This window comes from Erwinia sp. Leaf53 (assembly GCF_001422605.1).
In the GTDB taxonomy this organism is placed as follows: domain Bacteria; phylum Pseudomonadota; class Gammaproteobacteria; order Enterobacterales; family Enterobacteriaceae; genus Erwinia.
In genome coordinates this window covers 52,961-168,303 of record NZ_LMLK01000002.1, presented here as the reverse complement: position 1 = coordinate 168,303, position 115,343 = coordinate 52,961, and the positions used below count along the sequence as shown (strand labels likewise).

The following is a 115,343-nucleotide window of genomic DNA, read 5'->3' as shown; positions in this document are numbered from 1 at the left end:
TACTGAAGCCACCGGCCCTCGATCCGTCCGTCTCCGTGCGTATGGCCGAGCTGCTGACCGAAGCCGGCCTGCCGGACGGCGTGTTTAACGTCATCCACAGCTCCAACGAAAACGCCGAGCAGCTGTATAAAGATGCGCGCGTGCAGGCGGTGAGCTTCGTCGGTTCTTCCGGCGTGGCCGAGCATATCTATACCACCGCCAGCGCCCACGGTAAGCGTGTACAGGCCTTCGGCGCGGCGAAAAACCACGCCATCGTCATGCCGGATGCCGACCTTGATGCCACCGTTAACGCCATTATGGGCGGCGCGTTCGGCTCAGCCGGTGAGCGCTGCATGGCGCTGCCGGTCGTTGTCGCCGTGGGCGACGATACTGCAGACAAGCTGATCGCCGCGCTGACGCCGCTGGTGAAAGCCCTGCGCGTCGGTCCTGGCATCCACAAAGGCAAAGACGAGAACGAGATGGGGCCGGTGATCTCTGCCGCGCACCAGAAGAAAGTGCTGGGCTACATCGACAAAGGCGAAGCCGAAGGCGCGAAACTGGTGGTTGACGGCCGTGGTATCAAGGTTGACGGCAACCCGGACGGTTACTACGTTGGCGGCACCCTGTTCGATAACGTCACTACCGACATGGTGATCTGGCGTGAAGAGATCTTCGGGCCGGTGCTGAGCATCGTGCGTGCGCCGGACTACAAAACCGCGCTGGATCTGGTGAACAGCCACGAGTTCGGCAACGGCAGCGCTATCTTCACCAGCAACGGTGCCACCGGCCGTGACTTCGTTCGCGAAGTGCAGGCGGGCATGGTCGGCGTTAACGTACCTGTGCCGGTGCCGATGGCCTTCCACAGCTTCGGCGGCTGGAAACGTTCGGTGTTTGGTGCGCTGAACGTGCACGGTCCGGACGGCGTGCGTTTCTACACCCGTATGAAGACCGCCACCGTGCGCTGGCCGACCGGTCAGAAAACCGTGTCTGAGTTCAGCATGCCAACGCTGGGCTAATCAGCCGGCTGACGGATCCCCTTCCGCCCGCGACAGCCGTCGCGGGCGGAAGCGTAACGACTAATCGCTTTTGTCAGTGCCGTTGCAGCGCCAGTACAGCGGCAGAGACACAGGTGATTTAAGGAGATAACGATGTCTTGCTTGTCCAAAGTTAAGCAGCCCGATGCCCAGGGGCGTATTCAGCACGTTACCCCGGAGAGCGCGGGCTGGGGCTATGTAGGTTTCGACGCTTACCTGCTGAAAAAAGGTCAGACCCTGTCACTCGACAGCGGCAGCAAGGAGCTGTGCCTGGTGCTGGTGGCCGGCCTTGCCTCGGTAAAAACCTCGAAGGCCGACTTCCCGAATATCGGCAAGCGTATGTCGCCGTTTGAGCGCACCCCGCCGTATTCCGTCTATGTGCCGGATAACGATCGGGTTGACGTGGTGGCAGAGTCTGACCTTGAGCTGGCAGTGTGCAGCGCACCGGGCAAAGGCAGCCTGCCTGCCCGGCTGATCGCACCGGAAGATGTCGGCGTCGAGCAGCGCGGCAAGGGTAATAACAAGCGTCTGGTGCACAATATCCTGCCTGACGATAAGCCAGCCGACAGCCTGCTGGTGGTGGAAGTGTACACCGACGAAGGGAATACCAGCTCCTACCCGAGCCACAAGCACGATCAGGAAAATTCAGAACACGAAACCTACCTGGAAGAGACGTACTACCATCGTTTCAACCCGGAACGCGGTTTCGCCATGCAGCGCGTCTACACCGACGACCGCTCGCTGGATGAGTGCATGGCGGCCTATAACCGCGATGTGGTTACCGTACCGCGCGGCTACCATCCGGTAGCGACCATCGCCGGATACGATAACTACTATCTGAACGTGATGGCCGGGCCGGTGCGCCTGTGGAAATTTACCTGGGAGGAAGATCACGCCTGGGTGAACAGCGCGGAGTATCCGCGCGCAGAGTAAGTCGTACGTTGTCAGTGATGTGAGTAGTAACGCCAGGGCGGCGTGCGGCAGGACGACTGCCGCACCGGCAGAGGCGCAAGGTTGATGTTGAAAACGAGCTAATAAAACGGGCGGCTTCTACGGGCTGCCCGTTTTTTTTCTACTTCGCGTTGTTCAGCGCCAGCGACACCGCCAGCGTCTGTGCCAGGCACAGCGAGGCGACCTGCGAACGGAAGCCGTCGACCTGCGCTTCGCGTACCACAAAGCAGACGTCGCTGAAGGCGGCCAGCGGGCTGACCTGGCTGTCGGTAATGGCGATCTGATGCGCACCGCGCTTGGCACCCAGCTCAACCAGCTCTACCGCCTCGCGGGCGTACGGCGAATAGCTGATGGCAATCACCACGTCTTTCGGGCTGACCATGCTCAGCTGCTCGGCAAACATCCCGCCCAGCCCGTCGATCAGGAACGCGCGGCGCTCCAGGTGGCGCAGGGCATAGGTGAGGTAGGAGGCAACGCTGAACGAGCGGCGCAGGCCGATGATGTAGATATTATCCGCCTCATCGAGCATTTTTACCGCTTTTTCCAGCTGCTCCGGATTGACCTGCATCGCCAGCTGCTGCAGCGCCTGCGAGTTCACCATGGTAAACACGTTAAGGATCTCCGCCGGGCTTTCCGGTGCGGCCGGCGTTTCGTCGCTGGCGGTCTGGCGGAACAGGCGGGCACGTTCGGTGTAGTTAACCGTCTCTTCCATCAGGTGCTGGCGAAACACCTGCTTCATTTCATTAAAGCCGCTGAAGCCAAAGGCGTTCGAGAAACGGATCAGCGTTGATGGCGGTACGTCGGCCTGCTGGGCGATGGAGGCGACGGTATCAAAGGCGATGCTGTTGCTGTTGTCGAGAATGTAGCGAGCTACCTGCTTCAGGCGTTTGCTGAGGGTGTCGTAACGGCGACGAATGTCGTCCTGTAACAGGGAAAGTTGCGTCGGGTTGTTGCTCATTCACGTCTCGCTGATGGGTTAACATTTCATTTGTTCGCTATTTTACCAGATGAACAAAAAATTTCACTTGCTGAGGAATTAACCGCCTTTTATTTCATCAGGATGGGAATTGGTTCACAAAAATGCAACTTTTGCCTTGTTCGTGCAGCAGCCTGCGGCGATCTGTTTCAAAATGGCTGCACTCGGGTGCATTTCGTACGGACTACAGATTGGTGATAATCAGCGTGGCTGAACCGGTAAACGGCCCGGTCGCGGGCGTTTTACCGCTGCCTACCACGGCAAAGGTCACGCTGTCGCTGCCCTGGCCGTTGACCAGCCGGGTTTTAAAGCCGTCATTTGGCGTTACGGTCAGATTCTGATACTGCATCACCACGCCAATATCGGGATTAGAGGTTTTAATCGCGTCACTGAAGCCCGCGGGCTCAGCAGCAAGGCTGACTTTGATATCCTGGGTGAGCGTGGTATTGCATTTGTAGGTTAACGCACGCTCCGCCCGATACACTGAGCCGGCGGCAGACGTGCTGACCAGACTGCTGTCGATGTTACCAAAAGGAACCAGAATGGTTTGGCCGCCGTTAATACGGCACTCGACCGGTACGGGGATCACGGTCTGCTGAGTGACTAAGCGATAGATGGGGATGGTTGCCGGGCTGCCCTTATACACATAGCGGTACAGGTTGGCCAGTTCAATGCCGCCGGGAAAGAACAGCGCACCGCCTAATATGGTTCTGCGCAGGCGAAAGTTGACGGTGCCGGCATTACCAACAAGTGCTCTGCCTAAAGCGGTGACCCCGTTCGCGCCAGGACCTGCCTTTGCTGAAGAATCGTAGATATCCGTGAAGGGAGACGAGATGTTTTTCGTGTTGTACAGATCGATTTTTATATTGTAATCAATATCCTCATTTAATCTGTAATATTCTGATGAAAGGTTGGACGGGGGGCTGGATACCTCTGATTTAAAATAATGAGCCCCATTTTCTCCGTGCTCGGAGTAACACCAGCCTGGATAGTTTTCTGGAATAGTATGAAAAGCCACGCTGCCGGTGCTGCCTGGCTGATTTGACGTAAACGATGCGGTGCCTAACGTAATGCTTAAAATATTCATTGGATCGGCCCAGCACCCGCCATCCGGCATACCGGGAGGTCTGGCCGGAACGGCTTCTGCTGCGTTGGCTGATAGCGCCATTACGATAACGGCCGCCATATATTGAGCAGATATTAACTTTCGTGACTGAGCAATAATCACGGTTATTCCTTCTTTATCATTGATGATTCCGTTGCCGTAATGATTTACTGAAAAGCGACCATCAGCGTGGCTGACGCCTGAAAGCTGCCGGTTTTCGCTTCGCTGTCGGGGGCGAAAATGGGAGCCGCGGTCAGCACCATGCTGTTGGCCGGTTTTGGCAGTGAAAACCACTGATTAAGCCGGAGGGCGCTACCCTCTTTATAAAGACGGATCCCCAGCCCGTCGAGACTGGTGGCCAGCACGTCGTTAGCAAAACCCTCTTCACCAAAAACCCGCATACTCAGCGCCTTATCGCCGGCGTTGCCACTGCACGTCAGCCGGTAGTCCACGTTCTTTATCGCCTTGCCATTGGCCGCTGTGGTAAACGTATTATTGAATTCCACCTCAATCACCTTGCCGTGATTAAACTGACAGACAGGCGGGCTGATGACCGTGCCGCTGAATTCGACCTGTGTGGCTCCCTGCTCAGCGGCGGCACAGGCCAGGCTGACCCCTGCGGCCAGCAGGGGGAGTAATATCCGTAAATACATGGTGGCTCCTGGGTAAAATCTGCATTAGCGCGTGCTGAACATGCCGCGCCGGGCGGCGCATCGGTGCCAGCCTGTGACCGTACGGCATCAGCCTTTCTGTACCCGGTTGCTAATCACACTGCAGCGCCGTGCTTCACAGCGGAAGGCGATCTCCGGGCGGCCGCCATAGTCGTTCAGATAGGTCAGCACCGGTGTGTTGCCATAGTCAGCGGCTTTGCCGGGCAAGGTTTCGCTGGCGGCGGGAGCCAGCATCAGCGGCGTAAAGCCAGGCACTGCCTGCCCCTGTGCGCGGCTCTGCGCCTCGACCAGCGTAATATAGTAGGGGCTGGGATTGCGGATCTGCAGGCGGTCACCCTGCTGCTCCAGCACCAGCTGCGTATGCCACGGCGTGGCCAGTTCACCCGGCGGTGCTTTCAGCGCTGCCGGGCGGTAAAACACCTTAATGCGGTTTTGCAGTGCAATATTCAGCGTATTGGGTGACGAATGACGGGGTGGGATTTCGCGCAGGTTGAGCCAGAACAGCGTTTCCCGATCCTGGCGCAGCAGGCTGGCGGCCGGCAGCCCCCGAATTTTTATCTGGCTTTGCGCCCCGGGTTCAATGCGCTGTATTGGCGGCAGCAGCAACAGTGGCCCGTGGATTTTCTTTCCCTGTTCATTCTCAATCCATCCCTGGGCCAGATAAGGAGCATGTTGATTCTGATTATTCACCAGCAGGCTGGCGGAAGATTTTTCGCCATTAAAAATGACCCGACTTTGCTGCAGCGCGATGGCCGCCTCAGCGGGGCAGGTGATAACAATCAGCGCTAAGAGTAAAGCCGCTGCTGGCGCATTATTATGGCGCGGCCTGATATGCATAAAAAAGACCTTTTAATTTATTATTCAGCAGCAGGCTGCGACTGTCTGATTTTTCGGTTCTGTTACGGGTGGAAAAATAAATATATCAGGGGGAGGGATTATAATGTCGATTTGCGTCTGCTGAAACCGGCTTGCGTTAATATTATCTTCTTCGATATTTTTTTTGTATTTCCGGATTCTCGTTGATTTTTTAAGGATAAATATATCGCGAATTTTATGAATCTGGTTTGAGATGTTGTAGGCAGGATAAAAAAAACAGAGACAGGCCAGGGCCTGTCTCTGTGATGTTCACAGCAGGTGACGAGTGTGAATTACTTCAGCGGACGCGCCTCGCGCCAGTAGCCAATCAGCGTCAGGTAGTTGCTTTTCACGGCGGCGATAAGCGCGGCGTCGTCAATTTCACCGTGCAGCCACTGGCGTGACGGCTGGCCGAAGATGGTGCGGCCGACCGCGAAGCCTTTCACCCATTTGGCATCGGCTGCGTTGGCAAAACCGGCTTTCAGCTGCGCTTCCGGTGCGTCCAGGCCCAGCAGCAGGACGCCACGGCAGTGCGGATCGTTGTTCTCGATCAGGTCGCTGATGCCCGCCCAGCTGGCCGGTGTCAGCGGTGGCAGCTTCCACCAGTCAGGCTTGATGCCCATACCGTAGAAGTGCTCAACGATAGTCAGATAGTGCTGCTCAGATTTATCGGCGTTGCTCTCCGGCAGGATCACTTCCAGCAGCAGCTCATGGCCGGACTTGTTGCAGCCGTTCCAGACGTCCAGCACCAGATCGTCCTGCTCTTTGCGCAGTTCGGCACTGTCCTGCGGGTGGTAGAACACCAGGCATTTCACCACGTGTTCCTGCGGCCAGTTAACCAGCTGGGAGCCGATGTTACCGTGCTCCAGACGCAGCGGACGCGAGCTTGGCAGCTCGATCGGGCGGCCAATCCACCAGTTTTTACCGGTAATAGCGTTCAGCGCCGGCTGGCCGTAGGTGGTATCCGCCAGAATGCCGCTGTGGCCGTTGTCCAGACCGGCCTCTTTTGCCGCTTCCTGTGCGCCCTGCAGCAGCAGGGTTTTCAGTTCCGGAATGCGCGAATCATCGAGGCCGACTTCTTTCGCCATATCGGCCAGCTGTTTGCGGTGGTCGAAGGCGAAGATGCACAGATCGTCCCATGCCGCATGTTTGCGGGTGGTGACCCGGTGCAGATGGTTGAGACGCTTATCAAGATCCGGGCGCTTCACCGCTTCATGGCGGCTGAGGAAGTCGTCCAGCTCCTCTTTGGTTGGCATCGCCGGGGCGCAGCCGTGGCGGGAAACCACCAGCGCGCCGCAGGCGTTGGCGTAGCGGCAGGCCTGCTCCCAGCTTTCGTCGTTCAGCCAGCCGCGCAGCAGGCCGGACATAAAGGCGTCGCCCGCACCGAGCACGTTAAGCACGTCCACGCGCACGCCGGTCTGCAGCTCGGTCTCTTCCCAGCTGTTCGGGATCTCACCCTCGAACACCACGCAGCCCAGCGGACCGCGTTTGCACACCAGCGTGGCTTTGGTGGTTTTACGCACGTTTTTCAGCGCGGTGAGGCTGTCGGTGCTGCCACCGGCAATGTGGAACTCTTCTTCCGTACCGACCACCAGGTCGAAGAAGTGCAGTACTTCCTGCAGCTGAGCGGTAACGGCGTCGGATTCAACAAAGCGGGTTTCGCCGTCGCCCAGTGAGGTCAGGCCCCACAGCACCGGACGGTAGTCGATATCCAGCGCGGTGCGCAGGCCGTGACGGCGGGCAATCTCCAGCGCTTTCAGCACCGCAGCGCGGGTGTCCGGGTGCGACAGGTGGGTGCCGGTGATCGCCAGCGCGCGTGCCGATGCAATGTACTCTTCCTGAATGTCGTCTGGCACCAGGCCCATATCGGCACATTTTTCACGGTAGAAGATCAGCGGGAAGGTCTCCTGATCCTTAATGCCGAGAATAACAAGGCCGGTCAGACGATCTTTATCGGTGATCAGGCTCTGAGTGTCGCAGCCGACGCGCTGCAGCTCTTCACGCAGGAAGCGGCCCATATGTTCGTCACCGACGCGCGCCAGCATGCCGGACTTCAGCCCCTGGATGGCGGTGCCGTAAGCGACGTTACCGGAGGAGCCGCCGAGATATTTGGCAAAGCTGGTTTCATCTTCCAGGCGCGCACCGATCTGCTGGCCATAAAGGTCGACGGCGATGCGCCCGATACAAATCACATCAAGCCGCTTCTGTTGTGTACTCATACCTGTTTTTTCCTTCTGTGATATCCCCTCAGACCTGCCGCGATGCGGATGATGTCGGGGTGAGCCGATTCTGTTGAGCGTTTACGGCTGAGCGGGGCGCTACCCGTTCACACTGTAATCTGACATAGCCGGAGTATGAGGAATAAAAATTCCAAGTTCAATATGAAATGAAATTATTGCCCCAAAAATGTGAGGTGGTTAAAACTCTTGCACCCATGGATTCACCACAGGCGCGGTTGCAGGCGTTTCAGCTGTTACAGGAGTTGTGAGCGGTATCTCAACTTTGCAATGGCAAATCAGCGAACATACTGAAATGAAATGATTTTCTCCCTGGTGGCGGTGAGTTGCTGCGGACGTTTCATTTTTCCCTCCCAGGCCCCCCTTTCCCACCCCGTTTCATCGCAGAATTTGATCTCACTCGCAAAATGAAATGTTTCTTCTGTAATCCTATTTAGTGAAAAAAATATTTGTTTATAATCCCCTCACGTTTCACTTATAGCTGTCGCCGTTGAACGCTGCGGACGACCAGAACTGCGAACCCCGGCGGACCTGATGATGTGGCCGCCGCTAAGAACAGGAAGAGCAAATGGGCAAGATCAGATTAACAACGGCACAGGCTCTGGTCAGATTTCTGGACAACCAGTATCTGTCGGTAGACGGCGTTGAAACCCGGTTTGTGAAGGGCATTTTCGCCATCTTCGGTCACGGCAACGTGCTGGGCTTAGGCCAGGCGCTGGAGCAGGACAGCGGCGACCTGGTGGTGTATCAGGGCCGTAACGAGCAGGGCATGGCCCACGCTGCTATTGGTTACGCCAAGCAGAAGCTGCGCCGTGAAATCATTGCCTGTACCTCTTCCGTTGGCCCGGGTGCCGCAAACATGATCACCGCGGCGGCTACCGCTACCGCTAACCGCATTCCTTTATTACTGCTGCCGGGCGACGTATTCGCCACCCGCCAGCCGGACCCGGTGCTGCAGCAGATTGAGCAGAGCCACGATCTGAGCATCAGCACCAACGATGCCTTCCGCGCCGTCAGCAAATACTGGGACCGCGTCAGCCGCCCGGAACAGCTGATGACCGCCTGTATCAGCGCCATGCGCGTACTGACCGATCCGGCTGAAACCGGCGCGGTCACGATTTCACTGCCGCAGGATGTGCAGGGTGAAGCCTGGGACTTCCCGGACTACTTCTTCCAGAAGCGCGTGCACCGTCTTGAGCGCCGCCTGCCGACCGAAGGCCAGCTGGCCGATGCGCTGAAGCTGATCGCCGGTAAAAAACGCCCGATGATCATCTGCGGCGGCGGGGTGAAGTACTCCGGCGCAGGCGCGGCGCTGCAGGCGTTTGCCGAGCGTTATAACATCCCGTTTGCCGAAACCCAGGCCGGTAAAGGCACCCTCGTTTCCGATCACCCGCTGAACGTCGGCGGCGTGGGCGAGACCGGTTGTCTGGCGGCTAACCTGCTGGCAAAAGAGGCGGACCTGGTGATCGGTATCGGCACCCGTTACACCGACTTCACCACCGCGTCCAAGTGGATCTTCCAGCATCCGGACGTCAGCTTTGTGAACGTCAACGTCAGCAACTTTGACGCCTACAAGCTTGATGCAGTGCAGGTGGTGGCGGATGCCCAGGAAGCGCTGAACGCGCTGACCCTGCGCCTTGCGGACACCGGCTTTAAAAGCGGCTGGGGCGAGCAGATCGGCCAGGCACAGAGCAAGCTGCTGAAAGAGACCCAGCGCGTCTACTCGGCGGTCTACAGCGAACAGGACTTTGTGCCGGAAATTGCCGACCACATCGACCGTGAAGCGCTGTTTGCCGAGTTTAACCGCCTGACCGGTTCGTTCCTGACTCAGAGCAGCGTTCTGGGCACGCTTAACGAGCACCTCCCAAAGGACGCGGTGATCGTGGCGGCGGCGGGCAGCCTGCCGGGCGACCTGCAGCGCATGTGGCGCACCAAAGATTACAACAGCTATCACGTCGAGTATGGCTACTCCTGCATGGGTTACGAGGTCAACGCTTCGCTCGGCGTTAAGCTGGCCGAACCGCACCGTGAGGTCTACACCTTTGTCGGCGACGGCTCGTTCCAGATGCTGCACTCCGAGCTGGTCACCTCCATCCAGGAAGGAGCCAAGATCAACGTGGTGCTGCTGGATAACATGACTAACGGCTGCATCAACAACCTGCAGATGGAACACGGTATGGACAGCTTCACCACCGAGTTCCGCTTCCGTGATGCGGAAACCGGCAAGCTGAACGGTGGTTTCGTGCCGATCGACTTCGCGGCGATTGCGGCGGGCTACGGCTGTAAAACCTACAAAATTACCACTTTGGCAGAGCTGCAGGCGGCGCTGATCGACGCGCAGAAGCAGACGGTGTCGGTGCTGTTTGACATCAAAGTGCTGCCAAAAACCATGATTCATAAGTACTTCAGCTGGTGGCACGTTGGCGGTGCCCGGGTTTCCACCTCAGAGCGCGTAGACGCCGTGGCCCGTAAGCTGGATGAACATATTGAACAGGCACGTAAGTATTAAGACTGAATAGTTTCATCGTTTTATTTTGCTGTCCTTTTTATCTCTAGCCGGGTGCCGGCGGCGTGTAACCGCCGGCCCTGCTTCCCCCTACAATCAAAGGAAATATTATGACGCTTAAACTCGGTGTTATCGGTACCGGCGCTATCGGCCAGGAACACATCCGTCGCTGCAGTAAGGTCCTCCAGGGCGCGCAGGTCGTGGCCGTTTCAGACATCAACGTAGACGGTGCCAAAGCGGCGCTGGCGCGTATCGGCATTGAAGCAGAGGTGTTTGCCAACGGCCACGACGTGGTCAACTCGCCGAACGTTGACGCGCTGCTGGTCACTTCCTGGGATCCCACCCACGAAGAATTTACCCTGTCAGCCATCGCGGCCGGCAAGCCGGTGTTCTGCGAAAAGCCGCTGGCGATGTCTGCCGAAGGCTGCCGCCGGGTGGTTGACGCCGAGATTAAGTTTGGTAAGCGTCTGGTGCAGGTGGGCTTTATGCGCCCCTACGATTCAGGCTACCGTGCGCTGAAGCAGGTGATCACCAGCGGTGAGATCGGCGAGCCGCTGATGCTGCACTGCGCGCACCGTAACCCGACCGTGCCGGAAAACTACACCACCGATATGGCGATCACCAACACGCTGATCCACGAGCTGGACGTGCTGCGCTGGCTGACCGAAGACGATTACAAATCGGTGCAGGTGGTGTTCCCACGCTCCACTTCGAAAACCCACGCCAGACTGCGCGATCCGCAGGTGGTGCTGTTTGAAACCCGTAAGGGCATCCGCATTGACGTCGAAATCTTCGTCAACTGTGCCTACGGTTATGACATCCAGTGTGAAGTGGTCGGTGAAGAGGGGATTGCTAAGCTACCCGAGCCGTCTGCCGTGCAGATGCGTAAAGACGCCAAACTGTCGACCGCGATCCTCACCGACTGGAAGGATCGCTTTATCGATGCTTATGACGTTGAGTTACAAGCCTTTATCAATGATGCCACCGCTGGCAAGCTGACCGGGCCATCCGCCTGGGACGGCTATGCTGCTTCTGTCGCTGCCGACGCCTGCCTGAAAGCGCAGGAAAGCGGTGCGATTGAGCCGGTGGAACTGCCGCAGCGCCCGGCGTTTTATAACTAAGCCCGGGTGCGCACTTCCCCCGCCTGTGGCGGGGGGATCACCGTAAAACAGCGTACTGATTTATTCCGGAGATTCTGATGAAAATTGCCTTTGATGTGGATGTCATTCGAGATTTAGGCATCACTAAAATGGTTCACCAGGTGGCTGACTGGGGCTACAAGTATATTGAGCAGTCCCCGCATCCGCAGATCAACCCGTTCTATAAGCATCCTAAAGCCAGCCGCGAAATCATTACCGAGTACAAAAACGCGCTGCGCGAGACCGGGCTGGAAATCTCCTCGTATATCGTGGTGTATCGCTGGTCCGGTCCGGACGAAGCGCGCCGTCAGGCTGCCGTACGTAACTGGAAACGGATGATCGAAATCGCGGTGGAAACCGGCGTACAGGTTATCAATACCGAACTTTCCGGGAACCCGAATGAGCCGGAGATCTGTGAAGAGATGTTCTACCGTTCAATGGAAGAGCTGCTGCCGATCGTTGAACGTGAAGGCATCCGCATCGAAATCCAGTCCCACCCGTGGGATTTCTGCGAAAACAGCAATGAAACGGCCGATATCGTGAAGTCGTTCCGCAGTGATAACGTGAAGTACCTGTACAGCGCACCGCACACCTTCTTCTATGACAAAGGCAAGGGCGATGTGCAGCCGATGCTGGAGTATGCCGGTGCTGACCTGTCCCACGTGCTGATCGCGGACACCATGAACCACACCAAGCACTGCCGCTACATCGTGAACCCACCAGGAGTGGATGCCACGATTCACCAGCACGTGGCCGTGGGTAAAGGTGAGGTCGACTTCCCGACGCTGTTTAAGACCCTGCGTGAAATGAAGTTCGCTGAGCAGACCTTTAAGGTCGGTGGCGAACCGATTATTGCCGCTGCGCTGTTCGGTTACCCGGAAGAAATGCATGTTGAAGCAGTAGCCACGCGCGAACTGATCGAGCGCGAGCTGCTGGGATAATGATGACGGGCGGCTGCGGTCGTCCGCTGATTCCTGAGGCTTAAAATGAACAAAGATAACGTCAAACTGGCTATTGCCCCTATCGGCTGGACCAACGATGATATGCCGGAGCTGGGTGCGGAAAATACCTTCCAGCAGATCGTCAGTGAAATGGCGCTGGCCGGTTTTATCGGCAGTGAAGTGGGCAGCAAATATCCGCGCGATCCGGCGGTACTGAAGCCGATGCTGGATATCCGTGGCATTCAGATCGTTAATGCCTGGTTCAGCACCTTCTTTGCCAACGGTGACAAAGCCAAAACCATCGATGAGTTCATCAACCACCGCGACTTCCTGCACGCGATGGGCGCGAAGGTGATCGGCTGCTCCGAGCAGAGCCTGAGCATTCAGGGCACCACCAAAGCGGTACTGGAGGAGAAACCCCACTTTACCGACGAGCAGTGGCGACTGACGGCAGAAGGTTACAACGAGCTGGCAAAACTGGCCGCAGAGAAGGGCATGACCGTTGGCCTGCATCACCATATGGGCACGGCGATCCAGACCACCGCAGAAGTCGACCGCTTTATGGCGCTGACCAACGATGACGTCTATCTGTTGTTTGATACCGGCCACGCTTACTACTCTGAAGGCAGCCAGCAGGCGATGCTGGATATCCTGACGAAGTACCTGCCGCGCATCAACCACGTGCACCTGAAAGACGTGCGTGATGAGATTGTCGACCAGGTCAGAAGCCAGAAGCTGTCGTTCCTCGACGGCGTGAAGAAAGGCACCTTCACCGTACCGGGCGACGGCGTGATCGACTTCAGACCGGTATTCAAAATCCTCGATGATTTCGGCTACAAAGGCTGGATGGTGGTGGAAGCGGAGCAGGACCCGGCGCTGGCTAATCCGTTTGAGTATGCGGTAAAAGCGCGCAAGTACATTCGCGAAACGGCCGGCCTGTAATTCGGCCAAACGACACAAACCCGTTCACCGGCGCCGGTGAACGGGTGCGATCGGAACCCGATCTCACCCCGTCAGTCATCGGCTGACGGGGTGTTTTTTTGGCTAGCCGGTAACGTTAAGCGTTACCCATCAGCTGCTTGAGCGCCGCCGTCAGCCTGCCGTCGGCAGAGAACTGATACATCTGGCTGAAATGATTCTCACCCGGCAGATGCGTAAAGACGACGTCATTACCGCACGCCTTCAGCAGTTCCACGTAGCGTTCGCTTTGCCGGATCATCTCAGGGCGTTCCGCTGCCCCGATCGTTACGGCCATCGGCACGCCTTTGATCATCGAGTTCGCCGGGCTGAAAATCTGGATCTCACTCGGGGTCAGCTGCAGATTATCATTGAGGAAACAGAGGCTGATCGGGGTGAGATCGACGATACCGCTCATCCACATGGCGTGGGAAATCAGCGGGTGGCTGCGGTTCATGGCCGTCAGATGTGCGCCGGCAGAGTGCCCGCACAGGCAAATTTTGCCCGGCTGCAGATGAAAGCGTTGAGCGTTGTCGCGCAGGAAGTTGAGCATCGCCGCAATTTCGCCGTGGATCTGCGACATGCTGGCCTCTGGTGCCAGCGTATATTCGGCCATAATCACCTGAAAATCCGCCAGCAGCCCCTGAGTGATAAAGGCGAAATGCTCTTTACTGGTGCTTTGCCAGAAACCGCCGTGAATAAAGATCAGCGTCGGGGCGTTTTCACGTGAAGAGGGGAAGTAGTCCAGCGTGTTGCGCGGGCCGCCAGCGTACGGAATATTGCGCTCGCAGGGGAAGGTCTGATACGCGGTCTCGCTGCGTTTCAGAAAATCGGCCAGAATTGCCGGGAAATCGAGACCTTTAGCCAGCTGATAGGCATCATCCAGCGCGGCGCGCGTCATATCGTTGTAGATTAATTCCATTAAAAGCATCCTTATTAATTCTCCCCGTTGTTCGGGGAGAATCAGTGTGCTTTTTTTTTGTCGCAGAATGACGGCAAAACTTGCGTATTACCCGCTCCTTTAAGGAAAGTGGCACGCGAGGGTGGTTACTTCAGCTTAATGGAGTTAATGATACTTTCGGCTTCGCTCTGCGACTGCTGCTGGTTCTCGGCCGGCAGGGAGATCTGCAGTGTCAGCAGCTTGCCGTCAATTTTGCCCAGCACAATTGAAGACCAGGCTGACTGGTTGTTGCTGGAGATCACCGTGTCCAGCTGGTGCAGCGTCTGGCCATCAACGGTAATCGCTTTGCTGGTCACCACCTGCAGCTGCGGATCGCGGCTGCGCTGCTGCTCTTCCAGACGGCTGGCCATCGCATCCAGCGACTCGTCGCTGTCCGTGCCTTCAAAAGCGATAATCGCGCGCTGGCCCGAATTATCGGCCCAGACGTGGCGGTTGCTGTCCTGGGTGCTCAGCTTATCGCTTTTATCGGCCATGCCCGGTGGCAGGGTAAAGTTCAGTTTACCGCCCAGCAGGGTGACGGTCTGGTCAGCCTGGCTGGCATGGGCGCTGTGATCGGCTGTCTGGTTTTTATCGCTGTTGTTATCGCAGGCGGCAAGGCCGGTTACCAGCAGGGCAATACCGGCATATTTCAGTAGGTTACGCATCATGATCCCTTTTTAAACGTGGTCGCATCGTCATTAAGCCACTCAGTCAAACGTATTCAGCGGGTAAAAGCAACTTGCCATCGGTGACATTGTGTATCTCCCGCTGACGGCGATTGACGGGCCGTGACCCGACTCAGCTTATCCGAAATTCATCTGCGGGCCAGCGGATTTGTCTGCTAAACGCTTCAGGGTGGCGTTCAGCAGCACCCCGTAGGCAGGCAGGAAGAATACCAGGCAGATCAGCACTTTGAAGCTGTAGTCCACCAGCGCGATTTCCACCCAGTGGGTGGCCATAAACGGATCGGGACTTTTATAGAAGGCGATAAAGAAGAACGCCAGCGTGTCGCTGATATTACCGAGGAACATTGCCGCCGCTGGCGCAATCCACCAGCGCGCGTTCTGCCGCAGTCGGTTAAACACCTGCACGTCGAGGATCTGCCCCAGCGCATAGGCCATAAAGCTGGCGCAGGCGATGCGAGCCACAAACAGGTTTACCTCCGAAAACGCCTGTACCCCTTGCCATTCGCCCTGATACCACAGGCTGGAGATGGCGTAGGAGATAAACAGCGCTGGGATCATGACCGCAAGGATGATGCGCCGCGCCAGCGGTGCGCCGAAGATACGCACGGTGAGGTCGGTCGCCAGGAAGATAAACGGGAAGCTGAATGCGCCCCAGGTGGTGTGCAGACCAAAGATCGAGATCGGCAGCTGGACCAGGTAGTTACTGGAGGTGATCACCAGCAGGTGGAACAGGGACAGCCAGACCAGCGCATGGGTGCGCTGACGTGCGGTAAAAGCAATCATATTGAGCCTTTTTATAAACAGTGGGGTGAGGGAACCCAGTTAATTCACGGTATTTTTCACTCTGCTGCGGGGTGCCGGCACGTTACCCACCGGAGCGAACGCTGTCCGTGGGTGGAACAGGTGCGTCAGGCAATGCCTGCCGGGTGGATCTCGCCGGCATAAATAGCCCGTCGCCACAGCGATTTGGCGGCATCTTACCGGGTTAGCCTGCTATTGCAACGGTTAATTTACGCGCAAACGTTATCGTCGGGCCGGGACTTGCACGCGGTGGCGGCAGCGCTAAAATAGGCGCAGTTTGCCACATAATGAATGAGAAACTGATGAGCGACCTTTTCGCCAGTCCTGACCAGACCCTGGATACTCAGGGAGAGCGCTGCCCGATTCCGGTGATGATGGTGCGTAAAACCGTGCGCGCAATGCAGGCCGGTGAAACGCTGCTGGTGGTCGCCGACGATCCGGCCACCACCCGGGACATCCCCGGCTTCTGCCGCTTTATGGAACACATCCTGCTGGCACAGCAGACCGACGCGCTGCCGTACCGCTATCTGCTGAAGAAGGGAACGGCCTGACGGGGAGTATGGCTGCCGCAAACGTCCTGGCGTTCAGCGGTACCGGGGAAATAATCAGCCCGCCGCGGTCAACGCTAAGGATGGCCGGTGCCCCGGGCGACAGAATGAACCTGTCGTGGATGCCTGGCGGCAGGCTGTCTTAAAGCAGCCTGCCGGTGAGGGCAGGCGATTGTCGTTTATTTCTTTCTCAGCAACCGCAGCGCATTAGCGGTCACTAACGCCGTTGCCCCCGAATCCGCCAGCACCGCCAGCCACAGCCCGGTAAAACCGAGCAGCGTGGTGACCAGGAAGATCGCCTTCAGCCCCAGCGCCAGCGCGATGTTCTGGCGAATATTGGCGTGGGTGGCGCGCGACAGCCGGATCATCGCCGGCAGACCGCTTAAGCGATTGTGGGTCAGCGCCGCATCGGCGGTTTCCAGCGCCACGTCGCTGCCGCCGCCCATCGCGATACCGATGGTGGCGGCTTTCATCGCCGGTGCGTCGTTAATGCCGTCGCCGACCATCGCCACCGGCCGCTGCTGGTTCAGCGCCCTCACCGCCGCGACTTTATCCTCCGGCAGCAGGCCGGCGCGGAAGTCGATGCCGAGTTCGGCGGCAATCGCCGCCGCCGCCCGCGGGTTGTCACCGGTCAGCATCACGCCCTGAATATCCAGCGCCCGCAGCTCGGCCAGTGCGTCACGCGCATCGGCCCGCAGCGTATCGCGCAGGGCAAACAGCCCCAGCGTCTGCGTAGCATCGTGCAGGATCACCACGGTATTGCCGGCATTTTCCAGCCCTGCGACCTCATCACGCTGCGGCTCCGCCAGCGGCAGTGCCAGTTTCGACGGTGCGCTGATCGAAAGTAAGCGGCCGCTTACCAGCGCCTCGACGCCGCTGCCGGCCCGTGCCCGCTGTTCACTGGCCGCCGGCAGGCTGAGCTGGCGATCGGCGGCGGCGGCGACCAGCGCTTTGCCCAGCGGGTGCGACGAGCCCTGTTCAATGGCGGCGGCGGTGGCCAGCAGCATATTTTCATCCCAGCCGGCCAGCGCGACCACGGCGGTCAGCTGCGGTTTACCTTCGGTCAGCGTGCCGGTTTTATCAAAGGCGATGGTACGCACGCCGCCGAGGTTTTCCAGCGCCGCGCCGCCCTTGATCAGCGCGCCGCGGCGGCTGGCGGCGGCCAGCGCCGAGGTGATCGCCGCCGGGGTGGAGATCACCAGCGCGCACGGGCAACCAATCAGCAGCAGCGTCAGACCCTTATAGATCCAGGGCTGCCATCCGGCGGCCAGCAGCAGCGGCGGCACCACGGCCACCAGCAGCGCCAGCGCCATAATCACCGGCGTATACACCCGGCTGAAGCGATCGAGGAAGCGTTCGATCGGTGCCCGCCGCTCTTCGGCTTCTTCGATTAGCGTAAGAATACGGTCAATGGCGCTATGGCCCGGCTCGGAGACCACCTCCAGCCGGACCTGACGGTCGATGCTCAGGCAGCCGGCGGCCACCTTTTCACCCTCAAGGCGTTCTACCGGCAGGGACTCGCCGGTCATCGCACTCTCATCAAAGCTGGCCGTACGGCTCAGCAGCCGCGCGTCGGCCGGCAGCCGTGCGCCGGCGGCGACCTCAATCACATCCCCCGGGCGCAGCGCGCTGACCGGTACGCTTTCGCGCTGGCCGTCGCGCAGACGAACCGCGTCGTCCGGCTGCAGCGCCATCAGCGCGGTGACTCCCCTGCGCGCGCGGCCGGCGGCGAAGGACTCCAGCCGTTCGCCGAGCATAAACAGCAGCAGTACCATCGCCGCTTCGGCGGTCGCACCGATAAACAGCGCGCCGATGGCGGCCACGCTCATCAGGGTTTCAATGCTGAACGGCGATCCGCTGCGCATCAGCCGCAGCGCGCTGCGGGCTATCGGCCAGACGCCGAACAGGGTGGTCACGATATACGCCACGGTTCCCGCACCTGGGGCGTAGTGCGCGACGAGTGCGCTGGCCGCCATCAGCAGCGCGAGGATAATCAGGCTGCGGTTTTCACGCCACAGGCCGGGTGCGGGCCGGTCAGCGGGCTGCATGCCGCTGCGCAGCAGCTGAAAACCGGCGCGGTCTACCGCCTGTTCCACCGCCTGCTGCAGATCGCTGGCGGCATCCACCAGCAGTTTTTCACTGGCAAACACCACGCGGGCCTGGACCACGCCGGGCAGCTGGCGAACGGCGGTTTCTACTTTACGGGCGCAGGCCGGGCAGTCCATGCCGCTTACCTGCCAGCTGTAGCGTGCGGTGCCGCTGCGCCTGTCGCCCTCATCGTCGGGATCGTGCCCCGGGCTGCAGGTCGCTTCGGCACAACAGGGCGTATCGCCGTGGTCGCCGGTGGCAACGGGGGTGATTTTGCGGATAACGGGACGCGGGGTGCTGCTGCATCCGTGCTGTTTGCTGGCATGGTGATGACCACAGCCACATGAAGAGTGTGTGTGCATAACGCCTCCTGGCCGGTTACAACGGGCAACAGCGCCCGTTGCACCTATCCTACACTCTGGAGTCGACTCCAGAGTCAAGAGGCTGAGCACGTTACAGCCAAAGCGATCGCACGATCAGGAAGTGCCCGGCAAAGTAACTGGCGGCCACGATCGCGCTGTCGGCGCTAAAGCGGCGGCGGTAATGGCTGATTAACCAGATAATATTCGACAGCAGCAGCAGCAGTGCTCCGGCCATCAGCGTAAAGGCGTTGTCGGTCGGGCGGAACAGGTACAGCTCACTGGCCAGCCAGCTCATCAGCAGGGTGATGCCGAGAAACGTCGCTATTGGCCAGCGCAGATCCTCCAGACGGCTCCACACCGTGGCAATCGTCAGGCCGCCGACGATCAGCAGCGCCAGCGGCAGCGGCCAGAACAGGGTCAGCGTCATCTGGCTGGCAAGGTACAGCGTATACAGCAGGTGCGAGAGGAAAAACGCTCCGATGGCATAGAGCATGCGCTTCTGCGGCAGCAGCGTCAGCGCATCGCCGGCCAGGGTGGCCAGCAGGCCGAGCAGGATCAGATAATCGGTAGTTTGCAGCATCGGCGCCTGCCAGGCCCAGCCGAGCAGCAACAGCAACGTAACCGGTTTAAACACCCAGCGCTGCCACTGCGGGCCACGGTAGGTGGCATCAACGTACAGCCAGCCGGAGAACAGTACGGCGAGGAAGGACCAGATCATAGCGTTATCCCTGATAGCAGATGAAAAACTCCACAATGTCCTCCTCAGTCTAGGCCAATGCGCGGCGCGCTGACAATCTGCGGGCGCGGCAAACCGCTCTCACGAAGTTTTCAGGCCGCTGCCGCGGGCCGGCAACGGCTGTGCTGCTGCCGGTAAACGGGCGGCGGACTTTACTGTTTCGGGAAGTGTTTCTTCTGCCAGGCCAGCAGCTCAAAGACGCCAAAGAAGAAGACTTTCAGCTGCATCACGCCGCTGAGTTTCGCTGCGCCCGCTGGCTGGGTGGTCCGCATCAGCACCAGCTGCAGGCCGTGCATAATCACCATAAAGAACAGCGCCACGTTGACAAAATAGGTCAGCGGTTTCGGGAACGGCTGCACCAGGTTGAGCAGCAAAAAGGCCCAGACAAAAATCATCAGCACGCGGCCGGCGTTAATCAGCATGGTTACTCTCTCCTTGTTGGCTGCGACGAACATACAGCCGGTAAGCGACCTGGCCGGCAATTTTTTCCCGGTGCAGGTGCCAGTTAACCGGAACCGGCGGCACGCCGCCTTCCACCTCACACTCAACATAGATCAAAGCGTCATCGCTCAGCCAGCCGTTATTTTCCAGCAGCGTTACGGTCTGCTCCAGCAGCCCCTTGCGAAACGGCGGGTCGATAAACACCAGCTGGTGCGCCTCGCCCTGTTGCGCGAGGAACTGCAGGGTATTGGTATTCACTACCCGACCGCTGCGGCTGCCCAGCGTGGCGAGGTTTTTTTCCAGCTGCTGCGCCACCGGGCGCTCCAGCTCCAGCAGGGTAGCACTGGCCGCGTGGCGCGACAGCGCTTCCAGGCCCAGCGCGCCGCTGCCGGCGAAGCAGTCGAGGCATCTGGCCTGCTGAATATCGGCCGCCAGCCAGTTAAACAGGGTTTCACGCACCCGATCGGTGGTCGGGCGCAGGCCAGCGCTGTCAGGCACCGGCAGCTTACGGCCGCGCCACTGGCCGCCGATGATGCGAATTTGCCCGGCTGATGCACTGCGGGGTTTTTTAGTCATGGTACTGAACTCTTAATAATTTGTTGCACAGTTTAACGGGCGAAACGTGCCGAGGAAACGTAAAAAGGGTGCTGTAACGCCCTCTGGAGAAAGTGTTAGACTAAGGGATTAATTATCAGCTGAATTTTCATACCGGAACCGGACCGGTTTTTCCCGCGAGGAGCGTGGTGGCAACATGGCAAAGAATAAAAAACGTGGCTTTTTCTCCTGGCTTGGCCTTGGGCGTGAAGATAAGACGTCACAGGATGAAGAACAGCAGGCGTTAGAGCAGCAGGCCGCCGAACGTGCCGCGCAGGAAGCCGCCGACCGTGCTGCCGCAGAGCAGGCCGCACAGGCGGAAGCAGAAGAAAAAGTTCGTGCCGAAGCCGAGGCTGCGCGCGCAGAGGCCGAAAAAGCCCGTGCCGAGGCTGAAGCGGCCCGCGTTGAGGCAGAAGAGAAAGCCCGTGCGGAAGCTGAAGCGGCCCGCGTTGAGGCGGAAGAAAAAGCCCGTGCGGAGGCTGAAGCGGCCCGCGTTGAGGCAGAAGAGAACGCCCGTGCGGCAGCTGAAGCGGCCCGCGTTGAGGCGGAAGAGAACGCCCGTGCGGCAGCTGACGCTGCCCGTACCGCATCAGAACAGCAGGCTGCTGCACAGGCAGAAGCAGCTCTGGTAACTGCTGAAATTGAAGCGGCGACTCGCACTGAAGCCGAAGCTGCCGCCCGTGCTGAGACAGAAGCCGCTGCCCGCGCAGAGGCCGAAGCTGCTGCCCGCGCCGAAGCGGAAGCCGCTGCCCGTGCTGAAGCAGAAGCCGYYGCCCGTGCWGAGRCMGAAGCCGCCGCCCGCGCCGAAGCCGAAGCTGCTGCCCGTGCCGAAGCCGAAGCTGCTGCCCGTGCTGAGACAGAAGCCGCCGCCCGCGCAGAGGCCGAAACCGCTGCTCGTGCAGAGGCCGAAGCCGCCGCCCGTGCCGAAGCGGAGGCCATTGCTATTGCTGAATCCGAGGCTGAAGATGCGGCGCTGCTGGCAGAGCAGGAAGAAGCCGCCCGCTTAGCCGCCGCGCAGGCCGGGCAGCCGCGTCCGACCAAAGAAGGTTTCTTCGCCCGCCTGAAACGCAGCCTGGTGAAAACCCGCCAGAACCTCGGGTCCGGCTTTATCAGCCTGTTCCGCGGCAAAAAAATCGACGACGACCTGTTTGAAGAGCTGGAAGAGCAGCTGCTGATCGCCGACGTTGGCGTGGAAACCACCCGCCGCATCATCGGCAACCTGACGCAGCAGGCCAGCCGTGGTCAGCTGCGCGATGCCGAAGCCTTGTACGGCCTGCTGAAAACAGAAATGGCCGGCATCCTGGCCGACGTGGAAGCGCCGCTGGATATCACGCCGAACAAGCCGTTTGTGATCCTGATGGTTGGCGTCAACGGCGTGGGTAAAACCACCACTATCGGCAAGCTGGCGCGTCAGTTCCAGGCCGAAGGCAAATCGGTGATGCTAGCCGCGGGGGATACCTTCCGCGCCGCCGCCGTGGAGCAGCTGCAGGTGTGGGGTCAGCGCAATAACATCCCGGTAGTGGCCCAGCATACCGGTGCCGATTCCGCCTCGGTGATCTTCGATGCTATCCAGGCCGCCAAAGCGCGTAACGTCGACGTGTTGATCGCCGATACCGCCGGCCGCCTGCAGAACAAAGCGCATCTGATGGAAGAGCTGAAAAAGATCACCCGCGTGATGAAGAAGCTGGACGAGGACGCGCCGCACGAGGTGATGCTGACCATTGATGCTAGCACCGGCCAGAATGCGATTAGCCAGACTAAACTGTTCCACGAGGCCGTCGGCCTGACCGGAATTACCCTGACCAAGCTGGACGGAACGGCGAAGGGCGGGGTGATCTTCTCGGTGGCCGATCAGTTCAACATTCCGATTCGCTATATCGGCGTGGGTGAAGGCATTGAAGATTTGCGATCGTTTAAGGCTGACGATTTTATTGAGGCACTTTTTGCCCGAGAGGACTAATTAGGATGATTCGCTTTGAAGAAGTCAGTAAGGCTTATCTCGGCGGTCGGCAAGCGCTGCAGGGGGTCGATTTTCATCTGCGTCCCGGCGAAATGGCGTTTCTGACCGGACACTCCGGGGCGGGGAAAAGTACCTTGCTGAAGCTGATTTGTGGCATTGAACGCCCGAGTGCCGGGCATATCTGGTTCGGCGGCCACGATATCAGCCGTCTGAAAAGCCGTGAAGTGCCGTTTCTGCGCCGGCAGATTGGCATGATCTTCCAGGATCATCATCTGCTGATGGATCGCTCGGTGTATGACAACGTCGCTATCCCGCTGATTATTGCCGGGGCCAGCGGCGAAGATATACGCCGCCGCGTTTCTGCCGCGCTGGATAAGGTCGGCCTGCTCGACAAAGCGAAGAGCTTCCCGATCCAGCTCTCCGGCGGTGAACAGCAGCGCGTGGGCATTGCCCGTGCGGTGGTCAACAAGCCGGCGGTGCTGCTGGCCGATGAACCGACCGGTAACCTCGATGAAGCGCTGTCAGAAGATATTCTGCGGTTATTTGAAGAGTTTAACCGCGTTGGGGTGACGGTGCTGATGGCGACCCATGATATGGGGCTGATCGCCCGCCGCAACTATCGCCTGATGACGCTGAGCCAGGGACGACTGCACGGAGGTTATCGTGGTGAATAAGCGTAATGCCCGCTCGACGGCGCCCAAAGCGAAGCCGCAGAAGGTGCCGTCTAAAAGTAAGGCGCTGAAGGGCGGCTGGCAGGAGCAGTGGCGCTACGCAATGCGTGGCTCACTCTCGGATATGTGGCGTCAGCCGCTGGCGACCCTGCTGACCATTATGGTGATTGCCATTTCACTGACCCTGCCGAGCGTCTGCTATCTGGTGTGGAAAAACGTCAGCCAGGCCGCCGACCAGTGGTACCCCGCGCCGCAGATTACCGTTTACCTGAGCAAGACGCTGGATGATGATGCCGCCTTAGGCGTGGTTAATCAGCTGAAGCAGGAAGAGGGCGTGGAGAAGGTCAACTATCTGTCGCGGGAAGAGGCGCAGGGCGAGTTCCGCAACTGGTCCGGCTTTGGCGGCGCGATGGATATGCTGGAACAGAACCCATTACCGGCGGTGGCCATCATTACGCCGAAGCTCAGTTTCCAGGGCACCGACAGCATGACCACCCTGCGCGATCGCGTGGCGAAGGTGCAGGGTATTGATGAAGTGAAGATGGACGACAGCTGGTTTGCCCGCCTGGCGGCGCTGACCGGGCTGGTGGGCCAGGTGGCGGCGATGATCGGCGTGCTGATGATCGTGGCGGTGTTCCTGGTGATCGGCAACAGCGTGCGCCTGAGCATCTTCTCGCGGCGCGATACCATCAACGTGCAGAAGCTGATCGGCGCTACCGACGGCTTTATCCTGCGGCCGTTCCTCTACGGTGGTGCGCTGCTGGGCTTTAGCGGCGCGCTGCTGTCGCTGGTGCTGTCGGAAATCCTGGTACTGCGGCTGGAGTCGGTGGTGGCCGAGGTGGCGACGGTGTTTGGCACCACCTTTGCGCTGCATGGCCTCGGCTGGGATGAAGGCCTGCTGCTGCTGCTGATAGCCGCGATGATTGGCTGGATTGCGGCCTGGCTGGCGACGGTGCAACATTTACGCCGATTTACGCCGCAGTAACGCATTAACACGTTTTTTTGATATAATCTTCCTCTGCTGCGTGAGCCTGTGCCGCAGAGGAAGTTCATCAGTTTGTCACTTCCCCCTGCCATCCTTACCGCCGCCGCGCAACAGCAGATCTCGTGCTTATCCACCGATCCAACTGAACTTGTGGATAACTCTGATGTCTGAATTTAAGACACTGACGCATAATGGCGCACAGATTGCTTCCTAATCCGTTAGCGATTCGCGTAGTGTAGTCAGCCGCGTCAGGGAGTGGCGCAACCACGATAGTTGATACAGAGAGGGTTTGAATGACCAAAGAAATGCAAACTTTAGCTATTGCTCCTTTAGGCAACCTGGATGCGTACATCCGGGCGGCCAATGCCTGGCCTATGCTGACGGCAGAAGAGGAAAAAGCGCTGGCTGAACGGCTGCATTACCAGGCTGATCTGGAAGCAGCAAAAACGCTGATCCTGTCTCACCTGCGCTTTGTTGTTCACGTCGCTCGTAATTACTCCGGTTATGGCCTGCCGCAGGCGGACCTGATCCAGGAAGGTAACATCGGCCTGATGAAAGCCGTGCGCCGTTTCAACCCGGAAGTGGGTGTGCGCCTGGTCTCCTTCGCCGTGCACTGGATTAAAGCGGAGATCCATGAATACGTGCTGCGTAACTGGCGTATTGTGAAGGTCGCGACGACTAAAGCTCAGCGTAAGCTGTTCTTTAACCTGCGTAAAAGCAAGCAGCGCCTCGGCTGGTTCAATCAGGATGAGGTCGAAATGGTAGCGCGCGAGCTGGGCGTTTCCAGCAAAGACGTCCGCGAGATGGAGTCGCGCATGTCTGCGCAGGACATGACCTTTGACCCGACGCCGGAAGACGAAGGCGAAGGCCGCTCCATGGCGCCGATGCTCTATCTGCAGGATAAGACGTCTGACTTTGCTAACGGCATTGAGGAAGACAACTGGGACGATCACGCCGCCGACAAGCTGAGCGATGCGATGCTGGCGCTGGACGAGCGTAGCCAGCACATTATCCGCGCCCGCTGGCTGGACGATGATAACAAGACTACCCTGCAGGAGCTGGCCGACCAGTATGGCGTCTCCGCCGAGCGCGTGCGTCAGCTGGAAAAGAACGCCATGAAAAAGCTGCGTATGGCGATTGAGGCGTAACCTCACAGAGCGCTTGAGCCACGTTCTACATTAGCTTAATATCTGTTCACTGGCTTGTGCTTGCGTTACGTTAGTAACCAAAGTTCGCCGGAAAGGCCGCTAACCTGACCGGCACAAAGAAACCGCTCCCTGGGGCGGTTTTTTTATGCCTGCTGTCTGTGTTTTGCCTGGTTTTGAAGTGAGCCGCCCGTTGCCGGGCGGCCACCGGCTTACTTGCCTGCCATGTTGATGATCACTGAAATCGAGTTATTGGAGATGCTCCAGCCCCCGGTTCCGGCTAACAGCAGCGCGGCAGAGACAACGAGAACAATACGCAGGTATCGTTTCATTGCGCGGTCCTTGCAACAGACCGCTTCACGGTGCCACCACCGGAGATGAAACCGTGAATGCAAGTGCTGAGATGCACTTGCGTTAACGGCCATTGGATATCCCTTCCTGAATCCGGTGCCCGCTTGCTAAGGCGGCGAAAAGGTCCGCGGGTATTGTATGCTTATTAATCGCCTCAGGATACTTGACAGCATATTTAAAACAGCTCAGGATAAGAGCGCTGAGATGCACTTGCGTTACGTTGGTAACCAAAGCCCCGCTGGAAAGGCCGCTAACCTAACCAGCACAAATAGACCGCCGCTACGGCGGTTTTTTTGTTTCTGTCGGCAGAAAGTGAGCAATCAACACCATCTCTGACCGCAATTTTGTTCAAGGCTGAAAACGATGGATGACAACGCTGCACCCGGTGAGAAAGCCACGCTGTTCTGCCTTGAGGAACTCGACGGGCTGACCATGCTGGAGGCGAACTATCACCGCCGCCGCTTTCCGCGTCACGTGCATGAAACCTTCTGCGTCGGCGTGATTGAAACCGGCGCGCAGCGCTTCTGGCGCTCCGGCGGCGACCACGTGGCACCCAGCGGCGATATTATTCTGGTCAACGCCGACGAGGTGCATACCGGCTGTTCGGAGGTGGAAGGCGGCTGGTCCTACCGGGCAATCTATCCGCACCCTGATCTGTTTGCCCGCCTGTCGCCCGGCACCGGGCCGGCTGCGGTGCCGTGGTTTCCCGACGCGGTGCTGCACGATCCGGCGCTGTCGGCGCAGCTGCGGCTGCTGTTTTCCCTGCTGCCGGAGCAGGGCAATACGCTGCTGAAAGAGTCGCTGCTGCTGACCGCCTTCGCCTGGCTGGTGATGCGCTACAGCCGCACCCGCGTGGTGCCGGCAGCCGTCGCCGATGCTACGCGGGCGGTACTGCCGGTGCGTGAGCTGATGGCTGCCCATCCGGAACAGAACTGGTCGCTGCAGCAGCTGGCGGAGATAGCCGGGCTTAGTCCGTGGTACTTCCTGCGCCAGTTCAAAAAAAGCCTGGGGATGACGCCGCACGCCTGGCTGTTACAGCAGCGGCTGTGCCGGGCGCGGGAAGGGCTGGATCGCGGTGAAGCGATTGCCCAGGTTTCGCTGCGCTGCGGCTTCTCCGATCAAAGCCACTTCACCCGTCACTTTAAAAACTCAATCGGCATCACGCCGGGTGACTACGTGCAGGCGCGCAGAGGGCAGCCCTTGCGCCGCTGAAGCTGCGCAATTTCCTTCAAGCTTTCATACCCGCCCGGCCTTCACACTGCCTGCTGATTTTTTACAGGAACCTGCGTGATGGATAATGTACTGCTCTCTGAACGATCGGCCCTGCAACGGCCGTGGTCCGGTTTTTTTCGCGGCGCGGTGGCGATGCTGCCGCTGTGCCTGTCGGTGATCCCGTGGGGGATCCTCGCCGGTTCGATGGCGGTGCAGGCCGGGCTGACCTTTGCCCAGAGCCTTGGGATGTCGGCGATTATCTTTGCCGGTGCCGCCCAGCTGGTTACGCTGGGGCTGCTGCTCTCCGGCGGCAGCGTGCTGACCATCGTGGTCTCGGTATTTTTTATTACCTCTCAACACCTGCTGTACGGCCTGACGCTGCGCGAAACCGTGGCGCGGATGGCGCTGCGTTACCGGCTGCCGGTTGGTTATCTGCTGTGCGATGAGCTGTTTGCCCTCGCCAGCGCGCAGCCGAAGGAGAAGCTGACGCCGGGCTATCTGATCGGCGCGGGCCTGTGCTTTTACCTGTGCTGGGTGCTGTTCAGCCTGGCGGGAGTGGTGATGGCCTCGGCGATCCCGGATCTGGACCGCTGGCATCTCGACTTCTCCATTGTCGCCACCTTTATCACCATCGTGGTACCGATGGTTCAATTACGCAGCGTGCTGTGTGGCGTGGTGGTATCGCTGCTGCTGTCGATGATCCTTAGCCTGTACCGGGTGGAAGGAGCAATCGTGATCGCCGGGCTGAGCGGCATGCTTGCGGCGGTGGCGGTTGCCCGCCTGACCCAGGGGGCAAAATGAGCTGGACGTTGCTGCTGGCGCTGGCGGCGCTGGTGTTCTTTAACCGCTACGTATTTCTGGAACCTATGGTGCCGGTGCGGCTGCCCGTGCTGCTGCGTGAGGCGCTGAAGTATTCGGCCCCCTGCCTGCTGACCGCCATCTGTGGGCCGATTATTCTGCTGCACGACGGGGCCGTGCGCGGGATGGCGGATAATCCTTACCTGTACGGTGCAGTGGCCGGGGTAGTCATTGCCGCCCGCTTACGGCATATGGTGCTGAGCGTACTGCTGATTCTGGGGGTGTTTTACCTGATAAGCTGGCTGTTGTAAGTCAGGTACTGGCGGGTAACGCGGCATGAAATCCGGTTAGTTGCAGGTCGTTGCGACGCTATGCGTTTGCCAGGTTTCTGGTGGTATCGTCCCGCCGCCCGCCGCCCGTCAGTGACGTTAGGGTAAGCCGTTGCACGTCTTCCGCCAGCCATCAGCACCGGGGGTAAAGCCTGCTGCCTGCATAAAGGCGGAAATTACCTCCGGGTCTGATGAACCATCCTGCGCCACCCACCACCGTGTAACCTGCGGGTTATGCGCCAGCACCTCTTCCAGCAGGTAGAGCCCGACGCCTCGCCGGCGGGTCACTTCGCGGACTTCCAGCTGCGTCAGCCGCCCGTGTGCACCGTCGATCCCGACCTGCACCGCCGCCAGCAGCCGATCGTTAAATTTTGCCGCATAGAGCAGCCGCTCGCTGCTCAGCTGTTGCACCAGCGGGTTGAGTTCGGCCCGGGGCCAGATTTTGCCCAGATCGATATAGTCCTGGGCAGAGAGCTGTTGCAGGCGGATGACGGAAAGTTTCATCAAATGAATCCATACGGGGGAAAGGCATATTGTAGCGAAGTCGACCATACTCAGTGCGATAAGATTTTTGCGCAAAAACGAGGCGATCGGTGCCTGATTTGTGCAGTATCCAGGGTAATCCGGTCTCTGGTTGCGTTCTGACCAGCATAATATCCTGGATTGTTGTCTGAAATGCCACCGTTCATGCCAGTTAATTGTTCTGGCAATCCCACCATTTACTGAATATGTCGGTTGATTTACAGCAGAATATTCCTGTTTAATAACCTGAAATTTAAAGCGTTATTCATAAAAACTGTCGGGAATTGGCCTAACTCTTTCTTACTCAAAGCGTTTTCGCAGATTCACCGGCAAATAATACCCGAAGTCCGCACGCTGCGGATGAAGGGAGCAACCACAACAGATGGGGTAGTTCGGATGAAAATCAGTAAAGGTCGCGCGTTGCTGGCTGGCTGTATGGCCCTGGCATTAAGCCACGCTGCATCAGCAGCAGATATCAAAGTCGCTATCGTCGGTGCCATGTCCGGCCCGGTGGCGCAGTATGGTGATATGGAGTTTACCGGAGCCAAACAGGCGATTGCTGACATCAATGCCAAAGGCGGCGTTAACGGCAATAAGCTGGTCGGCGTGGAGTACGATGACGCCTGCGATCCAAAACAGGCGGTCGCGGTCGCCAACAAGGTGATCAACGACGGCATCCGTTATGTGATCGGCCATCTGTGCTCCTCCTCTACCCAGCCGGCATCAGACATCTATGAAGATGAAGGCGTGATCATGATTACCCCGGCGGCCACCGCACCGGACCTGACCACCCGTGGCTACAAGCTGATTATGCGCACCACCGGCCTGGACTCCGATCAGGGCCCGACCGCCGCGAACTATATTCTCAGCGCGATCAAACCGCAGCGCATTGCGGTGATCCACGACAAGCAGCAGTACGGTGAAGGCCTGGCGCGATCCGTGCAGGAGAGCCTGAAAAAATCCGGCGGCAACGTGGTGCTGTTTGAAGGCGTCACCGCCGGTGATAAAGACTTCTCCACCCTGGTGGCGCGTCTGAAGAAAGAGAACATCGATTTCGTCTACTTCGGCGGCTACTATCCGGAGATGGGCCAGATCCTGCGCCAGGCGCGTGCGGCCGGCCTGAAAACCCAGTTTATGGGTCCGGAAGGCGTGGGTAACTCCTCACTGTCTAACATTGCCGGTGCGGCTTCTGAAGGTATGCTGGTGACGCTGCCGAAGCGTTACGATCAGGTGCCTGCCAACAAAGCCATCGTTGATGCGCTGAAGGCGAAGAAACTGGACCCAACCGGCCCGTTCGTCTGGACCACCTACGCGGCGCTGCAGTCGCTGGCGGCCGGTATGGAACGCAGCAAGAGTGAGGAGCCGGCAGACATCGTTAAGAACCTGAAAGAGGGTGCCGCTGTTCCAACCGTGATGGGCGACCTGAACTGGAACGCGCAGGGCGACCTGAAAGGCTTTGAGTTCGGTATCTTCCAGTGGCACGCCGACGGTTCATCCACCGCGGTGAAATAAACCGCCGGTTCCGGCCCGCTGGGGATTGGTCAGCGCGCCGGATCGCGCTGGCCGCATCCAACTGGCCTGCGACAATAACGCCTGGCAGGCTTTGCCGGGCGTTGATGTATTCAGCGCAGGACAATTTGTAAGGTATTAAGGTATGTCTGAGCAGTTTCTCTATTTCCTGCAGCAAATGTTCAACGGTGTGACGTTGGGCAGCACGTATGCGCTGATCGCCATCGGCTACACCATGGTCTACGGCATTATCGGCATGATTAACTTTGCCCACGGCGAAGTCTATATGATCGGCAGCTACGTCTCGTTTATCGTTATCGCCGCGCTGATGATGGTCGGTATCGACGTCAGCTGGGTGCTGATCGGTGCGGGCTTTGTCGTTGCGGTGGTGATTGCCTCCTGCTACGGCTGGAGCATTGAGCGCGTGGCCTACCGGCCGGTGCGCTCCTCCAAGCGCCTGATCGCGCTGATCTCCGCCATCGGGATGTCGATCTTCCTGCAAAACTACGTCAGCCTGACCCAGGGCTCGCGCGACCTCGCGCTGCCAAGCCTGGTGACCGGGCAGTGGACGCTGGGTGAAAGCAACGGCTTTGCCGCCACTATCTCCACCATGCAGATCGTCATCTGGGCGGTGACCTTCCTGTCGATGCTGGCGCTGACGCTGTTTATCCGCTATTCCCGCATGGGCCGCGCCTGCCGCGCCTGTGCTGAAGACCTGAAGATGGCCAGCCTGCTGGGCATTAACACCGACCGGGTGATCTCGCTGACCTTTGTGATTGGCGCGGCGATGGCCGCGGTGGCGGGCGTGCTGCTCGGCCAGTTCTACGGCGTGATCAACCCCTATATCGGCTTTATGGCCGGCATGAAGGCGTTTACCGCCGCGGTACTCGGCGGCATCGGCAGCATTCCGGGGGCGATGGTCGGTGGCCTGATCCTCGGCATCGCCGAAGCGCTGACCTCGGCCTACCTGAGCACTGAATATAAAGACGTGGTCTCCTTTGCGCTGCTGATCGTGGTGCTGCTGGTGATGCCGACCGGTATCCTTGGCCGCCCGGAGGTTGAGAAAGTATGAAGAAGCTCAACCTGGTTAATGCGTTTGTCTCAGCCCTGATGCTGCTGGTGCTGGCCGCGTTCTTTATGGGTATGCGGCTCAACCTCGACGGCACGCGTCTGGTGGTCAGCAACGCCGGTGAGGTGCGCTGGAACTGGATCGCCGTCGGCTGTGGCGTGGTGTTTCTGTTTCAGATGCTGCGCCCGCTGGTGCAGAGCGGCCTGAAAAAAGTCAGCGGCCCGTCGCTGGTGCTGCCCGGCATTGACGGTTCCACGACGAAGCAGAAGCTGTTTCTGCTGGCGCTGATCGTTGCGGCGGCCGCGTGGCCGTTCCTGGTGTCGCGCGGTACGGTGGATATCGCCACCCTGACGCTGATCTACGTGATGCTCGGCCTCGGCCTGAACGTGGTGGTCGGGCTGTCCGGCCTGCTGGTGCTCGGCTACGGCGGCTTCTACGCCATCGGTGCCTACACCTTCGCGCTGCTCAACCACTATTACGGTCTTGGCTTCTGGCAGTCGCTGCCGCTGGCCGGGCTGGTGGCCGCCGGCTTTGGCCTGCTGCTCGGCTTCCCGGTGCTGCGCCTGCGCGGGGATTACCTGGCGATTGTGACGCTCGGCTTCGGTGAAATCGTGCGTATCCTGCTGCTTAACAACACCGCAATCACCGGTGGCCCGAACGGCATCAGCCAGATCCCGAAACCGTCGTTCTTCGGCCTGGAGTTTGGCCGCAGCGTACGCGAAGGCGGCTGGGGCACCTTCCACGAGTTCTTTGGCCTGAAGTATGACCCGAGCGACCGCATTATTTTCCTCTATCTGGTGGCGCTGCTGCTGGTGGTGGTCACCCTGTTTGTGATTAACCGTCTGCTGCGCATGCCGCTGGGGCGTGCCTGGGAAGCCCTGCGTGAAGACGAGATCGCCTGCCGCTCGCTGGGCCTCAGCCCGACGCGTATTAAGCTGACCGCGTTCACCATCAGCGCCGCTTTTGCCGGGTTTGCCGGCTGCCTGTTTGCCGCGCGTCAGGGCTTTGTCAGCCCGGAATCCTTCACCTTTGCCGAGTCGGCGTTTGTGCTGGCCATCGTGGTGCTGGGTGGGATGGGCTCACAGTTTGCGGTGATCCTCGCGGCAATTTTGCTGGTGGTTTCGCGCGAGCTGATGCGTGACCTCAATGAGTACAGCATGCTGGTGCTCGGGGGGCTGATGGTGCTGATGATGATCTGGCGTCCGCAGGGTCTGCTGCCGATGAAACGTCCGCACCTGAAGTTGAAGTCAGCGGAAAAAGGAGAGCAGGCATGAAGCCTTTGTTAGCAGTCAACGGCCTGATGATGCGCTTCGGCGGCCTGCTGGCGGTCAATAACGTCGAACTGGAGCTGCGCCCGCAGGAGATCGTCTCACTGATTGGCCCGAACGGCGCCGGTAAAACCACGGTGTTTAACTGCCTGACCGGTTTTTATAAGCCGACCGGTGGCTCGATTATGCTGGGTGACAGGCAGCTGGCCGGGTTACCGGGCCAGCAGATCGCCCGTATGGGCATCGTGCGCACCTTCCAGCACGTGCGCCTGTTCCGTGAGATGACGGTGATTGAAAACCTGCTGGTTGCCCAGCATCAGCACCTGCAGAGCGGAGTGTTCTCCGGCCTGCTGAAAACCCCGGCCTTCCGCCGGGCGGAAAGCGAGGCGCTGGATCGTGCCGCCACCTGGCTGAAGCGCGTCGGGCTGCTGGAGCTGGCCAACCGCCAGGCCGGCAACCTCGCCTACGGCCAGCAGCGCCGGCTGGAGATCGCCCGCTGTATGGTGACCCGTCCGGAAATTCTGATGCTGGATGAACCGGCGGCCGGTCTTAACCCGAAAGAGACCCACGAGCTGGACGAGCTGATCGCCGAACTGCGCGGGGAACATAAGGTCTCGGTACTGTTGATTGAACACGATATGAAACTGGTGATGGGCATTTCCGATCGCATCTACGTGGTGAACCAGGGCACGCCGCTGGCCAACGGCACGCCGGACGAGATCCGCAATAACCCGGACGTGATCCGCGCTTACCTCGGGGAGGCTTAAGATGAGTAACCCAATGCTGTCCCTGAACAATATCAGCACCCACTACGGTAAAATCCAGGCGCTGCACAACGTCAGCCTGCACATCAGTCAGGGCGAAATCGTCACCCTGATCGGGGCCAACGGGGCGGGGAAAACCACCATCCTCGGCACCCTGTGCGGCGAACCGCGCGCTACCCAGGGCACCGTCACCTTCGACGGCAAAGACATTACCGACTGGCAGACGGCGCGCATTATGCGTGAAGCGATCGCCATCGTGCCGGAAGGGCGCCGCGTTTTTTCACGGATGACGGTGGAAGAGAACCTGGCGATGGGCGGTTTCTTTGCCGAGCGCCAGCAGTATCAGCAGCGCATTAAGCGCGTTTACGAACTGTTCCCGCGCCTGTGGGAGCGTCGCGTGCAGCGCGCCGGCACCATGTCCGGCGGTGAGCAGCAGATGCTGGCCATCGGCCGTGCGCTGATGAGCCAGCCGCGCCTGCTGCTGCTGGACGAACCCTCGCTCGGGCTGGCTCCGATCATCATTCAGCAGATTTTCGACACCATCGAACAGCTGCGTCAGGAAGGCATGACCATTTTCCTCGTGGAGCAGAATGCTAACCAGGCGCTGAAGCTGGCCGACCGTGGCTACGTGCTCGAAAACGGTCATGTGGTGCTCGAAGACACCGGTGACGCGCTGCTGGCCAATGAGGCGGTGCGCAGCGCCTACCTGGGCGGCTAAGTGATTGCGGGCAGCCGCTCTGGCTGCCCCTTTTTGTGCCGATCGTGCGTACATCTTCGTTTTAATTCTGTGATCGTCCTCTCTCCGCTATTGCGTAAAGTTGTTACTCTCGTCCCAGTTTTGTAGTCCCGCGCCGACTTTCCCGTCATCCGCCCGTCATATTTCTGACATATATCTATTATTAATCTGTCATTCAGCCGTGGCATGTTACTTGCCGACTCACACAGTGCGCGGAATCGCGCATCATTAAAACGGGCACAGGAAACCGATATGTCATCTACCGCATTCCGTCGTACCGCACTCAGCCTCGTGCTGGGTCTGACCTTTAGCGGCAGCGCACTGGCTGCTACCGAAATTCCGTTCTGGCACTCGATGGAAGGCGAGCTGGGCGTTGAGGTGGACTCACTGGCTAAGCGTTTTAATGAAACGCACCCGGATTACAAAATCGTACCGGCCTACAAGGGCAACTATGAGCAGAGCCTGGCCGCCGGCATCGCCGCCGTGCGCACCGGCAAAGCACCGGCGCTGCTGCAGGTGTATGAAGTGGGCACCGCCACCATGATGGCCTCAAAAGCGATCGTACCGGTGCATGAAGTGTTTAAAAATGCCGGTATCGCGATGGACCCTAAGCAGTTCGTACCTGCGGTGGCCGGTTACTACAGCGACAGCAACGGCCAGCTGATTTCGCAGCCGTTTAACAGCTCCACCCCGGTGCTGTACTACAACAAAGACGCCTTTAAGAAAGCCGGCCTGAACCCGGACCAGCCGCCAAAAACCTGGCAGGAGCTGGCGAAAGACACCGACGCGCTGCGTAAAGCGGGCATGAGCTGTGGTTACGCCAGCGGCTGGCAGGGCTGGATCCAGATTGAGAACTTCAGCGCCTGGCACGGCCTGCCGGTGGCGACCAAAAACAACGGCTTCGACGGTACCGACGCGGTGCTGGAGTTTAACAAGCCGGTGCAGGTACGCCATATCCAGCTGCTGGAGGACCTGAACAAGAAGGGTGATTTCACCTACTTCGGCCGTAAAGACGAGTCGACGTCCAAGTTCTATAACGGCGACTGCGCTATCACCACCGCCTCCTCCGGCTCGCTGGCCGACATCCGTAAGTACGCTAAATTCAACTTCGGCGTTGGCATGATGCCGTACGATGAGACCGTACCGAACGCGCCGCAGAACGCCATTATCGGCGGAGCCAGCCTGTGGGTGATGAAGGGCAAAGACGCGGCGACCTACAAGGGCGCGGCCGAGTTTATGCAGTTCCTGGCTACCCCGGAAATCGCCGCCGAGTGGCACCAGAAAACCGGCTACCTGCCGATCACTACCGCCGCCTATGAGCTGACCAAACAGCAGGGCTTCTACGACAAGAACCCGGGTGCCGATACCGCCACCCGTCAGATGCTGAACAAAGATCCGCTGCCGTTCACCAAAGGCATGCGTCTGGGCAATATGCCGCAGATCCGTACCATCGTGGACGAAGAGCTGGAAGGCGTATGGACCGGCAAGCAGACCCCGCAGGCTGCGCTGGATAACGCCGTGAAGCGTGGTAATGAGCTGCTGCGCCGTTTCGAACAGCAGACGAAGTAAGTATTCGCTGGGGCCGGAGCAATCCGGCTAACGGGCGGCAGCAATGCCGCCCGATGTGCTTTTCGGAGTTCAACTATGTCCCAACCCCGTCCCGTTTTCCGCACCAGCGCGCTACCCTATCTGTTAGTGCTGCCGCAGCTGCTGATTACCGCGATCTTCTTTCTCTGGCCGGCCGGCGAGGCGCTGTGGTACTCGCTGCAGAACCTCGATCCGTTCGGCATCTCCAGCACCTTCGTCGGGCTGGAGAACTTTAAACGGCTGTTCAGCGACCCGTACTACCTTGAGTCCTTCTGGACCACCATCAAGTTCAGCGGGCTGGTTACCGTCTGCGGTATGACCTTCTCGCTGCTGCTGGCGGCGCTGGTCGATCACGTCGTACGGCTGAAAAAACTCTACCAGACCCTGCTGCTGCTGCCCTATGCGGTGGCACCGGTGGTGGCGGCGGTATTGTGGATGTTCCTGTTTAACCCCGGCCTCGGCCTGTTCAGCCACCTGCTGAACCAGTGGGGCTACAACTGGAACTACGCGCAGAACAGCGGCCAGGCGATGTTTCTGATCGTTCTGGCGTCGATCTGGCAGCAGATGAGCTACAACTTCCTGTTCTTCTTCGCCGCGCTGCAGTCGATCCCGAAATCGCTGGTGGAAGCCGCCGCTATCGACGGTGCCGGTCCGGTACGGCGTTTCTTCTGCCTGTCGCTGCCGCTGATTACCCCGGTGAGCTTCTTCCTGCTGGTGATTAACCTGGTCTACGCCTTCTTCGACACCTTCCCGGTGATCGATGCCGCCACCGGCGGCGGTCCGGTGCAGGCCACCACCACGCTGATCTACAAAATTTACCGTGAAGGCTTTGCCGGCCTCGATCTCTCCTCGTCTGCGGCGCAGTCGGTGGTGCTGATGCTGCTGGTGATCGTGCTGACGGTGATTCAGTTCCGCTTTGTTGAGCGTAAGGTGCGTTACCAATGATTGAGAACCGACGCGGGCTGGATATCTTCAGCCACACGCTGCTGATCTTAGGCGTGCTGACCATCCTGTTTCCGCTCTACGTGGCCTTTGTCGCCGCGACGCTGGACAACGACGCGGTATATCAGGTGCCGATGACGCTGATCCCGGGCAGCCACCTGTGGGAGAATATCAGTAAGATCTGGGTGCACGGGGTGAACGGCAACGGCCCGGCATTCAGTATGATGATGCTGAACAGCCTGCTGATGGCGCTGGCGATCACCGTCGGCAAAATCAGCGTTTCGATTCTCTCCGCCTTTGCGCTGGTGTGGTATCGCTTCCCGCTGCGTAACCTGTTCTTCTGGATGATCTTCGTCACTCTGATGCTGCCGGTGGAAGTGCGTATCTTCCCTACCGTGCAGGTGATCGCCGACCTGAATATGCTCGACAGCTACAGCGGCCTGACCCTGCCGCTGATGGCCTCGGCCACCGCCACCTTCCTGTTCCGCCAGTTCTTTATGTCGCTGCCGGATGAGCTGATGGAGGCAGCACGCATTGACGGCGCCAGCGCGCTGCGCTTCTTCCGCGACATCGTGCTGCCATTGTCAAAAACCAACCTGGCGGCGCTGTTTGTCATCACCTTTATCTACGGCTGGAACCAGTATCTGTGGCCGCTGCTGGTGGTGGACAGCGCCTCGCTGAGCACCGCCGTGGCGGGGATTAAAAGCATGATTAATACCAGCGGGTCGCCGACCCAGTGGAATGAAGTGATGGCAGCAATGCTGCTGACGTTGATCCCGCCGGTGATCATTGTTCTGGTTATGCAGCGCGCCTTTGTGCGTGGTCTGGTTGAGAGTGAGAAATAACGTATGGCAGGGGTAAGACTTCAGGCAGTAACCAAATCCTATGACGGCAAAATTCAGATCATTCAGCCGCTGGACGTCACCATCCAGGACGGCGAGTTTATGGTGATGGTCGGGCCGTCCGGCTGTGGCAAATCGACGCTGCTGCGCATGGTCGCCGGGCTGGAGCGGGTGACCAGCGGCGATATCTGGATTGATTCGCGACGGGTCACCGATGAAGAGCCGAAAGATCGCGGCATCGCGATGGTGTTTCAGAACTACGCGCTCTATCCGCATATGAGCGTGGAAGAGAATATGGCCTGGGGGCTGAAGATCCGCGGCATGGGCAAGGCGCAGATCCGCGAGAAAGTGCTGGAAGCCGCGCGCAGCCTTGAGCTGGAGGCACTGCTGCAGCGCCGCCCGCGCGAGCTGTCCGGCGGCCAGCGCCAGCGCGTGGCGATGGGGCGTGCCATCGTGCGTGAACCGGCGGTATTCCTGTTTGATGAGCCGTTATCCAACCTTGACGCCCGCCTGCGGGTGCAGATGCGCCTTGAGCTGCAGCAGCTGCACCGCCGCCTGAACACCACCAGCCTGTACGTGACCCACGATCAGGTTGAAGCAATGACCCTTGCCCAGCGGGTGATGGTGATGAACAAAGGCGTGCTGGAGCAGCTGGGCACGCCGGTGGAGATCTACGAGCGCCCGGCCACCCGATTTGTCGCCAGCTTTATCGGCGCCCCGGCGATGAACCTGCTGGACGGTCAGCTGAGCGATGACGGCCTGAGTTTTGCCCTTAAGGGCGGTTTCAGCCTGCCGCTGGGGTCGCTGGAGGCCAGTGCCGCCCGCCGGGCGTTGACCGTTGGGGTAAGGCCGGAGCATATTGACGTCTCAACGCAGCAGGAAGGCGGTATTCCGCTGGTGGTGGAAACGCTGGAGATGCTCGGTGCTGACAACCTGGCGCACGGCCGCTGGGGCAGCAGTAAAATGGTGGTACGCCTGCCGCACTCGGTGCGTCCGAAACCGGGGACTACACTGTGGCTTCGCCTGTCGCCGCAGTCGTGCCACTACTTTGACGCCAACGGACAACGGATAGAATGATATGAATAACTGGCCTTATCCTCCGATCGTCGCCCATCGCGGCGGCGGCAAGCTGGCCCCGGAAAACACGCTGGCAGCGATTGACCTCGGTGCCCGGCTCGGGCACCGGATGATCGAATTTGACGCCAAGCTGTCGCAGGACGGTGAAATTTTCCTGCTGCATGACGACACGCTGGACCGCACCAGCAACGGCTGGGGCATCGCCGGCGAGCTGCCGTGGGAAAAACTGCTGCAGCTCGATGCTGGCGAGTGGTTCAGCGGCGCGTTTGCCGGTGAGCGGCTACCGACGTTGTCGCAGGTCGCTGACCGCTGCCGTCAGCATCAGATCGCGGCGAATATCGAGATTAAGCCGACATCCGGCCACGACGTGATCACCGGCCGGGCGATTGCGCTGGCGGCACGCCAGCTGTGGCAGGGGCAGACGTTACCGCTGCTGTCATCCTTCTCATACCGCGCGCTGGAAGCGGCGATGGAGGCGGCACCGGCGCTGCCGCGCGGGCTGTTGCTTGACGAGTGGGATGAGAACTGGCCGGAGATGACCCGGGCGCTGGAGTGCGTATCCATTCACCTCAATCACAAGCTGCTGGATGCCGAACGGGTGGCGCTGCTGAAGCAGGCCGGGCTGCGTATTCTGGTCTATACCGTCAACAAACCGGAGCGGGCGCGCCAGCTGCTGCAGTGGGGCGTGGACGCCATCTGCACCGACCGCATTGATATTATTGCTGCGGATTTCGTCTGATACGGGCAACTGGCCTGGCAGACGCGATCTCTGGTGACGGCGGGTTTGCAGCCTGCTGCGTTATCTGTGCCGGGCAGGCTGCCCCCGTCGCGATCTGCCGCGAATCAATATTTGCCTGCGCCACCAGTCTGCTGCTGCCCCGGCTGGGATTTGATTACCCGCTGCGAGGCGCTGTCGCGCTGCTCCTGAATCTTACGCTGCAGATCCTGCTGCTGGCGTTGCTGATCCTGTTGCAGCTTCAGCTTCTGCTGCGACTGCTGATTCTGCATGCTTTGCTGCACGTTGCGGGTGCTCGGATTGTAGCCGGGCTGGTTCGGGTTATTGCTGTTGTTTAACATGTTCGCCATCCCGCTCAGCGGCACGACAGCGGCAAAAATCACTAACCATTTCGTTGTCATCTTCATTGGGATTCCTCCGTGTTACTCGCTTAATTTTATGTTATCCGCCGGGAAGAGGCTCCAGGAGTGCTCCTGAATTACGCTAATGTTCGCGAGACGTCCATTTATGTGCTTAGTTATCAATGGCAAACCCAACGTAAATAACATTAAAGGATGTAACAATGGACAGAAAAGTTAGCTTCAGGCGGCTGTCAGGGTCGTTGCTGGCCGGTTTACTGCTGTGGCAGGGGGCGGTGGCGGCACCGACCGCGCCGCCGGTTTCCTACGGCGTCAGCGCCGATACTTTTCACCCGGTGCGGGCGCAGCACGGCATGGTGGCCTCGGTAGATGCCACGGCGACTAACGTGGGGGTGAAGATTTTAGAGCAGGGCGGTAACGCGGTGGATGCGGCGGTGGCGGTGGGTTTTGCGCTGGCGGTGACGCACCCGCAGGCGGGTAATATCGGCGGCGGTGGCTTTATGATGCTGCGCACCGCGGCCGGTAACACCACCGCCATCGATTTCCGCGAGATGGCACCGGTGCGCGCCAGCCGCGACATGTTCCTCGGCGCAGACGGCAACGCCGACAGTAAAAAATCGCTGACCTCGCACCTGGCGTCCGGCGTGCCGGGCACGGTGGCCGGTTTTGCGCTGGCAAATAAAGAGTACGGTACGCTGCCGCTCAGCGCCCTGATTAAACCGGCGCTGGAGCTGGCGCGTCAGGGTATCGTGGTCAATGATTCGCTGGCCGATGACCTTAATTTGTACGGTAAAGAGGTGCTGCTTAACCACCCAAACAGTAAGGCGATCTTCTTTAAAGCGGACGGTACGCCGTATCTGAAAGGCGAAACGCTGGTGCAGAAGCGGCTGGCGCACAGCCTGGAGCTGATTGCAAAGCAGGGGCCGGACGCATTCTATAAGGGTGAGATTGCCGATCAGATCGCCGCAGAGATGGCGGAGCACGGCGGGCTGATTAGCAAGACTGACCTGGCGAATTATCGCGCGGTGGAGCGTAAGCCGGTCAGCGGCACCTATCGCGGCTACGAGGTGTTCTCAATGCCGCCGCCGTCTTCCGGCGGTATTCATATCGTGCAGATCCTCAATATCCTGGAAAACTTTGATCTGGCGAAGATGGGCTTTGGCAGCGCCGATGCGATTCAGGTGATGGCCGAGGCGGAGAAGTACGCCTATGCCGACCGTTCCGAGTACCTTGGCGATCCGGAGTTTGTAAAGGTGCCGACCCAGGCGCTGACCAGCAAGGCCTACGCTAAGTCGCTGGCGCAGCAGATCGATCTGGCGAAGGCGCGGCCGTCGTCTGAGATCAAGCCGGGCAAGCTGGCACCTTATGAGAGTGACCAGACCACCCACTTCTCGGTGGTGGATAAGGACGGCAACGCGGTGGCGGTGACCTATACGCTGAACACCAACTTCGGCAGCGGTATTGTGGCGGGTGACAGCGGCATTCTGCTGAACAATCAGATGGACGATTTCTCCGCCAAGCCGGGCACGCCGAACGTTTACGGGCTGGTCGGTGGGGAAGCCAACGCGGTGCAGCCGCATAAGCGTCCGCTGTCGTCGATGTCACCAACGATTGTGGCTAAAGACGGTAAGACCTGGCTGGTGACCGGCAGCCCGGGCGGCAGCCGTATTATCACGACCGTGCTGCAGATGGTGGTGAACAGCGTCGATTTTGGGATGAACGTGGCGGAAGCGACCAGCGCGCCGCGCTTCCATCATCAGTGGCTGCCGGATCAGCTGCGGGTGGAGAAGGGTTTTAGTCCGGATACGCTGAAGCTGCTGGCGGAGAAGGGGCAGAACGTGAAGGTGCAGTCGGCGATGGGCAGCACCCAGAGCATTATGCTGGGGCCGGACGGCACGCGTTACGGTGCGTCTGACCCGCGTACGCCGGATGATTTAACGGCGGGGTACTGACTTTATCTTTGGAGCCGGGTCGCTTCGGGGCAGGTCGCTTCAGGTGCGGGTCGCTTCGGGGGCAGGTGCCCGGCTTATCGGGGTTATCCGGATCGCGGACACGCTATGAATACGTCCGTGTGCGCTCGGCGGCGCGCGTCCCTGCGCGCCGACGGTCCGCTAACCCGGATAACCCCGATTGCCCGTAATTTTCTGTGTTGCTGCCTTAAACCCCTCAAGACCTCATAACTCAGCATGCGCATGGTTTTTTCCAAAGCGATGCAATAGCTGGAAGGGGAGGTCGTTGGTGAACAGGTTAGCCGGGCGTTCTGTCGCCAACGGCCGACCTCACCCCAGGAGCCGCAGCGACCAAACCTCCGGACACGCAGTAACGCCATTTTCCGGCACCTTAGTCAGGGTTTAAACCGCGCCATATACAGGGCGTCCACCTGCTGGCCGTTGCGGATGGCGAAGCGGCGGGCGCGGCCTTCGGTTTCGAAGCCGAATTTTTCGTATAAGCGGACGGCGGCCGGGTTGTCGGCGAATACCGTCAGCTCAACGCGATCCACACCCAGCCAGTTGTCGCACAGATCCAGTATCGCGCGCATTAGCGCGCTGGCTACGCCTTTACCGCGCTGCTGCACGTCCACGCCGATGCCGAAGCTGGCCGTATGGCGGCGGCGGGCGGGGCCGTTAATGTACACGGTGGCCTGGCCTGCTACTTTACCGTCGATGCAGGCGACCAGCATCTGCGTGCCGTCCGGGATTGCGGCGAGCTTTTCGCGCCATTTCATTAGCGAGGGATGAGGGAGCTGTAGCGTGTCGCTGTAGGTTTCTGGCTGGCCATAGAGCGCCTGCAGGGCTTCGGCATCTTCCGGGACCACGTGGCGAACGGTTATCTCACTCATTTTTCCTCTCCGTAGTTAATGAAATCCTCTTTAAAATCAGGGTTTTTAATTGACAGATCAAGCAAAAAAACTTCGGGAAAGGGCTTTACAGGTGCGAATGATAATGATTATTATTGTCATGCGTTTTCAGCAGGGCTCACGGTCCGGGCTGGAAAGCACGACATTGCTCACATTGCTTCCAGGATTTACTTAGCCAGCTCGGGTGCTGGCTTTTTTTTGCCTAAATCTCCCGCCACTCATTACTTACTGCTCACTGCTCACTGCTCACTGCTTACTGCTTACTGCTTACTGCTTACTGCTTACTGCTTACTGCTTACTGCTTACTGCTTACTGCTTACTGCTTACAGTTTGTACTTACTAATCCTTGCTCACTACGCCACTACGCCACCGCCCACCGCCAACCGCCAACCGCCAACCGCCAACCGCCAACCTTCCACCGTTCGCTATTTGCCATTTGCCGTTCAACACCTGGGATCCTCACACTCGCAGTTTTCCTGATGTGCCTGCTGAAACTTACTCGAATATTTTGAACAGAGGAGACAATTTTGTCCGCTATCAACGGCGGTGAATCAGGTTCAGACTACGTCTAAACATTGAGGAGAACTGAATATGATTTTCTTACGCAAAGCACAAGATCGCGGTCACGCTAACCATGGCTGGCTGGACAGCTACCACACCTTTTCTTTCGCTAACTACTACGACGCCAACTTTATGGGCTTCTCGGCGCTGCGGGTGATTAACGAAGACGTGATCGACGCGGGCCAGGGCTTCGGCACCCATCCGCACAAAGACATGGAAATCCTGACCTACGTGCTTTCCGGCACCGTAGAGCACCAGGACAGCATGGGCAACAAGGAGCAGATCCCGGCGGGTGAGTTCCAGATTATGAGCGCCGGTACCGGCGTGCGTCACTCTGAGTACAACGCCAGCAAAGAGGTGCCGCTGCACCTGTACCAGATCTGGATCATTCCGGAGAAAACCGGCATCGAGCCGCGTTACGCACAGCGCCGCTTCGACGACGTGCAGGGCCGCCAGCTGGTGCTGTCGCCGGACGCCCGTGACGGTTCGCTGAAGGTGTTCCAGGATATGACGCTGTCGCGCTGGGCGCTGAAAGCCGGTGAAGAGGGGCAGTTTGACGTGGCCGACACCCGCCGCATCTGGATCCAGGTGGTAAAAGGTGACGTTACCGTTAACGGTGAAAGCGCCGGTACCAGTGATGCCTTCGCCATCTGGGACGAAAAAACCGTGGCGATTACCGCCAGCAGCGATGCGGAAGTGTTGATCTTTGATCTGCCGCCGGTGTGATTATATGGCGTTAAATGGCGTGTCGGCCGGATTATCGCAGTCAGACCGGCACGCCATCCGCCAGGATTCTCCCGGGTATGGCCGCCATCCGTCAGGTCGGGAGGCGGGCCGCAACGTTAACTCCATCACACTTTGGGCGCGGTTTACCGCGCCCTTTCTCTTTTTGTAACGGTCTTTGATACACTCAGCGGCATATTTCCGTAACCGCCGTTGGGCCTGATGAAGAAAAAAAGACCGGTACTACAGGATGTTGCCGATCGCATCGGTATCACCAAAATGACCGTTAGCCGCTACCTGCGCAACCCCGATCAGGTCTCTGCCGCGCTGCGTGACAAGATCGCGGCGGCGCTGGACGAGCTGGGCTACATCCCTAACCGCGCGCCGGATATGCTCTCCAACGCCACCAGCCGGGCGATCGGCGTGCTGCTGCCCTCGCTGACCAACCAGGTGTTTGCCGACGTGCTGCGCGGCATCGAGACCGTTACCGATGCGGCGGGCTATCAGACCCTGCTGGGCCACTTCGGCTACAGCCCGGAGAAGGAGGAGCTGCAGCTGCGCTCGCTGCTGGGCTGGAACATCGACGGCCTGATCCTCACCGAACGCACCCACACCGCCGCCAGCCTGCGGATGATTGAAACCGCCGGTATCCCGGTGATCGAGATGATGGACTCGGTATCGCCGTGCCTGGATATGGCGGTCGGTTTTGATAACGTCGAGGCGGCACGGCAGATGACGCGGGCGATCCTCGATAAGGGCCACCGCCATCCGGTTTATCTCGGCGCGCGGCTGGACGAGCGCACGCTGCTGAAAGAACAGGGCTACCGGCAGGCTATGCAGGAAGCCGGGCTGGAGCCAATGACGGTGATGATGGAAGCGGCCTCCTCGTTCTCTGCCGGGGCGATGCTGATGTGCGAAGCACAGCGGCGCTATCCGCAGGTGGATAGTCTGTTCTGTACCAACGATGACCTGGCGGTGGGCGCGCTGTTTGAGTGCCAGCGTCAGGGGCTTAAGGTGCCAGAACAGATGGCGATCGCCGGCTTCCACGGCCACGATATCGCCCAGGCGATCAATCCGCCGCTGGCGACGGTGCAGACGCCGCGTGAGCGGATGGGGCAGGAGGCCGCCCGGCTGCTGCTGGCGCGTATTGCCGGCGAAGCCGTAAGTGATAAGCCTGTTGATGTCGGCTTTACCATTTCAGCGGGTGGCAGTATCTGACCTGGAGTGGCTGACGAACCGGGCCGCCGGGACGGGATAAAGTAGGTTAACGTTCGGTCAGATTGTCCGGTCTGTGGCTGCTGACAGCGGCAAACCTCTAACAGACTGCCGGCTGCTTATGAGCGGTTTGCACCTGGCAGCACCCTAAGTTATCCCTTCGTGCCCCTTGCCGGTTAATTCTCTCCATTTTTTGAACCTCCTCACAATTACCAGCTTTTTACGCGCCAGCTGTTGCCATACTTCTTACACCACCAGACAATGTTACCGATAACAAGTTACCGATAACAAACCTAACTCTTCCACCTGTACCCGATAAACGGAGTGACTACCATGACAACAGCTTCCGTCGCCAATCACGTGTTTGTGCTGATGGGCGTCTCCGGCAGCGGCAAATCCGCCGTGGCCAACGCCGTCGCCCATGAGCTGAAAGCCGCCTTTCTTGACGGCGATTTTCTGCATCCGCGCGCCAATATCGAAAAGATGTCGCAGGGGCACCCGCTGAATGACGACGACCGTAAGCCGTGGCTGCAGGCGATTAACGATGCCGCTTTCGCCATGCAGCGCACCAACGACGTGTCGCTGATCGTCTGTTCGGCGCTGAAAAAGCACTACCGCGATATCCTGCGCGACGGCAACCAGAACCTCTCCTTTGTCTATCTGAAGGGCGATTTCGACACCATTGAGTCACGTCTGCGCGCGCGCAAAGGCCACTTCTTTAAGCCGCAGATGCTGGTCACCCAGTTCGCCACGCTGGAAGAGCCGGGCCGGGATGAGCAGGACGTGCTGGTCGTCGATATTAATCAGTCGCTGGAAGAGGTGATTGCCGCCACCCTGAAGACCATTGACGGCGCGATCAACAACAATAAGTAGGATGTAATGAGTACTGCAACACTGGTGTTAACGGCAGCAGGGTCGGTGTTACTGCTGCTGTTTTTAGTGATGAAAGCCCGCATGCACGCCTTTGTGGCGCTGATGCTGGTCTCGGTCGGAGCCGGCCTGTTCTCCGGCATGCCGCTGGATAAAATTGCCGACACCATGCAGAAAGGCATGGGCGGCACCCTCGGCTTCCTCGCCATTGTCGTTGCCCTGGGGGCGATGTTTGGCAAAATCCTGCATGAAACCGGCGCAGTGGATCAGATCGCCATCCGCATGCTGAAAACCTTTGGCGAAAGCCGCGCGCACTATGCGATGGGCATTGCCGGTCTGATCTGCGCGCTGCCGCTGTTTTTTGAAGTGGCGGTGGTGCTGCTGATCAGCATCGCCTTCGCCGTGGCCCGCCGCACCGGCGATAACCTGGTGAAGCTGGTGATCCCGCTGTTTGCCGGCGTCGCGGCCGCGGCCGCGTTCCTGCTGCCTGGCCCGGCCCCGATGCTGCTGGCCTCGCAGATGCACGCCGACTTTGGCTGGATGATCCTGCTGGGGCTGTGCGCGGCCATTCCGGGAATGCTGATTGCCGGGCCGCTGTTTGGCCGCTTTATCAGCCGCCACGTGCAGTTCACGCCGCCGGAGGAGAGCGAACACCCGGAGTTTGACGAAAGCAAGCTGCCGTCATTTGGCTTCAGCCTGGCGCTGATCCTGTTCCCGCTGCTGCTGGTCGGGCTGAAAACCATCGGCGCGCGCTTTACCGAACCCGGTTCCCGCCTGTATGAGTGGCTGGAGTTTATCGGCCATCCGTTTACCGCCATTCTGCTGGCCTGTCTGGTGGCGATCTATGGCCTGGCCTACCGCCAGGGCATGGATAAAGAGCGGGTGATGCAGATTTGCGGCGCGGCGCTGCAGCCCGCCGGGATAATCCTGCTGGTGATCGGCGCGGGCGGCGTGTTTAAACAGGTGCTGGTCGACTCCGGCGTTGGCCCGGCGCTGGGCAATGCGCTGACCGGTGCCGGGATGCCGGTCGCGGTTGCCTGCTTTGTGCTGGCCGGAGCGATTCGCGTGATTCAGGGCTCGGCGGTCGTCGCCTGCCTGACCACCGTCGGGCTGATTATGCCGGTGATTGAGCCGCTGCATTACTCCGGCGCGCAGATGGCCGCGCTGTCGATCTGCATCGCCGGCGGCTCGATTATCATCAGCCACGTCAACGATGCCGGTTTCTGGCTGTTTGGCCGCTTTACCGGTGCCACCGAGGCGCAGACGCTGAAAACCTGGACGCTGATGGAGACCATTCTGGGCACCGTCGGCGCGGTGACCGGGATGATCGCCTTCGAACTGCTGTCATAACGCCCGGCCGATCGCTTCCGGGGCGGGAATCTCCTCCCGCTCCGGAGGACGTTTACATGCGCTTTCCTCGCAAAATCGCCGCTTTTTCTGCCCGTTATAAGCAACTCTGCTAAAAATATTCACCTAATCGATTTAATTCACTTGCCACTTTGGCTGCACATTGTAAGGTTTAGCCTGACTCTTTTTCTTCAACTCTTATCAGGCGTTTCTGTCGCAGTCAGGTAGCCTGAAGCAGGTGCAAAATGAAATCTGTTGGTTTAGTAGGTTGGCGTGGCATGGTGGGCTCGGTGCTGATGCAGCGCATGAGCGAAGAGCGCGATTTTGATGCGGTGCGCCCGGTATTTTTCTCCACCTCGCAGCATGGCCAGGCCGCGCCGGCGTTCGGCGGCCAGTCTGCCGGTACGCTGCAGGATGCGTTTGATATCGAGGCGCTCAAGGCGCTGGATATTATTATCACCTGCCAGGGCGGCGACTACACCAGCGACGTTTATCCTAAACTGCGCGCTGCCGGCTGGCAGGGCTACTGGATCGATGCCGCCTCTACGCTGCGCATGGAAGAGGATGCGATCATTATCCTCGATCCGGTCAACCATCAGGTGATTCAGGACGGGCTGAACAACGGCATTAAAACCTTCGTTGGCGGTAACTGTACCGTCAGCCTGATGCTGATGTCACTGGGCGGCCTGTTTGCGAATAATCTGGTCGAGTGGGCGTCCGTTGCTACTTATCAGGCGGCCTCCGGCGGCGGCGCACGCCATATGCGTGAGCTGCTGGCGCAGATGGGCCAGCTGCACGGCCACGTGGCGGCGGAACTGAACAATCCGGCTTCTGCGATCCTCGACATCGAGCGTAAGGTCACTGAACTGAGCCGCGCGGGCGCGTTGCCGGTGGACAACTTTGGCGTGCCGCTGGCCGGCAGCCTGATCCCGTGGATCGACAAGCAGCTGGAAAACGGGCAGAGCCGTGAAGAGTGGAAGGGGCAGGCAGAAACGAACAAGATCCTGCGTCCTGCTGGCCTGATCCCGGTTGATGGCCTGTGCGTGCGCGTTGGTGCGCTGCGCTGCCACAGCCAGGCGTTTACCCTGAAGCTGAAAAAAGACGTGCCGCTGGCCGAGATCGAGCAGCTGCTGGCGTCTCATAACGACTGGGTGAAAGTGATCCCTAACGACCGTGAAATCACCATGCGTGAGCTGACGCCGGCCGCCGTAACCGGTACCCTGAGCACCCCGGTTGGCCGCCTGCGCAAGCTGAACATGGGGCCGGAGTATCTCTCGGCCTTTACCGTTGGCGATCAGCTGCTGTGGGGTGCCGCTGAACCGCTGCGCCGTATGCTGCGTTTACTGGTGGATTAATCCCAGGCTGCCTCCGCCTGCTGGCGGGGGCAGCGATCCTCAGTCATCCCGTTCGTTATGCCTTCGCTTCGCCTCCTGTCGCTTTTTACTCTCCGGTTGTTGTTGCCCCAGAAAACGATATTTCGGTTCTTCAATTCGTTGCCGCCAGCCCGGTGAGCACAGCCAGAACAGCAGTGAAATCACCAGAAACACGGACATAACCAGTACCACAACAGTTAACATCAGTTTCTCCTGAATTAGCGTTGCACGGTGGATGGCTGCTCTGACGTATGCAGAGAGCGGATATAACGGGCAAGGTCGGCACGCTGTTCAGCACTGAACTGCGGAAAAGGCGGCATGGCGCTACCGGGTATACCGTTTCTCACTACCCGGTCAATTTCGGCCATATCCGGCTGCAGATGCAGGAAATTAAACGGTGCCGGCGCGTACAGCGCTGCCGACGGGCCTTTGCCATCGCCATTGATCCCGTGGCAGGTGGTACAGTTTTCGGCATACAGCGTCGCTCCCTGCGCAATGCTGGCAGCAAGCAGCGGTGATGCCGAAACCGTCGCCTTCTGCTGTTGCCTGTCGCGGAGCCAGGCGTAAACATCGGCTACCTGCTGCGGCGACAGGTCGCGCCAGGCGGGCATCGCGCTGCCTGCCACGCCGTTATGCAGGATCGCGGCAAAGGCCTGTGGATCATAGTTAAAGGCAGTGAGATTCGCCGGTGCTGGGCGCAGGCTTGTCGCTGCCAGCGTCTGACCGTCGGCCTCGCCGCCGTGGCAGGCGCTGCAGTAATGGCTCCAGACCCGCTGTCCGTTGTGGGCATTACCCGGCGGAAGCGGCAGACCGGCCTGTACGCTGCCGGATACTGCCGGGATCGGGCGTGACGGATTGGCATAGCGCTGCCCGGCCTCTGCGGTTTGCGCCTTTTCCTGCTCATCCCGCGCACGACCCAGCGTGCGCAGATACGCTACCAGCGCACGCGCATCGTTGCCTGGCCGCGCCGCGCTGCCGTCAAACATCCACGGATAAGCTGGCATCACCGAACCGGAGACCACCGCCCGCGGGTTATACAGATGGGCGTACTGCCAGTCGTCGCTGCGCACGCCGCTTTCCCGCGCCAGGTCGGGGCCGATACGGCGGGTGCCCCACAGCTGCGGTGAGTCATAGCGGGTTTCCCAGGCTTCGGTTGACGGGCCAAAGCGCCGCCGGTCTTCCGGCGTAAAGCGTACCTGCTGAGTGTGGCAGTAAGCGCAGCCCTGCGCGGCATAGATCTGCCGCCCGCGCCACTCCTCGCCGGTATAAGGCACGTTGCTGACCGGCGAATTCTGCACGATCGATTTGTCCAGCCGCATTCCGGGCAGTACGCCGAGGACGATCACCGACAGACAGAAAAACACTACCCCGGCGATAAACATCACCGCCAGCGAAAACGAGAATAACCCGCCTGAATCACGCTTGTTCATCGTGCCTCCCTGGCATTGTCTTCAGTCGGTTTGCCTGCCATTGCCGCAATCAGAAAACCAAAGCCCAGCAGGATCGGCAGGCCGGAGATCGCGCGGATCCACCACCAGGGCATCGACATCCTTACCGAGTCCATCCACGGTTGTGTGGTCGCCCACATCCTGCCCTGCATAATGCCGATAACCGACAGATCGACCACCATCAGCATCAGCCCGCCAAAGATCAGCCAGAATGCCCGGTTAGCGTGGCGGGGGTGGTAGCGCAATCCCGTCAGGTTTTGCCAGATATGCAGCAGGGTGCCGGTGGCGATAAAGCTGGCAAAGCCCAGCATGGCTAAGTGCGAATGACCAATCACCCAGTCGGTAAAGTGAATCGTGCGTTGTACCGGCATCAGCGCCTGCAGCGCCCCCTGTACACTGACCACCAGGTAGAACACCACGCCCACCCAGATGAAGCGCAACGCCACGTTCTGACGCGCCAGCTTCCAGCTACCGTCCAGCGATCGCAGCAGGTTATACACCACCATGATGACGTCGCAGCCCAGCAGCAGCGAGGCGGCGATGGCCGCTTTCTGGGTGTCCATCGGGATGGCGGAGTAGACGTAATGGTGGGTGCCGTTCAGCGGATAAACAAAGAACAGGATCCAGAACCCGAGCATGGAGATAAAGTGGCTGTAAATCGGTTTACCGGTGGTCGCCGGGATCACGTAGTAGGCCATCGCCAGGATAAAAGGGGTGACCAGCAGCCCGACCGCGTCATGTATCCACAGGCCGCTAAAGGCGGCACCTACGGCTCCCGGGGTAAATTCCGGCACCAGGCTGCCCATCGGAAACGCCAGCGCGCTGAACACTGCGCCGCCAAGAATATACCAGGCCGAAATATAGAGGCGGTGGCGTTCAGGCCCGACGATCAGCGGCCATAAGAACTGCACCACCATCAGCATCAGGCACAGCTCGGTCACGGCGTTGATCGCCAGCGGGAATTCGGTCCACTCCAGCGGTTTGATCGCCAGCAGACGCTGCGGCAGATTTGCCTCAATCAGAATCCAGCCGGGCAGCACCTGGCCGACGTTCCACAGGATAAACAGCGCCCAGCCAAGCCGGGCACTGAAAACGTCACGACCGGCCAGACGCGGCGTGGCGAAATAGAGAAAGGCAAGAAAGCCGTTGCCCAGCCAGCCAAACATAATCCCCTGCGTATGGTCGTAGCGCAGCAGACCCCAGGTTGCCGATGGCGTATTCGTCAGAAAGTCCGGCAGGACAAACTTAAGTGCCACCACCAGGCCACACAGCCCGGAAATGACCAGCGTGGCCAGCGCAGCATACCCATGTGCGCGGGTCAGTGCCGTTGAAACAGCGCAGCGAGGGGAATGTTCCCCCTCAGCCGTTATTAAAGCGTTCATTAATGTTTATCGTCCTTGTTATTCAGACGGCCACCTGGCGGCGGTGATGCACTGCCCAGCACCGAGCCGTTGACCTCTTTTCCATACATTGAACTGGCCGAGTGGTGATACTTCTCACGCGTTTCCGCGACAGAGCCGGTAAATCGCGGATCCTGGGGCCGATCCTGGCTATCCATAAACAGCGCTACATCCCAGGCCTGCTGAGTGGTAAGGGTGTTGCCCTGACTGTAGGGCATATTGGCACGGATAAAGGCCGCTGCGTTTTTGATGCTGCCCATACCGGCACCCCAGTTAAACGACTTCTCGCCCCACAGCGCCGGGAAGGTCATATTGCCGCGGTTATCCTGCTGGCCGGAACCGTCCTGCGCATGGCACAAGGCACAGCGCTGGGTATAAACCTGCTCACCACGCGCGTAATCTGCGGGCAGGGCGGGTTTAGCCAGTCTGGTAAAACCGCGCCCGGGAGCATTCGGATCCAGCGCCTGGCCTTTTGCCAGCCACCAGGCATAGCTTTCCAGCGCCACCAGTTCAGGACTGCCCAGCGGTGGCGCTTTGCCATTCATGCTGAAGCGGAAGCAGCCCTGCAGGCGCTCCTGGAAGCTGTTAACGTGGTGGTTCTTGGAACGGTAGGCGGGATAGGCCATCCAGGCCGCCCACAGGGGGGCCGAGCCGGCTTTGGTGCCGCTTTCAAGGTGGCAGTTGCTGCAGGTCAGAGAATTACCGACATAGTTCGCGGCATAACGGGCCGGATTGTCAAAAATCAGCTTGCCGGTCGCGGCCACCTTGCCAAACTCACTGTCCGGCAGCGGGGCCTGGTTGAAGCCCTGATCCGCTGTTACCGCTTTTCCCTCCGGTTGCTTAGCGGCAGCGGTTTTCGCCGCGGGTGCAGACTGCTGCTGCCAGGATGCCAGCATAATCGTCCCACCAGCGACGATCAGAACGCCGACAATCGCAACGGCTGAGCCGGTTCTGTTCATGGTGCGACTCCTTGCGATTCAGAGGAGAGGGGAGGAAGAGGCAGGCGGGAGTAATAGCCTGCAACCTGTTTGATTTGATCCTGCGTCAGCCTGCTGGTGATGCCGGGCATCAGGTTTAGTGGGCCCGGCGGCCGTTCGCCGTTTTGCCAGGCCGTAAGCTGATTTTCCAGATACACCTCCGACTGGCCCGCCAGCGCCGGAAACTGCGTACCCACCCCGGCCCCCTGCTGGCCGTGGCAGCGGTCACAGGCGGGCAGTTGCCTGGCCGGGTAGCCTGCCGTTGCCAGCAGGTGCCCGGTGGCGAACCGCTCCCCATCCTCGCGTTTTTTGGCAACGCCCGGCAGCGCAGCATAATAGTTCGCCAGCGCCTGCCGCTGACGGTCGCTCAGTAATTTCGCCACGGGTGACATCATTACATTACGTCTTGAGCCATCAGCCAGCGCGGTTAACTGCCCGGTAAGATAAGGCACGGGCAGCCCCGCCAGCCGTGGAAATCCCACGGCGGCATTGCCTTCACCCCGCATCCCGTGGCAGCTGGAGCAGGCGGGAATACCGCTTGCGCTACCGTTAATGGCGATATCCTCTCCGCGTGTTTCACCTGCGTTGGCCAGCGCCATCTGACCTGCCAGCAGTAAAAGCAGTCCCCACAGGGAACGGACAACATGCGTCATTTTTTCACCTTTTGGTCATCGGCATTTCAGCCTTTCCAGGGTTCGAAGCCATAACGCTCAAAGATCGTCAGCGCTTCAGGTGAACGGATAAACGTAAGCCAGGCCTGCGCTGCGTCAGCATGGCGGGCATTCTTCACCATGGCACCGGCATAGACCGCGCGGGTATTTTGCGCTTCAGGAATCACCACGTGGCTGATGGGGTGGCCAGCCTGTTCCTGGAACAGGGCTTCAGACAGCCAGGTGACGCCGGCATCCGCCTTGCCCTGCATAATCCATAATGGCGTCTGACGATGGTGAATATGGGTCAGCGTGGTGGTGCCCCTGGTCTGTTTCTCGTGGTAAACCGTTTCGACCAACGACTCGCCGCCAGCCTTATGCAGGGACGCTTTTATCTGGCGTGCCACTCCCTCGAATTCAGGATTTGGCATGGCGAGCATCAGGTTCTCTTTTGCCAGATCCTGCAGGCCGCTGATGTTTTCAGGGTTATCTTTGGCCACCATGATGGTGAGATTATTGGTGACATAGGGTACGGCCGGACCCTGAAGCTTCCCTGCCGTTATGCCTTCCTGCACTTTTTTCAGGCCGGCCAGATAAACATCCGGCGGCACGTTCCAGGTCATATTACCCACGGTGACGGTGCCCCCGTTGCTCAGTTGCTGCATCAGCAGGCCGGGCGGCAGGGTTTGCCAGTAGAGTTTTCCCTGATATTGAGGATTTTTCTCTTCAAATGCCTTAACCAGCGGTGCCATAGCAAAAAAGTAATTACCGCCGACATAGAGTGAAAGTGCGGGGTTTTGCGGGTTGCCGTGAAAATCTGCGAGGTTGTCAGCATCGGGAACGGTAAATTGTAATCCGCGTTCGATAGCATCATTGTTTTTCCCGTTCTGCCAGGGTGGCGTGAAGTTATTCTCTGCCTGGCAATTCACGCTGATTAAAAAAGAAATAAATGTAAGGAAAAAAATGCGACATAAGTTCATAGTCAGTCTCCTTTTTTACAGGATGCTGTTTACAGCATCATGAATGTATATCCCTGGTGCTCAAGAACGGTGATGGTTGTCAGCGCTGAGAGTGCCAGCGTTATGCGTTTATCCAGCCACCCGTAGTCAAAATGATGTTCAGCTATCGCCTGCCCGCATACGCTGAGATGTATTCCGGCCTTTTCCAGTTCCGTAATCAACGGCAAATTAGGATTCGCCATGCCATACTGTTTTTGGTACTCCGCATCCCGCAGTACCAGCGGCGTGGCATGAGAATAAACCACCGCTTCAATATGCAGATTTTTGAGCGGCACCCCCGCAGCGACGTACAGATTGACCGTACGTGCGACGTGGTCGAGAGAGGGGTTAACCTTATCGGGTTTGTCTGCCGCTGCCGTCAGGCCGAAAACAATATGATATTGCTGGGTGGGATCGGGCTTGAAAGCACTATTGGGTAAATAATGTATTTTCCCATAATTATGGATGGTCGGGGTTTGCCAAAAATTGTCCTTATTCTCCGCCGCAAAAACGGAAGAAAACGAGATGGCAGTGACAGTAATAGCCAGTAGTGTTGTTACAACTTTACGCATAAATTTACCTCTTTTGTTTATTATTAATTTCCTGTGGACGGTGACGGGTTTGTGCGGTGGCGAACTTTAGTAATGGTTTTAACACTATGTCTATCGTAGCCTGTTACGCCTGATGCTACGACTTCAATTAATCAATACAAGGCATTCATTTTTATGAACCTTCATCACCTCGATATTTTTCTGAACGTCTGTTTTAGCGGCAGCCTGTCAGCCACTGCAAAAAATATGCATATCTCTCAGTCTGCATTATCCAGCGAACTTAAAATGTTTGAGGGACGTTTAGGAATAGCATTATTTGAACGCCTGCCACGGGGAATGGAACTGACATCTGCAGGTCATGTTCTGAAAAAATATGCAGAGGATCTGTTTGCCATTGCTGATAGTGCAGAGATGGCAATGCGCGAAATTGTGGATGCCCGCTCCGGACATTTGTCCATCGGTGCCAGCAATACGCCGGGCCTTTACCTGCTGCCGCCGCTGATACTGGAGTTAAAAAATAGCTATCCTGATATTGATATCACCCTGTTTATTGGCAATACCGCTCAGGTTTGCCAGGGGATGCTAGAGCGGCGTTTTGATCTGGGATTGATCGAGGGATCCCCACCCTCTGCAGACCTGCACTGGGAGGCGTTCAGCCCAGACCAACTGATCCCGGTCACCGCTGCCACCAATCCGATTTGTCAGCAGGCCAGGTTAGATGTTACCGATCTGCAACGACAAAGCCTGCTGCTGCGGGAAGAGGGCTCAGGATGCCGTGAGCAGACGCTTAACCTTACGGAGCGCTGCAATATTCGTATGCAACGTGTTATCGAATTCAATCAGACCGAAGCCATCAAGCAGGCATTGCTGGCCGGTAGCGGGATTGCCTGGCTACCAAGGCGGGGACTGGAGAATGAACTTGCATCCGGGAAGCTGGCCTGGCTGGCGGGTCTTAACCTGGATATTTCCCGCACGTTAGGTGTAGTAAGAAGAAAGAACAGCCCTGACAATCGGCTGACCGACCGACTGCTCAGTCGTTTAAAGGGGGCGGTGAGTGCTGTCTCTTAGCAACCCTGCAGGCAGATGAAAAGATTTCATCCTAATCCTTTTTTAATCGATTCCAGTATCAAAATTAATCAGTTAATGTCTGATATAAAAACAATCGTAGTGACGCTTTTTTCCGTGTCCGACGCTATTTGACACGATACCGTCATCTAAATTGAGCATTTTTAACTGCGCAGCAGGGGCAAAAGACCTAATACCCTCTGAGGGTAAGCAGGATATTTGTGATTTCTCCGCTGGCTTTAGGTACAGACTGGCTATGCTTAACATCATCGAACGGGGCTAACCTTGCCATAAGGTGTTATCAGGGCCGGCTGGGAGATGCTGATAATCAAGATGCTCCGGTTCCTCGTTCTGATTTATCAGTCGTGCGCAGGGATTTTACTATGGATTGTTCCTTTCCCCTGCGCACCTTAGGTTCAATAGAGCAGCATAGGGTTGGCTTTGTTGCCTGTCGCCCGCCATATCGGCTGCCGAACATCATGGGAAGACAGTATGCCAGAGCTCGTGGATCGACGCGTTATCAACACCTTACTCTCAGGTCACTTTGCTGACCCTTTTTCTCTACTGGGGATGCATCAGACTGAAAACGGTCTGGAGGTCCGTGCGCTGCTGCCGGATGCCAGTGAAGTGTGGGTGATCGAAACCCGCACCGGGCGTAAATGTGCTCAGCTTGAGTGCCTGGATGGACGCGGCTTTTTCAGTGCCGTGGTGCCGCGCCGTAAAAATCCCTTTCGTTATCAGCTGGCGGTTACCTGGCACGGCCAGCAGAATCTGATTGATGATGCCTACCGTTTCGGTCCGCTGCTGGCGGAAATGGACAGCTGGTTACTGGGCGAAGGTACCCATCTGCGGCCGTATGAAACCCTCGGCGCACACGCCGACGTGATCGACGGGGTGATCGGCACCCGTTTTGCCGTCTGGGCACCGAACGCGCAGCGCGTGTCGGTGGTCGGCGAGTTCAACTACTGGGATGGCCGCCGCCATCCGATGCGACTGCGCCGCGAACAGGGGATCTGGGAGCTGTTTGTGCCCGCCGCCCGTCAGGGCCAGCTGTATAAGTTTGAAATCATCGATATTCACGGCCAGCTGAAGCTGAAAGCGGACCCTTATGCCTTTGAGGCGCAGATGCGCCCGCAGACCGCCTCGATGATCTGTGGCCTGCCGGAAAAAACCACCCTGTCGCCGGAGCGGCAGCGCGCCAACGGCTTTGACGCGCCGATCTCAATCTATGAGGTGCACCTCGGCTCCTGGCGGCGTCATACCGATGATAATTTCTGGCTCAGCTACAAAGAGCTGACCGAACAGCTGGTGCCTTACGCCCGTGACATGGGCTTTACCCACCTTGAACTGCTGCCGATTAACGAGCATCCGTTTGACGGCAGCTGGGGATATCAGCCGCTGGGCCTCTACGCGCCGACCCGCCGCTTTGGTACCCGCGATGAATTCCGTGAATTTATCCGCTCAGCGCATAACGCCGGGCTGAACGTGCTGCTTGACTGGGTGCCGGGCCACTTCCCGTCGGACGACTTTGGTCTGGCGACGTTTGACGGCACCGCGCTGTATGAACACGGTAACCCGCAGGAGGGCTACCACCAGGACTGGAACACGCTGATCTATAACTACGGCCGCCGCGAGGTCAGCAACTTCCTCGCGGGCAACGCGCTGTACTGGATCGAGCGCTTCGGCATTGACGGTCTGCGCGTGGATGCGGTGGCGTCAATGATCTACCGCGACTACAGCCGCGCGGAGGGCGAGTGGGTGCCGAACTGGTACGGCGGGCGTGAGAATCTTGAAGCCATCTCCTTCCTGCGCTACACCAACCGCACGCTGGGGCAGGCCGCGCCGGGGTCAATCACCCTCGCCGAAGAGTCAACCGACTTCCCCGGCGTATCGCGACCGCAGGAGACCGGCGGGCTGGGGTTCTGGTTCAAATGGAACCTCGGCTGGATGCACGACACCCTCGACTACATGAAGCTCGACCCGATCTATCGCCGTCATCATCACCAGCTGATGACCTTTGGCATGCTCTACAACTACACCGAAAACTTCGTGCTGCCGCTGTCGCATGATGAGGTGGTGCACGGTAAGCGCTCGATCCTCGACCGCATGCCGGGGGACGCGTGGCAGAAGTTCGCTAACCTGCGCGCCTACTATGGCTGGATGTTTGGCTTCCCCGGCAAGAAGCTGCTGTTTATGGGCAATGAATTTGCTCAGGGGCGCGAGTGGAACCACGACAGCAGCCTCGACTGGCATCTGCTGGAGGGCGAGGATAACTGGCACAACGGCGTGCAGCGGCTGGTGCGCGACCTGAACCACACCTACCGGGCGCACCCGGCGCTGCACCAGCTCGACTTTGACCCGGCGGGCTTTGAGTGGCTGGTGGTGGATGACTTCGATAACTCGGTCTTTGTCTTTGTACGCCGCGACCGCGACGGCAATGAGCTGATCGTGGCCAGCAACTTTACGCCGGTACCGCGCTACGACTATCGCTTCGGCGTTAACGGCGCGGGCAGCTGGCGCGAGGTGCTGAACACCGATTCCGGCCACTACCACGGCAGCAACAACGGCAATCTGGGCAGCATTCACACCGACGAGATCGGCAGCCATCAGCGCAGCCACTCGCTCAGCCTGACGCTGCCGCCGCTCTCCACGCTGTGGCTGGTGCGGGAGGCCTGACGCCATGATGCCGATTCGTCCGGGAGATCCGCAGCCGCTGGGTGCCAGCTATAACGGCAGAGGCATCAACTTTACCCTGTTTTCTCAGCATGCTGAGCGCGTCGAGCTGTGCCTGTTTGATGAGCAGGGGATTGAGACGCGCGTGGATTTACCGGCACGAAGCGGCGATATCTGGCACGGTTTTATCCCGGCGCTGCGCCCCGGTCAGCGCTACGGATACCGCGTACACGGGCGCTGGGCACCGCAGCAGGGGCTGCGTTTTAACCCCGCTAAGCTGTTGCTGGACCCGGCCGCCCGCGCGGTGGAGGGGGAAGTCAGCGACGACCGACGCTTTTACAGCGGTGACGCGGCACCCGACCCGGCAGATACCGGCAGCATTGCGCCGAAAGGCGTGGTGCTGGCGGATGATTTTGACTGGGAAGATGACCAGCCGCCGCGGGTGCCCTGGGGCAGTACGGTGATTTTTGAAGCCCACGTGCGCGGCCTGACCCGGCTGCATCCGGACATCCCGGAGCCGCTGCGCGGCAGCTATGCGGCGCTGGGCCACCCGGTGATGATCGACTACTTCACCCGGCTGGGGATCACCACGCTGGAGCTGTTGCCGGTGGCCTGTTTTGCCAGCGAGCCGCGCCTGCTGCGCATGGGGCTGGATAATTACTGGGGCTACAACCCGCTGGCCTGCTCGGCTCTGCATCCCGGCTATGCCTCAGGGCCTGACGCCCGGCAGGAGTTTCAGCAGGCGGTGAAGGCGCTGCACGCGGCGGGGATCGAAGTGATCCTCGACGTGGTGTTTAACCATACCGCCGAGCTGGAACAGAGCGGGCCAACGCTTTCGCAGCGTGGCGTGGATAACGCCAGCTACTACTGGCTGGAGCCGGGTGGCGACAACAGCAACTGGACCGGGTGCGGCAATACGCTGAACCTCAGCCATCCGCAGGTGATGGCCTGGGCACTGGACTGCCTGCGCTACTGGGTGGAAGAGTGCCATATTGACGGCTTCCGCTTTGACCTGGGCACGGTGATGGGGCGCACGCCGGAGTATCGGCAGGATGCGCCGCTGTTTCAGGCGATCGCCGCCGATCCGCTGCTGTCACAGTGCAAGCTGATCGCCGAGCCCTGGGATATTGGCCCGGGGGGCTATCAGGTTGGTAACTTCCCGCCGCCGTTTGCCGAGTGGAACGACCATTTCCGTGATGCCGCGCGCCGTTACTGGCTGCACGGATCGCTGTCCAACGGCGAGTTCGCCCGCCGCTTTGCTGCCTCCAGCGATCTGTTCCAGCGTGACGGCCGTTTACCTTCCGCCAGCATCAATCTGGTCACTGCCCATGACGGTTTTACCCTGCGTGACCTGGTGAGCTTCAGTCGTAAGCATAATGAAGCAAACGGTGAGGACAACCGGGACGGCAGTGACAATAATTTCAGCCACAATCACGGTTTTGAAGGGCTGAATGCGCCATTACTGGTGGCAGAGCATCGCCGCCGCAGCGTGCATGCGCTGCTGACCACGCTGCTGCTGTCACAGGGAACGCCGATGCTGCTGGCCGGCGACGAGCGCGGCCACAGCCAGCACGGTAATAACAACGCCTACTGCCAGGATAACCCGCTGACCTGGTTTGACTGGCGCAGGCACGATAACGGTCTGTTTGCTTTTACCGCTGCGCTAATCCATCTGCGCCGCAGAATTCCGGCGCTGCAGCAGGACCGCTGGTGGCAACCCGGCGATGGCAATGTGGAGTGGCTGAACGACCAGGGGCAGCCGCTTGCGGATGAACAGTGGCAGCAGGGTGAACACCGCCTGCAGATCCGCCTTTCGCAACGCTGGCTGATAACGATCAATGCAACAGAATCGGTGTGTGACCAGGTACTGCCAGAAGGACGTTGGTATGCCATTCCTCCTTTTGCCGGGGAAGATAATCCCATCGTGTCAACGGTCTGGCATGGGGGCGCGCACGGCGTGTGTGTGTTCCATCATCAATCATAAAGGGAGTCAGACATGGTCAAATTAGAACGAAACGATCCGCTGATGCTGGCACGTCAACTGCCCACCCAGACGGTCGCGCTGATCCTTGCCGGGGGCCGCGGTACGCGGCTAAGAGATTTGACCGCCAAGCGCGCCAAGCCTGCCGTTCACTTTGGCGGCAAGTTCCGCATTATCGATTTCGCCCTCTCCAACTGCCTTAACTCCGGCATCCGGCGTATCGCGGTGATCACCCAGTACCAGTCGCATACCCTGGTGCAGCACATCCAACGCGGCTGGTCGTTCCTCAACGAAGAGATGAACGAGTTTGTCGATCTGCTGCCCGCGCAGCAGCGGCTCTCCACCGATCACTGGTATCGCGGCACCGCCGATGCGGTGACGCAGAACCTCGACATCATCCGCCGCTACCGCGCGAAGTACATCGTGATACTGGCCGGCGATCACATTTACAAGATGGACTATTCGCGGATGCTGATCGACCACGTCGAGAGCAACGCCCGCTGCACCATTGCCTGCCTGCCGGTGCCGCTGGCCGAGGCCAGCGCCTTCGGCATTATGAAGGTGGACGAAAATAGTCGGGTGGTGGAATTCCTTGAAAAACCAGCCGATCCGCCGGCGATGCCGGACGACAGCAGCAAAGCGCTGGCCAGTATGGGTATCTATATTTTCGATGCCGACTATCTTTACAGCATGCTGGAAGAGGATCAGGGTCTGCCGGAGTCCGACCACGATTTCGGTAAGGACCTGCTGCCTAAAATTGTGGCCAGCGGCGATGCCGTCGCCCATTCGTTCGGCGTTTCCTGCGTACAAAACGGCGAGGCGACCGAACCCTACTGGCGCGATGTGGGCACGCTGGAGGCGTACTGGAAAGCCAATCTTGACCTGGCGTCCGTCACGCCGGAACTGGATATGTATGACCAGGCCTGGCCGATCCGCACCTATGTAGAGCCGCTGCCGCCGGCGAAGTTTGTTCAGGACCGCTCCGGCAGCCACGGTATGACCATGAATTCGCTGGTGTCCGGGGGCTGTATTATCTCCGGATCGGTGGTAGTGAACTCGGTGCTGTTCTCCCGCGTTCGCATTAACTCCTTCTGCAATATCGAGTCGTCGGTATTACTGCCGGACGTGGTGGTAGGACGTTCCTGCCGCCTGCGCCGCTGTGTGATTGACCGCGCCTGCGTACTGCCTGAAGGGACGGTGATCGGTGAGAATCCGGATGATGATGCCCGGCGCTTCCACCGATCGGATGAGGGGATTGTTCTGGTCACAAGGACCATGCTGGCGAAGCTTGGCTGGGTCTAGCTGAGTGGGAGATGCGGCACTTCCGGGGAGGGATGCCGCTTCAGCACGTTAAAGGAGCCGCGAATGCAGGTGTTACATGTCTGTTCAGAAATTTTCCCGCTGCTGAAAACCGGTGGGCTTGCTGATGTTGTTGGGGCATTACCGGCGGCGCAAATTGCAGAAGGTGTGGACACCCGGGTGCTGTTGCCGGCGTTTCCTGATTTGAAAAAAGGTATTCCGGGTGCGGAAGTGGTGGCAAAACTGCAAACCTTCGCCGGCCCGGTTGAGCTGCTGTTCGGTCACTTTGACGGCGTGGGCATCTATCTGATTGATGCGCCGGGCCTGTACGATCGCCCCGGCAGTCCGTATCACGATGAGTCGCAGTTTGCTTACACCGATAACTATTTACGCTTTGCGCTGCTCGGCTGGATGGGCTGTGAAATGGCCTGCGGGCTGGATACCTGGTGGCGTCCTGACGTGGTGCATGCGCACGACTGGCACGCCGGCCTGACCTGTGCTTACCTGGCGGCGCGCGGCCGTCCGGCGAAGTCGGTGTTTACGGTGCATAACCTGGCCTATCAGGGGCTGTTCCACGCGCATCATCTGGAACAGATCCAGCTGCCGCAGTCGTTTTTCAATATGCACGGGCTGGAGTTCTTCGGTCAGATATCTTACCTCAAGGCCGGGCTGTTTTATGCCGATCATATTACGGCGGTCAGCCCGACTTACGCGCGGGAAATCACCCTGCCGGAGTTCGGTTATGGCATGGAAACGCTGCTGAAACAGCGCATGCTGGAAGGGCGGCTGAGCGGCATTCTCAACGGCGTTGATCCGGCGATCTGGGATCCTGAGCATGATTTGCTGCTGACGGCGCGCTACAACCGTGATGTTCTGGACGCCAAAACGGAAAACAAACGCCAGCTGCAGATTACCATGGGGTTGACCGTCGATGAGAAAGCGCCGATCTTTGCCGTAGTCAGTCGCTTAACCACCCAGAAGGGCCTGGATCTGGTGCTTGAGGCGTTGCCGGGGTTGCTGGAGCAGGGCGGCCAGCTGGTGCTGCTGGGGGCCGGCGATGCGGTATTGCAGCAGGGCTTCCTTGCCGCCGCGGCCGAATATCCGGGCCAGGTGGGCGTGCAGATCGGCTATCACGAAGCCTTCTCGCACCGCATTATGGGCGGGGCCGACGTGATTATGGTGCCTAGCCGCTTTGAGCCCTGCGGGCTGACCCAGCTTTACGGCCTGAAATACGGCACGCTGCCGCTGGTGCGGCGCACCGGCGGGCTGGCGGATACGGTGAACGACAGTTCTCTGGAGAATCTGGCAGACGGCATCGCCAGCGGCTTTGTTTTTGAAGACAGTAATGCCTGGTCATTACTGCGTGCAATTCGACGTGCTTTTGTCCTCTGGTCTCGTCCTTCGCTTTGGCGCTACGTGCAGCGCCAGGCAATGGGGATGGATTTTAGCTGGCAGGTAGCGGCTGTTGCCTACCGCGATCTCTATCAACGTTTGCTGTAACCAGACACTAGGAAACTGATATGAATGCACCTTTCTCCTACGCTTCCCCGACGGTCAGCGTTGATGCGCTGAAGCACTCCATCGCCTACAAGCTGATGTTTACCATCGGCAAAGACCCGTCGATCGCCAATAAACACGACTGGCTCAACGCGACGCTGCTGGCGGTACGTGACCGCATGGTGGAACGCTGGCTGCGCTCCAACCGTGCCCAGCTGTCGCAGGACGTGCGCCAGGTCTACTACCTGTCGATGGAGTTTCTGGTCGGGCGTACCCTGTCGAACGCGCTGCTGGCGATGGGCATTTATGACGATGCGCGTACGGCGCTGGAGGATATGGGCTTCGATCTGGAAGAGCTGATCGAGGAGGAGAGCGATCCGGGGCTGGGCAACGGCGGTTTAGGCCGTCTGGCGGCCTGTTTCCTCGACTCGCTGGCAACCTTAGGGCTGCCTGGCCGCGGCTACGGCATCCGCTACGACTACGGGATGTTTAAGCAGAACATTGTCGAAGGGCGGCAGGCGGAGTCACCCGATTACTGGCTGGAGTACGGTAATCCGTGGGAGTTTCAGCGTTTCAGCACCCGCTATAAAGTGCGTTTTGGCGGGCGGATCCAGCATGAGGGCAGCCGCGCGCGCTGGGTCGAGACCGAAGAGATCCTGGCAATGGCCTACGATCAGATCATTCCGGGCTTTGATACCGACGCCACCAACACGCTGCGGCTGTGGGGCGCGCAGGCCAGTAACGAGATCAACCTGGGTAAATTCAACCAGGGGGATTATTTCGCGGCGGTAGAAGACAAGAACCATTCGGAAAACGTCTCGCGCGTGCTCTACCCGGATGATTCCACCTACTCCGGCCGCGAGCTGCGTCTGCGTCAGGAGTATTTCCTCGTGTCGGCCACCGTGCAGGACATTCTGCACCGCCACTGGGTGATGCATGAGACCTTTGACAACCTGGCAGACAGGATTGCCATTCACCTGAACGATACTCACCCGGTGCTGGCGATCCCTGAGCTGATGCGCGTGCTGATCGATGACGCGAAGTTCGACTGGGAAGATGCTTTCGACGTGGCGTGCCAGGTGTTCTCGTACACCAACCATACGCTGATGCAGGAAGCGCTGGAGACCTGGCCGGTGGATATGATCGGCAAGATCCTGCCGCGCCATCTGCAGATCATTTTCGATATTAACGACCATTTCCTGAAGACCATTCAGGATCAGTACCCTAATGACTGGGAGCTGCTGTCGCGCATTTCAATCATCGACGAGAACAACGGTCGCCGGATCCGTATGGCCTGGCTGGCTGTGGTGGTCAGCCACAAGGTGAACGGCGTGTCTGAGCTGCACTCCAACCTGATGGTGCAGTCGCTGTTTGCGGATTTCGCGAAGCTGTTCCCTAACCGTTTCTGTAATAAAACCAACGGCGTAACGCCACGTCGCTGGCTGGCGCTGGCTAACCCGGCACTATCCGGCGTGCTGGATGAAGCGATTGGTCGCAACTGGCGTACCGACCTGAGTCAGCTGGACGATCTGAAGCAGCATATCGACTTCCCTAATTTTATTGAACAGGTGAGCGAGGCGAAGCTGGTTAATAAGAAACGGCTGGCGCAGTTTATCGCGCAGAAGATGGATATCGTGGTCGATCCGCACGCGATGTTTGACGTGCAGATTAAACGTATTCACGAGTACAAGCGCCAGCTGTTAAACGTGCTGCACGTGATTACCCGCTATAACCGCATTAAGGCCGATCCGCAGGCTGACTGGGTGCCGCGCGTCAATATTTTCGCTGGTAAGGCCGCCTCGGCGTATTACATGGCTAAGCACATCATCCATTTGATTAACGACGTGGCGGCGGTGATTAACAGCGATCCGCAGGTGAAGAATAAGCTCAAGGTAGTGTTTATTCCCAACTACGGCGTGAGTCTGGCGCAGATCATTATTCCGGCCGCCGATTTGTCCGAGCAGATCTCGCTGGCGGGGACGGAGGCGTCGGGCACCAGTAATATGAAGTTTGCGCTGAACGGTGCGCTGACCATTGGTACGCTGGACGGGGCCAACGTGGAGATGCTGGAACACGTGGGCGAGGAGAATATCTTTATCTTCGGTAATACCACGCCGCAGGTGGAGGCGTTGCGTGCTGAGGGCTATAACTCGCACCCGTATTACGAGCAGGATGCGGAGCTGCATCTGGCGCTGACGCAGATCGCCACCGGGGTGTTCAGTCCGCAAGAGCCGGGGCGTTACCGTAATATTTTCGATTCTCTGGTCAATCTGGGCGATCATTATCAGCTGCTGGCGGATTACCGCAGTTATGTGGACGAGCAGGATAAGGTGGATAAGCTGTACCGCAATCAGGAGGAGTGGACGCGCCGGGCGGTGCACAACATCGCCAATATGGGTTACTTCTCCTCTGACCGTACGATCCAGGAGTATGCGGACGAAATTTGGGGGATTAAGCCGGTTAAGCTTTGAGTCTGGCGCCGGTGCGCTGCAGGTTCAGTTGCCTGGCTTATCCGGATAGCCCCGGTTGCCTTTAAGCTGCTGAGTTGCTGTGGGCTGGTTGCTTGCATACTGGCAGCTGGTTCCTGCTTATTGCGTTGCTGTCGGGCCGGGTCGCTGCAGGTTCAGTTGCCTGGCTTATCGGGGCTATCCGGAACGCGGACACGCTGTGAACACGTCCGTGTGCGCTCGGCGTCGCGCATCCCTGCGCGCCGACGGTCCGCTTATCCGGATAGCCCCGATTGCCTGTAAGCAACTAAGTTGCTGTCAGTCATGTAATTTCGATGGCTACCTGACCTTGTTAGTGTATTGTTGCTGAAAGGCTTTTGGTATCCAGCAGGCTACTTTCATCCTCGAATCGTAGGCTGAGCATTTCAATCTTTTCAACCAGCACCAATAGCAGTACATCACGCATGATGGGCTGGGTGAGCTCAGTCATAGCGTAAGCCAATGCGCGGCACTGGTCGCAAAGTTCGGTGTTATCAAGGTTTGCTGTGTCTGATATGCCGTAATTCATTGGGCACCTCCCTGCGCAGGAAGGGAAAGAGAACTGGACTGATAGTGGGAGCGGAATAGCGGTTTCATTGCCATGATGGGAACCTCGTTAACTTAGCAATTATTCCACCACCGGAAACGCCACGTTCGCGGGTGGTGAGTTGAACAGAGTTGGCGTACCAGCAGTTAACATTACCGGCGCTTCCTAAGAAGCCTCCATTCAACCCACCATTGTCTGTATTACCGCAGTGCAATAATACATACGTAATGAGCCTGCGACAAAAAAGACGGCATTTTGCCTGTCGCTATTAACTGTTCAGGACGCCAATCCTGGTGCTGTTTTAAGCACCCCCTGACGCTACCCCTCGCTAACACAGAAGACAATCGCCTTTTTCACCTATGTTCAAACACTGGAAGCACGGTCGCAGGCAAATGAAAGAGGCAGTGCAAACAGGCCAAATAGCGGGGCGCATCATAGAGTTTTCAGCGACACGGCGGCCCGAGTTGGGCACCGATCTCGCAGCCACAAACACGCAGCGACGCGCTAGCCTGAGAGGGGCACGGTATGGGGACAGGTTAGCCGGGCGTATGCTGCATGGATGCAGCATCCGAGCCCCCAGGGAAGGGTTTACGGCGACCCGGCGATCTGCGCCATACCGGGCACCGCTGGCACCGATCTGGTCGCTACATCCACGCAGCAACGCGATAAGCCTAAGAGGGGCACCGCTGGCACCAATCTGGCCGCTACATCCACGCAGCGACGCGATAAGCCTGAGATGGAACATCAATCTGACAGCGACATCACGCCAGTGCCAAAAAAGCAAAAGGGGCCACTAAGGCCCCTTACATACAACTCAACCGATTATCACGATGCCAGCGACAGCGCCGGAGTGACGTGCTGCGCCAGCCATTCGGTGACGCGGGCTTTCTGCTCGTCGTTCAGCCACATGCCCTCTTTAGTACGACGCCAGATCGCATCGTCAGTGGCGCGAACCCACTCACTGGCGACCAGATAACGCAGCTCCGCCTCGTAGAAGTGGTGACCAAACAGCTCGCCGAGATCGTCCAGGCTCTTTGCATCCTTCAGCAGCAGCTCGCTGTTGCTGCCGTAGGTACGGGCATAGTGACGCGCCATCGCTTCGGTAATGAACGGATAACGACGACGCAGGCTGGCGGCGTAATCCTCGCGGGTGCCGGCAATATTACCGCCCGGCAGCACGCAGGTTTTAGTCCAGGCCGCACCGATGTTCGGATAGTACTTGCTCAGCTTCTCCATCGCGTGTTCGGCCAGCTTGCGATAGGTGGTCAGCTTGCCGCCAAACACCGACAGCAGCGGGGCCTGGCCGGCGTCGTCGTGCACGTCCAGCGTGTAGTCGCGGGTGATCGCCTGCGGTGAATCGGACTCATCATCACACAGCGGACGCACGCCGGAGTAGGTCCAGACGATATCGTCCTTCGCCAGCGTTTTCTTAAAGTGGCTGTTGTAAACCTTCAGCAGATAGTCGATCTCGTTGTCGTCGATCTTCACGCTCTTCGGATCGCCCTTGTACTCGACGTCGGTGGTGCCGATGATCGAGAACTCATCCATCCACGGAATAACAAACACGATGCGGTTATCTTCGTTCTGCAGGATATAGGCCTGTTTCTCGTTGTGCGCGCGCGGCACCACGATATGGCTGCCCTTGATCAGGCGAATACCGTACGGCGACTTCAGCTTCAGGTTCTCGTCGAACAGCTGCTTAACCCACGGGCCGGCGGCGTTGACCAGGCCGCGAGCCTGCCAGGTGTGGATCTTACCGGTATCAACTTCTTCCGCTTCCACCGTCCACAGGCCGTTTTCACGCCAGGCGCGGGTCACGCGGGTGCGGGTACGCACCTCGCCGCCGCGCTTTTCGATCTCCTGGGCGTTCAGCACCACCAGGCGCGCATCGTCCACCCAGCAGTCGGAATATTCGAAACCGCGCATGATTTCAGGTTTAAGCACTGATTCTGCGCCAAAACGCAGGCTCTTACTGCCCGGCAGACTGGTGCGTTTGCCCAGATGATCGTACATAAACAGGCCAACGCGGATCATCCACGCCGGGCGCAGGTGCGGGCGGTGCGGCAGGCGGAAGCGCATCGGGAAAGCAATGTGCGGCGCCATCTTCAGCAGTACTTCACGCTCGGCCAGCGCTTCGCTGACCAGGCGGAATTCGTAGTGTTCCAGATAGCGCAGGCCACCGTGGATCAGTTTGGAGCTGGCAGACGAGGTGGCGCAGGCCAGATCCTGGGCCTCCAGCATCAGCACCGACAGCCCACGTCCTGCCGCGTCGGCTGCAATGCCTGCACCATTAATACCGCCGCCGATGACGATCAGGTCTTTGATTTCCACGTTGTCTCCTCCGGTGTTCGGAATTGCTCAGTAATGTTCGTTTTCGAGCATTATACTCAGCGAAAACCAACATTGCCACCGCGTTAACCAGATAAAAACATTTATGCGTGATGCAGGTAACATATTTGCTAAGAGAAAAACCCGATAACCACTCCATTTATCGGGTTATTGTTCCCCGCAGCCAGGATACAATAAGCGCTATTTGACGTTATTTTTTGGCTTTTATGAGACCCCACCATGGAACAATTTGAGTGCATCGACGTGCAGCAGGCGCAACAGCAGCTGGCCGCTGGCAACGTACACCTGGTCGATATCCGCGATCCGCAAAGCTTTGCCGCCGGCCACGCCAGCGGGGCGTTTCATCTCACCAACGACTCGCTGCCGCAGTTTATTGCCCAGGCCGATCTCAGCCAGCCGGTGCTGGTGATGTGCTATCACGGCAACAGCAGCAAAGGTGCGGCGCAGTACCTGCTGAACCAGGGGTTTGCCGAGGCTTACAGCATTGACGGCGGCTTTGATGCCTGGCGCGCGGTGTTCCCGCAACAGGTTGAATCGGCTTAGGGCCACAGCTATGACAGCGTGCAGCCACACCGGCTGCTCTGGTTTGACCTGACAGGGAGCCCGCCCACCATGCGCATCACCCATTTTACCCACCTGCGCCTGGCGCAGGCCTTTGTTGACTATATGGCCACGCGGGGTATCACCCTGCGCATAGAGCACGACGGCGACTATCAGCTGTGGCTTGACGATGAGTCGCAGGTTGGCGTCGTCGAAAACGAACTTAACCAGTTCATCCGCGATCCCAACCACCCGCGCTATCAGGCGGCCAGCTGGCAAAGCGGCACCACCGACAGCGGTATCCGCTATCAGCACACGCCGTTACTGGCCGGGATGCGCGAACGCGCCGGGCCGCTGACGCTGGGGGTGGCCGCGGCCTGCGTGCTGGTGTTTATCCTGATGCAACTGTTCGGCGACGCCACGGTGATGGATCTGCTGTCGTGGCCGCAGCCGGACCAGTGGCTGGAGCTGTGGCGCTGGTTCAGCCACGCGCTGCTGCACTTCTCGCTGCTGCATATTTTGTTCAACCTGCTGTGGTGGTGGTATCTTGGCGGCATGGTTGAGAAGCGCCTCGGCAGCGGCAAGCTGTTCGTCATTATGCTGATTTCGGCGCTGCTCAGCGGCTGGATGCAGGCGAAATTCAGCGGCGTGCTGTTTGGCGGCCTCTCCGGCGTGGTTTATGCGCTGATGGGCTACACCTGGCTCAGAGGCGAGCGGGAACCGCAGAGCGGCGTGTTCCTGCAGCGCGGGATGATGGCGTTTGCGGTGCTGTGGCTGCTGGTGGGCTGGTTCGGCTGGTTTGGCCTGTCGATTGCCAATGCGGCACACGCCACCGGGCTGCTGGTCGGCGTGGCGATGGCCTTTGTGGATACCCGGCACGGTTCACAGAAAAAAAGATAACAGGGCGGCCTGGGCCGCAAGGAGTGAGTGTGAAGCAGACGCAACGCCATGATGCGATTATCGATCTGGTCCGCCATCAGGGATATGTCAGTACCGAGGAGCTGGTAGAGCATTTTGCCGTCAGCCCGCAGACCATTCGCCGCGACTTAAACGACCTGGCGGAGCAGAACAAGATCCAGCGCCACCACGGTGGCGCGGCGCTGCCCTCCAGCTCGGAAAATACCGCCTGGCAGGATCGTAAAATGATGTGGTCGGCGGAGAAGGCGCGTATCGCCGAGCGGGTAGCCAGTCAGATCCCGGACGGCGCCTCGCTGTTTATCGACATCGGCACCACGCCGGAAGCGGTGGCGCACGCGCTGATGAATCACAGCAACCTGCGCATCGTCACCAACAACCTTAACGTGGCGGTGCTGCTGATGGCGAAACCGGACTTCCGCCTGATCCTGGCGGGCGGCGAGGTGCGCACCCGCGACGGCGGCATTATGGGCGAAGCCACGCTCGACTATATCTCCCAGTTCCGCCTCGATTACGGCATTCTTGGCATCAGCGGCATCGACTACGACGGTTCGCTGCTCGACTTCGACTACCACGAAGTGCGCACCAAAAAGGCGATCATCGAGAACTCGCGCTGCGTAATGCTGGTAGCCGACCACTCCAAGTTTGGCCGTAACGCGATGGTGAACCTCGGCAATATGAGTCTGATCGACTATCTGTTTACCGACCAGACGCCGCCGGAAGGGGTAATGAAAACCATCGAGAAGTACGAGGTGCATCTCGAACTCTGCTGAGCCGCCACCGTCTGTTTGCCTGGCAGACTTAATCTGCCAGACAAATATTGCTTTATCCGTCCCGCGGCGCACCTGCCTGACCTGCCTGACCTGCCTGACCTGCCTGACCTGCCTGACCTGCCTGACCTGCCTGACCTGCCTGACCTGCCTGACCTGCCTGACCTGTCTCACCCGTTCCCGCCCTGCATAAAAATCCTGAGCGTCTGACATCGTCCTGCACCCCACGCATGCTATGTTGGTTAACGACCTGTTTTGGTTTTTTTCTGCTCAAGGCATCACACGGTGAGCTTTTTCAGCTGTTGCCGTCTTAACTGTAAGTGTTCCGTTTTGTCCGCTTTGGCCTGCAACCATTTTGAGAGGGAAACGATGTCGCAACAGAAATTCAGCAAGACCCGCTTTGAAGCGGCGCTTACCCGCCAGTTTCAGCATCTGGGGTGCGCGTCCGCCGGGGAGATGACCCGCCATCAGTGGTGGCAGGCGGTCAGCGGCGCGCTGGCCGAACTGCTGGCCGCGCTGCCGGCGGTCAGCCCGGCGAAGGTGCAGCGGCACGTTAACTATATCTCAATGGAATTTCTGGTCGGCCGCCTGACCGGCAACAACCTGCTGAACCTCGGCTGGTATGACGGTGTACGCGAGGCGCTGGCGGCGCACCATCTGGATCTCAGCGAGCTGCTGGAAGAGGAGATTGACCCGGCGCTGGGCAACGGTGGTCTGGGCCGCCTGGCGGCCTGCTACCTGGATTCGATGGCCACCGTCGGCCAGCCCGCCACCGGCTACGGTCTCAACTACCAGTACGGCCTGTTTCGCCAGTCGTTTGCCGACGGTCAGCAGGTGGAAGCGCCGGATGACTGGCAGCGCGATCGCTACCCGTGGTTTCGCCACAACGCCGCGCTGGACGTAGAGGTCGCGCTGGGCGGCAAGGTGGTGAAAACCGACGGCGGCTGGCGCTGGCAGCCGGCCTTTACCCTGCGTGGCGAAGCCTGGGACCTGCCGGTTACCGGTTACCGCAACGGCGTGGTGCAGCCGCTGCGACTGTGGCAGGCCAGCCACGCGCATCCCTTTGACCTCACTCGCTTTAACGACGGTAAATTCCTCAAGGCCGAACGGCAGGGGATTGATGCCGCAAAGCTGACTAAGGTGCTCTACCCGAACGATAACCACCAGGAGGGCAAGCGCCTGCGGCTGATGCAGCAGTATTTCCAGTGCGCCTGCTCGGTGGCCGATATCCTGCGCCGCCACCATCTGGCCGGGCGCAGCATTCACCAGCTGGCAGAGTACGAGGTGATCCAGCTCAACGATACCCACCCGACCATCGCCATTCCGGAGCTGCTGCGGCTGCTGATCGATCGGCACCAGCTGGCGTGGGATGAGGCCTGGGCGATCGTCAGCAACACCTTCGCCTACACCAACCACACGCTGATGCCGGAAGCGCTGGAACGCTGGGATGAACGGCTGGTGCGCAGCCTGCTGCCGCGCCACTTCCAGCTGATTAAAGAGATCAACCGCCGCTTTAAGAAACAGGTGCAGCAGCAGTGGCCGGGCGATGACAGGGTGTGGGCGAAGCTGGCGGTGCTGCACGATAAGCAGGTGCGGATGGCCAACCTGTGCGTGGTCAGCGGTTTTGCCGTCAACGGCGTGGCGGCGCTGCACTCGCGGCTGGTGGTCAGCGATCTGTTCCCGGAGTATCACCAGCTGTGGCCGGAGAAGTTCCATAACGTCACCAACGGCATTACCCCGCGCCGCTGGCTGAAGCAGTGCAACCCGGCGCTGTCGCGCCTGATCGACGAGACGCTGCAGGTGGAGTGGGTCAATAATCTCGATGCGCTGAAGGGGCTGGAGGCGCACGCGGATGACCCGGTGTTCCGCGAACGCTACCGGCAGATCAAGCAGGACAACAAGCGGCGGCTGGCGGAGTACATTCTGCAGCGTACCGGCATCGTGGTGAACCCGCAGGCGCTGTTTGACGTGCAGATCAAGCGGCTGCACGAGTACAAGCGTCAGCACCTTGGCCTGCTGCATATCCTGTCGCTGTATAAGCGGCTGCGCGATAATCCGGATCTCGACGTGGTGCCGCGCGTCTGCGTGTTCGGTGCCAAGGCCGCGCCGGGTTACTACCTGGCGAAAAATATTATCTTTGCCATCAACAAGGTGGCGGAGAAGATTAACAACGATCCGCTGGTGGGCGACAAGCTGAAGGTGGTGTTTATCCCCGACTACCGCATCAGCGCCGCCGAGCTGATTATCCCGGCCGCCGACCTGTCGGAGCAGATCTCCACCGCCGGCTATGAGGCCTCCGGCACCGGCAATATGAAGCTGGCGCTGAACGGTGCGCTGACCATCGGCACGCTGGACGGGGCCAGCGTTGAGATCGCCGAACAGGTGGGCGATGACAATATCTTTATCTTTGGCAACCGGGTGGAGGAGGTAAAGGCGCTGAAGGCCGGCGGTTATACCCCGCAGAAGCTGCGCAAAAAAGATAAGCATCTGGACGGGTTGCTGAAGGAGCTGGAGAAAGGCTTCTTCAGCAACGGTGATAAGCACGCCTTTGATCTGATGCTGCACAGCCTGGGCAAGGGTGGCGATCCGTGGCTGGTGCTGGCGGACTTTGCCAGCTACTGCGCGGCGCAGCAGCAGGTCGAGGCGCTGTATCGCGATGCGGAGGCGTGGACGCGGGCGGCAATCCTTAATACCGCGCGCACCGGGCTATTCAGCTCTGACCGATCGGTGCGCGATTACCAGCAGCGCATCTGGCAGGCAAAACGCTAAGGAGCAGCAATGGACGCGAAAAAATTGCAGAAAGCGGCGCTGGCGGCGGGTATCGCGCCAACGTTTACCAACGCCCGCGGTAAGCCGCAGGAGGTCAGCGTGGAAACGCTTCACACGCTGCTGGCGGCGATGGCCGTGCCGGTGCGCAGCCGTGCGCCGCTGCCGCCCTGTAAGGTGTTACTCAGGCGGCGCAGCCAGCAGCTGCAGATCGGCGGCAAGGGTGACTGGCTGTGGCAGCTGCAGACCGAAAAGGGTAAAACCTTTCGCGGCAAGGTCAGCGGCGGTGAGGTGCTGGACCTGCCGCAAAACTTGCCCACCGGCTATCACCAGCTGCTGCTCAGCCAGGACAAAAAACAGCATTCGTGCCGGCTGATTATTGCACCGAAGCGCTGTTACGAACCGGCGGCGCTTAAGCAGGGCCAGAAGTTGTGGGGAGCCTGCGTGCAGCTCTATACGCTGCGCTCCGAACAGAACTGGGGCATTGGCGATTTCAGCGATCTGCAGCTGCTGCTGGCCGGGATGGCGCAGCACGGCGGTGCCTTTGTCGGCCTTAACCCGATTCACTCGCTCTATCCGGCCCAGCCGGAGAACGCCAGCCCGTACAGCCCGTCGTCCCGCCGCTGGCTGAACGTGCTGTATATTGATGTGGCGGCAGTAGAGGATTTTAAGAGCAGTCCGCGCGCGCAGCGCTGGTGGCAGCAGAAAAACACGCAGCAGGCGCTGAGCAAAGCCCGTGAAAGCGACCAGGTGGATTATGCGCGCGTCACCGCGCTGAAAATTCAGGGGTTGCGCCACGCCTGGCCGCAGTTTGGGCTGCGCGGCGCGGAAGATGCTCAGCGTGCGGATTTTGAGCGGTTTATTGCCGACGGCGGCGACAGCCTGCAGGCTCAGGCCGCCTACGATGCGCTGCAGGCGGAGATGGCAAAGCAGCACGCGGCTGGCTGGGGCTGGCAGGGATGGCCTGCGGAGTATCAGCAGGCCGACAGCGAGGCGGTGCAGCAGTTTTGCCGCGGGCAGCAGGATGAAGTGCGCTTCTGGCTGTGGCTGCAGTGGCTGGCGCAGCGTCAGTTAGACGCCTGCTGGCAGCGTTGTACGGAGCTGCAGTTGCCGATCGGGTTGTACCGCGACCTGGCAGTAGGCGTGGCGGAAGGGGGATCGGAGACCTGGTGCGATCGTGAACTCTACCGGCTGCAGGCGTCGATCGGCGCACCGCCCGATCCGCTCGGGCCGCAGGGGCAGAACTGGGGCCTGCCGCCGATGGATCCGCAGGTGCTGGCGGCGCGGGCGTATCAGCCGTTTATCGATCTGCTGCGCGCCAGTATGGCCAGCTGCGGCGCGCTGCGCATCGATCACGTGATGTCGCTGCTGCGGCTGTGGTGGATCCCCCACGGTGAAACGGCAGCATCCGGGGCTTACGTGCACTACCCGGTGGACGATCTGATGGCGATCCTCGCACTGGAGAGCGAGCGCCATCAGTGCATGGTGATCGGCGAAGATCTTGGTACCGTGCCGCCGGAGATCGTCGGCAAGCTGAAGCGCTTTGGCATTTACTCGTGGAAGGTGCTGTGGTTTGAACAGCAGGACGGCCAGCGTTACCGTGCCCCGGGCGACTGGGCAGAGCAGGCAATGGCCACCCTGACCACCCACGATCTGCCGACCCTGAGCGGCTTCTGGAGCGCAGGTGACCTGGCGCTGGGCGAAAAGCTTGGTATCTACCCGGACAAAGCGGTGCTCAGCGAGCTGTACGCCGATCGCGCGGTGAAGAAACAGGCGCTGCTGGATGCACTGCACCAGTACGGCTGTGTGCCGCAGCGCTTCGTTAAGCGGGCCGATAAGCTGGAGGTCAGCGCCGCCCTCAGTCAGGGGCTGCACGCGTTTGTCGCCAACACCCGCAGCCTGCTGCTGGGCCTGCAGCCGGAGGACTGGCTGCTGATGGCCGAACCGGTCAACGTGCCCGGCACCAGCAACGAATATCCTAACTGGCGTCGTAAGATGAGCCACACGCTTGAGGAGACTTTCGCCGATGCGGAAGTCAGGCGGCTGTTGAAAAAGGTGGATAAGCAGCGGCGACAATCTGAATCCTGAACGCCCGGTGCAGATACCGGCATTCCCGCCACGGGGAGGTGTGAACCTGTCAGGGGACAGGATCCTGTCGCCTTGACCTGAGGCGGGGTGAGGCAGGTGGCAGACCCGCGGGCTGAGCGATCGGCCCGCGTATCGGGTGAGTGCCTGCGCCAGCCGGCGTGGGAGAACGGGCGTTCACCGGGCTGATTTTCGCAGCCGCCAGGGCGTGAGCTGTCCCGTTATCCCTTTCAGCCTGGCACTCAGCCGTTATACGCCTTCAGCACCAGCGAACCGTTCACCCCGCCAAAGCCAAAGCCGTTGACCAGCGCGCTGCGTATCGGCATCTGCCGTGCTTCGTTCTGCACAATATTCAGCCCCTGCGCCCGCTCGTCCAGTCGGTCAATATTCAGCGACGGCGGCGCAATGCCTTCGCGTATCGCCATCACCGAGAAGATCGCCCCCAGCGCCCCGGCGGCACCCAGCAGATGGCCGGTGGCTGATTTGGTGGAGGAGATCGCGGCGCGTGCACCGTCACCCAGTACCTGACGCAGCGCGTTCAGTTCGGCCACGTCGCCCACCGGGGTGGAGGTGGAGTGCGCGTTGACGTAGTCCAGTTCGGCGGCGGCGAGGCCCGCCTGCTGCAGCGCAAGGGTCATCGACCGCGCCGCGCCTTCACCATCCTCAGGTCCGGCGGTGATGTGGTAAGCGTCAGAGGTGGTGCCGTAGCCGGCCACTTCCGCGAGGATGGTCGCGCCGCGCTGCTGCGCATGTTCCAGCGACTCCAGCACCAGCACGCCCGCGCCTTCGCTCATCACAAAGCCGTCGCGCCCGGCGTCAAACGGCCGCGAGGCCAGCGCCGGCCGATCGTTAAAGTCGGTGGAGAGCGCCCGCGCCGCCTGGAAGCCGCCGAGCGATACCGGGTTGACGCAGGATTCCGTACCGCCGGCCAGCGCCACGTCAGCTTCGCCGTAACGGATGACACGCATCGCGTCGCCGATGCTCTGAATGCTGGCGGCACAGGCGGATACCGGCGTGCCGAGCATTCCCTTCAGGCCGTATTTGATCGCCACCTGCGAAGCCGCCAGGTTGCCGATAAACGAGGGAATGGTAAACGGCGACAGCTTACGGCTGCCTTTCTCCGTTACTGTCTTCACCGCCTGGGTGATGGCGTGAAAGCCGCCGATGCCGGTGGCAATAATGGTGGCGGTACGCTGGCGCGCGGCTTCGGTCAGGTTGTGCAGCCCGGCCTGCTCCACCGCCTCGGCGGCGGCGGCCAGCGCCAGATGAATAAAGCGGTCGGACTTACGCTGCTCTTTCGGCGCAATTAACGCATCGAGATCCAGCCCGTGAACGTCTTCTGTGACCGACGGTACCAGGCCGCCCACGCGAATGGCGGTATCGCCGTGCACCGCTTCCGGCAACAGACGGATGCCGGATTTGCCGGCGATCAACCGCTGCCAGCTGGGGATAACGCCGTGAGCCAGCGGGCTGGTCAGCCCCATTCCGGTAATCACTACTCTTCTGCCAATAATCGTTGTCATAAGGACCTGTAAAGTAACGAAAGGAGTTTCAGTGTACACGTGTAAGCTGAAAGATCCAGTGACAATTCCAGGTCAGATCGCAGGCAAATAAAAAGGGCCAGACAGTGCTGGCCCTCTCGGCGGTGGCGTTCAGGTGGGCAAAACTGCCCTTCAGGATTAGTAGAACGAGTGCTCGCCGCGCTGGTGCTCGGTCAGATCGCGCACGCCCTTCAGCTCCGGGAAGGCCTGCAGCATCTCTTTTTCGATGCCTTCTTTCAGGGTCACGTCGACCATTGAACAGCCGTTGCAGCCGCCGCCAAACTGCAGAATGGCCAGGCCTTCATCGGTGATCTCCATCAGCGAGACTTTACCGCCGTGGCTGGCCAGCTGCGGGTTGATCTGCGACTGCAGCAGGTATTCAACGCGCTCAACCAGCGGCGCATCTTCATTCACCTTGCGCATTTTGGCGTTCGGCGCCTTCAGCGTCAGCTGTGAACCGAGGTTATCGGTAACGAAGTCGATTTCCGCATCTTCCAGATAGGGTTTGCTCAGCTCGTCGATAAAGGCGGACAGGCGCTCGAACTTCAGCTCGGTGTCGGTGGCTTCTACCGCATCGGGTGGGCAGTAGGAGACGCCGCACTCGGCGGTTGGCGTACCTGGGTTAATCACGAATACGCGGATCTGGGTGCCATCTTCCTGCTTTGACAGCAATTTGGAGAAGTGCTCTTGTGCAGCATCGGTAATTACGATCATGGCGATTGCTCAATTGTTAAATAAATTCACTGGTTATAATACGCCCATCCCCACCCTGCTACAAGGTGCGGCACAGGCAGCCAGCCTGGATGCTGGCCGCGCCGTGCGCCAGCAGAATACGACTGATTTCGGCCACGGTGCTGCCGGTGGTGATTACGTCATCGATTAACAGGATATGACGCCCCTGTACCGCACTTTCAACCCTGAACGCGCCGCGCAGGTTACGCCTGCGTGCCAGCCGCCCGAGCCGGTGCTGAATGTTGCCGCCACGAACCCGGGTTACCCCGCGCGGATCGAAGCGGCACTGCAGCCAGTGGGCCAGCCTGGCCGCGATGTCATCTAACTGATTATAGCCGCGCTGCCAGGCGCGGTGATGGTAGAGCGGCACGCGGAGCAGCAGGTCCGGGCGCGGCAGGCCGTTTTCCCGCCGCCGCATCAGCCACTTTAGCAAAATTAACCGTGCCAGCATGTCCGCCTGTGCGGTGCCGCCGCTGAACTTTAGCCGGTTGACCAGCTGGCTGAGCGGCGGCTGCCAGGCCGTGACCGCGATCAGCTGCTGCCACGGCGGCGGTTTTTGCAGGCAGCGGCCGCACGGCTGCCGCGGGCGATGGCTGGCTAGCCCGCACTGCGGGCAGCAGGGCGGCTGGCGCTGCAGCTGGCGCAGACAGACCGAGCAGATGCCGTGTCGGGCAAAGGCGAGGGGCATCTGGCATAGCCAGCAGCCTGCCGGCATTGGTAGCATAGCGATCTCCAAAGCAAAAACAGGACCCTAACCGATGATGCCGCTTTACTGGAAGACCATAGGCCATGGCGATCGCCATCTTGTGCTGCTGCACGGCTGGGGGCTGAACGCCGGCGTGTGGCATGACATCAGCGTGCGGCTCAGCGCACAGTTTACGCTGCACCTGGTGGACCTGCCCGGCTACGGCCGCAGCCAGGGTTTTGGCCCGTTAACGCTGCCACAGATGGCGGACGCGCTGCTGGCACAGGCGCCGGCGCGGGCGGTGTGGCTCGGCTGGTCGCTGGGCGGGCTGGTGGCCAGCCAGCTGGCGCTGAGCCACCCGCATCGCGTGGCGGGGCTGATTACCGTGGCCTCATCGCCGTGCTTCAGCGCCGGCGACGGCTGGCCGGGGATCGGGCCCGCCACGCTCGGCCAGTTCCAGCAGCAGCTGAGCGAAGACTTCCAGCGAACCGTGGAGCGCTTTCTGGCGCTGCAAACCCTGGGGACCGAGAGCGCCCGCCAGGACGCGCGGCGGCTGAAAGAGGTGGTACTGGAGCAGCCGGTGCCGTCGGTTGCCGTGCTCAACGGCGGGCTGGAGATCCTGCGCAGCATCGATCTGCGCGCGGCGATGAGCGGGCTGACGCTGCCGCAGCTGCGGCTGTACGGCGCGCTGGACGGGCTGGTGCCGCGGGCGATAGTGCCGCTGCTCGACGCGCTGTGGCCCGCCAGCCGCAGCCATCTCTTCAGCAAGGCGGCCCACGCGCCCTTTATTTCTCACCCCGATGCGTTCTGCGAGCAGGTTAGTGGATTCTGTAATCAGATGGATGTAGTGGGCGTCAACTGAGAAAAAGCCATCCCATAAATTACGATAATAACGGTGCTGGCTGGCGCTTACGATATGACGGCCGATAATAGACAGCGTTGATGCGTTGATGCGTTGATGCGTTGATGCGTTGATGCGTTGATGCGTTGATGCGTTGATGCGTTGATGCGTAAGCGGAGTTCCGTTTGATTACAGACCTAAGGAGAGGACATGATGAAACGTTTAATCGTTACCGCAGCACTGTTACTGACCGGCGTAGCCGCGTTTAACGCCGTGGCGGCCGAAGAGATTTCCCGCGAGCAGGTGAAAGAGATGAACCTGCAGAAGCTGGGCACCATTGACACTACCAGCACCAGCTCACCGATGGATGCCAAAGCCCGGCTGTCGAAAAAGGCCGACGAGAAGGGCGGACGCTACTATGTGATTATCGCGGCCGACGAGCGTAACCGCACGCTGGCCATGGCGGAAGTGTACAAGTAACTCCCTGACAGAACGGGCGCTGGCCCGTTCACCTTGTCAGCATTATGGCTTTCATACTGGTTGCTTAACCGTTATCCCGGAACCCGTTCTTAAATCGTCCGCCTGACTGCCTGACTGCCTGACCGCCTGACCGCCTGACCGCCTGCGCACGTCACGCGCCCTGCCGGCATAGGTTGCTCATTACGCTTTACGCCTTCAGCCAGTAATATTCCCAGGGCGCCAGCAGCAGCGGTAGCGTGCCGTCAATGCGACTCCCGCCCGCCACGTCCTGCCAGTCATGCTCTTCCGGTAACGGGTAGCTCACCGTTTCCGCACTCAGATTAAACACGCACAGCAGCCGCCCGGCCGCAGCCGCGCCGCCGCGCCACAGCACCAGCAGCCGTTCATCGGCCTCACACACCTGCAGCGGGCTGTCCGGGTGGAAGGCGGGCTGGCGCATCCGTGCCTGAATCAGGGCGCGCAGCGCGTGAAAGGTGCGATGGCGCAGCGAGCCATCGTCGGCCAGCGCCTGCTCAATCTCTGCGAGATCATACTTCTGGCGGTTAATCGCCCGCGCGTAGCCGGCGGCGGTCACCCCTTCGCGGTCGTTGCGCGAGCCGAGCAGGCTCTGAATATAGACGGCCGGCACGCCGGGGAAGGCCAGCAGCAGCGCGTGCGACAGCATAAAGCGCCGCAGCCGCCGATCGTCATCGTCCGCCTGCTGATTCAGTGCGTCCATCCAGGTGACGTTGACCTCATACGGGCTGGTGCTGCCGTCCGGGTTATTTTTCCACGACACCAGCGCGCCCTCGGCGGCCAGATCGCGCACCAGCGTGACGATCTCCTCTTCGGGCAGGATGCCGCGCAGCGGGTTGAGGCCGATGCCGTCGTGGGAGGCAAGAAAGTTAAAGAAGGTGGTCGGGCTGCTGCCGGGCGTCAGAGTGGCGGCCCACTGGCCCAGCACGGTCGATGAGCCGGTGTGGATGGCGTGCAGTACCAGCGGCGGCAGCGAGAACTGATAGACCATCTGTGCTTCGTCGTCGCCGTTGCCGAAGTAGCGGATATTGTCCTGATGCGGCACGTTGGTTTCGGTGACGATCGCCGTGCCGGGGGCCACCTCATCGGCGATAGCGCGAAACAGCTTCACCAGCAGATGAGTTTTTTCCAGGTGGATGCAGGTGGTGCCGGGGGTTTTCCACATATAGCCGACGGCGTCCAGCCGCACGTAGTCGGCCCCTTTCTGCAGGTAGTCGAGCAGCACGCCGGCCATCTTCAGCAGCACTGCGCCGCTGGCAAAGTTCAGGTCGACCTGATCGCTGCTGAAGGTGGTCCACAGCAGGCGGATTTCGCCGCTCTGCAGGGTAAACTGAGTCAGCAGCGGCGAGGTGCGCGGACGGATCACCGCGCTGAGATCGGCGTTCGGCGGCATGCTGATAAAGAAGTCGTCCCAGCCCGGCTCCTGCGCCAGGTAGTGCTTAAACCACGCGCCGTGCGCCGACATATGGTTGCAGACAAAATCGAACATCAGCCGGGTATGGCGATGCAGTTCAGCAATATCCGCCCAGCCGCCGTAGGGCGGGTTAACCTGGTGGTAGTCGACAACTGAGAAGCCGTCGTCCGCCGACCAGGGATAGAACGGCAGCAGGTGCAGCAGCGTAAAGCTGCCCTGCAGGTGCTGCTGGCGGAAGCGGTTAAAGGCGCGCAGGGTTGGCACGCCCTCCTCGCGGAACTGATCGGCGTAGCTGATTAACACCACGTCCTGCTCGTCCCAGTGCGGCTTGCGCTGATGTTCGATGCCTTCGCGGGCATCATTAATGGCTTTCAGCAGCTGCTGCCGATGGCTGACGGAGAGGGTGGTGCCGTAGATCTGGTCGAGCAGGGCGGTGATGCGTTGCATAGTCAGTGAACCGGCCTGAAGAGTGCGTAGGTTGATTTCACTGTAGTCTCTGGGGAAAAAATCGCCAGCCTGACAGAGCAGAGCAGAGCAGAGCAGAGCAGAGAAGAGCAGAGAAGAGCAGAGAAGAGCAGAGCAGAGCAGAGCAGAACCGGAGCGATACTGACCGGATTAACCTGAAGCGGTATTCACTGTGTCAAACAGGCGTCACACGCATCTTAGGCATTTAAGGCGTCACAGGCATCATGGAGATTACAGGCATCACCGTTCAGCCCGGTAGTCGCTGCAAAGCAGCAGTGCATTTCAGTTGAGTGACGGAGTAAAGCCAGTGGTGGCTGATAAAGGATCAGGGCGGACCTTACGATCCGCCCTGATTCGCCGTTTTTCGGATAAGCAGAAGACTTACCTGAACAGGCTTAGCGTTTTTTTCCAAACGCCGCCGCCAGCGCGTCACCCATCATGCTGTTACCGACAGGCTGCGCCGCCGGGCGCGGCTTCGCGCCTCTGGCCGGGCGGGCGTTATCACGGGCAGGTGCATTACCACCGGCACCCGCGCCGCCCCCGCGCCGCGCGTTGCCTTCGCCCGGCTGCTCGTCCAGACGCATGGTCAGCGCGATGCGCTTGCGCTGCAGATCGACCTCCATCACCTTGACCTTAACGATATCCCCGGCCTTCACGACTTTGTGCGGATCGTCGATAAATTTGTCAGAGAGCGACGAGATATGCACCAGGCCATCCTGATGCACGCCGATATCAACAAACGCACCGAAGTTGGTGACGTTGGTCACCGCGCCTTCCAGCACCATGCCCGGCAGCAGGTCGCTCATCTGTTCCACGCCGTCGGCGAACTGCGCGGTTTTGAACTCAGGACGCGGGTCGCGGCCCGGTTTTTCCAGCTCTTTGATGATATCGCTGACCGTCGGCACGCCGAAACGCTCGTCGGTAAAATCGACGGCTTTCAGGCCGCCCAGCGCCGCCGGGTTGCCCATCAGCGCGCTCAGCGCCTGCTTGGTGGCGGCCAGAATGCGCTCCACCACCGGATAGGCTTCCGGGTGGACGGTTGAGGCATCCAGCGGGTTATCACCCTGGTTGATGCGCAGGAAGCCGGCGCACTGCTCAAAGGCTTTCGGCCCGAGGCGGCCGACCTTCAGCAGCTGCTGACGGTTCTGAAAACGGCCGTTCTCGTCGCGCCAGCTGACGATATTCTGGGCGATCATCTTGCTCAGCCCCGCCACGCGGGTCAGCAGCGGCACCGAAGCGGTGTTCAGATCGACGCCAACGCCGTTTACGCAGTCTTCCACCACCGCATCCAGCTTCTTCGCCAGCTGGCTCTGGCTGACGTCGTGCTGGTACTGGCCGACGCCGATCGATTTCGGGTCGATCTTCACCAGCTCGGAGAGCGGATCCTGCAGGCGGCGGGCGATGGAGACCGCACCGCGCAGCGAGACGTCGAGGTCCGGGAACTCCAGCGCCGCCAGTTCGGAGGCGGAGTAGACCGAGGCGCCGGCTTCGCTGACGATCACCTTCTGCCCCTTCACCGCCGGGAACTGTTTCTGCACGTCGAGGTAGAAGCGCTCAGTCTCGCGGGAGGCGGTGCCGTTACCGATCGCCACCAGCTCGACGTTGTGCTTCTGGCACAGCGCGGCGACGCTGGCGGCCGCTTTGGCGGTCTGGCCGGTGTGCGGGTAGATGGTATCGGTAGCCACCAGCTTGCCGGTGGCGTCGACCACGGCCACTTTTACTCCGGTGCGCAGGCCCGGATCGAGGCCCATGGTGGCGCGCATCCCGGCCGGGGCGGCCATCAGCAGATCGTGCAGGTTGCGGGCGAAGACGTTGATCGCCTCATCTTCCGCGCGCTCGCGCACCGTACCCATCAGCTCGGTTTCGAGGTGCAGCAGCACCTTGATGCGCCACGTCCAGCTGACCACCGCTTTACGCCAGGCGTCTGCCGGGGCATTGTTCAGGCGCAGGTCAAGATGGCTGGTGATAATCTGCTCGCCGTGGCTTTCGCGCGGCGGTTCGTCAGAGTGCGGATCCGGGTTCAGCGCCAGCTGCAGCACCCCTTCATTGCGGCCGCGCAGCATCGCCAGCGCACGGTGGGACGGCACGCTGGCCAGCGCTTCGTGATGGTCGAAGTAGTCGCGGAACTTGGCGCCTTCTTCCTCTTTACCGGCTACCACTTTCGCCACCAGGTGGGCGTTCTTCCACAGATAGTCTCGTACTTTCGCCAGCAGCGACGCGTCTTCGGCAAAGCGCTCCATCAGAATATAGCGCGCGCCGTCGAGGGCGGCCTTCACGTCGGCTACGCCTTTATCGGCGTCAACGTAGCCCGCCGCCAGCTGCTCGGGGTCATGCTTTGGCTCGTGCCACAGCGTTTCCGCCAGCGGCTCCAGCCCGGCCTCAATGGCAATCTGCCCGCGGGTGCGGCGCTTCTGCTTATAGGGCAGGTAGAGGTCTTCCAGCTCGGTTTTGCTCAGCGTGCCGTTGATGGCGGCGGCCAGCTCGTCGGTCAGCTTGCCCTGGTCGGTAATGGATTTCAGAATCGACTGGCGGCGGTCGCTCAGCTCGCGCAGGTAGCTCAGGCGCGTTTCCAGCTGGCGCAGCTGGGTATCATCCAGCCCACCGGTCACTTCCTTACGATAGCGTGCGATAAACGGCACGGTATTCCCTTCATCCAGCAGGCGAACGGCGGCGTCGACCTGTTCTGCTCTGGCCTGCAGCTCGGTTGCAATAATGCGGCTCAGCGATTCATTCATCTTTTTCGATACTTTATGGCGTTGGAAACAGGGCAACAGTTATACGGATTACAGCGCGTTATTACCAGCAGTGGGGCGGCCGGATGCGGCACAGGGCGCATGCTTTAAGACTCTTTAACCCGGCAGGCAGCGCTGATGGAAAATTTTTCGTCTGTTCTGCCGGGGATGTGCAGTGTGTGCTTAAGCGCGTTTTTACGCAGGCGATCGGGCAGAGCGATTCAGGATAAGTGCAGGTAATGATACCGGCGCAGAGGCTTCACGAGGCGTTGATATAGGTGATCTCATTGACGTACCACACTGCCTCGCCCAGCGGCGTATGTACCGTAGCGGCATCGCCAACCTCTTTCTTCAGCAGCGCGCGCGCCATCGGCGAGTCGATGGAGATATAGTCGTTGCGGGCAAAAATCTCGTCATAGCCGACGATGCGGAAACGCTTGATCTCGCCGTCGTCGTTTTCCACCTCCACCCAGGCGCCGAAGAACACTTTGCCATCCTGCTGCGGCGAGTAGTCAACGATGCGCAGCTGCTCGAGGCATTTGGTCAGGTAGCGCACCCGGCGATCGATTTCACGCAGGCGCTTTTTGTTGTACTGGTAGTCGGCGTTTTCGCTGCGGTCGCCAAGGCTGGCGGCCCAGGTGACTTTTTTGGTCACTTCCGGGCGCTCCTCGCGCCACAGAAAATCCAGCTCCTGCTTCAGCAGATCGTAGCCTTCGCGGGTGATCAGTTTGGTTTTCATGGTTCAGCCGTGGTTGCCTCGGGTAGGGGGCTATTTTGTGATGAAGGTGGGGTGGGATGCAAATAACGTAACAGATCGTGCGGGAGGGGCATGGATGGCGTAAAAATGGCGGGTCGGCATCAGAACGGAAAATCTGAAAAGCCCGGGCTGTCGGTAGCCATCGTCAGACAGTCGGCGTTGACGCCAGCATACTACTGGCGTCCGGGCATGACGTTGAACGGCTGACTAACTGATTGCGAGGCCAGTCACGCTGAGCTGGCACTGTTCATCCAGCCAGCGCCAGTCGCTATCGTACCGCTCGAATTTTATGGGCGACTGAGGTGCGTAGCTGTGCAGGGGGCTGTCAGCACTGTGCTTACTCTCTGTTCGTGATGGCGAATTCATCCGTTTCGCCGCTCGTCCGGGGACTAACGGTGAGGGATGATGGCAATATAAACCCCTGTTTAATATGCTTTGTAACAATTTCGGCTACAATATAAACCATTATTGACTGTTACATTCAGGCATCTTTTTTAAAAATACCAGCTCGGGCAATAGCGCCTTTGGGAGTAACGAAATGCAAGAAAACTACAAAATTCTGGTCGTGGATGACGATATGCGCCTGCGTGCGCTGCTGGAACGTTATCTGACCGAACAGGGCTTCCAGGTGCGCAGCGTCGCCAATGCCGAACAGATGGACCGCCTGCTGACCCGTGAGTCCTTCCACCTGATGGTGCTGGACCTGATGCTGCCGGGCGAAGACGGCCTGTCGATCTGCCGCCGTCTGCGCAGCCAGAGCAACCCGATGCCGATCATTATGGTGACGGCGAAAGGGGAAGAAGTTGACCGTATCGTCGGCCTGGAGATCGGTGCCGATGACTACATTCCTAAACCGTTTAACCCACGTGAGCTGCTGGCCCGTATCCGCGCCGTGCTGCGTCGCCAGGCCAACGAGCTGCCGGGCGCGCCGTCGCAGGAAGAGGCGGTGATCGCCTTCGGTAAGTTTAAGCTGAACCTCGGCACCCGCGAGATGTTCCGCGAAGATGAGCCGATGCCGCTGACCAGCGGGGAGTTCGCGGTACTGAAGGCGCTGGTGAGCCACCCGCGCGAGCCGCTGTCGCGCGATAAGCTGATGAACCTGGCGCGTGGCCGCGAATACAGCGCCATGGAACGTTCGATCGACGTACAGATCTCCCGCCTGCGCCGCATGGTGGAAGAGGACCCGGCGCACCCGCGCTATATCCAGACCGTCTGGGGCCTCGGCTACGTGTTTGTACCGGACGGCAGTAAAGCATGAGGCGATTCCGCTTCTCTCCCCGCAGTTCATTTGCCCGCACGCTGCTGCTGATCGTGACCCTGCTGTTTGTCAGCCTGGTCACGACCTACCTGGTGGTGCTGAACTTTGCCATTCTGCCTAGCCTGCAGCAGTTCAATAAAGTGCTGGCCTATGAGGTGCGGATGCTGATGACCGACCGGTTGCAGCTGGAAGATGGCACGCAGCTGGAGGTGCCACCGGCCTTCCGTCGTGAGATCTACCGCGAGCTGGGCATCTCGCTGTATACCAATGCGGCGGCGGAAGAGAGCGGATTACGCTGGGCGCAACACTACGAATTTCTCAGCCAGCAGATGGCGCAGCAGCTGGGCGGGCCGACCGATGTGCGGGTTGAGGTGAATAAAAACTCGCCGGTGGTGTGGCTGAAAACCTGGCTGTCGCCGGATATCTGGGTGCGCGTGCCGCTGACGGAGATCCACCAGGGCGACTTCTCGCCGCTGTTCCGCTACACGCTGGCGATTATGCTGCTGGCGATCGGCGGTGCCTGGCTGTTTATCCGCATCCAGAACCGACCCTTAGTGGAACTGGAGCACGCTGCGGTGCAGGTGGGAAAAGGCATTATTCCGCCGCCGCTGCGCGAGTACGGCGCGTCGGAGGTGCGATCGGTAACCCGTGCCTTTAATCAGATGGCCTCCGGCGTGAAGCAGCTGGCCGACGATCGCACGCTGCTGATGGCCGGGGTCAGCCACGATCTGCGCACGCCGCTGACGCGCATTCGCCTGGCGACAGAGATGATGTCCGGGCAGGACGGCTATCTGGCCGAGTCGATCAACAAAGATATCGAAGAGTGCAACGCGATTATCGAGCAGTTTATCGACTACCTGCGCACCGGCCAGGAGATGCAGTTTGAGGTCGCCGATCTGAACGGCGTACTGGGCGAGGTCGTGGCGGCCGAAAGCGGCTATGAACGCGAGATCGAAAGCGCGGTGATGCCGTCTGAACTGATGCTGGATATTAACCCGCTGGCAATCAAGCGCGCTGCGGCCAATATGGTGGTGAACGCTGCGCGCTACGGCAACGGCTGGATCAAGGTGAGTTCGGGGCGTGAGCTGCAGCGGGCATGGTTCCAGGTGGAGGATGATGGTCCGGGCATTGAGCCGGATCAGCTCAAGCATCTGTTCCAGCCGTTTGTACGCGGTGACAGCGCGCGCAGCACCAGCGGTACCGGCCTTGGCCTCGCCATCGTGCAGCGTATTATCGACGCCCACCAGGGCACGCTGGAGATTGGACGCAGCGACAGGGGCGGCCTGAAAATCCGTGCCTGGCTGCCGCTGCCGCCGGTGAATACCCTGCCGGGCACGCCGGCACCCTGACTGACTGCCTGACTGCCTGACTGCCTGACTGCCTGACTGCCTGACTGCCTGACTGCCTGACCGCCTGACCGCCTGACCGCGGTCACAAACGTCCTCAGAGTTTCGGGCCCGCCTTCACCAGCGCGGCACCCGCTGCGGTATCGGTAAATTTTTCAAAGTTGGTGATAAAGCGCTGCGCCAGATCCTGCGCCTTCGTTTGCCACTCCGACCCGTTAGCGTAGCTGTTACGCGGATCCAGTAGCTGACCGTCTACGCCGCTGACCTGCAGCGGCATCGCCAGGTTAAACACCGGCAGCGTTACCGTCTCCCCCTCGTTAAGTTCGCTGCTGAGAATGGCGTTGATGATGTTGCGGGTGTCCTGCAGCGAAAACCGTTTACCGCTGCCGTTCCAGCCGGTATTCACCAGCCACGCCTGCGCGCCGGCGGCCTGCATACGTTTTACCAGCACCTCGGCGTACTGCGTCGGGTGCAGGGTGAGGAACGCCGCGCCAAAGCAGGCGGAGAAGGTTGGCGTCGGTTCGGTGACGCCGCGCTCGGTGCCGGCCAGCTTGGCGGTAAAGCCGGACAGAAAGTGGTACTGCGTTTGTGCCGGGGTCAGCCGTGACACCGGCGGCAGCACGCCAAAGGCGTCGGCGGTGAGGAAGATCACGGTTTTCGCGTGACCCGCTTTCGAGACCGGCTTAACGATATTTTCAATATGATTAATCGGGTAAGAAACCCGGGTATTTTCGGTCCTGCTGCCGTCGGCGTAATCCACCGAGCCGTCCGCGCGTACCACCACGTTCTCCAGCAGCGCGTCGCGGCGGATGGCGTGATAAATCTCCGGCTCGGCCTGCGCGGAGAGGTTGATGGTTTTAGCGTAGCAGCCGCCTTCAAAGTTAAACACGCCGTCGTTATCCCAGCCGTGCTCGTCATCGCCAATCAGCTGGCGCTGCGGATCGGTCGAGAGGGTGGTTTTGCCGGTCCCGGAAAGCCCGAAGAATATCGCCACGTCGCCCTGTTTCCCCACGTTGGCCGAGCAGTGCATGGATGCGATCCCCTTCAACGGCAGCAGGGTGTTCATGATCGAGAACAGGCCCTTCTTCATTTCGCCACCGTACCAGCTGCCGCCGATCAGCTGCATACGCTCGGTCAGGTTAAACGCGACAAAATTTTCTGAGTTCAGCCCCTGCTCCTGCCAGTGCGGATTGGTACATTTTGCGCCGTTCATCACCACGAAGTCCGGGGTAAAACAGGAGAGCGACGCGTCGTCCGGCCGGATAAACATGTTTTTGACGAAGTGCGCCTGCCAGGCAACCTCGGTAATAAAACGCACGCACAGGCGGGTATCCGGGTTAGCGCCGCACCAGGCGTCGACCACAAACAGCCGCTTGCCGGAGAGCTGGCGGCTAACCAGCTCCTTCAGCGCATGCCAGGTCTCCGGCGTCAGCGGCTGGTTATCATTTTTACCGGTGCCCTGGTCGCTCCACCACAGCATGTCGCGGGTGGTCTCGTCACGCACCAGATACTTATCTTTTGGCGAACGGCCGGTAAAGACGCCGGTATCGACGGCAACGGCCCCGGAGTCGGTCACCGTACCGCGCTCGTAACCGGTCAGCCCGGGGCGGGTCTCTTCCTTAAACAGCTGGTCGTAATCGGGGTTATGGATTACCTCAGTCGTGGCGGTAATACCATAGGTAGCAAGCTCCCCGGAAGTCAGGCTGTATACGCTCATAACGGCTCCTTTGGTGGTGTGCTGCAACAACATAAATGGCGTGTTTCTGGATGAATAGCGATTAAATCCGCAGGTTTCGGTCAGGGCAGGATAAAAATCGGCTGGAGAGATCGCGCGCAGTGTACACCTGCTACGAGTAAGGGAAAGGGGTAAAAGGTAAAAGTGAGAGGCCGTACGTTATTCGTCCGTTCGGATTGCAGGATGCCGCAGGAGTCGTGTCAGAAGATGCGGTATTGCGGCGACTCAGGGGAATATGAGCCACTTCCCGGCGCGAGCGGGGCACCTGAACGGCACGACTGCGCAGGAGAAAACAGGGAAAGCCCGGTGGGTAAAATGATTCAGGCCATCGGGGAGTCTGGCAGGATAGAAATAGACCGCCGCTGAAGTCGCCACTAGCGGGCCCTCAGTTGAGGGCCCGCTAGTGGCGCGGGCGCAATGCCGCTATAAATCAGTGAACCTGTTGGTCCGCTGCCGCCGACCCGCTGCGGATGGCCGCAATATCCACCGCGTCGAAAACGTAGTGGCTGCCGCAGTAGTCACAGTGCATATCAATATTGCCATCTTCCGCCAGGATCTCGTCGACTTCGTGCTGCGGCAGGGTGCTCAGTACATCGGCGCAGCGCTCGCGCGAGCAGGTGCACTTAAAGCAAACCGGCTGCGGATCGTACACCGTCACCTCTTCCTGATGGTAGAGACGCCACAGGACTTCGTTCGCTGGCAGGGTCAGCAGCTCTTCGGTTTTCAGGGTTTCGGTCAGGGTGGCGAGGTGGCTGAAATCGTCCATCTGGCTGTCCTGGGCCGGCAGCACCTGCAGCAGTACGCCGCCTGCGCCCGGCTGGCCTTCGGCCTCACCGGTGTGGATAAACAGCCGGGTTGGCAGCTGCTCGGAGCGCATAAAGTAATCTTCCAGACAGGCGGCCAGCGTGTCGCCTTCCAGACCGACTACGCCCTGATAGCGTTCACCCTCTTTCGGCGAAATGGTGATGATCAGGTAGCCGTTGCCGACCAGCTGTTTCAGGCTGCTGCCGTCGGCGATCTCGCCCTGCACGCGCGCCACGCCGCGCATCTCCTGCTGATTGTTACCGTTAATTACCGCCAGATTCAGCGGGCCGTCACCCTGCAGCTGTACGGTGATATCACCGTCAAACTTCAGCGTGGCGGTCAGCAGGCTGGTGGCCACCAGCAGCTCACCGAGGATCTGCTGCACCGGTTGCGGGTAGTCGTGCCCGGCGGTGATTTCACGCCAGGTCTGGGAAACGTTGACCAGTTCGCCGCGCACGGCGTGGTTTTCAAACAGGTAACGGTGCATCTGATCTTGCTGGGACATAGCTTATTCTCTCGTTGTGGCGGGCCGGGGTTACTCAGCACCCTCGCCGGAATTTTTAAATTTCATCAGGTCGCGACGCTCTTTTTTATCCGGGCGGCGGTCGGGGTGCGGCATGCTCAGCGCATTCAGCTTACGCGCCAGCGCCACCTTTTCGCGCTTCTCAATGCTCTGCGCGGTTTCCAGGTAGAGCAGCCGGGCGTCGCCAGCCGGGCCGCGTTTGTCGCTGACGGCCTGGATCACTACCGTGCGCTCGTCGTTTCCCTGACGCAGCGTCAGTTCGGCACCGCTCTCTACCAGTTTGCTCGGCTTACCGCGCTGGCCGTTATAGTGAACCTTGCCGCCCTCGATCATCTCGCGGGCGATGGCGCGGGTTTTATAGAAGCGCGCCGCCCACAGCCATTTATCAAGACGGACCCCGTCAGTGGGTTTTTCTTTCATCGTGGCTCCTTGGGAATACCCCTATATGTGGGCACCCTGGGTGCTTTCAAGTCAGCGAAGGGATCGCCGCAGGAGGTACCGGGTCGGTGAAGTCAGATTAGACTTAAAAATAGCACAAACTTTACAGGGCCTGTCACGGGCGGATGGCCTTGATATCGCCCAGCGAGTGGCTGAAGCACTTATCGTAGTACTGCTGGATAGCCAGCAGGCGTTGACGATTGCGCTGAATACGCAGCAGGGCCAGCAGCGTGTTGAGGATAAAACCTGTCAGCAGCACCAGCAGCAGCAGGCTGGTGCCCAGATAACGCCACAGAGTCGTGACGTCGGGTTCGCTGTGCAGCACCACGTGTCGGGTGCCGTTGGCATCGGTGGTGATACCGGTGACGATGCCGGAAACGTTGAAAGGCGTATGCAGCATCATGCCGGCCAGCCGCTGCAGCGCCGGCCACTGGTCCGGCGCGTTGTAGTCAAACAGTGATACCGGCGGGGCTGGCTGGCTGACCAGCTGACGGCCTTCGTCGCTGATCAGCAAAAAACCGCCCGGCGGCGGGCTGTTCAGCGCTTCGGCAGCCCGGCGCGTTTCGCGATAGAAGAAGGTGGCGGTGGCGGTGTTGACCAGATTTTCCAGCGCGTCGGCGCTGACCGGACGCAGAATCACGTTAGTGCCGTTCAGCGCCCCGGAGTCCGCGCGGCGTACCAGCGTCGGCCAGTCTTTGGCGCTGCCGAGGTTGACCAGCGCGTTTTTCAGCCGGACGCAATCCTGCTCCTGGCTGCACAGCGCCTGAGTTTTCTGCACAATATCCGAAAAGTCATCCAGAAGGATCATCCCGGCCTTCTGAATGGCGCTGGCCAGCTGCGGGTTCAGCTTGGCATCGCCGCCGGTTTGCGGGTGCAGCTGCTGGCTGATGGCGTCCACCAGTGCGGTGGCCTTATCGATCACCTCTGACTGCGGCAGCGGTAGCGGCACGGCGTTATTCCAGTACACCGCAGAACAGTCGAACGGCATAAACGCGTAGTTTCGGTTGCCCTGATAAATGGCCGGTACTGAACACATCCCGGTACCTTTTACCCGCAGGCTGTCGCCGACGCGCAGGTGGGCTTTTTCCAGCTCGCTGACCTGGCTGACCTGCAGGCTTTCGGTGCCCTTAATCCACGCCAGGCTGATTTTCCACGGCATGCTGAGGGGAACCCAGCTCATCAGCAGCGCCAGCACCAGCAGGCAACCGGCCGCCAGCACCACGTTTTTGCGCCAGCGCTGCAGGGGAAAATTACGCACTTCATCCTGCAGCGACAGGAAGCGCCCCTGGCGCACTACGTGGCGGCTGAGGTAGAGATCGATTTCTGTGGTCTGGCCGAGATCCTGGGTGACGTAGTTCTGCCAGTGCGGCGGATAGATCAGATCGATGATGCCCAGCGAGATCGAACTGGCCTGGCCCTGGTTCGATTCACCAAACAGCCCCCAGCGTTTCGGCGTGCCGCGCAGGCAGTGGATATCACGCAGTGCCTTGCTGGCGGGCGGGCGATAGAGGAACCAGCAGCTGACCAGCACCATGCTGACGCCGGCCAGCACCAGCCACGGCATCAGCACCAGCGGTCCGGTCAGGGCAACGAAGAACAGCAGCAGGGCCACGCCGATCACCAGCGCCTCACGCGTGCCGTCCGGCCGGTTCAGCGCGTACTCTTCCGCACTCTCTTTACGCACGCGCAGCAGCTCAACGTTTTCCCTCTCTTCCTGGCGGATTGAGGCGTTTTGTCCGCTGACGCGCAGGGCGCTGCTGAGCACCGGGGGCTCCCAGCGGTATTCGTCAAGCGTATGGCCGTTCAGGGAGATAACTAATGGCACGCTTTGCGTTTTAATCAGCTCGACGAAGTTCTCTTCGGCAATGAACTGCTCCCACTGGGCGGGCAGATGCACCTCAACTTCATCAAGGTAGTAGCGCCACTTATGCGGTTCGTCGGTCGACAGACCGTAGCGGGTGATGGCCCGAGTGACCGGGTAAACGTTGTTGCTTTGTGACGTTAAGGCGAGCTGCTGCGGCGAGCTGCTGGATCCTGACGGGATCGTACCGCTACGATGGCGCGCCAGCGCGGACAGATAGCGTTCAACCGCCGCACGCTCTGTGCTGTTCAGCTTGCGATTGGGGGGGCTGATAAACGGCAGGGGTTTAGCAAAAGGCGGGCGATGGCGCATGGCGAACCAGAACAGGCAGCCGGCCACGACGAAGCCGGCCAGCATTACAGCCAGGATGATGACCACTGTGCTCATGCTTCCCTCATTTCCGCCACGATTCCCCTGTCACCGTTCTCGCGTAAGACTCTCGTCATGCCCTGACCAATTGTGGCGAGTTTGCGCCGTGCTTGCAATCAGCAATAAATGGAAAAAGAGTAATAAAAATCATAGCGTTATAATGTTTGTATTCGATGCCCGTCCTGAATGGTACCCGGAATTTCTCATGAAGAATATCGGCATAATCCTATTTATCTGCGGGTGGCTTGACTTGCATTAAAAGAATTTCCTTATGTTTACAATGATTTGTTATAAATAGGTGAAATGATTCATGCGATGATTGGATTCCTGCGGTGGCTGCCGCACAATGAACGTTAATACGGTCAGTTCCCGCTGTCGACGCGGGTACCGGCGCTTACTTCGGTTATATCCTGGGGCCATGATGACCAGACAATTACAAAAACCTGACATCCTCAAGGTCGAGACGGTGGCGCAATCGCGGTTGTTTACCGTTGAAGCGGTGGATCTTGCCTTCAGCAACGGCGCACGCCGGGTCTATGAACGGATGCGCCCGTCCGATCGTGAAGCGGTGATGATTGTGCCGATCGTTGACGATCACCTGATCCTGATTCAGGAGTACGCGGTGGGGCTGGAGTGCTACGAGCTGGGCTTCCCTAAAGGGTTGATCGACCCGGGTGAAACCCCGTTTGAGGCCGCGAACCGTGAGCTGAAAGAAGAGGCCGGTTTTGGGGCAGAGCAGCTGGAAAGTCTCGGCAGGCTGACCATGGCCCCCTCCTATTTCTCCAGTAAAATGAATATCGTGGTGGCGGAAGGGTTGTATCCGGAACAGCTTGAAGGAGATGAACCGGAGCCGCTGCCGCAGCTGCGCTGGCCGCTTAACAACCTGCTGGCGCTGCTTGATGAGCCGGATTTCCGCGAAGCGCGTAACGTCAGCGCGCTGTTTCTGGTGCGTGAATGGCTGGTGAAGCAGGGGCGTATAGCGTACTGATCCGCAGGTAAACGCGGTACGCGCAGTCATACAGCGGTGACGCCTTTGTAGTAAACGCGCAATCACAACGTTATTCAGGATCGGGCGCGGAGATAAAAAAAGGCCGGGTTGCCCCGGCCTGTATCGCTGAACCGCCGGGCTGGCCCGGCATCATTCGATCAGAACAGCTCGTGGCTTTCGCCGTTATCAATAAGCGTGGTACCGGTGTCGTGCACGGAGTATTCGGTGGGCTGGGTGCCCTCGATAAAGTACTCCTGGCGGGTGTTGCCGCCACCGTTGGCCAGCTTACCGGTGCCGCGGTCGATATTCACCGTCACCACGCCCTGCGGCGGCGTCAGTGGCTCTAGCGGTACGCCATCCAGCGCGCTTTTCATATAATCATCCCACGCCGGCTGAGCACTCTTGGCCCCGCCTTCGTAGCCGGAGATCTGCTCCTTGATCGCCCCTGACGCAGTGGTGCGCCCCAGATCGCGGCGGTGGTCGTCAAAACCAATCCACACCGAGGTCACCACGCCAGGGCCGTAGCCGGAGAACCAGGCGTCCTTCGAGCTGTTGGTGGTGCCTGTTTTGCCGCCGATATCGTTGCGTTTCAGCTCCTTGCCGGCACGCCAGCCGGTGCCCATCCAGCCCGGCTCGCCGAAGATGTTCGAGTTCAGCGCGCTTTTGATCAGGAACGACAGCGGGGTGTTGATCACGTGTGGCGCATACTGCTGCTCACCGTCCTGCTGCACCTGCTGCTGAGTGACTTCGCCCAGCTGCGGCTGCGGTACGGCAAAGTTGGTTTTCTCCTGCGATACCGCCACGTTTTCCACGCTGTCTTCGCTCAGCGCCACCGCCTTTTGGGTCTCGCCGTAAATCACCGGCAGATTGCACTGCGGGCAGGCGATTTTCGGTTTGACCTCAAAGACCTTGTCACCCTGCTCGTTCTCAATGCGGGTAATAAAGTACGGATCGACCAGGAAACCACCGTTGGCCATCACCGAATAGCCGCGCACCATCTGCAGCGGGGTGAAGGAGGCCGAGCCCAGCGCCAGCGATTCGGTATGCACGATATTTTCCGCCGGGAAGCCGAAGCGTTGCAGATACTCAGCGGCGTAGTCGACGCCCATGGCGCGCATGGCGCGCACCATCACCACGTTTTTCGACTCACCCAGCCCCTGACGCAGGCGGATTGGCCCGGCGTAGGTGTTCGGTGAGTTTTTCGGCCGCCAGTCGGCACCGGCACCGGCATCCCAGCGCGAGATCGGCACGTCGTTGAGGATCGAGGCCAGCGTCAGGCCGCGATCCATCGCTGCGGTATACAGGAAGGGTTTGATGTTCGAACCGACCTGACGCAGCGCCTGGGTGGCGCGGTTAAATTTGCTGAGGTTGAAGTCGAAGCCGCCGACCAGCGCGCGCACGGCACCGTCGTTGGGATCGAGCGACACCAGCGAGGAGTTGACGTCCGGCACCTGGGCGAGCTGCCAGGCGTTGTCCACCTGGCGCAGCCAGATCTGCTGGCCGGGTTGCAGCACCTGGCTCACGGAGCGTGGTGTGGCGCCCTGCAGCGTATCCGACTTAAACGGACGCGCCCAGCGGACGGCCGCCAGATCGAGGCTGACGATGCTGCCGTCACGCAGCGTGGCGCTGGCCTGCTCGCTGCTCGCCTGGGTGACCACCGCCGGATTAAGCGGGCCATAGACCGGCAGCGCTCTCAGGGTCTTCACGATCTCCGCATGGCCCCAGGCCGGCTGGCTGGCCTGCCACAGCACGCTGGCCGGGCCGCGGTAGCCGTGGCGCATATCGTAGGCGATCACGTTGTTCTGTACCGCGTCCTGCGCGGCCAGCTGCAGCTTGCGGGTGACGGTGGTGTAGACCTTGTAGCCGTCGTTGTAGGCGCCTTCACCGTAACGCTTAACCATCTCCTGGCGCACCATTTCGGTCAGATACGCGGCGCCGAAGGCGATCTCCGGCGTGTGGTAGTTAGCGACCAGCGGCGTGTTACGCGCCTCATCATACTGTGACTGGGTGATGTACTGCTGGTCCAGCATGCGCGCCAGCACCGTATTACGGCGCTGCACCGCCCGGGTATGGGAGTAGAGCGGGTTAAAGGTCGACGGCGCTTTCGGCAGGCCGGCAATCATCGCCATTTCGCTCAGCGACAGCTCATCGACGTTTTTACCGAAGTAGACCTGCGCCGCCGCGCCCACGCCATAGGCGCGGTAGCCGAGGTAGATCTTGTTCAGGTACAGCTCAAGGATCTCATCTTTGCTCATCGTCTGTTCGATACGAATCGCCAGGAAAGCTTCCTTGATTTTGCGCGTCAGCGTTTTTTCGGGGCTGAGGAAGAAGTTCCTCGCCAGCTGCTGGGTGATGGTACTGGCACCCTGCGAGGCGTGCCCTGACATCAGCGCAATGCTGGCAGCACGGAAAATGCCGATCGGATCGACGCCGTGGTGCTCATAAAAGCGGCTGTCTTCGGTGGCAATAAAGGCCTTCACCAGCTGCGGCGGCATCTGCTGCAACGTCAGGGGGATACGGCGTTTTTCACCGTACTGGGCGATCAGCTCGTTGTCTGCGCTGAACACCTGCATCGGCGTCTGCAGACGCACATCTTTCAGCGTGGCGACGTCGGGCAGCTGCGGCTCTATGTATTTGTATAAACCATAGATCGAGCCTGCTCCCAGCAAAATGCAACACACTGCAAGGATCAATAAATACTTTACGAACTTCACCTGATATTTCCCATTTAAAGTCGATTGGGCAGTTTATAAACAATCGCGCGGTAGTATAAAGGCTAGCCAGTAGCTTGGATACGTCCTTTTAAAACTGACGATAAGGAGATCGCCGCATGGCTCTTCAGATATGGCAGATCGGGCTGGATATTCAAAACGGGCAGCTGTGTGCCCTTGCCGTTCAGCAACGCCGCAACGGCTGGCAGCTCCGCCACTGGTGGCAACACGACCTGCCGCAAGATACGTTAAGAAATGGCCTCATGCAACGTCCGGACATCGTTAGCGCGCTGTTGCAGCGCTGGCGTCGGCTGTTGCCGGGCCGCTTTTCGCTACGGGTGGGGTTCCCGCCACATCCGGTAATGCAGCGCCCGCTGAGCCTGCCGGCGATGCGCCTGCACGAACCCGATCGCCACCGCTATATCACCGCGGCGGCGCGTCAGCTGTTCCCGATCGAGCCGGAGGCGCTGGCGCTGGATTACCGCTCTGCGGCCGCCGGGCAACTGATGCTGACCGCCACCCGCCAGGAAGCGTTACACAGCTGGGTCAGTTGTCTGCAGCAGGCCGGCCTAGTGGCGCAGGTGCTGGAACTGACCCCCGGTGCACTCGGCGTGCTGGCCGGTACCCTGAACCTTGACCCTCACGCCACGCTGGTACACCGCACCAGCGATCACTGGCTGTGGTATGCACCGCAGCATGCAGAACAGCCGTGGGGATGGTGTGCGCTGGAGGAGGCGGCAGACTTTGGCAGCCTGCATCTGAGTAAGCTGCCGGCGGCGGGTGAGATCTGGTACAGCTCGGCGCTGGCGGAGCCGCCGCCGCCGGGCACCCTGGCGCTGTCACCGCTGCAGGCGATGCGCTTCTGGCAGCCGCCGTTGCCTGCCTGTGCCGGTGCTTTTTCGCTGGCGATCGGGCTGGCGCTGCGCCCGGAGGATCGCTGATGGTGCCGGTCAATTTGCTGCCGTGGCGCACGCAGCGCCTGCGGCGGCAGTGGCGGCGCTGGTGTCTGCTGCTGTTGGTGGCTCTGCCGTTGTTGAGTGCCCTGCCGGGTCTGTGGCTGCAGTGGCAGCATCAGCTTAACCGCCAGCAGAAGGCGCTGTTGGCAACCTGCGTCGAGGCGCAGCGGCTGGCCGCCGCACTGCAGGCGCGCACGCAGGCCGTTTTGCAGCCGCTGAACGCTCTGCAACTGCAGCGCCTGCAGCAGCAGCAGCGGCTGCAACGGCTTCTGCTGTGGCGGGATGTTGCAGAACGGATAGCGCAGGTCATTCCTGCCGGGGTGTGGCTGAGCGAGCTGAAAACAGGCACCGCTGGCGTGCAGCTGCAAGGTGCCAGCCGTGGCGTTGCGGGCGTGCACAGGTTCCGTGACCGTCTCGGGCAGCTGAGCTGGGTGCAGCAGGTCACGTCCGGCAGCGTGGTGCGTAACGCAGAGGACGAGGTGCATTTCAGCCTGCAGGTTCATTTGCGTCAACCGGCGCCCCCGTGATTCAGGACTGCCGGCTGGGCGGGCTGCAGGAGAACCTTCATGATCCGGGCTTATCTGTCCGGCTGACGACAGAACGAGCGACAGTGACGTATTTTTTGCCGGTTTGCAGGCGACAGGGGGAACACGCATGACTCAACGTTATCTGCTCAGGTGGCTGCAGGCCGCGTGGTGGCTGAAAACCGCCAGCGTGCTGGCGCTGGTGGCTGTGCTGGCGGCGCTGGGGTGGCTGTGGGGAGCCAGCCCGGTGCTGCAGCAGGCTGACCAGCTGGCACACCAGCAGCGTCAGGCGCTGCTGCGTTATCGTTTGCAGTTGCAACAGCTGCAAAAAATACCGGCGCTGAGCACGCTTCGCGCCAGGCTAGAGCAACTGCAGGCGGCTGGTGAGTCACGGCGCGACTTCTCCCTGCCCGCACTGCTGAGTGAAAGCGGCGCGCGGCTGCAGCACTGGCAGCCCGGCCCACAGGGCGGGGAGCTGGCGCTGACGCTGCAGTGGCCGCAGTTTATCCGGCTGCTGGATTATCTGACCACGCTGCGGCCGCCGGTGTCGATCGTACGGCTTTCGCTGCACGGTAACGCCGAGGCGCTGCGTCTGCTGCTGACGCTGGTGACGGAACAGGATGCCGGGGGCGCGCGATGAGCACGCGTTACCGCTGGCTGAGGGTGCCGCTCAGAGCGGCTACCACGATCTGTCGGCTGCCTGATGGGCTTTGTGCAGCCATATCGCGCTGTCGGCTGCTTGATGGGCTTTGTGCAGCCATATCGCGCTGTCTGCTGCCTGATGGGCTTTGTGCAGCCATATCGCGCTGTCGGCTGCTTAACAGGCATTGTGCGGCTATACCACGCTGCACACTGCTTAAGGTGCGTGGAGCGACCTTCATACTCTCCCTGCTGCTGCCGGGGCCTTTACTGGCCGGGGAGGGGGTGACTCTGCGTGACCCTTTTGCCCCGCCGGCGCTGGCCCGCTGTGAGCTGCAGGCCGCCGAACGGCTGGGCTGGCAACTGCAGGGGGTGATTGGCCAGCCGGGCGAGTTTCATGCCTGGCTGGTGGCCCCGCCGGCGACCCGGCTGCGGCTGCGGGCCGGTGAAACTCTGCCGGGGACCCGCTGGCAGGTGGTGGAGATTGCCCGGTTCAGCATCACGCTGGGCGCAGATAACGGCTGCCCGCCGCCGCTGAGGCTGGCACTCAAGGAGAGAAACCGTGGACAGACTACCAATCCCACTGCTGCTGCTGGCGCTGGCGCTGGCGCTCAGCGGTCCGGCGCTGGCTGAACCTGAACGTACGCCGTTGGCTAAGCCTGTGCTGCTGGCTGACCGCCCTCCGGTAGCTGAGCGGACGCTGCCAGCTGAACGCAGCTCTTTGGCTAAACGGACGCTGCCAGCTGAACGCAGCTCTTTGGCTAAACGGACGCTGCCAGCTGAACGCAGCTCCTTGGCTAAACGGACGCTGCCAGCTGAACGCAGCTCCTTGGCTAAACGGACGCTGCCAGTTGAACGCAGTTCTTTGGCTGAGCGGACGCTGCCCGCTGAACGCAGTTCTTTGGCTAAACGAACGCTGCCCGATGAACGCAGGCCGCAGGCCGGGCGCGTGCCGCTGTCGCTTAACTTTGATGATGCGCCGGTGGGCCAGGTGCTGCAGGCGCTGGCCGACTACCAGCAGCTTAACCTGATGCTGGCACCCGGCGTGGAGGGGCGCATCAGCCTGCGCCTGGAGGGGGTGCCCTGGCGTCAGGCGTTGCAACTGGTACTGAAGCTGGGGCGGCTTAGCCTGGAACAGCAGGGCAACGTGATGCTGATCTATCCCCCCGGCCGGCAGCAGGAGAAGCAGCGTGAGGCCGAGCAGCAACGGGAAGATCGCGAGCGCCGTATGCCGCTGCAGACGCTGAGCCTGACGCTGCAGCATGCCGATGCCAGCGTGGTCAATGCCAGCCTGCAGAGTGAACGTGCGCAGTTGATGACGCCACGCGGGTCGGTAACGCTGGATACCCGTACCAACACGCTGCTGCTGCGCGACACGGCGCAGGCGTTAGAGCAGACCGGCCGCTGGTTGCGCTCGCTTGACGTGCCGCTACAGCAGATCGAGCTGGCCGCGCAGATTGTTACCCTGAGTGAAGAGAGCCTGCGTGAGCTTGGCGTTAACTGGGGGCTGGGCGGCGAGCCGCCGGTCGCTGACGCCCTGCGTGCCAGCCAGCTGCGCGTTGACCTCGGTGTGGCGCGGCCCGCGGCGGCGGCCGGTTTTACCCTCGCACGGCTGAACGGCCGCCTGCTGGAGCTGGAGCTCAGCGCGCTGGAGCGTGAGCATCAGGCGGATATCATCGCCAGCCCGCGCCTGTTTACTTCGCACCAGCAGACAGCCAGCATCAAGCAGGGCACTGAGATCCCGTATGAAGTGGCGACCGGTAACAGTGGCTCGACCACCATGGAGTTTAAAGAGGCGGTGCTGGGCATGGAGGTGACCCCGGCGGTGCAGGCCAACGGACGTATTTTGCTGAAGCTGCACATCACGCAGAACGTGCCCGGGCGCACGATGCGCAGCGGTGACAGCGAGGTGCTGACCATCGATAAACAGGAGATCACCACCCAGGTGACGCTGAAGGATGGCCAGACGCTGGCGCTGGGCGGTATTTTCCAGCAGGAGAGCGCTGCCGGCCGGAGAGCGGTACCGTTGCTCGGGGATATTCCTCTGCTGGGCGCCCTGTTCCGGCACGGTGTTCGTGAGCAGAAAAGGCGAGAATTGGTGATCTTCATCACACCAAGGCTGATCCGCAGCGATTAATGCGAATTTTGAACCAAACTGAAGCACCAGCATGTTTTTTCCGGAATTGGTAACGGTTACGTTTGACGCAAGGGCGGAATTAGCTTACAAGGTTTAGCGATTTTGAATTACGGGCCAGCGGCCCATTAGCGTATGCATTTTAACCGTTTTTTATCGTGCGCAACCGGCGTAGCCGCTGCAACCACATCCGGCTGATAAATGAAGCGGACTGAAACGCGCGACAGTTCTGTGTGCAATGGGCAAGGTAAATTTAATCGGTTGCCAAAACACCTTCAGTGTTGAGATAATTTTTAGTCTGACTCTCGCACTATCGCTCATGAGGTTTCAGTTCATGTCCTGCCTGGTTTAGGGTGGGGTATCATCAACGAATTGTCTTAGTTATATCGAAAAAATGGCAGAGAAACGCAATATCTTTCTGGTTGGGCCTATGGGTGCCGGCAAAAGCACTATTGGGCGTCAATTAGCTCAGCAACTCAATATGGAATTTTTCGATTCCGATCAAGAAATTGAGCGACGTACCGGAGCGGATGTGGGCTGGGTTTTCGACGTTGAAGGCGAAGACGGCTTCCGCGACCGCGAAGAAAAAATCATTAACGAACTCACTGAAAAACAGGGCATTGTGCTGGCGACAGGTGGCGGTTCCGTCAAGTCTCGCGAAACGCGCAACCGTCTTTCCGCTCGTGGCGTGGTGGTCTATCTTGAAACGACCATCGAAAAGCAGCTGGCACGTACTCAGCGCGATAAAAAGCGTCCGTTGCTGCAGGTGGCCTCTCCGCCACGTGAAGTGCTGGAAGCCTTAGCTGACGAACGCAACCCGCTGTATGAAGAGATTGCTGACGTTACCATCCGCACCGACGATCAGAGTGCGAAAGTGGTCGCTAATCAGATTATCAATATGCTGGAGAAGAGCTGATAACGCTCTGATGCCCTGTCATGGGCAGCGCACAAAAGGTGATATGGCGTCATGGAGAGGATTACAGTAACGCTGGGGGAGCGCAGTTACCCCATTACTATCGCCGCCGGATTGTTTAACGACCCGGCTTCATTCTGGCCACTGAAGGCAGGCGATCAGGTTATGCTGGTGACCAACCAGACCCTGGCTCCTCTCTATCTGGACGTCGTGCGCGCACGCCTTGAAGGTGCCGGCGTGCTGGTCGACAGCGTGATCCTGCCCGACGGTGAACAGCATAAGACGCTGGCCGTGATGGACCAGGTGTTTACCGCGCTGCTGTCTAAACCCCACGGCCGTGATACTACGCTGGTCGCGCTGGGTGGTGGAGTGATCGGTGATTTAACCGGTTTTGCTGCCGCCAGCTATCAGCGCGGCGTGCGCTTTATTCAGGTCCCCACCACGCTGTTATCACAGGTGGATTCCTCCGTTGGCGGTAAAACCGGCGTGAACCATGCGCTGGGTAAAAACATGATCGGGGCGTTTTATCAACCGGCCTCGGTTATTATCGATCTCGACTGCCTGAAAACGCTGCCGAAGCGCGAGCTGGCCTCTGGCCTGGCGGAAGTGATTAAGTACGGCATCATCCTCGACGGCGAGTTTTTCAGCTGGCTGGAACAGCATATCGACGATCTGCTGGCGCTGGATGCTGGCGCAATGGCTTACTGCATCCGCCGCTGCTGCGAACTGAAAGCGGAAGTGGTGGCGGCCGATGAGCATGAGCGTGGGCAACGCGCGCTGCTTAATCTGGGCCATACTTACGGTCATGCGATCGAAACCTTTATGGGTTACGGCAACTGGCTGCACGGTGAGGCTGTGGCGGCCGGTATGGTGATGGCCGCGCGTAACGCACAGCGCCTGGGTCAGTTCACTGCCGAAGACGTGGCAAGGGTTATTGCGCTGCTGCAGCGTGCCGGATTACCGGTACATGGCCCGGAAAGCATGGCTCCCGCCGACTATTTACCACTGATGATGCGTGATAAAAAAGTGATCGGCGGTAAACTGCGTCTGGTCCTGCCGTTAAAGGTAGGCCAGGCCGAAGTGCGTAGTGATGTGCCACATGATATGGTGCTGGCTTCTGTTCAGGATTGTCTGAAGCCGTGATATCCACCCGCGCTCTGCCGCGGGTTCATCTTCAGATGTTACGGCCGTTCACAGGGTTTGAACGGCTTTGCTGCTCTATGGGAGGAGATTAAATGGACGAGTTTAAACCGGAAGACGAGTTAAAACCTGACACCAGCGATCGCCGACCTACGCGGCCCCGTAAAACGCCTTCCGCTGCGCCAAAGGTACCGGTATCACGTCAGCATATGATGATGGCGATCGGTATCCTGGTGCTGATCCTGCTGGTGGTGGGGATTGGATCGGCGCTGAAGTCGCCGGACAACAGCACGGCACAGAGTGGCGGCAACACACCGGCCAGCGGCAGCGCAGAGAAAAATATCGACCTTTCTGGCTCCTCGTCGATGAGTGGTTCATCCCCCTCTGCGGCAGCGGCTGAAGGCCCGCTGACCAGCGGCCAGGGCAGCTCGCCACAGGAGCTGAGCGCGCCGCAGATTGCGTCCAGCCCAACCGAAGCGCAGGCACTGCCAACACCGCAAAATCAGCAGCGGGTCGAGCTGCCGGGCGATCTGAATAACGCCCTGAGCAATCAGCAGGGGCAGGTGGATGCGGCAGCCCAGAGCGGCATCGGCGACTCCACCCTGCCGGTGGCTCCGGCTACCGTAGCCGCAGGTGCGGGCAGCCGTGCCTTGGCCGGTTCGTCCGTTGGCGCGCAGCAGAGCAGCAAACCTGCGGCGGCGCATAAGCCCAACAGCAAAGCGGCTCACGCTGAAAGCAAACCCCAGTCCACGGCGCGCAGTACGGTTAATCATGCCGCCAGCAGCGCTCCTGCCAGCCGCAGCACCGGCACCAGTGCCGCCAGCAACACCGCCAGCCGCAGCACCGGCACCAGTGCCGCCAGCAACACCGCCAGCAGAAGCCCGGTGGCCGCAGGCGGTTCAACGCCTGGCGGGAATTTCACCCTGCAGCTGAGCAGCGCATCCCGTTCAGATACGCTGAACGCCTGGGCAAGAAAGCAGAATCTCAACGGCTACCATGTCTATCAGACCACGCGTAACGGTCAGCCGTGGTACGTGCTGGTCAGTGGTTCTTATGCCACCTCTGCCGATGCCAAACGCGCTGTCGCGACATTACCTGCTGAAGTCCGGGCGCAGAACCCCTGGGTGAAGCCGGTCAGCCAGGTGAAAAAAGAAGCCGGAAAATAATTCTCCGCCGGGGCAACCCGGCGATTACTGAAGTGTGTGAGCGTGCCGCAGGCACGTGGACAGTTCTGAGCGCAGATATGCTGTCGGTGTAACCACAGCCTGATGAGTAAAAATAATTAACGACGGCATGAAAAAAAATCGCGCTTTTTTGAAGTGGGCAGGAGGGAAGTATCCCCTACTGGACGACATCCGTCGCCATCTGCCGGAAGGGGACTGTCTGATCGAGCCGTTTGTCGGTGCCGGGTCGGTCTTTCTCAATACGCAGTATCCGCGCTATCTTCTGGCTGATATCAACAGCGACCTGATTAACCTCTATAACATCGTTAAAGACCGCACCGACGAGTTTGTCGGCGACGCACGTGCACTGTTTACCCCGGAAGTGAATGATTCGGAGGTGTACTATGCCCTGCGGCGGGAGTTCAACCTCAGCCGTGATTCATACCGGCGTGCGTTGCTGTTCCTGTACCTGAATCGCCACTGCTACAACGGCCTGTGCCGTTATAACCTGAGCGGCGAGTTCAACGTGCCTTTCGGTCGTTATCGTAAGCCTTATTTCCCGGAAGAGGAGCTTTACGGCTTTGCTGAACGGGCGCAGAAGGCGATCTTTGTCTGTGAATCCTACGATGCTACGCTGACCAAGGCGCTGCCGGGCACGGTGGTCTACTGCGATCCGCCGTACGCGCCGCTGTCCGCCACCGCCAATTTTACGGCCTACCACACCAACAGTTTCAGCCTGCGCGAGCAGCAGCATCTGGCCGAGCTGGCGATGACGCTGGCGAGTGAGAGCGTTACGGTGCTGATCTCCAACCATGACACGCCGCTGACGCGTGAGTGGTATCATCAGGCGAAACTGCACGAAATTAAGGTGCGACGCTCGATCAGCCGCAGCGGCACCACGCGTAGTAAGGTGAGTGAGCTTCTGGCGCTGTACAGCGGCGTCGGTAAAAAACCATGAAGTGATTTGGGAGAAACGAATGAAAAAGTTTTTAATTGCCCCATCGATTCTGGCCGCAGATTTTGCCCGCCTGGGTGAAGACACGGCGAAGGCGCTTGCCGCTGGCGGTGACGTGGTGCATTTCGACGTAATGGATAACCACTACGTGCCCAACCTCACTATGGGGCCAATGGTGCTGAAAGCGCTGCGCGATTATGGCATTACCGCGCCGATCGACGTGCACCTGATGGTCAAACCCGTTGACCGTCTGGTGCCGGACTTCGCTAAAGCCGGCGCCAGCTATATCACCTTCCACCCTGAAGCCTCTGAACACGTTGACCGTACGCTGCAGCTGATTAAAGAGCACGGCTGTAAAGCGGGCCTGGTGCTCAACCCGGCGACGCCGCTGAGCATTCTCGACTATGTGATGGACAAGCTGGATGTGATCCTGCTGATGTCGGTCAACCCGGGCTTTGGCGGCCAGTCGTTTATCCCCGGCACCCTCGACAAGTTGCGTCAGGTGCGCAAGCTGATCGACCAGAGCGGCTTTGATATTCGCCTGGAAGTGGATGGCGGCGTGAAGGTCGATAATATTGCTGAGATCGCAGCGGCGGGTGCCGATATGTTTGTCGCCGGTTCGGCCATTTTTGGTCATCCTGACTACAAGAAAGTGATCGACGAAATGCGTACCGAACTGGAGAAATCTCATCATGGCGCGTTTCACTAAACCTCGCGCGCTGGCGTTTGATCTTGACGGTACGCTGACCGACAGCGCGCCGGGCCTGGCGGCCGCGGTGGACGCGGCTTTAACCGAGCTGGATTTGCCGGTGGCCGGCCTCGAACGGGTGGCCACCTGGATTGGTAACGGCGCCGACGTGCTGATTGAACGTGCGCTGACCTGGGCGCAGGGCCATGCACCGCAGCCTGAATACCTGCGCGAGGCGCGCCTGCTGCTGGACCAGCACTACGCACAGAGCATAAACAGCGGCAGCCTGCTCTATCCGCAGGTGCGTGAGACGCTGGCCGTGCTGGCGGCACACAACCTGCCGATGGCGCTGGTCACCAACAAACCCACGCCGTTTGTCGCGCCGCTGCTGGCGTCCCTCGGCATCGACAGCTACTTCTCGCTGATTATCGGCGGTGATGATGTGCCGGTGAAAAAGCCGCACCCGGCGCCGCTGTTTATGGTGCTGGGTCAGTTTGGCCTGCTGCCCGCGGAATTGCTGTTTGTCGGCGACTCACGCAATGATATTCTGGCGGCGCAGGCGGCGGGATGTCCCTGCATCGGTATGACCTACGGCTACAACCACGGTGAGCCGATCGCCACCAGCCAGCCGGACCTCACGCTCGATCACTTTAACGATTTATTGCCCGCACTCGGGCTGCCATTATCAGGATGACTATCATGAGCAAACCCATCGTATTCAGCGGCGCACAGCCTTCAGGTGAACTGACCATCGGCAACTATATGGGTGCGCTGCGTCAGTGGGTTCAGATGCAGGACGACTATCACTGCGTTTACTGCATCGTGGATATGCATGCTATTACCGTCCGTCAGGATCCGGTGGCCCTGCGTAAAGCCTCACTGGATACGCTGGCGCTCTACCTGGCCTGCGGTATCGACCCGGCGAAAAGCACCATCTTCGTTCAGTCCCACGTGCCGGAGCACGCGCAGCTCGGCTGGGTGCTGAACTGCTACACCTATTTTGGTGAGCTGAGCCGCATGACCCAGTTTAAGGATAAGTCCGCGCGCTACGAAGAGAACATCAACGCCGGGCTGTTTGACTACCCGGTGCTGATGGCGGCCGATATCCTGCTGTACCAGACCAACCAGGTGCCGGTGGGTGACGACCAGAAGCAGCACCTTGAGCTGAGCCGCGATATCGCTTCACGCTTCAACGCGCTGTACGGTGAGATCTTCAAGGTGCCTGAGCCGTTTATTCCTAAGTCCGGCGCGCGCGTAATGTCGCTGCTGGAGCCGACCAAAAAGATGTCCAAGTCCGACGACAACCGCAACAACGTTATCGGCCTGCTGGAAGATCCGAAGTCGGTGGTCAAGAAGATCAAACGTGCGATGACCGACGGCGACGAGCCGCCGGTGGTGCGTTACGACGTGAAAGAGAAGCCGGGCGTCTCTAACCTGCTGGATATCCTCTCCGGCGTGACCGGCACTCCGGTAGCCGAGCTGGAAAAACAGTTTGAAGGCCAGATGTACGGCCACCTGAAGGGCGCGGTAGCGGACGCCGTTTCCGCGATGCTCAGCGAGCTGCAGGAGCGCTACCATCGTTACCGCAACGATGAAGCCTTCCTTGAGCAGGTGATGCGTGACGGAGCGGCCAAAGCCCGCGCCCGCGCGCAGGAGACGCTGAAGAAGGTATACGAAGCGATTGGCTTCGTCGCCCAGCCGTAATCCTTACCCGCGGGCCGTCAGGCGGCCCGCTACTTCCTTCCACTTCTACCTCCACCTCCTCTGAACGTCCCTTGTACCCATAATCCGGACTTACGGCCCTTTGGCTATGTATGCAAAGCCTCTTTGTGCTGTTTCTGGCGCGGGAGATTGAATGTCCTTATTCTGATGTTATGATCCGCCCATAAGGATATGGGGTGACAGAATGGATCAGGAAGATTATGGCTTACGAACGTTGCTTGATATGCATGGCTACCAGTTCACGCTGGATAACGGCTACTGGTGGAAAATCGAGGCCTATGGCGTTGAGAAATCACGGTTCAGACCGCATGGTATCCGCTACAACCTGACTCTGCATAACCGCTACAACCATCGCTTTTGGGATGGATAATGCACATGCGATCGATCCTCCCAAAAAAGGGGGGTTCCCTGCGCGTCTGGTGGTGTATGGCCATCTGCACCGAAACTCAATCGATCCGGGTTATCCCTATTTCTTTCACTCTGCCGCTCAGCTTTTAGATGATTTTTTTGCCGCAGTAGATCGCGTTGTCAGTGAGGATAGAGGTAAATAATGAAAGCATTAATCGGTGTGATCCCTGAACAGATTCTGAGAAAGCGGATGCTGGCGATTGCCTCAGGCAAATATCAGCCGCTGCCGGATGAACCGAAAGTCTGGTTTGCTTCGGTGAACGCCATCGGGCAGATCCTCAGCAATGAAAATATCGCGCTGTTACGGCTGATGGCAGAGCAGCAGCCGCAAACGATCAGCGCGCTGGCCCGGCTGTCTGGCAGGCAGGTGAGCAATTTATCCGTCACGCTGAAAACGCTGAGCGGCTATGGTTTTGTACATCTGGAAAAGCGGGGAAATTCGATAAAACCGCGTGCGCTGTATACCGATTTTGAAATCCGCATCGACAGCGTCTGGATGAGCGATAACAGCGCCGCATAAAAAAGGCCGGAATCGCTTCCGGCCTTTTTTGTTTTAGTGGGAACCCATATGCCCGTGCTGCTTGTGCTTGCTGACGAAGCCGAGCAGCAGACACATGATGAACACCACGGCATACAGCCCGTTGGCGGTCGCCAGCGCCGCGTGTGCGCCGCCTTTCTCGACGATCGGGCCGGTGACCACGAAAGTCAGCATAGTGCCGACGGTGCCGCAGGTCAGGATAAAGTTCACCAGCTTCGGTGAGGAGACCTTAGTCTGCAGCGAGCCGAGGGTGATGATGGTGGTGTAGATGGCGCTTGAGAAGAAGCCCAGGCAGATCATAATCCACTTCAGCATCGAGGCATCGCTGCTGGAGATAAACCAGTACATCAGCCCGGTGGCCACCAGCGCCAGTACGGTGAGGATGCGCTGCGGATCGAAGAAGCGCAGAATGGCGCTGAACGCCCACATGCCGACCATATAGGCGGTCCAGAAGTTGCCCACCAGCGTACCGGCCTGGGTGATATCCATGCCCATCTCTTTGGTGGCATACTGCGGCACCCAGCCGATAAAGCCGAGCTGGCCAAGGATGTAGCACAGCGCCGCAATCGACAGGAAGCCAACGCCGATGCCCCACTTCTCTTTTTCCACCGGTTGTCCGCTGTGGCTCTTTTTACCCAGTACCGGGAATTCGAAGCACAGCGCGAGAATAAAGATCGCCACGTAGATCACGCCTATGCAGGCATATACCCAGTACCACGGCAGCGCACGCGCCAGCAGGGCGGCGGCGATAATCGGGAAGATGGTACCGGCCATGCTGAAGAACGAGTCGGTAAACAGCAGGCGGGACCCGCGCTGACGGCCCTGGTACATGTGGGTGATCAGGAAGGTACCGATCGACATGGTGATACCGCTGACGACGCCGAGCACAAACATGCACAGAGAGAACACGCTGAGGCTGTGGGTGGTCATCAGGCCGGCGATCGCCAGGATCATCAGCACGAAGCCAAACATCAGCTGGCGCTTCAGCGGCACGATCTCCATCAGCCAGGCGTTCAGGAACACGGCAAGCAGGATACCGGCGTTCAGGAAAGTAAAGGTGTTGCTCATCTGCGCTACCGGCAGATGGAACCAGGCAGCAATATTCTCCAGTACCATGCCGGTGACGATGACCACAGCACCCGTCAACGCGTAGGAGAAAAAGCTGATCCAGGTAAGCCCAATTCGATCGCGATTAGTCATAGTGGAAACCTGTTAGAAGGAAGTCAACGGGCAGGGCGCCCGGGGAGTTGCCGGGGAAGTTTAACGATATTCGTGATCTGCATAAATCTTTACTGAAACATTAATTTTCATATTTCATTCATAATGTGATCAGGATCACCGTTTCGTGCAATACGATAACGTTTGCGCCGGCGGCCCGGCTGAGTAAATAAAGGTAAAACACTGGCGCGGCACCGGGTGCCTCTTTACAATCAGCTGTGCTTTTATGGCTTATCGCCCCCCGTAAGGAATCTTTCATGTTGAAACGTACTTTGACCGCCATGGCGGCCGTTCTCGCGCTCTCTACCCTCTCTGCTTCTGCGCTGGCCGCAAAAGGGGATGCGCACGTGCTGCTGACCACCTCAGCCGGCAACATTGAGCTGGAGCTGAACAACCAGAAAGCCCCGATTTCAGCAAAAAACTTTGTCGATTATGTGAACAGTGGTTTTTATAACAACACCACTTTCCACCGCGTGATCCCGGGCTTTATGCTGCAGGGCGGTGGCTTTACCACGGATCTGCAGCAGAAGTCGACCAACGCGCCGATCAAGAATGAAGCGGATAACGGCCTGCTGAACAAGCGCGGCACCATTTCCATGGCGCGCACCGCAGAGAAGGACAGCGCCACCAGCCAGTTCTTCATTAACGTGGCGGATAACGCCTTCCTTGACCACGGCCAGCGCGATTTTGGTTATGCGGTGTTCGGCAAGGTGGTGAAAGGGATGGACGTTGCTGACAAGATTGCGCAGGTTCCGACTCAGAACGTCGGCCCGTACCAGAATGTACCGGTGACGCCGGTGGTGATCCTCTCCGCCAAAGTCCTGCCGTAACGCACCCCGCGCGGCCCGTGTGGCAGGCCACGCCTGCTGCACCGGCCGCACTGTTCTGCCCGCCTCGGTGGAAACAGATCTGCAGCCCGGCCTAAAATCCGTAGAATAAGCGGCAACCCGTCGATCAGGATTTTTCATGCTGCTGCTTATTGATAACTACGACTCCTTTACCTGGAACCTTTACCAGTATTTCTGCGAGCTGGGCGCGGAGGTCTGCGTGCGCCGCAACGATGCGATCACTCTGGATGAAATCAGCCAGCTGGCACCGCGTCAGCTGGTGATCTCCCCCGGCCCCTGTACCCCGAACGAAGCCGGTATTTCGCTGGAGGCGATCCGCCACTTTGCCGGCCGGCTGCCGATCCTCGGCGTCTGCCTCGGGCATCAGGCGATTGCCCAGGCGTTTGGCGCACGGGTGGTGCGCGCGCGCCAGGTGATGCACGGCAAGACGTCGGCCATCGAGCATAATGACGGCGGCGTGTTTGCCGGGCTGAATCATCCGCTTAACGTTACCCGTTACCATTCGCTGATCGTGGAAAACGGTACGCTGCCCGCTGAGTTTGAACTGACGGCCTGGACGCTGCGCGACGGTCAGCCCGATGAGATCATGGGTTTTCGCCACCGCACGCTGCCGCTGCAGGGGGTGCAGTTTCACCCGGAAAGCATTCTCAGCGAGCAGGGCCATCAGCTGCTGGAAAATTTTCTCAGAACCTGATTAACGGTTGCCTTTGTGTGATTTTTTATGCATATTTTATGACTATATTTTCATGTTAATTTAACGTTCAACGGGTGAGGTAGGGAATGGCGGCTGAAAAAATGGCGGTTACGCGGGCGACCTTTGATGAGGTGATTTTGCCTGTTTATGCACCTGCACAGTTTGTGCCGGTGAAAGGAAAAGGCAGCCGCGTCTGGGATCAGCAGGGAAAAGAGTACGTGGATTTTTCCGGTGGGATCGCGGTAACGGCGCTGGGGCACTGCCATCCGGCGCTGGTTGAGGCGCTGAAAACGCAGGGCGAGACCCTGTGGCACACCAGCAACGTATTTACCAACGAACCTGCGCTGCGCCTGGCTTCAAAGCTGATTGCCGCCACCTTCGCCGACCGCGTATTTTTTGCTAACTCCGGTGCGGAAGCAAACGAAGCCGCCTTTAAGCTGGCGCGCTACTACGCCAGCCAGCGTCACAGTCCGTTTAAAAGCAAGATTATTGCCTTCCACAACGCCTTCCACGGCCGCACGCTGTTTACCGTGTCGGTTGGCGGTCAGCCGAAGTATTCCGACGGCTTTGGCCCGAAACCGGCCGACATTATTCACGTGCCGTTTAACGATCTGGCCGCGGTGAAGGCGGTGATCGACGATCACACCTGCGCCATTGTGGTCGAGCCGATTCAGGGCGAGGGCGGGGTCACGCCGGCTACGCCGGAATTTATGCAGGGCCTGCGCCAGCTCTGTGACCAGCACAACGCGCTGCTGGTGCTGGACGAGGTGCAGAGCGGTATGGGCCGCAGCGGCAAGCTGTTCGCTTATGAGCACTACGGCGTGCAGCCGGACATTATCACCACCGCGAAAGCGCTGGGCGGCGGCTTCCCGGTCAGCGCGATGCTGACCACCAATGAGATCGCCTCGGTGATGGCTCCGGGCGTGCACGGCACGACCTACGGCGGCAACCCGCTGGCCTGTGCGGTCGCCGAAGCGGCGCTGGATATCATCAATACCCCTGAGGTGCTGGACGGCGTGGCCGAGCGCCGTCAGCTGTTTGTCGAGGCGCTGCAGGCGCTGGATGCCCGCCTGGACCTGTTCAGCGAGATCCGCGGCAAGGGCCTGTTAATCGGCGCGGCGCTGAAGCCACAGCACGCCGGCAAAGCGCGTGACATCCTTACCGCCTCGGCGGCGGAAGGGGTAATGGTGCTGGTTGCAGGGACTGACGTGATCCGCTTTGCTCCGTCGCTGGTGATTGAGCCTGCCGACATTGCCGAAGGTATGGCACGCTTCGCGGCGGCGGTGGAAAAGGTGCTGGCGTAAGCCTCACCGACTTTACACGCTGACTGGCTGACTGGCTGACTGGCTGACTGGCTGAACGATCGTGTGGCGTGCTGGCGGGCGGGCACTTAGCCTGGCCCCAACGGCAGCGACGACAGCGACGGATGCCGGTGGGTAACGGTGATGCTGAGGGCGGGAGCGATCCCGCCCTCAGTTTTTTTTGCCCAGACGGCGGCGCAGCCAGCCGCCGTGGTGCGGGCGCTGGCTCCATGTCAGCGACGAGATAGTGTGCATTATGCTGAGGTGGCTGAGGATGCGCTTAACGTGGCGTTCGACCACGGTGGTTGGCCCGCCGTGGAGCGCCTCAGGCGATTCCAGCACGTTGCTCTCCGATCCCGGTCCGTCATACTCCAGCCGCTGCTGGCAGCGCTGCAGGGCAATCTCACAGGACTGCAGATAGCGCTCCGCAAGCGATCGGGTCAGCATGGTATGTTCGCGCGCCAGGATGGTAATGGCGTTGATATGTTCGACGATAAACTGGCTGTGGGTCACCCACAGCTTCATGTCGGAGAGATAGCGTGAGTTAAAGCCCGGCTCCTGCATCGCCTGGTTCAGCGAGTTAAACAGCGCATTGTGCGCCTGGTTGACGCGCATGCGCTGATACGCCAGCTTGCCGGCATCCTGCTCGTCGCCCAGTAACAGCCGCAAAGCCTCCTGGTCCGCCTCCAGCGCGTCGTGCGCGTTCTGCCGCAGCAGGCCGTTCTGCCACTGTGGCCACAGCCAGATCATGCCGCCAAAGGCGATCAGGCAGCCCATCAGCGTATCCATCAGCCGCGGCAGCAGAAAATCGGCACCGTTCAGCGACAGCAGTTGCAGCGTCCATACCGTGGTCACCGTAAAGCCGACCGTGGCCCAGCCGTAGAACGGGCGGATAATCAGGTAGCTCACCAGCGTAATCGCCAGCATCAGCAGCAGCACCACCGACTCCGGCGCGTGCAGGCGCAGGGTGAGTGCCGCCACCGCCAGCCCGGCCAGTGTGCCCAGCGCACGGTGTTGAATGCGTACCCGGGTAGCGCTGTAACCGTTGAGGCTGACGAACATCACCGTCATCAGCACCCAGTAAGGTTTGGGCAGGTTAAAGAACAGCGCCAGCGTACTGGCAAAGGTCAGCATCACCGCATAACGGGCGGCGGTGCGCAGCGCGGTGGACTTCAGCGACAGGTAGCTTTTCAGCGCCGGGATCAGCGGCAGGCGGCGCTGGCGGTCGGCCATCAGGTCGCGGCGGTAGAGCGGCTGCTGGGTGCGCAGCAGGCGGGCGATACGGCTGAAGTGGTAATAACAGAAGTTGCCGACCGGATTGTCAGGATGCTGGCGGGCGATCTTCTCCAGCGCCTGTAGCTGTTTTTCCATGCCAAAGCGCGCTGACAAACGATGGTAGAGGATATCATCCGCCAGCGTGCGCAGCCGCGCGGCAATAATCCGGGCGTTCCAGCGGATCACTGCCTCTGCATGGCTCTGTTCGACCAGCTTTTGCACCTCCTGCGGCTGATGCAGGCTGACGGCGATATGCTCCTGCAGATCCAGCGCCACCTGAAAGGCGCGCGTCAGCCGCCGGTAGTGCTGATCGCGGCCGGCGGAGAGCATATGCATCTGCTGATAGCAGGTATTAATCAGGTCGACCGCCTTCTGCTGACGAATCAGCAGCGGCGGCAGCGCGGTATCGGGGTCGGTCAGGCGGGTCAGCAGGGTATATTTGGCTTCGCAGTAACCCGCCAGTTCACGGTAAAGCAGGCTCAGGGTTTCCCGCAGCGGCTGCTCTTTCCACAGCCAGAACCAGAAGCCGTTAAACAGTCCGTACCACAGGGTGCCGCAGATAAACAGCAGCGGCGGCTGCCAGACAGGCACCCGGCCTGCCAGGCTTAAGGTAAAGATGGCGGCGATCAGCGACGCGGGCAGCAGGCGGCCGTGCAGCGGGCTGATTTCACCCAGCACGCCAAGCACCATCGTCATCAGCAGCAGGATCAGCGGCAGCGGCACGCCCTGTGCCCCGGCGTACTGGATCAGAAAACTGCAGCCGGCAAACAGCGAGCCGCCGACGATCAGGCGTTTAAAGAAGCGTTTATGCAGGGTATCAAGGCCGGCGTTGTTGCAGCAGGCGGGGACTAAAGAGAACAGCAGACCCTGTTGCAGGGCTCCGAACAGCCAGCCAATCGCCACCGGCAAACAGAGCACCAGCGTTTGCCGCAGGGCGTAGTTGACCTCAGGGTGATAGATGAGTCTACGCCACATGCACCGTACCCATAAAAAAGGCGCGACAGAAGCCTGTCGCGCCGCAGGATTAAGATCGGTTAACGGGTGCCGTAAACGACAATGGTTTTGCCGTGTGCAGAGATCAGATTCTGATCTTCCAGCATTTTCAGGATACGGCCCACGGTTTCACGGGAACAGCCGACGATCTGGCCGATCTCCTGACGGGTGATTTTGATCTGCATGC

General features: G+C 59.7%; 103 protein-coding genes (2 of these 103 running past the window's edge). 65 read left to right on the top strand and 38 right to left on the bottom strand.

Features of this window, described 5'->3' with window-relative positions; genetic code table 11:
- On the top strand, window positions 1-995 hold the 3' portion of the coding sequence (locus ASF13_RS03600; protein WP_056232696.1) for a CoA-acylating methylmalonate-semialdehyde dehydrogenase. 511 nt of this gene lie to the left of the window's left edge; the window shows 995 of its 1,506 coding nt (coding positions 512-1,506); its start codon lies off the left edge, out of view; its stop codon occupies window positions 993-995.
- 132 nt (window positions 996-1,127) lie between these two features.
- A complete protein-coding gene (iolB, locus tag ASF13_RS03595) occupies window positions 1,128-1,946 on the top strand; it encodes a 5-deoxy-glucuronate isomerase (RefSeq protein WP_056232694.1) in 819 nt (272 codons plus the stop codon).
- A 139-nt stretch (window positions 1,947-2,085) separates the two neighbouring features.
- Here the strand turns inward: iolB and ASF13_RS03590 are convergent, their stop codons facing one another.
- The 5 genes from ASF13_RS03590 to iolC form a co-directional block, all read right to left on the bottom strand.
- Window positions 2,086-2,922, bottom strand: a complete 837-nt coding sequence (locus tag ASF13_RS03590; RefSeq protein ID WP_056232692.1) for a MurR/RpiR family transcriptional regulator — start codon at window positions 2,920-2,922, stop codon at window positions 2,086-2,088.
- A gap of 202 nt (window positions 2,923-3,124) precedes the next feature.
- On the bottom strand, window positions 3,125-4,168 hold the full coding sequence (locus ASF13_RS03585; protein WP_146005529.1) for a fimbrial protein: 1,044 nt from the start codon (window positions 4,166-4,168) through the stop codon (window positions 3,125-3,127).
- 44 nt (window positions 4,169-4,212) lie between these two features.
- Window positions 4,213-4,698 carry a fimbrial protein gene (locus tag ASF13_RS03580; protein ID WP_056232688.1) on the bottom strand — a complete coding sequence of 162 codons (486 nt, stop codon included), beginning with the start codon at window positions 4,696-4,698 and terminating at the stop codon, window positions 4,213-4,215.
- Window positions 4,699-4,785: 87 nt separating this feature from the next.
- The gene (locus tag ASF13_RS03575; RefSeq protein WP_056232687.1) at window positions 4,786-5,553 is read right to left on the bottom strand and encodes a fimbria/pilus periplasmic chaperone; all 768 of its coding nucleotides are present in this window, start codon (window positions 5,551-5,553) and stop codon (window positions 4,786-4,788) included.
- A gap of 311 nt (window positions 5,554-5,864) precedes the next feature.
- The gene (gene iolC / locus ASF13_RS03570; RefSeq protein WP_056232685.1) at window positions 5,865-7,790 is read right to left on the bottom strand and encodes a 5-dehydro-2-deoxygluconokinase; all 1,926 of its coding nucleotides are present in this window, start codon (window positions 7,788-7,790) and stop codon (window positions 5,865-5,867) included.
- Between the two features lie 586 nt (window positions 7,791-8,376).
- On the opposite strand from iolC, the gene iolD reads away from it, so the two are divergent.
- The 4 genes from iolD (at window position 8,377) to iolE (ending at window position 13,336) form a co-directional block, all read left to right on the top strand.
- Complete coding sequence (gene iolD / locus ASF13_RS03565) at window positions 8,377-10,317, top strand: 3D-(3,5/4)-trihydroxycyclohexane-1,2-dione acylhydrolase (decyclizing) (protein WP_056232682.1); 1,941 nt, start codon at window positions 8,377-8,379, stop codon at window positions 10,315-10,317.
- 107 nt (window positions 10,318-10,424) lie between these two features.
- Window positions 10,425-11,435: a Gfo/Idh/MocA family protein gene (locus ASF13_RS03560; RefSeq protein ID WP_056232680.1), complete on the top strand. Its 1,011-nt coding sequence runs from the start codon at window positions 10,425-10,427 to the stop codon at window positions 11,433-11,435.
- Between the two features lie 77 nt (window positions 11,436-11,512).
- Window positions 11,513-12,394, top strand: a complete 882-nt coding sequence (locus tag ASF13_RS03555; protein WP_056232678.1) for a sugar phosphate isomerase/epimerase family protein — start codon at window positions 11,513-11,515, stop codon at window positions 12,392-12,394.
- Between the two features lie 45 nt (window positions 12,395-12,439).
- Complete coding sequence (gene iolE, locus ASF13_RS03550) at window positions 12,440-13,336, top strand: myo-inosose-2 dehydratase (RefSeq protein ID WP_056232675.1); 897 nt, start codon at window positions 12,440-12,442, stop codon at window positions 13,334-13,336.
- Between the two features lie 115 nt (window positions 13,337-13,451).
- On the opposite strand, the gene ASF13_RS03545 is transcribed toward iolE, so the two are convergent.
- The 3 genes from ASF13_RS03545 to ASF13_RS03535 form a co-directional block, all read right to left on the bottom strand.
- Window positions 13,452-14,273 (bottom strand): alpha/beta hydrolase, encoded by an 822-nt coding sequence (locus tag ASF13_RS03545; RefSeq protein WP_056232673.1) that lies wholly within the window; start codon window positions 14,271-14,273, stop codon window positions 13,452-13,454.
- Between the two features lie 125 nt (window positions 14,274-14,398).
- Entirely contained in the window at window positions 14,399-14,956 is a 558-nt protein-coding gene (locus ASF13_RS03540) for a DcrB family lipoprotein (RefSeq protein WP_056232671.1), read from the bottom strand.
- 138 nt (window positions 14,957-15,094) lie between these two features.
- Window positions 15,095-15,760, bottom strand: a complete 666-nt coding sequence (locus ASF13_RS03535) for a 7-cyano-7-deazaguanine/7-aminomethyl-7-deazaguanine transporter (protein WP_056232670.1) — start codon at window positions 15,758-15,760, stop codon at window positions 15,095-15,097.
- A 320-nt stretch (window positions 15,761-16,080) separates the two neighbouring features.
- On the opposite strand from ASF13_RS03535, the gene tusA reads away from it, so the two are divergent.
- The gene (gene tusA, locus ASF13_RS03530; protein ID WP_056232667.1) at window positions 16,081-16,329 is read left to right on the top strand and encodes a sulfurtransferase TusA; all 249 of its coding nucleotides are present in this window, start codon (window positions 16,081-16,083) and stop codon (window positions 16,327-16,329) included.
- Window positions 16,330-16,505: 176 nt separating this feature from the next.
- Here tusA and ASF13_RS03525 read toward each other — a convergent pair whose 3' ends face one another.
- The 4 genes from ASF13_RS03525 to rsmD form a co-directional block, all read right to left on the bottom strand.
- Complete coding sequence (locus ASF13_RS03525) at window positions 16,506-18,776, bottom strand: zinc/cadmium/mercury/lead-transporting ATPase (protein ID WP_056232665.1); 2,271 nt, start codon at window positions 18,774-18,776, stop codon at window positions 16,506-16,508.
- Window positions 18,777-18,867: 91 nt separating this feature from the next.
- The gene (locus tag ASF13_RS03520; protein WP_056232663.1) at window positions 18,868-19,494 is read right to left on the bottom strand and encodes a lysoplasmalogenase; all 627 of its coding nucleotides are present in this window, start codon (window positions 19,492-19,494) and stop codon (window positions 18,868-18,870) included.
- A 170-nt stretch (window positions 19,495-19,664) separates the two neighbouring features.
- The gene (locus ASF13_RS03515; protein ID WP_056232661.1) at window positions 19,665-19,934 is read right to left on the bottom strand and encodes a DUF1145 family protein; all 270 of its coding nucleotides are present in this window, start codon (window positions 19,932-19,934) and stop codon (window positions 19,665-19,667) included.
- Window positions 19,924-20,529, bottom strand: a complete 606-nt coding sequence (rsmD, locus tag ASF13_RS03510; protein ID WP_056232659.1) for a 16S rRNA (guanine(966)-N(2))-methyltransferase — start codon at window positions 20,527-20,529, stop codon at window positions 19,924-19,926. The genes ASF13_RS03515 and rsmD overlap by 11 nt, the downstream gene beginning before the upstream one ends.
- A 175-nt stretch (window positions 20,530-20,704) precedes the next feature.
- Here rsmD and ftsY point away from each other — a divergent pair, with 175 nt between their 5' ends.
- The 7 genes from ftsY to ASF13_RS03475 all read left to right on the top strand — a co-directional run bounded on the left by ftsY (window position 20,705) and on the right by ASF13_RS03475 (window position 27,980).
- On the top strand, window positions 20,705-22,507 hold the full coding sequence (ftsY, locus tag ASF13_RS03505; RefSeq protein ID WP_056232657.1) for a signal recognition particle-docking protein FtsY: 1,803 nt from the start codon (window positions 20,705-20,707) through the stop codon (window positions 22,505-22,507).
- Between the two features lie 5 nt (window positions 22,508-22,512).
- Window positions 22,513-23,181, top strand: a complete 669-nt coding sequence (gene ftsE, locus ASF13_RS03500; RefSeq protein ID WP_056232654.1) for a cell division ATP-binding protein FtsE — start codon at window positions 22,513-22,515, stop codon at window positions 23,179-23,181.
- A complete protein-coding gene (ftsX, locus tag ASF13_RS03495) occupies window positions 23,171-24,163 on the top strand; it encodes a permease-like cell division protein FtsX (protein ID WP_056232652.1) in 993 nt (330 codons plus the stop codon). Before ftsE ends, ftsX begins: the two co-directional genes overlap by 11 nt.
- Window positions 24,164-24,456: 293 nt before the next feature.
- A complete protein-coding gene (gene rpoH / locus ASF13_RS03490) occupies window positions 24,457-25,311 on the top strand; it encodes an RNA polymerase sigma factor RpoH (RefSeq protein ID WP_056232650.1) in 855 nt (284 codons plus the stop codon).
- Between the two features lie 711 nt (window positions 25,312-26,022).
- Complete coding sequence (locus ASF13_RS03485) at window positions 26,023-26,871, top strand: AraC family transcriptional regulator (RefSeq protein WP_056232648.1); 849 nt, start codon at window positions 26,023-26,025, stop codon at window positions 26,869-26,871.
- 78 nt (window positions 26,872-26,949) lie between these two features.
- Window positions 26,950-27,672, top strand: coding sequence for an AzlC family ABC transporter permease (locus ASF13_RS03480; RefSeq protein WP_056232646.1), 723 nt, complete (start codon window positions 26,950-26,952; stop codon window positions 27,670-27,672).
- Complete coding sequence (locus tag ASF13_RS03475; protein ID WP_056232644.1) at window positions 27,669-27,980, top strand: AzlD domain-containing protein; 312 nt, start codon at window positions 27,669-27,671, stop codon at window positions 27,978-27,980. The genes ASF13_RS03480 and ASF13_RS03475 overlap by 4 nt, the downstream gene beginning before the upstream one ends.
- 117 nt (window positions 27,981-28,097) lie before the next feature.
- Here ASF13_RS03475 and panM read toward each other — a convergent pair whose 3' ends face one another.
- Complete coding sequence (gene panM, locus ASF13_RS03470; RefSeq protein WP_056232642.1) at window positions 28,098-28,502, bottom strand: aspartate 1-decarboxylase autocleavage activator PanM; 405 nt, start codon at window positions 28,500-28,502, stop codon at window positions 28,098-28,100.
- A 414-nt stretch (window positions 28,503-28,916) separates the two neighbouring features.
- Between panM and ASF13_RS03465 the strand changes: the two genes are divergently transcribed.
- From ASF13_RS03465 to ugpQ, 10 genes are all read left to right on the top strand, one after another.
- Complete coding sequence (locus tag ASF13_RS03465; RefSeq protein WP_056232640.1) at window positions 28,917-30,032, top strand: branched-chain amino acid ABC transporter substrate-binding protein; 1,116 nt, start codon at window positions 28,917-28,919, stop codon at window positions 30,030-30,032.
- Window positions 30,033-30,174: 142 nt separating this feature from the next.
- Complete coding sequence (livH, locus tag ASF13_RS03460) at window positions 30,175-31,101, top strand: high-affinity branched-chain amino acid ABC transporter permease LivH (protein WP_056232638.1); 927 nt, start codon at window positions 30,175-30,177, stop codon at window positions 31,099-31,101.
- Complete coding sequence (locus tag ASF13_RS03455; protein ID WP_056232636.1) at window positions 31,098-32,372, top strand: high-affinity branched-chain amino acid ABC transporter permease LivM; 1,275 nt, start codon at window positions 31,098-31,100, stop codon at window positions 32,370-32,372. Before livH ends, ASF13_RS03455 begins: the two co-directional genes overlap by 4 nt.
- On the top strand, window positions 32,369-33,133 hold the full coding sequence (livG, locus tag ASF13_RS03450) for a high-affinity branched-chain amino acid ABC transporter ATP-binding protein LivG (protein ID WP_056232634.1): 765 nt from the start codon (window positions 32,369-32,371) through the stop codon (window positions 33,131-33,133). The genes ASF13_RS03455 and livG overlap by 4 nt, the downstream gene beginning before the upstream one ends.
- A 1-nt stretch (window position 33,134) precedes the next feature.
- Complete coding sequence (gene livF, locus ASF13_RS03445) at window positions 33,135-33,848, top strand: high-affinity branched-chain amino acid ABC transporter ATP-binding protein LivF (protein ID WP_056232632.1); 714 nt, start codon at window positions 33,135-33,137, stop codon at window positions 33,846-33,848.
- A gap of 270 nt (window positions 33,849-34,118) precedes the next feature.
- Window positions 34,119-35,435: a sn-glycerol-3-phosphate ABC transporter substrate-binding protein UgpB gene (gene ugpB, locus ASF13_RS03440; RefSeq protein WP_056232630.1), complete on the top strand. Its 1,317-nt coding sequence runs from the start codon at window positions 34,119-34,121 to the stop codon at window positions 35,433-35,435.
- Window positions 35,436-35,510: 75 nt separating this feature from the next.
- A complete protein-coding gene (gene ugpA, locus ASF13_RS03435; protein WP_056232627.1) occupies window positions 35,511-36,398 on the top strand; it encodes a sn-glycerol-3-phosphate ABC transporter permease UgpA in 888 nt (295 codons plus the stop codon).
- Window positions 36,395-37,240 carry a sn-glycerol-3-phosphate ABC transporter permease UgpE gene (ugpE, locus tag ASF13_RS03430; RefSeq protein WP_056232625.1) on the top strand — a complete coding sequence of 282 codons (846 nt, stop codon included), beginning with the start codon at window positions 36,395-36,397 and terminating at the stop codon, window positions 37,238-37,240. The genes ugpA and ugpE overlap by 4 nt, the downstream gene beginning before the upstream one ends.
- 3 nt (window positions 37,241-37,243) lie before the next feature.
- Entirely contained in the window at window positions 37,244-38,314 is a 1,071-nt protein-coding gene (locus ASF13_RS03425; RefSeq protein WP_056232622.1) for a sn-glycerol-3-phosphate import ATP-binding protein UgpC, read from the top strand.
- A gap of 1 nt (window position 38,315) precedes the next feature.
- The gene (gene ugpQ / locus ASF13_RS03420; RefSeq protein ID WP_056232621.1) at window positions 38,316-39,053 is read left to right on the top strand and encodes a glycerophosphodiester phosphodiesterase; all 738 of its coding nucleotides are present in this window, start codon (window positions 38,316-38,318) and stop codon (window positions 39,051-39,053) included.
- A gap of 104 nt (window positions 39,054-39,157) precedes the next feature.
- On the opposite strand, the gene ASF13_RS03415 is transcribed toward ugpQ, so the two are convergent.
- Window positions 39,158-39,451 (bottom strand): DUF2756 domain-containing protein, encoded by a 294-nt coding sequence (locus ASF13_RS03415; protein ID WP_056232799.1) that lies wholly within the window; start codon window positions 39,449-39,451, stop codon window positions 39,158-39,160.
- Between the two features lie 161 nt (window positions 39,452-39,612).
- Here ASF13_RS03415 and ggt point away from each other — a divergent pair, with 161 nt between their 5' ends.
- On the top strand, window positions 39,613-41,361 hold the full coding sequence (ggt, locus tag ASF13_RS03410) for a gamma-glutamyltransferase (protein WP_056232620.1): 1,749 nt from the start codon (window positions 39,613-39,615) through the stop codon (window positions 41,359-41,361).
- A gap of 392 nt (window positions 41,362-41,753) precedes the next feature.
- Here the strand turns inward: ggt and ASF13_RS03405 are convergent, their stop codons facing one another.
- Window positions 41,754-42,248, bottom strand: coding sequence for a GNAT family N-acetyltransferase (locus ASF13_RS03405; protein ID WP_056232619.1), 495 nt, complete (start codon window positions 42,246-42,248; stop codon window positions 41,754-41,756).
- Window positions 42,249-42,857: 609 nt separating this feature from the next.
- On the opposite strand from ASF13_RS03405, the gene ASF13_RS03400 reads away from it, so the two are divergent.
- The 5 genes from ASF13_RS03400 to asd all read left to right on the top strand — a co-directional run bounded on the left by ASF13_RS03400 (window position 42,858) and on the right by asd (window position 48,337).
- Window positions 42,858-43,553 (top strand): pirin family protein, encoded by a 696-nt coding sequence (locus ASF13_RS03400; protein WP_056232617.1) that lies wholly within the window; start codon window positions 42,858-42,860, stop codon window positions 43,551-43,553.
- 219 nt (window positions 43,554-43,772) lie between these two features.
- A complete protein-coding gene (gene gntR, locus ASF13_RS03395) occupies window positions 43,773-44,768 on the top strand; it encodes a gluconate operon transcriptional repressor GntR (protein WP_056232615.1) in 996 nt (331 codons plus the stop codon).
- 330 nt (window positions 44,769-45,098) lie between these two features.
- Window positions 45,099-45,638, top strand: coding sequence for a gluconokinase (gntK, locus tag ASF13_RS03390; RefSeq protein ID WP_056232613.1), 540 nt, complete (start codon window positions 45,099-45,101; stop codon window positions 45,636-45,638).
- 6 nt (window positions 45,639-45,644) lie between these two features.
- A complete protein-coding gene (gene gntU, locus ASF13_RS03385) occupies window positions 45,645-46,985 on the top strand; it encodes a gluconate transporter (protein ID WP_056232610.1) in 1,341 nt (446 codons plus the stop codon).
- Between the two features lie 242 nt (window positions 46,986-47,227).
- Window positions 47,228-48,337, top strand: coding sequence for an aspartate-semialdehyde dehydrogenase (gene asd, locus ASF13_RS03380; RefSeq protein WP_056232608.1), 1,110 nt, complete (start codon window positions 47,228-47,230; stop codon window positions 48,335-48,337).
- Window positions 48,338-48,376: 39 nt separating this feature from the next.
- Here the strand turns inward: asd and ASF13_RS03375 are convergent, their stop codons facing one another.
- From ASF13_RS03375 to ASF13_RS03345, 7 genes are read right to left on the bottom strand one after another with little or no spacing between them, the layout of a single operon-like run.
- Window positions 48,377-48,559 (bottom strand): hypothetical protein, encoded by a 183-nt coding sequence (locus ASF13_RS03375; RefSeq protein WP_056232606.1) that lies wholly within the window; start codon window positions 48,557-48,559, stop codon window positions 48,377-48,379.
- Between the two features lie 14 nt (window positions 48,560-48,573).
- A complete protein-coding gene (locus tag ASF13_RS03370) occupies window positions 48,574-49,785 on the bottom strand; it encodes a cbb3-type cytochrome c oxidase subunit II (protein WP_056232603.1) in 1,212 nt (403 codons plus the stop codon).
- Complete coding sequence (locus tag ASF13_RS03365; RefSeq protein ID WP_082502270.1) at window positions 49,782-51,185, bottom strand: cbb3-type cytochrome c oxidase subunit I; 1,404 nt, start codon at window positions 51,183-51,185, stop codon at window positions 49,782-49,784. Before ASF13_RS03365 ends, ASF13_RS03370 begins: the two co-directional genes overlap by 4 nt.
- On the bottom strand, window positions 51,185-52,162 hold the full coding sequence (locus tag ASF13_RS03360; protein WP_056232600.1) for a c-type cytochrome: 978 nt from the start codon (window positions 52,160-52,162) through the stop codon (window positions 51,185-51,187). The genes ASF13_RS03365 and ASF13_RS03360 overlap by 1 nt, the downstream gene beginning before the upstream one ends.
- Window positions 52,159-52,833, bottom strand: coding sequence for a c-type cytochrome (locus tag ASF13_RS03355; protein ID WP_056232598.1), 675 nt, complete (start codon window positions 52,831-52,833; stop codon window positions 52,159-52,161). Before ASF13_RS03355 ends, ASF13_RS03360 begins: the two co-directional genes overlap by 4 nt.
- 26 nt (window positions 52,834-52,859) lie before the next feature.
- Entirely contained in the window at window positions 52,860-53,810 is a 951-nt protein-coding gene (locus ASF13_RS03350; protein WP_056232596.1) for a substrate-binding domain-containing protein, read from the bottom strand.
- A 29-nt stretch (window positions 53,811-53,839) separates the two neighbouring features.
- The gene (locus ASF13_RS03345; protein WP_056232594.1) at window positions 53,840-54,400 is read right to left on the bottom strand and encodes a DsrE family protein; all 561 of its coding nucleotides are present in this window, start codon (window positions 54,398-54,400) and stop codon (window positions 53,840-53,842) included.
- A 153-nt stretch (window positions 54,401-54,553) separates the two neighbouring features.
- Here ASF13_RS03345 and ASF13_RS03340 point away from each other — a divergent pair, with 153 nt between their 5' ends.
- From ASF13_RS03340 to glgP, 6 genes are all read left to right on the top strand, one after another.
- Complete coding sequence (locus ASF13_RS03340) at window positions 54,554-55,447, top strand: LysR family transcriptional regulator (protein WP_056232591.1); 894 nt, start codon at window positions 54,554-54,556, stop codon at window positions 55,445-55,447.
- Window positions 55,448-55,936: 489 nt separating this feature from the next.
- Window positions 55,937-58,120, top strand: a complete 2,184-nt coding sequence (gene glgB, locus ASF13_RS03335) for a 1,4-alpha-glucan branching enzyme (protein ID WP_056232589.1) — start codon at window positions 55,937-55,939, stop codon at window positions 58,118-58,120.
- 4 nt (window positions 58,121-58,124) lie between these two features.
- The gene (glgX, locus tag ASF13_RS24165; protein ID WP_056232587.1) at window positions 58,125-60,101 is read left to right on the top strand and encodes a glycogen debranching protein GlgX; all 1,977 of its coding nucleotides are present in this window, start codon (window positions 58,125-58,127) and stop codon (window positions 60,099-60,101) included.
- A 12-nt stretch (window positions 60,102-60,113) separates the two neighbouring features.
- Window positions 60,114-61,400 carry a glucose-1-phosphate adenylyltransferase gene (gene glgC, locus ASF13_RS24160; protein WP_056232585.1) on the top strand — a complete coding sequence of 429 codons (1,287 nt, stop codon included), beginning with the start codon at window positions 60,114-60,116 and terminating at the stop codon, window positions 61,398-61,400.
- A gap of 63 nt (window positions 61,401-61,463) precedes the next feature.
- Window positions 61,464-62,897 carry a glycogen synthase GlgA gene (gene glgA / locus ASF13_RS03320; protein ID WP_056232584.1) on the top strand — a complete coding sequence of 478 codons (1,434 nt, stop codon included), beginning with the start codon at window positions 61,464-61,466 and terminating at the stop codon, window positions 62,895-62,897.
- Between the two features lie 20 nt (window positions 62,898-62,917).
- Window positions 62,918-65,365, top strand: a complete 2,448-nt coding sequence (gene glgP, locus ASF13_RS03315) for a glycogen phosphorylase (protein WP_056232582.1) — start codon at window positions 62,918-62,920, stop codon at window positions 65,363-65,365.
- 328 nt (window positions 65,366-65,693) lie between these two features.
- Here glgP and ASF13_RS03310 read toward each other — a convergent pair whose 3' ends face one another.
- Together ASF13_RS03310 and glpD are read right to left on the bottom strand one after the other, a co-directional pair.
- Window positions 65,694-65,909, bottom strand: coding sequence for a hypothetical protein (locus ASF13_RS03310; protein WP_056232579.1), 216 nt, complete (start codon window positions 65,907-65,909; stop codon window positions 65,694-65,696).
- Window positions 65,910-66,752: 843 nt separating this feature from the next.
- The gene (gene glpD / locus ASF13_RS03305) at window positions 66,753-68,258 is read right to left on the bottom strand and encodes a glycerol-3-phosphate dehydrogenase (RefSeq protein ID WP_056232577.1); all 1,506 of its coding nucleotides are present in this window, start codon (window positions 68,256-68,258) and stop codon (window positions 66,753-66,755) included.
- A gap of 237 nt (window positions 68,259-68,495) precedes the next feature.
- Between glpD and glpE the strand changes: the two genes are divergently transcribed.
- The 5 genes from glpE (at window position 68,496) to malQ (ending at window position 75,355) form a co-directional block, all read left to right on the top strand.
- A complete protein-coding gene (glpE, locus tag ASF13_RS03300; RefSeq protein ID WP_056232576.1) occupies window positions 68,496-68,819 on the top strand; it encodes a thiosulfate sulfurtransferase GlpE in 324 nt (107 codons plus the stop codon).
- Between the two features lie 69 nt (window positions 68,820-68,888).
- Window positions 68,889-69,716, top strand: a complete 828-nt coding sequence (gene glpG, locus ASF13_RS03295; RefSeq protein WP_056232574.1) for a rhomboid family intramembrane serine protease GlpG — start codon at window positions 68,889-68,891, stop codon at window positions 69,714-69,716.
- A 29-nt stretch (window positions 69,717-69,745) separates the two neighbouring features.
- Window positions 69,746-70,504: a DeoR/GlpR family transcriptional regulator gene (locus ASF13_RS03290; RefSeq protein WP_056232572.1), complete on the top strand. Its 759-nt coding sequence runs from the start codon at window positions 69,746-69,748 to the stop codon at window positions 70,502-70,504.
- 366 nt (window positions 70,505-70,870) lie between these two features.
- Window positions 70,871-73,270, top strand: coding sequence for a maltodextrin phosphorylase (gene malP / locus ASF13_RS03285; RefSeq protein ID WP_056232570.1), 2,400 nt, complete (start codon window positions 70,871-70,873; stop codon window positions 73,268-73,270).
- 9 nt (window positions 73,271-73,279) lie between these two features.
- On the top strand, window positions 73,280-75,355 hold the full coding sequence (malQ, locus tag ASF13_RS03280) for a 4-alpha-glucanotransferase (RefSeq protein WP_056232569.1): 2,076 nt from the start codon (window positions 73,280-73,282) through the stop codon (window positions 75,353-75,355).
- 239 nt (window positions 75,356-75,594) lie between these two features.
- Here the strand turns inward: malQ and fabF are convergent, their stop codons facing one another.
- From fabF to gntX, 3 genes are all read right to left on the bottom strand, one after another.
- Window positions 75,595-76,875 (bottom strand): beta-ketoacyl-ACP synthase II, encoded by a 1,281-nt coding sequence (gene fabF, locus ASF13_RS03275; protein WP_200929764.1) that lies wholly within the window; start codon window positions 76,873-76,875, stop codon window positions 75,595-75,597.
- 156 nt (window positions 76,876-77,031) lie between these two features.
- Complete coding sequence (gene nfuA / locus ASF13_RS03270) at window positions 77,032-77,607, bottom strand: Fe-S biogenesis protein NfuA (RefSeq protein WP_056232567.1); 576 nt, start codon at window positions 77,605-77,607, stop codon at window positions 77,032-77,034.
- Window positions 77,608-77,665: 58 nt separating this feature from the next.
- On the bottom strand, window positions 77,666-78,349 hold the full coding sequence (gntX, locus tag ASF13_RS03265; RefSeq protein ID WP_056232565.1) for a DNA utilization protein GntX: 684 nt from the start codon (window positions 78,347-78,349) through the stop codon (window positions 77,666-77,668).
- A gap of 34 nt (window positions 78,350-78,383) precedes the next feature.
- Here gntX and bioH point away from each other — a divergent pair, with 34 nt between their 5' ends.
- Together bioH and ASF13_RS03255 are read left to right on the top strand one after the other, a co-directional pair.
- The gene (gene bioH, locus ASF13_RS03260) at window positions 78,384-79,172 is read left to right on the top strand and encodes a pimeloyl-ACP methyl ester esterase BioH (RefSeq protein WP_056232564.1); all 789 of its coding nucleotides are present in this window, start codon (window positions 78,384-78,386) and stop codon (window positions 79,170-79,172) included.
- 192 nt (window positions 79,173-79,364) lie between these two features.
- Window positions 79,365-79,631 (top strand): YdgH/BhsA/McbA-like domain containing protein, encoded by a 267-nt coding sequence (locus ASF13_RS03255; RefSeq protein WP_056232794.1) that lies wholly within the window; start codon window positions 79,365-79,367, stop codon window positions 79,629-79,631.
- Window positions 79,632-79,818: 187 nt separating this feature from the next.
- Here the strand turns inward: ASF13_RS03255 and ASF13_RS03250 are convergent, their stop codons facing one another.
- The 3 genes from ASF13_RS03250 to greB form a co-directional block, all read right to left on the bottom strand.
- Window positions 79,819-81,507 (bottom strand): alpha-amylase family glycosyl hydrolase, encoded by a 1,689-nt coding sequence (locus ASF13_RS03250; protein WP_056232561.1) that lies wholly within the window; start codon window positions 81,505-81,507, stop codon window positions 79,819-79,821.
- 413 nt (window positions 81,508-81,920) lie between these two features.
- Entirely contained in the window at window positions 81,921-84,260 is a 2,340-nt protein-coding gene (locus tag ASF13_RS03245; RefSeq protein WP_056232560.1) for a Tex family protein, read from the bottom strand.
- A gap of 256 nt (window positions 84,261-84,516) precedes the next feature.
- Window positions 84,517-84,996, bottom strand: coding sequence for a transcription elongation factor GreB (greB, locus tag ASF13_RS03240; protein ID WP_056232557.1), 480 nt, complete (start codon window positions 84,994-84,996; stop codon window positions 84,517-84,519).
- A gap of 90 nt (window positions 84,997-85,086) precedes the next feature.
- Between greB and ASF13_RS25135 the strand changes: the two genes are divergently transcribed.
- From ASF13_RS25135 to envZ, 3 genes are all read left to right on the top strand, one after another.
- Entirely contained in the window at window positions 85,087-85,221 is a 135-nt protein-coding gene (locus tag ASF13_RS25135; protein ID WP_255354404.1) for a hypothetical protein, read from the top strand.
- A 331-nt stretch (window positions 85,222-85,552) separates the two neighbouring features.
- Window positions 85,553-86,272: a two-component system response regulator OmpR gene (gene ompR, locus ASF13_RS03235; RefSeq protein WP_001157751.1), complete on the top strand. Its 720-nt coding sequence runs from the start codon at window positions 85,553-85,555 to the stop codon at window positions 86,270-86,272.
- Window positions 86,269-87,621, top strand: a complete 1,353-nt coding sequence (gene envZ, locus ASF13_RS03230) for a two-component system sensor histidine kinase EnvZ (RefSeq protein ID WP_056232555.1) — start codon at window positions 86,269-86,271, stop codon at window positions 87,619-87,621. Before ompR ends, envZ begins: the two co-directional genes overlap by 4 nt.
- Before the next feature lie 94 nt (window positions 87,622-87,715).
- On the opposite strand, the gene pckA is transcribed toward envZ, so the two are convergent.
- From pckA to ASF13_RS03210, 4 genes are all read right to left on the bottom strand, one after another.
- A complete protein-coding gene (gene pckA, locus ASF13_RS03225) occupies window positions 87,716-89,335 on the bottom strand; it encodes a phosphoenolpyruvate carboxykinase (ATP) (RefSeq protein WP_056232553.1) in 1,620 nt (539 codons plus the stop codon).
- Between the two features lie 448 nt (window positions 89,336-89,783).
- Complete coding sequence (hslO, locus tag ASF13_RS03220) at window positions 89,784-90,662, bottom strand: Hsp33 family molecular chaperone HslO (protein WP_056232551.1); 879 nt, start codon at window positions 90,660-90,662, stop codon at window positions 89,784-89,786.
- A 30-nt stretch (window positions 90,663-90,692) separates the two neighbouring features.
- Window positions 90,693-91,100 carry a ribosome-associated heat shock protein Hsp15 gene (gene hslR, locus ASF13_RS03215; protein ID WP_056232549.1) on the bottom strand — a complete coding sequence of 136 codons (408 nt, stop codon included), beginning with the start codon at window positions 91,098-91,100 and terminating at the stop codon, window positions 90,693-90,695.
- A gap of 133 nt (window positions 91,101-91,233) precedes the next feature.
- Window positions 91,234-93,366 (bottom strand): intracellular growth attenuator family protein, encoded by a 2,133-nt coding sequence (locus ASF13_RS03210; RefSeq protein ID WP_056232547.1) that lies wholly within the window; start codon window positions 93,364-93,366, stop codon window positions 91,234-91,236.
- A 403-nt stretch (window positions 93,367-93,769) separates the two neighbouring features.
- On the opposite strand from ASF13_RS03210, the gene nudE reads away from it, so the two are divergent.
- The gene (gene nudE, locus ASF13_RS03205; RefSeq protein WP_056232545.1) at window positions 93,770-94,336 is read left to right on the top strand and encodes an ADP compounds hydrolase NudE; all 567 of its coding nucleotides are present in this window, start codon (window positions 93,770-93,772) and stop codon (window positions 94,334-94,336) included.
- Window positions 94,337-94,494: 158 nt separating this feature from the next.
- Here the strand turns inward: nudE and mrcA are convergent, their stop codons facing one another.
- Window positions 94,495-97,050 carry a peptidoglycan glycosyltransferase/peptidoglycan DD-transpeptidase MrcA gene (gene mrcA / locus ASF13_RS03200; protein ID WP_056232543.1) on the bottom strand — a complete coding sequence of 852 codons (2,556 nt, stop codon included), beginning with the start codon at window positions 97,048-97,050 and terminating at the stop codon, window positions 94,495-94,497.
- Between the two features lie 116 nt (window positions 97,051-97,166).
- Between mrcA and pilM the strand changes: the two genes are divergently transcribed.
- From pilM to ASF13_RS03130, 15 genes are all read left to right on the top strand, one after another.
- Window positions 97,167-97,988 carry a type IV pilus biogenesis protein PilM gene (gene pilM / locus ASF13_RS03195; protein ID WP_056232541.1) on the top strand — a complete coding sequence of 274 codons (822 nt, stop codon included), beginning with the start codon at window positions 97,167-97,169 and terminating at the stop codon, window positions 97,986-97,988.
- On the top strand, window positions 97,988-98,530 hold the full coding sequence (locus ASF13_RS03190) for a PilN domain-containing protein (protein ID WP_056232539.1): 543 nt from the start codon (window positions 97,988-97,990) through the stop codon (window positions 98,528-98,530). Before pilM ends, ASF13_RS03190 begins: the two co-directional genes overlap by 1 nt.
- A gap of 127 nt (window positions 98,531-98,657) precedes the next feature.
- Window positions 98,658-99,167 (top strand): hypothetical protein, encoded by a 510-nt coding sequence (locus ASF13_RS03185; protein ID WP_056232538.1) that lies wholly within the window; start codon window positions 98,658-98,660, stop codon window positions 99,165-99,167.
- Between the two features lie 284 nt (window positions 99,168-99,451).
- A complete protein-coding gene (locus ASF13_RS24615; RefSeq protein WP_056232536.1) occupies window positions 99,452-99,799 on the top strand; it encodes a HofP DNA utilization family protein in 348 nt (115 codons plus the stop codon).
- Window positions 99,800-100,067: 268 nt separating this feature from the next.
- Complete coding sequence (hofQ, locus tag ASF13_RS03175) at window positions 100,068-101,303, top strand: DNA uptake porin HofQ (protein ID WP_199177652.1); 1,236 nt, start codon at window positions 100,068-100,070, stop codon at window positions 101,301-101,303.
- A 391-nt stretch (window positions 101,304-101,694) separates the two neighbouring features.
- The gene (gene aroK, locus ASF13_RS03170; protein ID WP_056232534.1) at window positions 101,695-102,216 is read left to right on the top strand and encodes a shikimate kinase AroK; all 522 of its coding nucleotides are present in this window, start codon (window positions 101,695-101,697) and stop codon (window positions 102,214-102,216) included.
- A gap of 51 nt (window positions 102,217-102,267) precedes the next feature.
- The gene (aroB, locus tag ASF13_RS03165; RefSeq protein ID WP_056232532.1) at window positions 102,268-103,356 is read left to right on the top strand and encodes a 3-dehydroquinate synthase; all 1,089 of its coding nucleotides are present in this window, start codon (window positions 102,268-102,270) and stop codon (window positions 103,354-103,356) included.
- 92 nt (window positions 103,357-103,448) lie between these two features.
- Window positions 103,449-104,519 (top strand): cell division protein DamX, encoded by a 1,071-nt coding sequence (gene damX / locus ASF13_RS03160; protein ID WP_056232530.1) that lies wholly within the window; start codon window positions 103,449-103,451, stop codon window positions 104,517-104,519.
- 127 nt (window positions 104,520-104,646) lie between these two features.
- Window positions 104,647-105,474, top strand: coding sequence for an adenine-specific DNA-methyltransferase (gene dam / locus ASF13_RS03155; protein WP_056232527.1), 828 nt, complete (start codon window positions 104,647-104,649; stop codon window positions 105,472-105,474).
- 19 nt (window positions 105,475-105,493) lie between these two features.
- On the top strand, window positions 105,494-106,180 hold the full coding sequence (rpe, locus tag ASF13_RS03150) for a ribulose-phosphate 3-epimerase (RefSeq protein ID WP_056232525.1): 687 nt from the start codon (window positions 105,494-105,496) through the stop codon (window positions 106,178-106,180).
- Window positions 106,164-106,853 carry a phosphoglycolate phosphatase gene (locus ASF13_RS03145; protein ID WP_056232523.1) on the top strand — a complete coding sequence of 230 codons (690 nt, stop codon included), beginning with the start codon at window positions 106,164-106,166 and terminating at the stop codon, window positions 106,851-106,853. The genes rpe and ASF13_RS03145 overlap by 17 nt, the downstream gene beginning before the upstream one ends.
- Window positions 106,854-106,858: 5 nt before the next feature.
- Window positions 106,859-107,863 (top strand): tryptophan--tRNA ligase, encoded by a 1,005-nt coding sequence (gene trpS / locus ASF13_RS03140; protein ID WP_056232522.1) that lies wholly within the window; start codon window positions 106,859-106,861, stop codon window positions 107,861-107,863.
- A gap of 202 nt (window positions 107,864-108,065) precedes the next feature.
- The gene (locus ASF13_RS24865; RefSeq protein ID WP_235514940.1) at window positions 108,066-108,251 is read left to right on the top strand and encodes a hypothetical protein; all 186 of its coding nucleotides are present in this window, start codon (window positions 108,066-108,068) and stop codon (window positions 108,249-108,251) included.
- Window positions 108,244-108,432, top strand: a complete 189-nt coding sequence (locus ASF13_RS24860; RefSeq protein ID WP_235514939.1) for a hypothetical protein — start codon at window positions 108,244-108,246, stop codon at window positions 108,430-108,432. The genes ASF13_RS24865 and ASF13_RS24860 overlap by 8 nt, the downstream gene beginning before the upstream one ends.
- Window positions 108,432-108,809, top strand: coding sequence for a transcriptional regulator (locus ASF13_RS03130; protein WP_056232520.1), 378 nt, complete (start codon window positions 108,432-108,434; stop codon window positions 108,807-108,809). The genes ASF13_RS24860 and ASF13_RS03130 overlap by 1 nt, the downstream gene beginning before the upstream one ends.
- A 33-nt stretch (window positions 108,810-108,842) precedes the next feature.
- Here the strand turns inward: ASF13_RS03130 and tsgA are convergent, their stop codons facing one another.
- Window positions 108,843-110,027, bottom strand: coding sequence for an MFS transporter TsgA (tsgA, locus tag ASF13_RS03125; RefSeq protein ID WP_056232518.1), 1,185 nt, complete (start codon window positions 110,025-110,027; stop codon window positions 108,843-108,845).
- Window positions 110,028-110,302: 275 nt separating this feature from the next.
- Between tsgA and ppiA the strand changes: the two genes are divergently transcribed.
- The 3 genes from ppiA to ASF13_RS03110 all read left to right on the top strand — a co-directional run bounded on the left by ppiA (window position 110,303) and on the right by ASF13_RS03110 (window position 112,891).
- Window positions 110,303-110,875, top strand: coding sequence for a peptidylprolyl isomerase A (gene ppiA / locus ASF13_RS03120; RefSeq protein ID WP_056232516.1), 573 nt, complete (start codon window positions 110,303-110,305; stop codon window positions 110,873-110,875).
- Window positions 110,876-111,011: 136 nt separating this feature from the next.
- Complete coding sequence (locus ASF13_RS03115; RefSeq protein WP_056232514.1) at window positions 111,012-111,587, top strand: aminodeoxychorismate synthase component II; 576 nt, start codon at window positions 111,012-111,014, stop codon at window positions 111,585-111,587.
- An 86-nt stretch (window positions 111,588-111,673) separates the two neighbouring features.
- Window positions 111,674-112,891, top strand: a complete 1,218-nt coding sequence (locus ASF13_RS03110; protein ID WP_056232513.1) for an aspartate aminotransferase family protein — start codon at window positions 111,674-111,676, stop codon at window positions 112,889-112,891.
- Window positions 112,892-113,059: 168 nt separating this feature from the next.
- Here ASF13_RS03110 and ASF13_RS03105 read toward each other — a convergent pair whose 3' ends face one another.
- Entirely contained in the window at window positions 113,060-115,138 is a 2,079-nt protein-coding gene (locus ASF13_RS03105) for a YccS/YhfK family putative transporter (RefSeq protein ID WP_056232511.1), read from the bottom strand.
- Between the two features lie 59 nt (window positions 115,139-115,197).
- On the bottom strand, window positions 115,198-115,343 hold the 3' end of the coding sequence (crp, locus tag ASF13_RS03100) for a cAMP-activated global transcriptional regulator CRP (RefSeq protein WP_024966547.1). Its footprint extends 487 nt past the window's final position; 146 of the gene's 633 nt are visible here — the last part of the coding sequence; its start codon lies off the right edge, out of view — the gene reads right to left on this strand; its stop codon occupies window positions 115,198-115,200.

Bases quoted from the DNA above. Each gene is read 5' to 3' on its own strand.
- ASF13_RS03370 (WP_056232603.1), bottom strand. From the start codon at position 49,785: ATGAACAAGCGTGATTCAGGCGGGTTATTCTCGTTTTCGCTGGCGGTG.
- panM (WP_056232642.1), bottom strand. From the start codon at position 28,502: ATGAAACTTTCCGTCATCCGCCTGCAACAGCTCTCTGCCCAGGACTAT.
- gntR (WP_056232615.1), top strand. From the start codon at position 43,773: ATGAAGAAAAAAAGACCGGTACTACAGGATGTTGCCGATCGCATCGGT.
- ASF13_RS03405 (WP_056232619.1), bottom strand. From the start codon at position 42,248: ATGAGTGAGATAACCGTTCGCCACGTGGTCCCGGAAGATGCCGAAGCC.
- ppiA (WP_056232516.1), top strand. From the start codon at position 110,303: ATGTTGAAACGTACTTTGACCGCCATGGCGGCCGTTCTCGCGCTCTCT.
- ASF13_RS03105 (WP_056232511.1), bottom strand. From the start codon at position 115,138: ATGTGGCGTAGACTCATCTATCACCCTGAGGTCAACTACGCCCTGCGG.
- ASF13_RS03415 (WP_056232799.1), bottom strand. From the start codon at position 39,451: ATGACAACGAAATGGTTAGTGATTTTTGCCGCTGTCGTGCCGCTGAGC.
- aroB (WP_056232532.1), top strand. From the start codon at position 102,268: ATGGAGAGGATTACAGTAACGCTGGGGGAGCGCAGTTACCCCATTACT.
- ugpB (WP_056232630.1), top strand. From the start codon at position 34,119: ATGTCATCTACCGCATTCCGTCGTACCGCACTCAGCCTCGTGCTGGGT.
- envZ (WP_056232555.1), top strand. From the start codon at position 86,269: ATGAGGCGATTCCGCTTCTCTCCCCGCAGTTCATTTGCCCGCACGCTG.
- ASF13_RS03355 (WP_056232598.1), bottom strand. From the start codon at position 52,833: ATGACGCATGTTGTCCGTTCCCTGTGGGGACTGCTTTTACTGCTGGCA.
- rpe (WP_056232525.1), top strand. From the start codon at position 105,494: ATGAAAAAGTTTTTAATTGCCCCATCGATTCTGGCCGCAGATTTTGCC.
- ASF13_RS03555 (WP_056232678.1), top strand. From the start codon at position 11,513: ATGAAAATTGCCTTTGATGTGGATGTCATTCGAGATTTAGGCATCACT.
- ugpQ (WP_056232621.1), top strand. From the start codon at position 38,316: ATGAATAACTGGCCTTATCCTCCGATCGTCGCCCATCGCGGCGGCGGC.
- ASF13_RS03130 (WP_056232520.1), top strand. From the start codon at position 108,432: ATGAAAGCATTAATCGGTGTGATCCCTGAACAGATTCTGAGAAAGCGG.
- iolC (WP_056232685.1), bottom strand. From the start codon at position 7,790: ATGAGTACACAACAGAAGCGGCTTGATGTGATTTGTATCGGGCGCATC.
- ASF13_RS24865 (WP_235514940.1), top strand. From the start codon at position 108,066: ATGGATCAGGAAGATTATGGCTTACGAACGTTGCTTGATATGCATGGC.
- tsgA (WP_056232518.1), bottom strand. From the start codon at position 110,027: ATGACTAATCGCGATCGAATTGGGCTTACCTGGATCAGCTTTTTCTCC.
- ASF13_RS03245 (WP_056232560.1), bottom strand. From the start codon at position 84,260: ATGAATGAATCGCTGAGCCGCATTATTGCAACCGAGCTGCAGGCCAGA.
- ASF13_RS25135 (WP_255354404.1), top strand. From the start codon at position 85,087: ATGGATGGCGTAAAAATGGCGGGTCGGCATCAGAACGGAAAATCTGAA.
- glgB (WP_056232589.1), top strand. From the start codon at position 55,937: ATGCCAGAGCTCGTGGATCGACGCGTTATCAACACCTTACTCTCAGGT.
- damX (WP_056232530.1), top strand. From the start codon at position 103,449: ATGGACGAGTTTAAACCGGAAGACGAGTTAAAACCTGACACCAGCGAT.
- glgC (WP_056232585.1), top strand. From the start codon at position 60,114: ATGGTCAAATTAGAACGAAACGATCCGCTGATGCTGGCACGTCAACTG.
- fabF (WP_200929764.1), bottom strand. From the start codon at position 76,875: ATGACAACGATTATTGGCAGAAGAGTAGTGATTACCGGAATGGGGCTG.
- ASF13_RS03580 (WP_056232688.1), bottom strand. From the start codon at position 4,698: ATGTATTTACGGATATTACTCCCCCTGCTGGCCGCAGGGGTCAGCCTG.
- ASF13_RS03485 (WP_056232648.1), top strand. From the start codon at position 26,023: ATGGATGACAACGCTGCACCCGGTGAGAAAGCCACGCTGTTCTGCCTT.
- ASF13_RS03365 (WP_082502270.1), bottom strand. From the start codon at position 51,185: ATGAACGCTTTAATAACGGCTGAGGGGGAACATTCCCCTCGCTGCGCT.
- rsmD (WP_056232659.1), bottom strand. From the start codon at position 20,529: ATGACTAAAAAACCCCGCAGTGCATCAGCCGGGCAAATTCGCATCATC.
- iolB (WP_056232694.1), top strand. From the start codon at position 1,128: ATGTCTTGCTTGTCCAAAGTTAAGCAGCCCGATGCCCAGGGGCGTATT.
- asd (WP_056232608.1), top strand. From the start codon at position 47,228: ATGAAATCTGTTGGTTTAGTAGGTTGGCGTGGCATGGTGGGCTCGGTG.
- ASF13_RS03575 (WP_056232687.1), bottom strand. From the start codon at position 5,553: ATGCATATCAGGCCGCGCCATAATAATGCGCCAGCAGCGGCTTTACTC.
- greB (WP_056232557.1), bottom strand. From the start codon at position 84,996: ATGAAAACCAAACTGATCACCCGCGAAGGCTACGATCTGCTGAAGCAG.
- ASF13_RS03255 (WP_056232794.1), top strand. From the start codon at position 79,365: ATGAAACGTTTAATCGTTACCGCAGCACTGTTACTGACCGGCGTAGCC.
- ASF13_RS03525 (WP_056232665.1), bottom strand. From the start codon at position 18,776: ATGCACACACACTCTTCATGTGGCTGTGGTCATCACCATGCCAGCAAA.
- ASF13_RS03515 (WP_056232661.1), bottom strand. From the start codon at position 19,934: ATGCTGATTAACGCCGGCCGCGTGCTGATGATTTTTGTCTGGGCCTTT.
- ASF13_RS03400 (WP_056232617.1), top strand. From the start codon at position 42,858: ATGATTTTCTTACGCAAAGCACAAGATCGCGGTCACGCTAACCATGGC.
- ASF13_RS03535 (WP_056232670.1), bottom strand. From the start codon at position 15,760: ATGATTGCTTTTACCGCACGTCAGCGCACCCATGCGCTGGTCTGGCTG.
- iolD (WP_056232682.1), top strand. From the start codon at position 8,377: ATGGGCAAGATCAGATTAACAACGGCACAGGCTCTGGTCAGATTTCTG.
- ASF13_RS03115 (WP_056232514.1), top strand. From the start codon at position 111,012: ATGCTGCTGCTTATTGATAACTACGACTCCTTTACCTGGAACCTTTAC.
- ASF13_RS03210 (WP_056232547.1), bottom strand. From the start codon at position 93,366: ATGAGCACAGTGGTCATCATCCTGGCTGTAATGCTGGCCGGCTTCGTC.
- iolE (WP_056232675.1), top strand. From the start codon at position 12,440: ATGAACAAAGATAACGTCAAACTGGCTATTGCCCCTATCGGCTGGACC.
- ompR (WP_001157751.1), top strand. From the start codon at position 85,553: ATGCAAGAAAACTACAAAATTCTGGTCGTGGATGACGATATGCGCCTG.
- ASF13_RS03345 (WP_056232594.1), bottom strand. From the start codon at position 54,400: ATGCGTAAAGTTGTAACAACACTACTGGCTATTACTGTCACTGCCATC.
- ASF13_RS24860 (WP_235514939.1), top strand. From the start codon at position 108,244: ATGGATAATGCACATGCGATCGATCCTCCCAAAAAAGGGGGGTTCCCT.
- glgA (WP_056232584.1), top strand. From the start codon at position 61,464: ATGCAGGTGTTACATGTCTGTTCAGAAATTTTCCCGCTGCTGAAAACC.
- glpG (WP_056232574.1), top strand. From the start codon at position 68,889: ATGCGCATCACCCATTTTACCCACCTGCGCCTGGCGCAGGCCTTTGTT.
- glgX (WP_056232587.1), top strand. From the start codon at position 58,125: ATGATGCCGATTCGTCCGGGAGATCCGCAGCCGCTGGGTGCCAGCTAT.
- gntU (WP_056232610.1), top strand. From the start codon at position 45,645: ATGAGTACTGCAACACTGGTGTTAACGGCAGCAGGGTCGGTGTTACTG.
- glgP (WP_056232582.1), top strand. From the start codon at position 62,918: ATGAATGCACCTTTCTCCTACGCTTCCCCGACGGTCAGCGTTGATGCG.
- pckA (WP_056232553.1), bottom strand. From the start codon at position 89,335: ATGAGCGTATACAGCCTGACTTCCGGGGAGCTTGCTACCTATGGTATT.
- ASF13_RS03425 (WP_056232622.1), top strand. From the start codon at position 37,244: ATGGCAGGGGTAAGACTTCAGGCAGTAACCAAATCCTATGACGGCAAA.
- nfuA (WP_056232567.1), bottom strand. From the start codon at position 77,607: ATGATCGTAATTACCGATGCTGCACAAGAGCACTTCTCCAAATTGCTG.
- ggt (WP_056232620.1), top strand. From the start codon at position 39,613: ATGGACAGAAAAGTTAGCTTCAGGCGGCTGTCAGGGTCGTTGCTGGCC.
- livF (WP_056232632.1), top strand. From the start codon at position 33,135: ATGAGTAACCCAATGCTGTCCCTGAACAATATCAGCACCCACTACGGT.
- dam (WP_056232527.1), top strand. From the start codon at position 104,647: ATGAAAAAAAATCGCGCTTTTTTGAAGTGGGCAGGAGGGAAGTATCCC.
- ASF13_RS03340 (WP_056232591.1), top strand. From the start codon at position 54,554: ATGAACCTTCATCACCTCGATATTTTTCTGAACGTCTGTTTTAGCGGC.
- ASF13_RS03540 (WP_056232671.1), bottom strand. From the start codon at position 14,956: ATGCGTAACCTACTGAAATATGCCGGTATTGCCCTGCTGGTAACCGGC.
- rpoH (WP_056232650.1), top strand. From the start codon at position 24,457: ATGACCAAAGAAATGCAAACTTTAGCTATTGCTCCTTTAGGCAACCTG.
- ASF13_RS03455 (WP_056232636.1), top strand. From the start codon at position 31,098: ATGAAGAAGCTCAACCTGGTTAATGCGTTTGTCTCAGCCCTGATGCTG.
- ASF13_RS03545 (WP_056232673.1), bottom strand. From the start codon at position 14,273: ATGGAATTAATCTACAACGATATGACGCGCGCCGCGCTGGATGATGCC.
- trpS (WP_056232522.1), top strand. From the start codon at position 106,859: ATGAGCAAACCCATCGTATTCAGCGGCGCACAGCCTTCAGGTGAACTG.
- glpE (WP_056232576.1), top strand. From the start codon at position 68,496: ATGGAACAATTTGAGTGCATCGACGTGCAGCAGGCGCAACAGCAGCTG.
- ASF13_RS03590 (WP_056232692.1), bottom strand. From the start codon at position 2,922: ATGAGCAACAACCCGACGCAACTTTCCCTGTTACAGGACGACATTCGT.
- hslR (WP_056232549.1), bottom strand. From the start codon at position 91,100: ATGAAAGAAAAACCCACTGACGGGGTCCGTCTTGATAAATGGCTGTGG.
- ASF13_RS03360 (WP_056232600.1), bottom strand. From the start codon at position 52,162: ATGAACAGAACCGGCTCAGCCGTTGCGATTGTCGGCGTTCTGATCGTC.
- ASF13_RS03310 (WP_056232579.1), bottom strand. From the start codon at position 65,909: ATGAATTACGGCATATCAGACACAGCAAACCTTGATAACACCGAACTT.
- tusA (WP_056232667.1), top strand. From the start codon at position 16,081: ATGAGCGACCTTTTCGCCAGTCCTGACCAGACCCTGGATACTCAGGGA.
- ASF13_RS03475 (WP_056232644.1), top strand. From the start codon at position 27,669: ATGAGCTGGACGTTGCTGCTGGCGCTGGCGGCGCTGGTGTTCTTTAAC.
- aroK (WP_056232534.1), top strand. From the start codon at position 101,695: ATGGCAGAGAAACGCAATATCTTTCTGGTTGGGCCTATGGGTGCCGGC.
- ASF13_RS03350 (WP_056232596.1), bottom strand. From the start codon at position 53,810: ATGAACTTATGTCGCATTTTTTTCCTTACATTTATTTCTTTTTTAATC.
- malP (WP_056232570.1), top strand. From the start codon at position 70,871: ATGTCGCAACAGAAATTCAGCAAGACCCGCTTTGAAGCGGCGCTTACC.
- livG (WP_056232634.1), top strand. From the start codon at position 32,369: ATGAAGCCTTTGTTAGCAGTCAACGGCCTGATGATGCGCTTCGGCGGC.
- ASF13_RS03250 (WP_056232561.1), bottom strand. From the start codon at position 81,507: ATGCAACGCATCACCGCCCTGCTCGACCAGATCTACGGCACCACCCTC.
- ftsE (WP_056232654.1), top strand. From the start codon at position 22,513: ATGATTCGCTTTGAAGAAGTCAGTAAGGCTTATCTCGGCGGTCGGCAA.
- ASF13_RS03185 (WP_056232538.1), top strand. From the start codon at position 98,658: ATGACTCAACGTTATCTGCTCAGGTGGCTGCAGGCCGCGTGGTGGCTG.
- hslO (WP_056232551.1), bottom strand. From the start codon at position 90,662: ATGTCCCAGCAAGATCAGATGCACCGTTACCTGTTTGAAAACCACGCC.
- ASF13_RS03110 (WP_056232513.1), top strand. From the start codon at position 111,674: ATGGCGGCTGAAAAAATGGCGGTTACGCGGGCGACCTTTGATGAGGTG.
- gntX (WP_056232565.1), bottom strand. From the start codon at position 78,349: ATGCTACCAATGCCGGCAGGCTGCTGGCTATGCCAGATGCCCCTCGCC.
- ASF13_RS03560 (WP_056232680.1), top strand. From the start codon at position 10,425: ATGACGCTTAAACTCGGTGTTATCGGTACCGGCGCTATCGGCCAGGAA.
- gntK (WP_056232613.1), top strand. From the start codon at position 45,099: ATGACAACAGCTTCCGTCGCCAATCACGTGTTTGTGCTGATGGGCGTC.
- bioH (WP_056232564.1), top strand. From the start codon at position 78,384: ATGATGCCGCTTTACTGGAAGACCATAGGCCATGGCGATCGCCATCTT.
- livH (WP_056232638.1), top strand. From the start codon at position 30,175: ATGTCTGAGCAGTTTCTCTATTTCCTGCAGCAAATGTTCAACGGTGTG.
- ugpA (WP_056232627.1), top strand. From the start codon at position 35,511: ATGTCCCAACCCCGTCCCGTTTTCCGCACCAGCGCGCTACCCTATCTG.
- ugpE (WP_056232625.1), top strand. From the start codon at position 36,395: ATGATTGAGAACCGACGCGGGCTGGATATCTTCAGCCACACGCTGCTG.
- ASF13_RS03480 (WP_056232646.1), top strand. From the start codon at position 26,950: ATGGATAATGTACTGCTCTCTGAACGATCGGCCCTGCAACGGCCGTGG.
- ASF13_RS03465 (WP_056232640.1), top strand. From the start codon at position 28,917: ATGAAAATCAGTAAAGGTCGCGCGTTGCTGGCTGGCTGTATGGCCCTG.
- pilM (WP_056232541.1), top strand. From the start codon at position 97,167: ATGGCTCTTCAGATATGGCAGATCGGGCTGGATATTCAAAACGGGCAG.
- ASF13_RS03375 (WP_056232606.1), bottom strand. From the start codon at position 48,559: ATGTTAACTGTTGTGGTACTGGTTATGTCCGTGTTTCTGGTGATTTCA.
- ASF13_RS03145 (WP_056232523.1), top strand. From the start codon at position 106,164: ATGGCGCGTTTCACTAAACCTCGCGCGCTGGCGTTTGATCTTGACGGT.
- nudE (WP_056232545.1), top strand. From the start codon at position 93,770: ATGACCAGACAATTACAAAAACCTGACATCCTCAAGGTCGAGACGGTG.
- ASF13_RS03190 (WP_056232539.1), top strand. From the start codon at position 97,988: ATGGTGCCGGTCAATTTGCTGCCGTGGCGCACGCAGCGCCTGCGGCGG.
- malQ (WP_056232569.1), top strand. From the start codon at position 73,280: ATGGACGCGAAAAAATTGCAGAAAGCGGCGCTGGCGGCGGGTATCGCG.
- ASF13_RS03520 (WP_056232663.1), bottom strand. From the start codon at position 19,494: ATGATCTGGTCCTTCCTCGCCGTACTGTTCTCCGGCTGGCTGTACGTT.